The organism is Micromonospora sp. WMMD964 (genome assembly GCF_029581455.1).
Taxonomy (GTDB): Bacteria; Actinomycetota; Actinomycetes; order Mycobacteriales; family Micromonosporaceae; genus Micromonospora.
In genome coordinates this window covers 3,882,276-3,997,618 of sequence record NZ_CP120860.1, presented here as the reverse complement: position 1 = coordinate 3,997,618, position 115,343 = coordinate 3,882,276, and the positions used below count along the sequence as shown (strand labels likewise).

Sequence of the window (115,343 nt, the reverse complement as noted above, 5' to 3'; positions counted from 1 at the left end):
ACAGGAACCACCCCGCGCACGCCACCGCCTCCGGGTCGCCGGACTCCTGCGCCGCCACCATCGCCCGGTCCGCGACCCGCCACAACAACTCGGCAGCGGGCTGATAGGCGAGGAACATCTGCGCAAGCCCGAACGTCTCCGCCAACAGGGCCTGAGCCCGCCGACGCTCATCACCCTCGTACGCCAACGCGGCGCGCTGCACGTCGCGCAGCAACCCCGGCAGCAACCCGCCCAGCACGGTACGATGGTCCGACGCCTGATGACGTGCACGCCATGCCATCGCAAGCCGCTCGCGCAGGCTCGTCAACGACTCCGGGGAAAGCTCGTCGGACATTGCGAAGCGGTTCACCGCGTCCCGGACGGACGCCAGCGCCGGATGCTCGGGCCCGTTGACAACAGCGGACCGGGCCCCCAACTCGCCGGCAAGGGCGGACACCTCGACCTTCAGTGCACGCGCGATCCGGTCCAGCATGTGAATGCGCGGCGGCAGGATCCGGTCGGTCTCCACCGCCTTGACCCACTCGGCACTGCGACCGACGAGCCCGCCAAGCACCGCTCGGGTCTTCCCGGACCGCTCACGGTAGGCCTTCAACCGCTGCCCGAAGGTCAGTTCCGGCAGGGAATCCATCCCGAACCTCCTCGTAGCGCGACAGCACCAGGCGCAGTCAGGGCCGACGTTGCGTCAACGCTACCGAGCAGCCAAGATCCTCATAACCCCTCGTTGGCAAGCTCTATGCAGTACGTCCGTCCTGGTCCGGCAACTGTCGGCAGCCCGGACCACGCGTCCGTCTCCGCTTCTACTGATGCCCCGCCGTGCGCAGCGGTTGCTGTCAGCGTGGCTGTCGCAGCCTCCCGCCGTTCGCCGCTCCGCCGGAACCTGGGCGTCATCAGCTCTACTTGAAATACTGCCACCCGCTGTCGCTAACTCGGGCCTCTGAGTCGAACCCGACGTCGACATGCTCAACATCCGGCCAACTCTCCGTAGCGAAACAAGCGACGACCGTCTCGCGCATCCGTTCGATCTCGACTAGCAGTTCCGCGTCGTACTCGCAGTCGGTGCGGTCCTTGCTTGGGAAGTACCAGGCGGGCAAACGGGACGGGGAACCGGCGAGCAAGACCCAGACGACGAGGTGCTTACGATCGATATCGACAGCTCCGTACCAGAATACGGACGAGAAGAGCCCATGACTGCCACGAGCAAGCTCCCGCCGCGCTCGCTTCACAGCGCGGTCACACTGTCTCTCTGGCCTCGGCGTAAAGAGCCACGCAGCGACATCATCGCAGAGGAGAACAACAGAGCGCACGTGGGCAATAGCTCCCGACGCCCCCGGGTCACGAGGACTTTCTCGGCTGGCTGACTTCCGCCGTTCCGCAGCGTCGAGCAGTCGTCTCGACCGCAGCCGGGGCCGGGCTGCGCTGGGGTGACTGCGCCGGGCGGACGTGGTCGGCGGTCGAGTTCGGCCGGGCATCGCCAGGCGTGGCAAGGTGGCCGAGGAAACACAGGTCGGGATCGTGCTGTGCCCGTACCCGAAGAGTAGCGCTGGAGTGCGGACCGTGCCGCTGCCCCAGCTCCCTCCTGGGCACGCTGCGTATTCATGGCAAAAGCAGTGTTGTCCCGTCACGGCTGATGCTTGACGGCTGCTGTGCGCACCGGGTCAGGGCTAGCGGGTCGGGTCCGGTCGGTAACGAGCATGGCGAGCGCTCGGCCAGCACGCTCAGTATCTCGGCCTTGATGGTGGCCTTCATACGGTCCAGTTCGTCTGCGGTGATCCCGACGACGGTCAGGAACGAATCATCCGTCAAGCCAGGGGTGGGACGGATCCGTCCAGCATGTGGTGGGACCGAACAGGCAGCAGTGTGTCGGGTGTCGGGGCCTGCGCGACGCATCAGGATCGGGAGCTGCGTCACACCTCAGATAGGGTGGAGCGAACTCGGGCAAAAGGACGGTCTTCTGTTGACCCTGGTACGCGGCAAGCTGGGATTCACCGATCCCAGGTCGTTCAGCCTCATCGGCTATCGGCACGGCGGCCACGGTTACGCGTTGTTCCGTGGATTCCCCTCCCCTGCGGAGATCGAGGATAGTCACAGCGACAGCGAGTTCCGGATGCTCGACATCTGCTTCAGGAACATCGAGCGGATCTCTTGCTGGTCCGGTGTAGGACCGATCCATCTGCGACACCCCACGGACGACGAAAAAGCCGCCATCCAGGCAAGGATCGGACCGACCCGCAACACGAATGTCTACCTGTTGAAGCCGGACTCGATCGAGGACTACGTCGTAGCCAGCGCGGTCTACTGGGCGGAGTACCATCTCGCCCTTACCGCGCCGAGTCCTCTCGTCGCCAAGGACAAGCAAGGCCGGGATACCCATTCGCCGATCGAGCGGCCTGTGCAGTTCGTCGATCAGCCATGGACTCCGTACTCCCTGTCCAACAGCACCGACGCGAAGACCGTCTAGCCGGTCGATACGACGACGGTGGCCGGTCACCCCTCGGGGTGACCGGCCACCGCCGCGCCGATCGGTCAGAGCTTCGCCGCACCCGCCTCGGTGGCCTCCTGCACCGCCGAGGTACGGCGGATCTCGGCCCGCTGGTCGCCGGCGTCCTCCCGGTCCGGAGCGGCCACCCGCGCCGCCCGGTTGGCGGTCGCCGCCGCCTTGTCACCGGTCACGCCACCACGGATCCGGTTGTTGGCGGCCACCTGGGCGACCGGGTCGTTACCGGTGACGGTCAGCCCGCCGTTGATGATGTTGTCGTCCAGCGTCACACCACCGGTGGTGCTGGTGATGCTGACGTCGGCACCCCAGTAGCCACCGGAGGCGCAGCTGTCCAGCCCACCGTTCGGGCCGAGCTGCACGCCGCCCAGGTTGCCGGCGAACGTGGCCTTGCCGCGCACCGCGCTGCCGCACATCACGCTGCCGGTGGCGCTGTTGAGCACCGACAGCGTGCCGTCGACGAACGAGTCGTGCACGTCGGTGTAGTAGGTGCCGGCGCTGCTCACGTTGCGCTCCACCTGGGTGCCCTGGTCGAGCCGGACCTCACCGGCACCGACAGTGACGTTCCCGGCGACGGTCGACTGCTCGGCGAACAGGAAGCTGTCGATCGTCGCGCTGCCCTTCGGCCGCACGGTCACCGTGCCGGTCCGGGCGTCCTTCAGAAAGATGCCGTACCCACCGGCGGCCAGCACCACCTGACCGTCGACGGTGGTCTGCGTGGCGTCGAGGTAGCCGTCGGCGGAGACGCGGACCTCACCACTGATCCGGCCGCCGGTCACCACCAGGTTGGCACCGGCGGCGACGGTGACGTTGCCGGTGATCGTGGTGCCGGTCAGCGCGCAGGACTCGCCGGCCGGCACGTACAGGTCGTTGGGCACGGTCACCGCACCGCCGGTGCCGATGCAGTGGGTGACCAGGTCGGCGTGGGCGGTGGGCGCCACGGTCAGCACCGAGGCGGCGACGACGGCGGTCACGGTGGCCAGCTTGGCGACGGTACGTCCGGGCATCGTGGTACTCCCTGTCGAGAAGTGTCGAGGACTCATGCGCCGACGTCCGATCGGGCCGCGGCCCGGACGATGGCGCCCTGCTGCCGCCGGTCCAGCGTTCCGCCGGTCACCAACGCGAGGGTGACCGCCTCGACGTGCCGGACGAATTCGGCGTGGCCGGGGTAGTCGGCGTGTTCGTCGATCAGATCGTTGATGGTGCAGCCGTTGCCGGTGTCGACGTTGCGGACACCGGTGTCGTCACCGTCGATGATCACCGTGGCCCGGGTGTCGGACTCCGGGCAGGCGTCGGTGCCGTCGGCCACCACGGTGAACGTCGTCGACTGCTCGGCGGCGGCGTTCCCGGCGGTGTCGGTCGCCCGGAAGCGCACCGTGTGCGCCCCGGTGGCGCGAACGGTGACCGGAGCGGAATACGCGGTCCACGCGCCGGTGTCGAGCGCGTACTCCACGCTCGCCACCCCCGATTCGGCGTCGGTGGCGGTGACGGTCACCGTCGCGCCGCCGACGTACGCCCCGTCGTCGTTCCGGTCGCCGGTCACCGTGGCGGTGACGGTGGGTGGCGTGGTGTCCTCGGCCGGCGGTTCGACGACCGTGAAGTGGGACATCTGCTCGGCCGAGGTGTTACCGGCGACATCGGTGGCCCGGTAGTGCAGCATGTGCATCCCGACCGCGGTCACGACGACCGGGTTCGTGTACGCGGTGAAGGCAGCGCCGTCCAACGAGTACTCGATGGTGGCGACACCGGAGCCGCTGTCGGTGGCGGTGAGCGTGGCGGTGGCCGTACCGACGTAGTTGCCGTCGCCGTCGCGGTCGCCGGTCAGCGCGGCCGTCACCTCCGGCGGGGTGGTGTCCTCCTGCCCCGGCTCGACGATCCGGAACGACACCGAGCCGACGGCGCTGGTGTTGCCGGCCTGGTCGGTGGCCCGGAACTGCACCGAGTGGTCGCCGATCGCGGTCACCCGCACCGGCTCGGTGTACGGCGCGAAGCTGGTGTCGTCGACCTGGTACTCGACGGTCTCCACCCCGGAGTCGGCGTCGGTGGCCGTGACCGTCACCGTGGCCGCGCCGAGGTAGTTGCCGTCGGGGTCCTGGTCACCCGCCACGGTGGCGGCCACCGTCGGCGGTGTGGTGTCGCCACCCCCGCCGCCCTCGGTGACCACCAACTCGCCGACCATCTGGCCGTGGCCGGGGATCGAGCAGAAGTACCGGTAACGGCCCGGGGTGAGGGTCACGGTCGCCTGGTGGCGGCCGTTGTTGGCGTCGAACGGGCTGGCCAGGATGTTGAGGGTCACGTCGTGGTTGTAACCCTCGCTGCTGGTGTCGAAGGTCAGCGTGTGCGGCATCCCGATGGTGTTGCCGGTGGCCTCGCTGTTCTCCCAGATGATCGTGGTCTCGCCGGCCACGGCGGTGGCGGGCGCGGACTTGTAGCGGGTGATGTCGCCGTCGGCGGTCCAGGTCAGCACCTGTTCGGCGGCTCGGGGGGCGGCGGAGGCCGGCGTCGCCACCCACGGGGTCACCGTGAGCAGGAGCGCCGCCAGCACTGCCGTTATTCGTCGGGGCATCGTATCTCCTAGAGTTCCCGTACGCGGACGTTGCGGAACTCGGCCAGGTCGTTGTCACCGTGGTTCTGCAGACCGATGAAGCCGCGCAGGAACTGCCGCAGGTCCGTCGGCGGGTCGCCGGCACGCGACGACTGTTTGCCGGGTGTGTTGTCGAATTCGTTGATCACCACGCCGTTGCGGATCATCGTGTAGTGCTGTCCGACGACGCGGATCTCGTAGTCGTTCCACTCGTTCTTCGGGGTGACGCCGGCCTGGGCGAACGGAACCGGGTCGAAGTTGTAGACCGAGCCGGTCTTCTGTGGCTCGCCGGTCTCACCGTCGTAGATCTGGATCTCGTGTCCGCAGTAGATCGCCATCCACGCGGCCGAGGTCCGGGCCGAGCCGACGGTGCCGCAACTGCCCGGTGGGCGCTGTTCCAGAGGGGTTCGCAGGTCCGGGAACCGGGTGAAGACCCCGGTGTTGGCCCGGCCGGTGCCCGGTGCGATGTCCTTGAACTGGAGCCGCAGCGAGAAGTCGCCGAGTTCCTTGGTGTGCCAGAGCATGCCCAGACCTCCGCTGGGCCGCAGCGAACCGTCCGGCTGGATCGCGAACGATCCGGTCGGCGCCTGCTGCCAACCGCGCAGCGACTCAGCGGTGCCGTCGAAGAGCGGCTCGTACCCGGTGTGCCCGTCCCGGCCGATCTCGGACGCGGCGGCCAGCCGGGTGAGCGTGCCGGCCTCCCGGGCGCTGAGCAGGTCGTCGTCCTGCAACGCCTGGGCCACCGCCTTGACGTGCCGGACGAAACCGTCGTGGTCGGCCCACGTGCTCTCGTCGTCGATCAGGTCGTTGGCCGTGCAGCCCTGCCCGACCGTACGACTGGGCACGCCGGTGTCGGTGTCGCCGAGCCACACGTTCTGCCGGTCGTCCGGCACCGCGCAGCCCACCGTGACAGTGCTCTGCACCGTCGCCTTCTCACCGTCGGCGTACGTGACGGTCAGCTTCGCGGTGTAGGTGCCGACCTCGGCGTACGTGTGCCGGGGGTTCGCCTCGGTCGACGTGGCACCGTCGCCGAACTCCCACCGGTGGCTGACACCGCCGGAGCGGGCGCCGTCGAAGGCGATGGTCAGGGGCTTGTTCTGCACGGCGACCGAGTTCGCCGCCGGTACCGGGGTGGGTGCGCCGCCGGTGTAGGTGATCCGGATGAGCTTCTGGTTGGGGTGCAGGCTGAAGAACCCGCCGCCGTAGTCCAGCAGGTAGAGCGCGCCGTCCGGGCCGAACTTCGCGTCCATCCAGCTCTGCAGTCGGGTGTCGCCGTTGCCGCCGGGGATGATGGCCCGCAGCGACTCGGCGTACACCGGTGGGGCGGCCTGCGGCACACCGGCCGGGTCGACGGTCACCGCGACGCGGTTGGCCGCGTTCGACTGGTCACCGATGAACCACTTGCCGTCCCAGTGCTCCGGCCACGCCACACCGCTGTCGGTGTCGACGAGGCTGCGGTGGTACGTCGGGCCGGACATGATGGCCTGCCCGCCGCCGCGCAGGTACGGCTGGGTGTAGGTGGCGTCGGCCGCGACGTAGGTCGGGAGGTCGCTGCCGTCGGTGCGCTTCGGGAACACCGGGCCGCCGCCGTCGGGTGAATACCAGATCATGTTGTCCCGGGCGGCCGGGATGTCCACCAGCCCGGTGTTGCGGGGCGACTCGTTCTTCAGGTCGTCGCAGTCGTACCAGCCGGCGAGGACCGTCGCGTCGGTGTTGCTGCGGTCCCGGTACGGCTGCCGGTTGCCCATGCAGTACGGCCAGCCCTGGTTACCGGCGGAGGTGATGATGGTGGCGGTCTCGTACTTCGCCGGGCCCAAGGTGGGGCTGGGCGACGAGGCGTCCGGGCCGACCCAGCCGGCGGTCAGCCACTGGTGCTTCGGGTCGATCTGGAGGCGGGCGATGTTGCGCACGCCCATCACGTAGATCTCCGGGCGGGTCTTCTCGGTGCCCGGCGGGAACAGGTTCCCCTCGGGGATGGTGTACGTGCCGTCCGCCTCCGGGTGAATCCGGATGATCTTTCCGGCGAGGTCGTTGGTGTTACCCGACGTGCGGCGGGCGTCCTGGAACGAGATGCCCTCGTACTCCTGGGTCCAGTTGTTGCCGGAGTAGCCCTGCGACCCCTCGGAGGAGTTGTTGTCGCCGGAGCCGACGTAGAGGTTGCCCTTGGCGTCGAACGCCATGCCACCACCGGCGTGGCAGCAGCTGTGGATCTGCACCGGGAACTGCAGCAGGTCCTTGCGGGTGCTCTGGTCGACGGTCTGCGCCTGCCGGTCGTAGGTGAACCGGGAGACGGTGCGCTGCCCGACCCGCTTCACCCGGTCGATCGACTCGTGCGGCATCCAGTAGACGTAGAGCCAGCCGTTCTCGGCGAACTTGGGGTCGGGCACGATGCCGAGCAGGCCCTCCTCGTTCTTGACCAGCTCGGAGCCGCTGCCCCGGTTGCCCATCACCTCCAGTGTGGTGAGCAGCTTGACCTGCTTGGTCCGCGGGTCCCAGGAGTGGATGGTGCCGCAGCCCTTGCCGACGTTCGGGTTGTTCCAGTCCGCGATCGGGCCGCTCGGGCAGGCCGCCTTGCCGACGTAGAAGACGGTGCCGTCGGGTGCGATGGTGAGCCCGTGCGGTTCGCCGATCTGGTCGAGCTGACCGGTCTGGTTGGCGGCGGTGAGCCGCTCCACCTTGTAGTTCGCGGCGATCGTGGCCTGGCAGTCGCCGCGGACCCGGCCGGTGGTCCAGTTCAGCGCCCCGGTGAGGTGGGTGCGGAACGCCTCCTCGCCGTAGCTGCCCTCGGTGTGGCCCATGCCGGTGTAGAACGACCGGCCACCGTCGTAGTCCCGGCACCAGGAGACCGGGTGGAACGGGCCGTTGGCGGCCGCACCCGGGTTGTAGTGCCGCTCCTCCACCTGGGCGAGGGTGTGCACGGTGCCGATCGGGTTGGGGTCCCAGTTCTCCCACCGGTCGGAGCGGGTGATGGTCAGCGGCAGCGACGCCGTGGCCGGGTGTTTGCGGTCCAGGATGTTCACCACCGCACGGTTCACCGCGGGCGGCTCCGGCTCGGTGGTGCTGCCGGTGAACAGGCGCAGGTCGGCGAGCTGGGTCAACGGCTCGCCGCTGTTCGCGGTGATGTTCAGGCGGTAGCGGGTGAACTCCTGCGGGGTGGCGATGTCGAACCGGCGGGTCTGGAACCGGTCCGGGAAGGTCTGGCCGGTGCGCCGGTCCAGATCGGTCCAGCTCTGGCCGTCGGTGGAGCCCTGCAGGGTCCAGTCCTTCGGGTCGCGGCCGGAGGAGTCGTTGGCCGACGTCAACGCGTACCCGGTCACCCGCTTGGCGGCGGCCAGCTCGTAGGCCACCCAACCGGTCGGGGTGCGGACCAGCCACTTCGTGTTGGCGTCGCCGTCGGTCAGCTTCTCCTTGGTCTCGTTCGGCGGGTTCTCGCCGCTGGCGGTCACCCGGGCGACCGGCTCGGCCACCGGGATGGCGCCGGCCGGGCGGGCGCCGATCAGGCCGGTGAACCAGGCCGAGTCGACCTGGGCGCGGGCCGCGTCGGCGATGCCGACGAAACCGCCGCCGGCCTTCATGTAGCTCTGCAGCGCCGACTCCTGGTCGCGGTTGAGCGCGGCGCCCGTCGCGGAGAGGAAGACCACGCTGCGGTACGCGGACAGCCCCGCCGTGGTGAACACGCCAGGGTCCGTGGTGGCCGTGACATCGATGTCATGACCGGCACCAAGCTGTTCGATGGTGTCCACCGCACGGGCCACCGGGTCCTGTTGCTCGGCCACCGGTCCGTGGAACACGAGGACCGCTGTCCGCTGTGCCTGCGCCGCCTGCGGGGCGGCTGCCGTTCGCGGCGCGGCTGCCGCCGTCGTCGCGGGAATCAGTGTCGCGACGGCCGCTACCGCGGCGAGGGTTCGTCGTATCGTCCTGGTCATCCCGTCCCCACTTTCGGTCAGCTTCCGTGCGTGTGGGTGTGGCCCTGGAACCGGTGGATCGCCTCTTCGGCGCCCGGTGGCATGCTGCCGTCGGCGTTGCGCACCAGGAAGATCCCGGCCATTCCGCCGTCGGAGTGCGTCTGCACGTGGCAGTGGTACATCCAGGCCCCTGGTCCGACGCCTTCTCCGGCCAGCACCTGGAAACCGAACGAACTGCCCGGGTTGAGGTCCTTGTTGTCGACGACCAGGCTGGGGTCGCTCGGCCCCTCCAGCATTCCGGTGCGGTTGTCCGCCCACCGGTGGGCGTGCAGGTGGAAGGTGTGGAACAGGTTGCCGTGCCCGATGGCGATCCACTCGACGCGCTCGCCCAGGTTCGCCTCGAACATCGGGGTCGCCGGGGCCATCTTGTTGTTGATCATCATGTCGTGGAACACGACGGTGAACTGCTTCGACGGCAGGATGTCGCCGCGCCGCCGGACGATCAGCGCCCCGTACAGGCCCCTGGCGACTCCGCCGGTGCCGTGGTCGGTGCCCATCGCGTGGTCGTGGTAGTGCCAGTAGCCGGCACTGCCCGGCATGTACCGCCGACCCGACGCGGCCACCATCTCGTGGGAGCGCCAGACGTACGTCCTGGTCTCGCCGGGATTGTTGAACGAGGCGTTGAACGGGCTACCGTCGGAGTCGGTGCTGTAGTCCACCCCGTGCGGATGGATGGACAGCCGCTGGTTGGTGGTGTTGACCAGCGTGATCTCCAGGGTGTCGCCCTCGTACATCTCCAGGACCGGCCCGGGGACGGTGGCCTGGCCGGGTGCCAGGCCGTAGCCGAACAGGTTGCCCGGCAACTGCTCGGCGTAGATGGTGATCTTCTTGGTGACGCCCGCGGCGGCCCGGGCAGGGCTGCCTCCGAACGCGGCGCCGATCGCCGGGGCGGACGCGCCCAGCGCTCCGGCGGCGAGCGCTCCGCTGGCGATCAGCGATCTACGGGAGAGGTGGCGGTGAGGACCACCAGCGTGATCGTCCATGGGTCTCCGTTCCCGACCGGGCGAAGACGCGACGAGGGCAGGGTGCATCGACCCGAGCACGGGGGCGGTAGCACGACTGAGGATGAGGCTCGTCGCGAACTTGGCTCGGAAGGCTCAGAACTTTCGGTGGATGACAGCAACTTATGTAATCCATCGACGAAAGTACAGGTCTGATTGCAAAAAGATTACCTTGACATCACGACGGCCTTCGATTGACATGAAGCTGACACGCAGGTCTGAGCACACCTGCGCCGGTCAGGCCGCGTTCGATCCACTCAACATCGCCGATCTGGCGGCGTCCCACCAGCCCGACACTCCCACACTGCCGACGCCGCGGCACCCCGAGCGCATGATCCACTCCATATCGCCGACGTGGCGGCATTCAGACCGCGCGATACCCCCACGTCGACGATGTCGTGTCGATCAAGGGAGGGCGCGGGCCGAGGCGGGCCGAGGCGGGTCGAGGCGGGTCGAGGCGGGCCGAGGCGGGTCGAGCCGAGGCGGGTCGAGCCGAGGCGGGTCGAGCCGAGGCGGGTCGAGGGCGTCCGGGGCGTCAGAGAGCGTGGCGGTCGTCGGACGGCAGGGCGGGGGCCTCCGGCGGCTCGGGCGACTCGTCGGTCTGACCGAGTCGGGCGACCCGGGTCGGGTCGAGGACCCGGGAGAGGAACGCGCGGGTCCGCTCGTGCTTCGGGTCGCCGAGCACCTCGTGCGGCGGTCCCTGCTCGACCACCACCCCACCGTCCATGAAGACCACCCGGTCGGCGACGTCGCGGGCGAAGGCCATCTCGTGGGTGACCACCATCATCGTCATGCCGTCCTCGGCCAGCTTGCGCATGACGGTGAGCACGTCGCCGACCAGCTCGGGATCGAGCGCGGAGGTCGGCTCGTCGAAGAGCATCAGCTTCGGCTCCATCGACAGCGACCGGGCGATCGCGGCCCGCTGCTGCTGCCCGCCGGAGAGCTGTGCCGGGAAGGCGTCGGCCTTGTCTGTGAGCCCGACGCGTTCCAGGTTGGCCCGAGCGATCCGCTCGGCCTCGGCGCGGCCACGCCGCAGCACGCGACGCTGGGCGATGGTGAGGTTGTTCAGCACGGTCAGGTGCGGAAACAGGTTGAACGACTGGAAGACCATGCCGATGCTGCGGCGTGCCGCGTCGATCTCGACGTCCGGGTCGGTCATCTCGACCCCGTTCACCCAGATCCGCCCGGCCGTCGGCTCCTCCAGCAAGTCGACGCAGCGCAGCAGCGTCGACTTGCCGGATCCGGACGGGCCGATGACGCAGACCACCTCGCCCTGGCCGACCTCGAAGTCGATGCCCTTGAGCACCTCCAGCGGGCCGAAGGACTTGTGCAGGTCGCGGATCTCGACGGCGGGGCGGGGCGGGGTCGTCGTCATGGGGTCACCGGGCCTTGGCGTAGCGGAGTTCGAGGCGACGTACCACCTGGGACAGGGGCAGGGTGATGATCAGATAGGCGAGGCCGGCCACCAGGAGCGGGGTGGCGTTCACCCGGTCGTTGAGCATGTCCCGACCGAACTTGGTGATCTCGATGGTCTGCGCCGTCACGCCCAGCACGTACGCCAGCGACGAGTCCTTGGTGAGCAGGATGAGTTCGTTGGTCAGCGGCGGGATGACGATCCGGAACGCCTGCGGGATGACGATCGTACGCATCGCGGTGAAGTGCGACATGCCGAGGGTGCGCGCCGCCTCCATCTGCCCCTTGGGGACGGCCTGGATGCCGGCCCGGATGGTCTCCGCCATGTAGGCCGCGGCGGTCAGTCCGAGACCGATCGCGATGGACCCGAACACGCCACCGGGGATCTCCCGCTCGGGGAAGGCGATCGGGATGCCGTAGCCGACGAGGAAGAGCACCAGCAGCGCGGGCAGGCCCCGGAACAACTCGATGTACGCCGTCGCCACCCAGCGGTACGGCGCCACCCGGGACAGTCGCATCAGCGCGAGGACGGTGCCGAACACGAGGCCGAAGGCGAACGCGCCGAGCGTGTAGAGGACGGTGTTGCGCAACGCGACGGTGATGATCGTCGGGAACATCGACGTGATGATGTCGACCCGGAAGAACGCGTCGGCCAACCGGCCCCAGTCCGCGGCGAACGCCACCGCGGCGAGGACGGCGATGAAGACCAGGTACTGGATCCCAAGGGACAGCCGCTCCCGCTGGCGGCGTCGCAGCTTCACGTTGGCTCGTTGCCTTCCCGGAGTGACCGACCCGGAGGGCGCGCGGGACGCGCGCCCTCCGGCACTACGTGTGCGATCAGGCGCTCGGCCGCTTGCCGATCCACTTCTCGTAGATCGTGTCGTACGTGCCGTCCTGCTTGGCCTTGGCCAGCACCTCGTTGATCTTCTTGAGCAACTCCGGGTTGGCGTCCTTCTTCACCGGGAAGCCGTACTGCTCGCCGGTGTCGAACTCCGCGGTCACCTCGAACCCGCCCGGGTTCTTCTTCAGGTACTCGGTCCAGACCGGCAGGTCGTTGACGGCGGCCTCGACCTGGCCGTTGGCGAGGGCCTGCTGCAGGGCGGCGAGGTCCTCGAACTCGACGAGCTGCAGGCCCTTCTCCGCCTCGAACTTCTTGGCGTAGTCACGGCCGGTGGTGGCCGCCTGGACGCCGAGCTTCTTGCCCCGGAGGTCGTCGAGCGACTTGTACGCCGTGCCGGTCTTCGCCAGCAGAGCCTGGGTCGCGTCGAAGTACGGGTCGGAGAAGTCCAGCACCTTCTTCCGCTCGTCGGTGATCGTCATCCCGGCGGCGGCCGCGTCACACTTGCCCGTGTTCAGGTCCTGCCCGGACTTGATCCCCTCGAACGGGGTGTCGACGATCGTCTGCTCGACGCCCAACTCCTTGGCCACCAGGTCCATGATCTCGACGTCGAAGCCGGTCACCTTGCCGCTGGCGTCCTTCGACTGGAACGGCGGGTACGGCAGGTGCGTGCAGACGGTCAGCTTGCCCGCCGTGACGAGCTTGACGCCGCTCGCCTGGACCTCGCTGTCGTCCTTCTTGGCGCAGCCCGCGGTCACCGCGAGGGCGGCGATCGCCACGACGAGACCGGCCTGACGCACGGCGCTTGGGAACCTCACGGCTGTGTCCCTCCGGTTCGGCTTCCATCGCATAGAAAGCCAGTCTGGTTCATAGACTTTGCGATTAGCGACCGTACCCGATCCGGCGAGTCGACCCCAAGATCACGCGGGGGCCGCCGTGCCGACGCGGCACGACGGCCCCCGTCGGCGAATCCGACAGACGTGCCGCAACGGGCCTCAGCCGCCGGTACCCTCGGCCGCGCCGTCCGGGGTGAGGGCCCCTTCGTGGGGGTCTGTGTCCAGGAACACGTGCTGGTGGCCGTGGCCCGCGTCGATGCTGATCTGGTCGAGCTGGGTCGCCGCGACCGACCAGACCGTTGCCGCCTCGGCCGCCTGCCGCGTGCTCAGGTCCAGCAGGGCCGCCTGGTGGGCGGCGGGGACCCCGGCCGCCAGGGCGTAGGTGTCGACGGCGAGCGACGCCTGCTGCACCGCGCCGCGCAGACCTCCCCGGGCCACGTTCGTGGCGGTCGTCCCCGAGGGCGGGTCGGCGAACGGCTCGGCGGCCTTGCGCATGGTCTCCTGCCAGGTACGCGCCCGGCCCGCATCCGGCGCCCGCCCGGCGGACTTCTCCTCCTCGACGGCGGCCAGGACGGGGGCGATCTGGTCGCGGACACTGCGGGCCGTCTCGATCAGCTCCACGATCTGCTGGGCGTCCCGCTTCGCGTCGGCCTCCTGGATGCTCGCGATCGTCGCCGCGGTGGCGTCCGGACGACCGACCTGGTAGCCGATGAGCCCGCCCAGCAGCGCGGTGACCAGTGCGATGGCCCCCGCGACCGCCACGATGCGCGTTGTGCGACGACGACGTTCGTCGGCTCTGTCCGACAGGTAGGAAGGCCGGCCGGTGCGACGCGCCATCGCATCTCCTCACATCGATGGTCTGGGGGCCACAGGGTAACGGTCCTCCGACGCGTACGTCGATAGGTCCGCCGAGCGGCCAGGCCGCGGCCCTAGACCGGGTAGCCCCATTCGGCGAGTGGCTTCTCCAGCGACCGTTCGATCGCGGCGAGCTGCGCCGGGCTGAGTTCCTCCCGGTACGCCGCCGCCCGGCCCGCCGGGAAGTCGTACCGGGAGAAGCCCTTCTCGAACGCGGGCGACCACGGCAACCCCAGGAAGTCGAGCATCCGGCCGACCTGTTCCCGGGGGTGCTCGACCAGGTCCTCGTAGCGCACGTCGAGCCACTGCTCGGCGGGGTGACGCAGGCGGGCCTGCGCGAACGCCTCCATCAGCATCTTCCAGCCCAGCGCGGCGAGCACCTGGAAGGACCTCCCCGACTCGAACCACTCCTCCCGCAGGTCCGACGGGAGCGGGCCGTAGATCCAGTTGTCCGGCCCTCGCCACCCGTCCCACCAGCCCATCTGGAGCCAGGAGTTGGCCACCGCCCGGCCGTCGCGCACCACGTTGACCACCCGCAGGTCCGGGTACGCGGCGTGCAGCAAACCGGTCCGCGGCCACCCGGTGACGTGCTGCACCAGTTGTCGGCAGCCCTGCCGGGCGATCCGCTCGTCGAAGAAGGCGCGCAGCCGCCGGGCCACGAACGGCGTCAGGTCCTCGGCGACCAGGTCCCGGCACGGGCGGGAGAAGCCGCCGAGCACCTGCCGGTCGAGCAGGTGGTACGCCTCCGACGGTGCCACCCGCAGCCGGCCCCGCTCCAGCAACCGCCGGCTGTGTCGCAGCGAGGTCATCCCCGCCGGGCGCGGCGCCGAACGCCGGTAGAGCGGCCCGTTGAACCGGCCCTTGAGGTTCAGCCGGGCGAGCTTGTCGTCCAGGCCGGAGACGAAGCCGACCTCGGGATGCCGGGAGAGCAACTCCTGGACCAGGGTCGAGCCGCAGCGACCGGTGCCCACCACCAGTGAGAGCATCGTTCAGCCTTCCTGCCGGGTAGCGGGTGACGAGGGGGCCGGGTCCGGACGGGACGTGGCGGCGGGAGGCGTGGCCGGACGGGACGTGCCCCCGGGAGGCATTGCCGTCCGGCGGCGCAGCGGGTAGCCGAAGCGGGCCAGGACCGGCCCGGTCAGCGCGGTCACCACCGCGTACGCGCCGGTGGAGAGCCCGGTCAGCCACTCGGTGTCGGCGACCACCGGGACCAGGCCGGTGCGGTGCCGCGAGGGATTGCCCGCCACCGAGTGGGTGGGTGCCAGTCGCACCGTGTCCGGGGTCGGGAAGGGCAGGTCGTCCGCCGTCGCGCCGACGAACCGGACGATCCGTGCGGTGGTGCCGGCCGGATCGGCGACGAAGTCCTCGTACCGCACCCGCAGGTAGCGGTCGTCGACGGGCCGACGGCCCCACAGTCGGACGGTGGCGGTGTTCCAGACCAACCAGAGCACCGCGGCCTTCCAGACCGGTGGTCGGCTCATCAGCCGGTCGTCCGCGGGCCCGTCCAGCGGGCGTCGCCGACGCCAGGAGTACGCGGTCGCCCGTGGGTCGCGCACCACGTGCAGGACGTACAGGTCGATGCCGGGCAGGGCACCGAGCAGAGCGCCGTACGGAGGCAGCTTCGAGGAGTCGACGACGACCCCGCCGGGCCGGTCGGCGAGGGCGTGTTCGGCGATCGAGGCGTACAGCCGGGCCAGGTGGGCGTCGTCGGGGTGACTGTCGACCGGCCGTTGACCGCGACGCCGTCGGCGCAGCAGTGCGGGCAGCCCGCGCAGGCGCAGTCGCGCGGCCAGTCGCCCGGCTATTCCGGCCGGGTCGGCTCCGGCCAGGTCGGCGCGTATCCGCGTCCAGAGCGGACAGTCGGCCAGTGGGACGCCGCAGCCGCACTGCCGGTTCTCCAGGATGCCGCGCCGCCACAGGTAGCGCAGCTCACCGGCGGCGAAGAATCCCGGCACCTGCCCGAGGACGTTGGTGACCAGCGTGCTGCCGCTGCGACCGCTACCGGCGAGGTAGAGCACCCGGATCGTGCTCACCGGGCCGCTCCCCCACCGGCCGCCGCGCGGCCTGGGCGCCGACGGGTCGGCAGGGCCTCGGCGGCCTCCGCGTACAGCGCGCGGATCCGGGTCAGGTGCAGGTCGGGGGCGAACCGCCGGGCGACCTTCGCCCGACCCGCCTGCCCCATCCGGTACGCCCGGGCGGGGTCGGCCAGCAGCGCGTTCAGCGCGTCGGCGAGGTCTGCGGGCCGGTCCGCGCCGACGATGCCACCGTCCACTGTGGCGTCGACCAGCTCGGGGAGCCCACCGAGGTCGGTGGTGACCACCGGTACCCCACAGGCGAACGCCTCCAGCACCGCCATCGGCTGGTTCTCGTGCCACCGGGACGGGACGGCGACCACCGAGGCGGACCGGATCAGCTCGTGCAGGCGCGGCTTGCCCAGGCGGCCGTGGAACCGGATCCGGCCGGGCACCCGGCGCGCCGCGAGCGCCTCCAGGTCGGCTCGGGCCGGACCGTCCCCGGCGACGTCCACGGCCACCCCGTCCGGCAGCGCGGCGACTGCCTCGACCAGCACGTCGACACCCTTCTCCGGGGCCAACCGGCCGGCGAAGACGACACCGCCGCCGGGGGTCTGCTTGGTGGCGATGCCGCTCAGGTCGACGAAGTGGTTCACCACCCGCAGCCGGTCGGGATAGACACCGGCGCGGCGCATCACGTCGGCCAGGAACTCGCTCGGGCTGACGAAGACCTGCACCGGGTCGTACGCGTCGAACCGCCGGTGCAACCAGGACTCCACGGCCAGCAGACCGCTGCGCGACAGCGATCCGTCCTTGCAGCGGCGGCGGGCCGCCTGCAGGGGGCCTCCGGTGACGCAGGCCTGGCAGGGGCGTCCCCGGTCCAGCAGTTGGTAGCTCGGGCAGGCGAGTTTGTAGTCGTGCATGGTCAGCACGCAGGGCACCCCGGCCGACCGTGCCGCGGCGAGCACCGACGGCGAGAGCTGGTGGTAGATGTTGTGCAGGTGCAGCACGTCCGGCCGGAAGTCGTCGATCACCTGGGCCAGCCCGCGACGACTCGTCGGTGACCAGAGCATCCGGCCGGCTGCCGTCGCGCGTGGCCGCAGCCCGCTCGGCGCCGGTTCCAGCTCCACTTCGGAGGGGAACCGCTGCGCGTACGGCAGCGGCGACTCGTTCTCCGGGTGGCTCATGCCGAAGTAGGCGACCGTGTCCCCCGCCGCCCGCTGCAGGTCCGCGAGGTCGAGAAGGTACCCCTCGGCGCCGCCACGGCGATAGAGGAACTTGTTCACATGCAGCACGCGCATCGACTCGGCCTGCTCACGTCGATCGGGCGAACCGGCCCGGGGGGGGTGACGACCGGGGTCTGCCCGCCCCGGCCAGGGCCCACCGTATGCAGGGCAGGTCTGCGAGTCCAGTTCACCTATGCCATGTACCTGAACGGTTGATCTTCGTATGCCCGTGCGGCCCGCAGCCTGGCATCCCGCCATGATCTCCCGATAGCCTGGCGGCGCCGCCGGTCGTCGCCCGTTCCCGCCGGGCCGGACCGGCGCCCGACCGAGGAGGACCCGTGGCAGCCGACGACGAGGTCTCCACAGTCGCGTACACGGCGCGCCGGATCAGACGGCATCTGCGCTGGGCACGCACCGAGGGGATCGGGCGGCTGGTCGAGGAGGACCGCCTCGACCCGGTCGAGCGGATCGGCACCGCCCTGGCGAAACGACGCTGGCGCAGGCGGGCCGGCCGGACGCCCGGTTCGGCGATGCCGGTCTACCTGGTCGGTCTGCAACGATCCGGCACGAACATGCTGGTCCGTGGCCTGGACGCGGCCGGAGAGGTCGAGGTCCGCAACGAGAACGACCGCACCGTCTTCCACCGCTTCCAGCTCCGCCCGGACGCGGTGCTGACCGCCGTGATCCAGCGCAGCCGGCACGCGTACGTCCTGGTCAAGCCGCTCTGCGAGAGCCACCGCGTGGACGAGTTGCTGGCCCTGCCGGGGTTGACGCCCGGCCGCGCGCTCTGGGTCTACCGCGACGTCGATGACCGGGCCCGCTCCGAGGTCGCCAAGTTCGGTGACGCCAACCTGCGGGCGCTACGCGCCATCGCCGACGGCAGCATCGGCCGACGGTGGCAGGGGCAGCGCCTCGACGCCGACGCCGTCGAGCTGATCCGGGCGCACGACCCGCAGAGGCTGGACCCGCACAGCGGCGCGGCCCTCTTCTGGTACGTCCGCAACTCCCTCTTCTTCCGACTCGGCCTGGACCAGCGCGCCGACGTGCTGCTCTGCCGCTACGACACGGTCGTGGCGGAGCCGGAGGCGCAACTGCGGCGGCTGTGCGCGTTCCTCGACTTCCCCTACCGACCGGGGCTGCACGCGCACATCGCCCCGCGCCGCTTCCACGACGCCGACGCGACGAGCCGACGGCCGCTGCCGATCGACCGGCGCGTACGGGCCCTCTGCGACGAGTTGACCGACCGGCTCGACGGTCACGCGGCCGACACCCGCTCCGAGACGAAGGCGGCCGACCGTGGCTGAACCCACGCCCCGTACCGCGCCGATCTTCCTGGTCGGCTGTCAACGCTCCGGCACGACGATGGTGCGCCTCGTCCTGGACTCCCACTCCCGCATCAGCTGCGGCCCGGAGACCCGGTTCCTGCCCGACCTGCGACGGATCGTCGGGCGGGACTGGGAACGCCTGGCCCGCTTCGGCTTCCCCCGCGAGGACTGGCTACGCCGCATCCGGAACTTCTTCGGCGGCGTCCACGCCGACTACGCCGCGGCGCGGGGCAAGACCCGGTGGGCCGACAAGACCCCGCTGTACGCGATGTCGCTCGACTTCGTCACCGAGGTCTTCCCGGACGCCCAGATCGTGCACCTCATCCGGGACGGCCGCGACGTGGTGGTCTCGCACCGCAAACGGTTCGGCTACTGGTCCGCCGTCAAGTGCGTGGTGAAGTGGCCGCGCTACATCCGCGCCGCGCGGGCCGTCGGCGCCACCCTGCCGCCCGACCGGTACTACGAGCTGCGCTACGAGCAGGCGGTGACCGAGCCGGAGAAGACGATGCGGGGCCTCTTCGAGTTCCTCGGTGAACCGTGGGAGGACGACATCCTCGACTACGACAGCAAGCAGCACGACGTGGCGCAGAAGTACACCACCGAGGCGGAGAGACGGCGGGTCGCCGCGAGCGTCACCGACCCGATCTACGGCTCGCGGGTCGGCACCCACCGCCGCGAACTCGACCCGTTCCTCCGCCTGTTGGTCTGGGTCTTCTCCGGTCCGACCCTGCGCGCCCTCGGCTACCGGTGAACCGGTCCCGCCGGCTGGGCGTACTCGCCGCCGCCCTCGCCACCACGATCCTGGTCACCGCCGGCTGCACCGCCCGCGACGACGATCCAGCTCCGGCCCCGACGGGCGTCGGCACCCCATCGGGTACGCCCGCGCCGGGACGCGCCGTGAACGGGGTGAGCAACCCGTTCGGCGCGCACTGGGACTGGTCGCGCTATGAGCAGTTCGCCCCGTACCTGCGGCGGATCGCCGGGTCAGCGACCTACGAGGAGATCTCCTGGTGCGAGATCGAACGCACCTCGGGCCGGCTGGACTGGGCCGGATTGGACGAGATCGCCTCCCGCAGCCGGGAGTTGGGCATCACCCTGCACCTGAAGATCCGTACCGGGGTGTGCTGGGCGACCGGTGGCACCGCGCGGTACACCAGGGGAACGGCGAACAAGACCGAGTCGGCGATGCCCACCGACCTCGCCGCGTACCAGCGATTCGTCCGCTCGGTGGTGCAGCGCTACGGCCCGTACGGGGTGCGCGAGTACGCCATCGAGAACGAGGTCAACGCGCCGAGTTACTGGGCCGGCAGCCCCGAGGACTACGTCCGGCTGGTCAAGGCCGCCGCCGAGACGATCCGCGCGACCGACCCGCAGGCCCGGGTCGTCGACTCCGGCATCAGCAGCGTCGCGTACGGCATGGGTGTCGCCGACCGGCTTGTCCGCGCCGGTCGGGTGCCCGAGGCCGTCGCCGCCTACCAGGCGTACTTCCAGCGCCGGGTCGGCACCAGGGGCCAGCAGATCCCGGCGGTGACCGGGGCGGAGCAACTACAAAAGGCGCTCGGCACCGACACCAACAGGCGCAGCCTGCGGTTCCTGGCCGCCACCGAGTCACTGCTGGCCGACCGCACCGTCGACGTCCGGCAGGTGCACTTCTACGAGCACTTCAGCGGGGTCACGCCACTGCTGGACTACCTGCGCGCGACGACACCTGCCGGCATGCCGATCCAGGCGTGGGAGGTCGGTCAGTTCTGGCGCGACGGTGACGGTGACCCGGCCGGCCGGGCCGCCGAGATGGTCAAGACGGTCACCCTGCTGGCCGCCGGTGGGATCGGCGAGATCAGTTGGTTGCCGTTGGCGTACAACCCGAACAACGCCGCCGGTAGTGAGGTCCGCTACGGCCTGCTCGACCCGGACGGCACCGAACGCGAAGCCGGTCGGATGTTGGCCAGCCTGGCCGACGCGGCTCGGGGTGCCACGGTCACCCCGCTCCCGGCCTCGGTCGCCGGCAAGCTGCACGGGGTGGCCTTCGTGCGCGGTGGTTCGAGCACGCTGGTGCTGTGGTCGGCGTCGACCACGCCGGTGACCGTGCCGCCCGCACCGGGTGGGCAGACCGGTGCGGTGGGTGCACCGCTGCGGGCGGCCGGGGGTGGCACCACGGTGACCGACGTCCCCGTGCTGCTGCGCGCCGAGCAACCGGTCGAGCGGATCCTCGCCGACCTGCGCTAGCCGACTGGTTCCTCGGCCCACCTCCGGCGGGCGCTCGCCGACCCATGCCGATGTGCCGAATAGCGGTATACCTCAGAGTCATGTTTATGACTCTGAGGTATACCGCTCAATGTCGCATCCGCCCCGGCGCAGGCGACCGACGGTCACCGCCGACTGGCCGGTGCCGTGCGCTAGCCGGGCCAGGGGTCGGGCCAGCCGAGCAGCGCGGCCAGGCGGGCGTTGTGCGGCGCGAAGTACGCGCCGAGCCGGTCGCGCAGCTGCGGGGTGAGCTGCGAGGCGCCCTCGTCGACGCGGCGGGTGTGCCGGGTGAACGCCTCGGGGGTGAAGGCCGGCAGGTCGAGGAAGTCCAGGATCGCGCGGTACGTGCCCGCCGGTTCGGCGTGCAGGTCCTCGGTGCGGGCGACGTGGATCCGTTCCCGGGGGACGTGCGCGAACCACCGCTCGATCTGCTCGGCGTAGCGGCCCCGGGCGGCGTAGGAGTGGTTGCGTAAGGCCCGGTGGGCGGCACGGGTGTCCGGGCCCCCGTGCGTCGCCCGGGCCAGCCGTTCCTCCTCGGCGTCGAGCGCGTCGGCGAAGGTCAGCGGTTCGAGGCCGTACGAGCGGGTGTGCAGGTAGTGCGAGTAGGCCCGCTGCACCGGGTCACGCAGGAGCGCGACGAAGCGGGCCCGCGGCAGGGCCGCCGCGACCCGGGACGGCACGCTCGGATGGAACAGGTAGTAGGGGCTCGCCTCGAACGTGCGCTCGTCCGGGGCGAGGCGCGGGAAGTGCCCCCGGTACCAGCGCTCGCCCCGACCATGGTGGACGCTGAAGTACTGCAACTCCTTGCCGGTGGCCACCCGTACCCGGGGATGCGCGGCGAGGTGGTGGTAGAGCGAGGTGGTGCCGCACCGCTGACCGCCGATCACCAGGAAGTCGGGTAGCGGGCCGGGCTCGCCCGGCCGCGCCGCGCGCACCCATGCCCGTGTCGCGCGGACGCTACGGCGCAGGTGGTCGGTGACCTGCCGTCGACCGGGCGCGCTCACGAGCCGACCCCGGCGGCGGGGCCGGGGGCCACGGCGGCGCGTCGGCCGCCCCGACGGGTCACCGAACGCAGCACCATGACGTCCTCCCGACTGAGTCCGAGGGCGAGAACCCCTGCGCAGTACGCCCCCACGATCGCGGTCAGACCCACGGTGAGTTGGGCGACCCAGCCCTCGACCAGCCACCGCACACCCAACCCGACGCCCAACGCGAACACCGCCGCGACCAGCCCCTTGAGCATGCCGATCGTCACCGGCACCGTGTGCACCTGCGCGCGTACCTGCCAGACCCGGGCGACGTTCACCGCGGCCAACGAGACCGCCCAGGCCACCGCCGCGCCGAGGATCCCGTACGCGGGGATGAGCCACAGGTTGAGCAGGACGTTGAGCACCAGGGCGGCGAGGTTGTCGACCATGTTGACCGACACCCGGCCGGACATGTTCAGCAGCGTCCCGCACGGCCCGGTGGCGGCGTTGACGAGCTGGCCGAGCGCCAGCACCACGGTCACCGCCGCGCCGGCGGCCAGACCCGGCCCACCGACCAGGCGTAGCAACTGCTCCGGGAAGACGAGCAACGCCACGAACGCCGGCAGCGACAGTCGGAGCACCCACCCGGTGGCCACCCGGTAGATCCGGCGGACCTCGTCGAGGCGACCCTGGTGGTAGAGATGCGCCAGGTGCGGGCCGAAGGAGGCGTTGACCGGCGCGAGCACGAACACCGCGATCGTCACCAGCCGCGTCGCCACGTGGTAGACGCCGATCGCGTCGGCGCCGTAGTCGAAGAACCCGAGCAGCAGCGCGTCCACCCAGATCAGGCCGGTGGAGGAGAGCGACGAGACCCAACTGACCGTGGAGAAGCGGAACAACTCCCCCGGCCGGTACGCGGGCCGGGCGGCGGGCACCCGGCGGACCATCCGGGCGAGCGCCACGAGAGCGAACCCGGCGGCGCTCCAACTCGCCGCCACCAGCGCCCAGAACGCGCCGGTCAGCCCCGCCCCCACCAGGAGCGCCACCGCGGTGAGCACCAGCCGGGCCGCCGGCTCGTAGACCTGGCCGACGAGCGCGTAGGCCCGCTGGGTACGCCAACCCCGGGTGGCGGCGAGGGCGGCCTCGCAGACGGTCGAGGCGGGCAGGCACAGCGCGACCAGCCGTAGCCCGGTGGCGAGCTGCGGGTCGTGCAGGGCGTCGGCCAGCCACGGTGCGCCGAGCGCCAGACCGACGGCGACGACAGTGGACGCCACGGCCGAGATGCCGATCCCGAGGCGGATAGCGCCCCGCAGCGCGGCCGGGTCGTCGTCGGCGAGGTGCACCGCCACGAACCGGGTCAGCCCGGCGCGGAAACCGGAGAGCGAGAGCAGCCCGAGCAACGACAGCACGGCGTAGACCTGCGCGTACCGGCCCAGCTCGCGTACCCCCAGCACGCGGGCCAGCACCAACATGACCAGGAAGAGCGCCACCTGGCTGAACACCGCGCCCGCCAGGTTGACCACCCCACCGCGCGCCATGCCGCGTACCTGCTGGTCGCCGGCCTCCGGCGGGGCCGACGGCCGGCCGGTCAGCTCGCCGCGCACCCGGCGGCCCGTTCCCGAGCGGTCACGGACGTGCCGCGGGCACGGTCTGCGCCGGCACCGGCGACTCGGTCGGCGGCTGCGCCGACGCCGGCGGCTCGGTCGGCGTCTGCGCCGGCTTCGGCGGCACGGTCGGCGTCTGCGCCGGCTTCGGCGGCACGGTCGGCGTCGGGGCACTCGCGGTCGGCGCGGCTGCCGGACGACCGGCCTGGCGGGCCCGCGAGAGCAGTTCGAGGACACCCACCAACAGCACCCCGAGCAGCAGACCGGCACCGCCCACCGGGAGGGCGGTACGCACCAGCTCGGCCATCCGGCTCACCTCGTGCGCCTCGCCGATGCTGGTCACCTGCTTCGGATCGGCGGCCTGAGCCTGGGCCCGGGCTGCCTGCAACCCCTCCCGCGCCTGCGACAGCGCCCCGGTCGCCGCGTCCCGCTGGGCGAGCAGGGCCTGGTAGTCGGGGAGTTTGGGCCCCAGCTCGTCGAGTTTCCGCTGCGCCGCGGTGATCGCGGCGGCCGCCGCGTCGGCACCCCGGCTGTTGCCGACCGCCTGCATGGAGAGTTGCTGCTGCCGCAGGCTGGTCAGCTCGCCCAGCGTCGCCTGGTAGATCCGGTCCGGTTGGGAGACCTTGTTGGCCTTCTCCCACTCGCCGATGGCCTTGGTGGCGGCGGTGACGTCGGCGTTGGCCGCCTCGACCTCACCGGTGGCGATCCCGACCTGGGAGGAGAACAGGAAGGCCAGCGCGCGGGTGGTGGTCGCGGTCAGCACCGGCGCGACGGTCGCCCGGTCACCGGCGGTGTACGTCACCTCCAGTTGGCTGCTCGCACCGACCTGGGTGACGGCGAGGCCGTCGCGCAGTCGCTCCGGCGTCACCCCGGTGTCACCGGCCACGTCGGCGAGGACCCGGGGTGAGGTGACCGCCGCACCGAAGGCCGCGACGAACTGGTTCGCCGCCTGCGTGCCGGTGTACTGCGTCCCGGCCGCTCCGCCCACCAGCGCCGGCGCCGCCACGTAGGCGGTACCGCTGAACTGCTGTGGCGCGAGCAGGACGATGCCGGCCGCCGCGCCGCTGGCGAGCAGCGGCACCCCCACGAGCACCCAGAGGCGCCGCCGGGCGACCCGCAGGTAGTCGACGATCTCCACTTTCACCCCAATGCTGTCGTTCACTCAGACCGGGACAGACGTGCTTCGCGGCTGCTCGCCGACCGGGCCCGGAGCCGGGTGGCGGGCGATCGCACCGGCCGCCGCAGCGAACGCGACGAAATACCAGAGCGTAACCACATTGGAAATGACGTTGGACGCCGCGCTGACCGCCACGAACGCGATGGCACAACCGGTGAAACCGACCGCGACACCGCGCTCGAAGCTGCCTGGAGGCGCGCGCCGCAGCGCCCGGCGCGCGGTGTGCAGCATGGCGACGAGCATCATCAGGTACGCCCCGAGACCGAGCAACCCGGTCTCGACGTACGCCCGTAGGAAGTCGTTGTGCGGCTTCTTCGCCTCGTCGGTCTCGCGCTGGGTCATGTTCGGCCCGATCCCGGTGACCGGGTTGCGCTCGGCGAGCGTGACGATCTCGGTCCAGTACCCGACCCGCCACGCCAGGGTGTTCCCGGTCGGGTCCCCGCCGACGGCACGTGAGCTGCCGAGTTGGGCGAACCGCTCACCGACGGCGGGCACCAGGGCGACCCCGGCGACCGCCACCACGCAGAGGGTGACGAGCATCCGCTTGCTGCGGTGCAGCACCGCGACCACGACCAGGCCGATCGCCGCGCCGAGCAGAGCGCTGCGGGTGTTGGTCAGCAACAGGAACAGCAGGGAGAGCCCGAGCAGCACACCGAGGGTCACCCGTAGGCGGCGGCCCAGGAAGCGGTACACCGCGAACCCGAAGATCACCATGAACATCAGGTAGCGACCGAACGTGGTCGATTGGCTGAACGTGCCGCTGATCCGGGTGAAGTCGCCCTTCACCTCGGCGGGCGGGTTGCCGAGCAGCGACAGGACGACTGTGTAGGCGAGCGACAGCACCAGCGACACGTAGCAGGCGAGCAGGATCCGACGGATCGCCGCCGTGTCCGGCATGAGCTGTTCGAGCACCACGAACATCACCACCACGGTGAGGATCCGCAGCGCCTCCAACAGGCTGTTCGCCGGCCGGGTCGCGCCGAGGGCGCTCACCACGCTGCTGGCACCGACGAGCAGCATCGCCCAGCCCAGCGCCGAGCCGCGCAACCGCCCGTGCCGGCTGAGCTGCGCCGCCAGCCAGAGCCCGGCGGCGAGGAGGAACAGCACCGCGAGCAGGGTGGACGGGTCCGCCACCCGGGCGGCGCCGGCGGAGTCCGCCTGGCCGGCACTCGGCCCGGTGAGCTTGAACAGGTCGACGCAGGAGCGGACCGCCAGCATCAGCAAGACGTACCCGGAGAACCGGGTCAGCGCGAGGACGGCGACCGCGACGCCCGCGACCGCGGCGAGTGGCAGCACCATGCCCCTGCGGTCACCGGCCGCCATCGAGACTCCCGCGACCACCGCCACGACGGCGGCGGCCAGCGCCGCCGCGCCGGTGAGCAGACGGGTGGTGTCCACCCGGCCGCTCATCGGCGGCGCTCCGCCACCCGGCGCGTGACCGGGTCGTTCCGCATCGACCACCTGCTGCGTGTGTTGTCCCACTGATCCCACTGAACCGAAATCGACGCGGCCGGGCACGGTGAACCGATCCTCCCGGCACAAGATCGGTTCAATCTAGCCCGGTCACCGCTCGGGAAGAAGGGGCCGTTGCACCGACCGGCCGATCCCCCGCGGGGCTGAGCCGCCGCCGCACCGGACAACGGGCCGGACGGTCAGTGCGCGGCGGTCGGCAGTCGCGGCCTGACGCGGCGGGCCGTGGCCGGGACCAGGCTGAAGTAAAGGCGCTCCAACTCGTGGGCGGCGGTGTCCCAGCTGTACCTCTCGGTGACCCGGTCGCCCAGCGCCTTCGCACCGGCCCGCTCCGTCGCCAGGTCCCCGAGCAGCGCGGTCAGCACCCGGATCAGGTCGTCCTCGTCGCCGTCGCGGAACAACCGGCCGCCAGCGGCGTTCGACTCCAGCACCTCCACGTGTGGCGCGATGTCGCTCGCGACCACCGGAAGCCCGTACGCGGCGGCCTCCAGCAGCGTCAACGGCAGACCTTCCAGGCGGGACGGCTGGACGAAGCCGGCGGCGCCCGCGTACAACTCGGCGAGCAGGTCGCCATAGGCGAACCCGGTGAAGACGATCCGGTCGTCCCCCTCGGCCGCACGGCGCAGCCGGTCCACGTAGTCGTCGGTGAACGACGACCCGCCGACGATCGCCAGCCGGACCCCGGTGTCGATCCGCCGGAAGGCCCGGATCAGCAGGTCGGCGGCCTTCTCCGGGACCAGCCGGCCGACCAGCAGCAGGTAGCCGCCGGGGGTCAGCCCGAACCGGGCCTCGATCTGTCGGCTCGACGCCGGCCGGGCCGGGTTGACGCCGTTCGGGATGTAGGTCGTGGGCCGACCGAACCGGGTCTCGTAGTGCGCGGCGAGCCCTCGGGAGACCGCGACCCGCTGGTGCGGGACGTAACCGCTGAGCCAGTGCGCGCTGCCCAGCACCGTACGCGCGGCGAGCCCCCACTTGGCCCGCTGGTTGTCCAGCCCGTGCACCGTCAGCACCACGCCCGCGCGGGAGAACCAGCGGGGCACCGGCGCGACCAGGGCCGGCCCGAGCCCGTGGTAGTGCACGATGTCCGGTCGTTCGGTCATCGCCGCCACGGTCGAGGTGGCCGCGTGCACGATGGCGTCGAGGTGCTTGCTCGCGATGGTGTGCACCTCGCGCAGGCGTACGCCCCGGTACTCGTCGGCGGGCGTCTCGCCGTAGCTCCGGCGACAGTAGACGGTGACCTCGTGCCCGAAGCCGGCCAGCCGGCTGGCCATCTCCTCGACGTGCCGCTCGATGCCGCCGTAGGTCGCCGGCATCCCCTTCTGCCCGATCATCGCGATCCGCAGTGGACGCCATCCGGCACCGGCGACCTCCGGACCGGTCGACGGGGCGACCCGGGTCGGCTGAGCCCGTTGCCGGGGAATCGCGGGACCACCCGCGTACTGGTCCGCTTCCTCGGCCTGCAGGTCGGGGTGGGCCACGATGACTCCCTGCGTGACTAGGTCCGCGCCCGTCACCCGGGCAGATGAACACCTTGTCACGTAATGGGCCGTACGCCAGCCGATCAAGCGTACAAAAAAATCATCAATGGGATTCGCCACCCATGGGATGTCAGCGACGTGACGTCGACATGGACGAGCCCCGACCGATCGCTGACGGATCGGCCGGGGCTCGTCGTGTCGAACTGTCAGGCGATGTCGAACCGGTCGAGCTCCATGACCTTGGTCCAGGCCGCCACGAAGTCGGCCACGAACTTGCCGCGGGCGTCCTCGCTGGCGTAGACCTCGGCGAGGGCGCGCAGCTGCGAGTTGGAACCGAAGATGAGGTCGACCGCCGTGGCGGTCCACTTCACCTCGTCGGTGGCCAGATCGCGGATCTCGTACACGTGCTCCTCGGACTTCGACGCGCTCCACCGGGTGCCCGGGGACAGCAGGTTCGCGAAGAAGTCGTTGGTGAGCACACCCGGCCGGTCGGTGAGCACACCGTGCTGGGCACCACCGGTGTTGGCACCGAGGGAACGCAGGCCGCCGACGAGGACGGTCATCTCCGGCGCGCTCAGGTTGAGCATGTACGCGCGGTCGATCAGCAGCACCTCCGGCTGGGTCTTCTCACCCGGACGCAGGTAGTTGCGGAAGCCGTCGGCGCGCGGCTCCAGGACCCGGAACGACTCGGTGTCGGTCTGCTCCTGGGTCGCGTCCGTACGGCCCGCGCGGAACGGCACGGTCACGTCGAAGCCGGCGTCACGCGCCGCCTTCTCGACGGCTGCCGACCCGGCCAGCACGATGAGGTCGGCGAGCGAGATCTTCGCGCCACCGGCCTCGTTGAACTCCCGCTGGATGCCCTCCAGGACGCCCAGGACGGTCGCCAGCTGCTCGGGCTGGTTGACCTCCCAGTTGCGCTGCGGCTCGAGGCGGATCCGGGCACCGTTCGCGCCACCGCGCTTGTCGGTGTGCCGGTAGCTCGCCGCCGACGCCCAGGCGGTGGAGACCAGCTGGTCGGTGCTCAGGCCGGACTCCAGGACCTTCGCCTTGAGCGCGGCGACGTCGGCGTCACCGACCAGCTCGTGGTCGACGGCCGGCACCGGGTCCTGCCACAGCTGCGGCTCGGCCACCCACGGGCCGAGGAAGCGCTCGATCGGGCCCATGTCGCGGTGCAACAGCTTGTACCACGCCTTGGCGAACGCCAGCGCGAACTCGTCCGGGTTCTCCAGGAAGCGGCGCGAGATCTTCTCGTACGCCGGGTCGACGCGCAGCGACAGGTCGGTCGTGAGCATCGTGGGCTTGTACTTCTTCGACGCGTCGAACGGGTCCGGGATGATCTCCGCGGCGTCCTTGGCGACCCACTGCTTGGCACCGCCGGGGCTCGTGGTGAGCTCCCACTCGTAGCCGAACAGGATCTCGAAGAAGCGGTTGCTCCACTGCGTCGGCACGTCGGTCCACGTCACCTCGAGACCACTGGTGATCGTGTCGGCGCCCTTGCCGCTGCCGTGGGTGCTCAGCCAGCCGAGGCCCTGCGCCTCCAGCGGGGCGCCCTCCGGCTCCGGACCCACGTGGTTGTCGGCGACGCCGGCGCCGTGGGTCTTACCGAAGGTGTGGCCACCGGCGATGAGGGCGACGGTCTCCTCGTCGTTCATCGCCATCCGGCCGAAGGTCTCCCGGATGAAGTGCGCCGCGGCGGCCGGGTCCGCGTTGCCGCGGGGGCCCTCCGGGTTGACGTAGATCAGACCCATCTCGGTCGAGCCGACGCCGGGCGTCATCTCCTTCTCGGAGGCGTAACGCTCGTCGCCGAGCCAGGTGTCCTCCGGACCCCAGAAGATCTCCTCCGGCTCCCAGACGTCCTCCCGACCGAAGCCGAAGCCGAAGGTCTTGAAGCCCATCGACTCCAGGGCGACGTTGCCGGCCAGCACGAGCAGGTCGGCCCAGGAGATCTTCTGGCCGTACTTCTGCTTCACCGGCCAGAGCAGCCGACGCGCCTTGTCCAGGTTGGCGTTGTCCGGCCAGCTGTTCAGCGGAGCGAAGCGCTGACCACCGTCACCGGCGCCACCGCGACCGTCCTCGATGCGGTACGTGCCGGCGGCGTGCCAGCTCATCCGGATCATCAGGCCGCCGTAGTGGCCGAAGTCGGCCGGCCACCAGTCCTGCGAGGTGGTGAGCACCTCGACGATGTCCCGCTTGAGGGCCTCGACGTCGAGCTTGGCGAACTCCTTGGCGTAGCTGAAGTCCGCCCCCAGCGGGTTGCCCTTGGGCGAGTGGGCGTGCAGCACCGAAAGGTCGAGCTGGTTGGGCCACCAGTCCCGGTTGGTGCGCGGACGGCCGCCGGTCTTCGGGGTCGGCGAGTCGATCGCCGGGTTCTCGCTCTCGCTGCCGTGCGCGGTCACCGAGTCGTGCGCCACCGGGCAGCCGGCCGCTGCCTTCTGGTCCACGCCCTGTGCACTGGTGGGGCGGTTGTCCTGGGTGTCGCTCATGAACTTCCTTCCGAGCTTGCGGATCTCTGGGGCGTACGGTCGGTCGCGCAGTCGGGGCAGGTGCCCCAGTAGACGACCTCCGCCTCGTCGACGACGAACCCGTCGTCGACAGGGGCGGTGAGGCAGGGAGCGTGACCGACGGCGCAGTCGACGTCGGCGATCACGCCGCAGGTGCGGCAGACGACATGGTGGTGGTTGTCCGCGACCCGGGTCTCGTAGCGGGCGGTCGCGCCGGCCGGCTGGATGCGCCGCACCAGACCGGCATCGGTGAGCACACGCAGAACGTCGTACACCGCTTGGTGGGAGATGGTCGGATGATCCTCCCGGACCAGCGCGATCACCGCGTCCGTGCCGACGTGCGGGTGGTCGCGCAACGCCGCGAGCACCGCCAGTCGGGGCCGGGTCACGCGCAGCGAGGCGGCCCGCAACTGCGCCTCGAAGTCGGACATCACCTGTCGAACATTAGCCGACTTTTCTGGAACGAATCAAGTCTTGCCCGGGGTGGCGCGCCGATGTGGCGAAGGATTCACCGAGCTCCTCCGCGATAGTAGAAATAATCCGGACGGCCGTGTCGAGAACCGACACCCGGCTTCGTCCCCGGGGTGAACGCGACCACGATGGGTCGCGCACCAACGTCGAGGAGAACCACGATGGCCAAGTACCTGCTGCTCAAGCACTACCGTGGCGCCCCCGAGGCGGTCAACGACGTGCCGATGGACCAGTGGGCGCCGGAAGAGGTCTCGGCCCACATGCAGTACATGCGCGACTTCGCCGCGCGGCTCGAGGAGAGCGGCGAGTTCGTCGACGGACAGGCCCTCGCCCCCACCGGGACCTTCGTCAGGTACGACGGCGAGGGGCGCCCGCCGGTCACCGACGGCCCGTTCGCCGAGACCAAGGACCTGATCGCCGGCTGGATGGTGATCGACGTCGACAGCTACGAGCGCGCCGTCGAGCTGGCCGGGGAGCTGTCGGCGGCCCCGGGGGCGGGCGGGAAGCCGATCCACGAGTGGCTCGAACTGCGCCCGTTCCTGACCGAGCCGCCGACCATCACCGAATGAACGAGTCCCTGCTCCGGGGGCTGACCCCGAGCGTGCTCGGCGTCCTCGTCCGCCGCGGAGTCGACTTCGCGGCGGCCGAGGACGCCGTGCAGGACGCCCTGGTCGAGGCGGTCCGGGTCTGGCCGACCGACCCACCACGGGATCCGAAGGGCTGGCTGGTCACCGTGGCCTGGCGCCGGTTCCTCGACGCGACCCGGGCGGACGCGGCCCGCCGCCGACGCGAGGAGGCCGTCGACGAGGAGCCGGCACCCGGTCCGGTGTCGGCGGTGGACGACACGCTGTGGCTCTACTTCCTGTGCGCCCACCCGTCGCTGACGCCGTCCTCGGCGGTCGCGCTCACACTGCGTGCGGTCGGAGGTCTGACCACTCGGCAGATCGCGCACGCCTACCTGGTCCCCGAGGCGACCATGGCGCAGCGCATCAGCCGGGCGAAACGCACCGTCTCGACAGTGCGGTTCGACCGACCCGGCGACGTCGCGACCGTGCTGCGCGTCCTCTACCTGGTCTTCAACGAGGGCTACTCCGGCGACGTCGACCTCGCCGCCGAGGCCATCCGCCTCACCCGGCAACTCCGGGCGGCGTTCGACCATCCCGAGGTGGCGGGGCTGCTCGCTCTCATGCTGCTGCACCACGCCCGGCGCGCCGCCCGGACCGCGCCCGACGGCAGCCTGGTGCCCCTGGCCCACCAGGACCGCAGCCGGTGGGACACCGGGTCGATCACCGAGGGCGTCGCGATCCTCCAGGCGGCCCTCGCCCGCGACCGGCTGGGCGAGTTCCAGGCCCAGGCGGCCGTCGCCGCGCTGCACGCGGACGCGCCGGTCGCCGAGGAGACCGACTGGGTGCAGATCGTCGAGTGGTACGACGAACTCGTGCGCCTGACCGACAGTCCGGTCGTCCGGCTCAACCGCGCGGTGGCGGTCGGCGAGGCCGACGGCGCACGGGCGGGTCTCGCGGCGCTGGCGACGCTGGACGAGTCCCTGCCCCGCTACGCGGCGGTGGCGGCGTACCTGCACGAACGCGACGGAGATGTGACCACGGCGGCACGCCTGTACGCCGCGGCGGCCCGCCAGGCTCCCAACCTCGCCGAGCGTGACCACCTGACCCGTCAGGCTGCGCGGCTGAACGCACTGACGCCCCGCTGACCCGCCTCCGGCTCCCCCGAACCCCGCCGATCATCGGATGATTACGGTCCGGAAAGTGTCCGGAAGTTTTCGGCCGATCATCTGCGCACCCAGAACGATCATTACGGCTGCCGGATTGCGCTGATCGACTACTGACCTGGCGAGACGTCATCCTGCGACAACGCACCGGCCCTCGCCCTCCTACCGCCATGTTTCCGGAAATTGTTGACAAGGCGACGACCGGGTTAATACGGTCCCCATCGACGGCGCTCAATCACCGTCGCACCAGCCACCGCGACCCACTCCTCCGGTCGTCGTGCAGGACGACCGGCACACCACCACCACGCGGTACGACGACAGTGGCCGCCACCCAGCCACCGGCAGCCTGCCGAGACGTGCCGCATTGCTGGCCCCCGCCAGCTCTCACAAGGAGGAAACACCCCCATGAGCGACACCAGCGACATCCCTATCGCACCATCCCGGCGCGGCCGCCTACGGCTGCTCGTCGGTGCCGCGTGCGCCGCTGTCGTGGTCGTGGCCGGCACGATGACGGCCACCAACGCGTACGCCGAGGCCGACCGGACGGTCACCTCGAACACCACCGGCACCCACAACGGGTACTACTTCTCGTTCTGGAAGGACAGCGGCAACGCCAGCATGACGCTGCGCGAGAACGGCCGATACTCCAGCAGTTGGGACCGGAGCACCAACAACTGGGTCGGCGGCAAGGGTTGGGCCACCGGCAACCGGCGTACGGTCAGCTACTCGGGCAGCTACAACCCGGGTAACAACAACACCTACCTCGCCCTGTACGGATGGACGCGCAACCCGCTGATCGAGTACTACGTGGTGGAGAACTTCGGCAACTACAACCCGAGCAGCGGCGCCACCCGGTTGGGCACCGTCACCACCGACGGCGGCACCTACGACATCCTGCGCAGCCAGCGGGTCAACGCCCCGTCGATCGACGGCACCCAGACGTTCTACCAGTACTGGAGCGTCCGCCAGCAGAAGCGGTCGAGTGGCACCATCACCACCGCCAACCACTTCGACGCCTGGGCCCGCGCCGGTCTGAACCTGGGCAGCAACCACGCTTACCAGATCATGGCCACCGAGGGCTACCAGAGCCAGGGCAGCTCCGACATCAACGTCTGGGAGGGCGGCGGCGGCAACCCGACCACCCCGCCGACCACCGGCAACCCGGGCACCGGCAACTGCACCGCGGTGCTCTCCGCCGGTCAGCAGTGGGGTGACCGGTTCAACCTGAACGTCGCGGTCAGCGGCACCAACAACTGGGTGGTCAGCCTCAACCTCAACGGCGGCCAGAGCATCCAGAACAGTTGGAACGCCTCGGTCAGCGGCACCAGCGGCACGGTGACGGCCAGGCCGAACGGCAACGGCAACAACTTCGGCATCACGATCATGGCCAACGGCAACTGGACCTGGCCGACGGTCAGCTGCCGCACCAGCTGACAGCGAGCAATTCCCGAGTCACGATCTGGCGTGGCGGCCGAGGCCGCCACGCCAGATCGCTGTCGCCAGCCCGGCCGGTCGGCATGCGCGCGACACGGGCACGGAACACGGAACACGAACGCGGGACACCGACGCGGGACACCGACGCGGCTGCCCCGCGCCGAGCGCACGTCCACAAGATCCGCGCAACATCAGGGTTGTTGCTGCCTCCCGCTCGCCGGAGGCAGCAACATCCGGGCAGTTGCGCGGATCTTGGGCGCGGAAGCGCGAGGCGCGAGGCGCAGGGGCACGGGCGGGGGTCCGATGGGCGCGGGTCGGTCGACTCCTACCGGAGGACTAGACCTGGGGTGCCGATGAGGTCTCCGCTGCCGACTCCTCCGCCGACGGCTTCTTCGTCGGGTCCGCCGCCGGCTCTTCCTCGGGTTCCTCCGAGGACGTCTCGGTCGGCGCCGCCGTCGGGCCACCCGTCGGACCCGTCGTTGGGGCGCTTCCGGACGAGGTGGGCTCGGCCCCACCCTCGGTGCTCTCCTCGGGCGACGTCGACTGCTCGGGCGTCTCCGCGCCGGCCGAGCCGCTGGGCGTCGGGGTCGTGGTCGCCGAGCCGGTCGCCCGGACCGGCAGGCCCGCGGAGCCGCGGGTGGCCGGCTCGCCGCCGCCGCCACCGGGGCCGGGATCTCGCTGCGACGGCACCGTCGGCGACACCGTGGGCGGGGTCGACGGTTGCCCGGTCCGGCCCGGCATGACTCCGGTGGGGTCGGCGAACACCAGGACGGCGGCTGCGGCGGCCATCGATCCGACAAGCGCGGCGAGCACCTTCGGCCCGGGACCGCCCGATCGCTTCGCCGCCCCGCCGACGACCGCCCCCTGGACCTCCGTGCGCTCGGCCGGCGCTCCGACCGGTGCCGCGACGGCGGTCCGCAGCAACTGGTCGGACTGATCCGTGAGCGCCTGCGCCGCCGTGGCCAGGGCTCCCGCCGTCGGAAAGCGACGGGCGGGGCCCTTCGCCATCGCGGTGGCGACCAGTCGCTGGACCGCCGCCGGGACGTCGTCGGGCAGCGACTGAGGCTCCTCTTCGAGGTGCCGCAGCGCCACCGCGACGGCGTTGTCGCCCTGGTGGGGCGGCCTACCGGCGAGGCAGTGGTAGGCGACGGCCCCCAGGGCGTAGATGTCGATCGCCGGTGTGATCTCGCTTCTGGTCACCTGCTCGGGTGCCATGTAGAGGGCGGTGCCGACGACCTGGTTCGTACCGGTCAGGCTCGCCGCCTCCGGCGTCACCGCGACGCCGAAGTCGACGAGCACGACGTGCCCGTCCGGCTCGATCACGAGGTTGCTGGGCTTGACGTCCCGGTGTACGACGCCCGCGTCGTGGGCGGCCTGAAGCGCACGGGCGGTCTGGGCGGCGATCGACATCGTCTCGGCCACGCCCAGCCGACCGACCTCGGCGATCTTCTCCGACAGGGGTTGCCCCTGCACACACTCCATGACGATGTACGCGAGGACCGGCGCGTCGGGCTCGGACACCTCGCCGTAGTCGTAGACCTGGGCGACGCCGGGGTGCCGCAGCGCGGCCATCGCCCGGGCCTCGCGCCGGAACCGCTCGCCGAAGCCGGCGTCGGTGACCAACCGGGGTTGCAGCATCTTGATCGCGACGCAGCGGTCCAGCGTCTCGTCGACCGCCCGCCAGACGTCACCCATCCCACCGCTGGCGATGCTCTCCAGCAGGCGGTACCGGTCTCCGATGACTTGCCCCACAATCGGCATGACACTGTCGGTACCCCGGTCGCGCCGATCTCAAGCACCGCGATGCCGGGTCGGGTCCCAGGTCGACGTCGCAGCGGCACGTCGTGGCCGGTCAGACGGTGATGACGACCTTGGCCCGCGCGTGCTCTTCTTCGAGGTACCGCATGGCCTGGGGCACCTCGTGCAGGGGGTAGCTCCGGTCGATGACCGGTGCGACACGGCCGGTTTCGACGTGCGTGCGCAGCGTGTCGAGGTGCTGCCGACCGGGCACGGCCGTGAGGACGACGATGCGGTGCCGGACGAGGGGCGCGAGCAACCGTCCGCGTGCGATGAGCCCGATCGGCCCGATGAGGCTGCCTCCCCGGTACACCCCTCCGCCGGAGAGCACCAGCGTCCCGGTCGGGGTCAGCACCCGCCGAAGTGCTCGCAACGAGCGGTTGCCGACCAGGTCGAAGACCATGTCGTAGCGACGGGTGTCGTGGGCGAAGTCGTCGCGGGTGTAGTCGACGACGTGGTCGGCGCCGAGGGAGCGGACCAGGTCGACGTTGCGGGTGCTGCACACGGCCGTCACTGTCGCGCCACGCGCCGTGGCCAACTGGACCGCGAGGGTGCCGACGCCGCCGGAGGCTCCGTTGACGAGAACGCGGTGACCGGGCCCGACCTCCCCGGCGTCCAGCCCCATGAGCGCGGTGACACCGGCCAGCGGCAGAGCCGCGGCCTGCTGCGGGGTCAGATTCGCGGGCTTCGCCGCGACCAGGGTCTCGGGGACGCACACGTACTCCGCGAACGCGCCGTTGGCGTCACCGAGGTCGCCGAAGACGGCATCGCCCGGGCTGACCTGTCGGACGCGAGCGCCGACGGCCTCGACCCGGCCGGCGAAGTCCCGGCCACGGATGCGGGCCCGGGGCCGGGACCGCCCCAGGGCCAGGCGCGCCATCCGGGGATCGCCCCGCATGGCATGCCAGTCGTACGCGTTGAGCGCGGCGGCCTCCACCCGCACCAGCACCTCGTCGGGGGCGGGCACCGGCGTGTCCACGTCCGCGAGGGTGAGTGTCTCGGGTGGGCCGTACCGGTCCTGAACGATCGCCTTCATGGCTTCACCCCTCTCTAGGTGTACGGCGTACACCTGACACCACAAAGGCTAGGTGTACGCCGTACACCCGTCAAGGGGTTTAGGGTTCGGTTGTTCCACCGGACGACGAGGAGCGAGATGGCCGAGCAGGCGGAGACGCTGCCCCGCACGCCGCTGAGCAGGGACCGGGTCCTCCGCGCCGCGGTCGCGCTCGCCGACGAGGCCGGGATCGAGTCCCTCAGCATGCGCAACCTCGCGCAGGACCTGGGTGTCGTGCCGATGGCCCTCTACAAGCACGTGGCCAACAAGGACGAGCTGCTGGACGGCATGATCGACGTGGTCGTCGGCGAGATCGGCGAGTCCGAGCCCGGCGCCGACTGGAAACGGGCGATCCGCGGACGCATCCTCTCGGCGCGGGAGGTGCTGCAACGCCACCCCTGGGCGCCGCTGGCGATCGAGTCGCGGAACATGGCGACACCGGCCATCCTCGCCTACCTCGACTCCATGATCGGGACGTTCCGGGCCGGCGGATTCTCCGTCGACCTGACCCACCACGTGATGCACGCGATGGGCAGTCGGATCCTCGGCTTCAGCCAGGAACTCTTCGACGCCGACCGGCGCGCCGGTCGATCCGGCCGGACCGACCCGACCCCGCCGACGGCCCTCCCACCGGAGGTCGCGGCCAGATTCCCGCACGTCGCGGAGATCGCCGCGGCGGCGTCGCACGACGACGCGTCCGTCGTCGGGCAGGGCTGCGACGACCGGTTCGAATTCGAGTTCGCGCTGGACCTGCTCCTCGACGGCGTCGAACGGCTGCACCGGCACGGCTGGACCTCCGCACACCGACCCGGCTGAGACGTCCGCAGCGGACCGCCATGCCAGGGCGACCGTCGGGTCCGAGCTACCCGTGCGCCGGCCCCGCCACCTGCGACGGGGCCGGCTCGCGGGCTCGGTCAGTTGTTGAGCGTGGCGAGCAGAGCCGTGGCCATGCCCTGTTCGCCACGGGCGTTCGGGTGGAACGGCGCGGCCGCGTTCTGCGGCACCAGCCCCTCGACCCACCGGGTGCTGCTGCCCTTGCACGCGTCGCGGCCGATCGACGGGGTGTACACGTCGGAGTAGGTGGCGCCGTTCGCACTCGCGACGCCGGCCAGCATCGCGTTCAGCGACTTCTCGACGGTACGCAGGTACGGCACGTCCTGGTAGGCGATCGGGACGACGGGCCAGCAGCCGTAACCGGTGTCGGGCAGGATCGCCGGGTATCCCAACACCACGACCCGCGCGCTCGGCGCGGCCCGGCGGACGGCCTGGAGCACGGCGGTCACCTTCGGCGTCGCGGCGACGATCCTCGCCTGCAACTGGTCGACGCCTCCGGCGGTGTAACGGTTCTTGCACGGTGACCCGAGCGGGCTGCTGAGACTCGCCTCGGCGCAGTCGCTGATGATGCCCGAGAAGCCGATGTCGTTGCCGCCGATCTGCACCGTCACCAGCGCCGTGCTCGACGTGACCGCGTTGAGCTGCGGCGGCAGCGCGGTGCCCAACTGACCGCTGCCACCGGAGAGGATGTCGTCAGTGGTGGCTCCGGAACAACTCACGTCGGCGAACGACGACGAGCCGGCGGCCGCGGCCACCAGCGATGGATAGTTGCGGTTGGACCGCAGGCAGTTCAGGTCGACCTGGGTGGGGATCAGGGGGCCTGCGGTGTACGAGTCGCCCAGCGCGACGTAACGGCCGGTGGGCACGGCCGCGCTGGCGGGGGTGGCGACGGTGAGCAGCACACCGGCGGTGGCCAGGGCGAGTGCGGCCAGCCGGGTGGCGGACCGCAGGAGGGGACGGGTCATGGCGCCTCCCAAGGAGGGGGATCACGGGGGTGGTGGTGCCAGGATCCTGTCCCCGCCAACGCCGAGCGTCAATATAGATGGACCTCACTAAACAGGACTTCGGGGTGTGGGTGGACGCGGTGGCGCTCAGCCCAACGGCGCGTACCACTGGGCGCCGGTGACTCTGATCCGCCTGGACTGTTTGCGGTTCCACTCCACCCGCATGCCGTGCTTGCGCAGCACCGGGAACGCGACGTCGTCCAGCAGTCGTTCCAGGTCGGCCTGATAGCCGGCCTGCTGCTCGGCCTCGGACAGACGCGCGTAGGCGGTCTCGTCGAAGTCGGCCGGCGGGTAGACGCCGTAGCCGAGGTAGACCTCGCCGTCCTCGCTGGCGAGCAGCGACTCGGTGTCCTGCTGGTGGAACCAGAGGAACCCGCGCCAGTGCCGGGAGTCGTCGCGCTCGTCGTCGATCTCGGCGCTCGCGCAGGTGCCACAACAGCTGAAGTTCTCCCGGGCCAACACCCCCAGCTCGTTGAGCTCGCTGAAGGCCCGGGAGATGTTGCCGCTCACCTCACCCCACTGCCGCTGCTGCGCCCGCCGAGCAGCCAGCGCCTTGCCGTGCGCCGCCCGCAGCTCGTCGTCGGTGGCGCCGCAGCGCTCCTCGTCGTCGTCGAAGAAGTCGACGAAATCGTCCGCGTCATCCTCACCGCGCACGATCCAGGACCACAGCTCGGCCTCGATCGCGCCGCGCCCCGGCTCGGGGATGCGGTCGGTCAGGAACCGCACGCCCTCGGGGCGGTCGTTGTACGTCCATTCGGTCACGGCGCGAATCTTCACACGGGCGTACGACGGACTGGACGGCCCGACTAGTTCCCGGCGGGCACCTGGTCCTTGACATCGTCGTAGCCGGTCGGGGCGGGAGCCGGGGCCGGTGCGTAGATCACGCGGAGCACACCCGTCGGGAACGTCTCCGTCGCCACCACGCGCAGGTGGTACGCCGAGTCGCCCTCGTCGAACAGCTTGCGTCCCTTGCGGGCCGCCACCGGGTGCACCAACAGGCGCAGCTCGTCGACCAGCCCCGCGGCGAGCAGTTGCTGCACCACCGAGATGGACCCGGGAATGAGGATGCCACGGACACCCGGGTCCGCCTTCAGCGCGGCGACGGCGTCGACGAGGTCACCCTTGATCAGCTCGGAGTTACGCCAGGAGAAGTCCAACGCCTGACGGGAGACGACGACCTTGCGCACATCCCCGAGCTGCTTGGCGAACGGCGCGTCCTCCCCACCGGCGGCCTCCCGGTCCGGCCAGGCGCCGGCGAAGCTGTCGTAGGTCTCGCGGCCGATGAGCAGCACGTCGGCGGCTTCGTAGTCCTCCGTGACGGCGCGCCCCATGTTCTCGTCGAAGTACGGGAAGTGCCAGTCAGGGTCGATCTCGGCCACGCCGTCGGCCGAGATGAACAGCGTGGAGATGACCTTCGCCATCACGGGGTCCCTTCGAGTCGGATGATGTCGGTAGGCGCATCGTTCCAAACTCGTCAGCCGCCGGCTGCCCCGATGACGCGTGTCGTGTCCGCTTTTGTCAGTCGGACGTCGCGGGAGCGAGCCAGTACCAGGTTTCGAGCCGCTTGAGCTGCCCCGACCCGTTCGTCCTCTCGACGACGTCGTCGTCGCTCCCCTCCCCTGTCAGCACGAGAGGGGAAGCGGTCGGATCGACCGCCGACATCGTCGAATCGCAGCTCACACCCCATCCTTACACGGACGTCGCCGCCGGCCTCAGCGCCGGAACCGACCGGGCCCCGGCCGTACGGCGAGGACCCGGTGCGGCCGGTGGATCTTCTGCGCTCGGCGTGGTGCGGGCGGGCTCGGCGTGACGCCGAGCCCGCCCGTTCCGGGTCGGTCGAGCGTGATCGAACCCGGTCAGCGTTGCAGGGTCAGCAGACCCGGGCGGTACGGCAGGAGGCCGTAGTCGCCGCCGGAGCTGGGGGAACGACCCTGGTAGAGCAGTTGCAGGTTGCAGGCGTTCACGGTCATCGTCTGGTCCGCGCTGGTCCGCAGCAGCTCACCGTGGCTGATGTCGTTGGTCCAGGTGGCACCGCTGTTGGCCTTGCCCGCGAACGGGTTGCTCTCACTGGTGGCCTGCGGCGTCCACGAACCACCCAGGCTGGTGGCCGTGAAGGAGCGGAAGTAGCGACCCTGCGACCCGATCGCCTCGACGATCATCAGGTACTTGTTCAGACCCTGGAGCTTGTAGACCTGGACGGCCTCGAACAGGTTGTTCGTCGTGTCACTCATGATCGTCGTGTAGTTCGACCCGAAGCTGCCGGGGAAGTTCCCGATCGGCATGCTCGCCCGGTAGATCTTGCCGTTGTCCCCGGCGAAGAACAGGTACATGTTCTGGCTGTCACCGATCACCGCCTGGTCGATCGGCCCCGTCCCCGAACCCGTGATGCTGCCGCTGAACAGCGTCTGCGGCGACGACCACCCGTTCGGGTTGGTCGGGTCGCTGGAGGTCCGGTACGAGAACGCCGGGCCACCCCACTGGTACGCCAGCACCCAGATGTTGCGCGGCGCGAAGTAGAACAACGACGGTGCCACGGTCGCGTTGTTCATCGCGTTCTGGCTCGCCGAGCCCATCTGCGAGTAGTTCGAGAACAACCCGAAGTTCATCGAGCCCCACCTGGTGCCGGTGTCGTGGGTGGTGGCGTAGACGAGCTGCTGGCCGTTGTACGGCGCGACGGTGAAGTCCTTCAACGACACCCAACCGGACCTCGGCTGCGCCAACGCACCAGTCGACGACCACCGGTACGACGACGGAAGGTCACACGTGGTGGTCGGGGGCGGCGTCGTCGGCGGTGGGTCAGTGGGCGGCGGGGTCGTGGGCGGCGGGGTCGTCGGCGTCGTGCCACCGGTGCAGGTGACACCGTTCAGGGCGAAGCTCGTCGGCACCGGGTTGCTGCCCGCCCACGAGCCGTTGAAGCCGAACGACACCGAGCCGTTGGTCGGGACCGCGCCGTTGTAGCTCACGTTCCTCGCCGTCACCGCCGATCCGCTCTGCGTCACCGAGGTGCTCCACGCCTGCGTCACCGTCTGCCCGGCGCCGTACGACCACGTCAACGTCCAACTGGTGAGCGGGTCGCCCAGGTTCGTGACCGCCACGTTGGCGGTGAAACCGCCCTGCCACTGCGACGCCACGGCGTAGTTCACCGAACAACCCGCTGCCGCGGCGCCGGCCGGCAACGCCGCGACGACCGACGACGACACCAGCAGGGCAACGCCGGCCGAGACCAGGCCGACATTGGTAGCTCTGGATCTGGTCATATAGCACCTTCCTGACGGGGATGGCGGCCGAATGCATTGACGGTGGTCACTGCGAGTGAAGCGCATGTGAGCGTTAACAGGCCGCGTCAGGTATGTTACGGGAGCGCTCCCATAACCTCAAACCATTGATGTTGTTAATTCTCTACGGGCTAGCTTGACGTGCTCAGAGCGGGTCTTCCCCGGCCGAGCCGGCGGCGATGGCGACCGAGACCGGCGTGCCCAGCTCGACGGTGCGGGAAACCGTGCAGAGTCGGTCGTGCGACTGCTGCACCGAGCGGGGCAACGCCTCGCGCGCCCGATCTCCGTCCGCGCCCGCCGGGAACGTCACGGTGAACTCGACGGTGATGTTCTCCATCCGGTTCCCTCCGAGCTCGTCCCGGATCTTGTCGCCGGTGACCGCGACGGAGAACTGGCGGGGCTCGGCACGGCGGCTGGTGATGTGGTCGACGTCGACCGCGCTGCAACCGCCGATCGCCGCCAGGAGCAACTCCACCGGCGTGAAGCTGGAGTCCTCGCCCGTGCCCAGCGACACCGACCCGCCGCGGACGTTGTGCGCGACGTAGTTACCCACGCTGGTGCGCTCGATCCGCACCGACCGGAAAGTGTCCTCACTCATGACAGGAAAACTACCCAGGCTTCGCCGGGATCGTGCGGCGAGTGCCGATCCCCGTCGGCTTCGTGGTCACGCTCGGTCCGCCACCCCGTCCGCAAGGGAGGAACGGACGAGGCACTAGCATTGCCGCCGTCCACGACGGCTCTGCTGAAACGAGGCGACATGCGTTGGCTCCGGCGGTTGCTGGGCGGTAGGCGGGTCCAGCTCGACCCGGGACGACAGCAGACGCTGTTGCGGGACGCCCAGTCCCGCTACGGCGCCCACGCGCAGGTCCGGTTCCCGGACCAGGTCCAGGCGCTGACCGCAGCGCTGGACAGCGACGACGGCCTGGTGGTGGCAGCCCGGATCGTGAGCCAGGTCGCCGACGAGGCCCACGTGGACCTTCAGGCCCAGGCTCAGGAGATCCACCGCCGGACGGGTCGACGTCTCCTGGTGCACCGCCGCAACTACCGGCCGCTGTGGGTGGAGGCCGGTCACGCCCTGCGCTGGCCGCTGTTCGCCCTGCCGAGCGGCTTCCACCCGTACGCGCAGGTGGCCGCCGCGGTCACCGTGGTCGGCAGCCGCGCGCCGCGACTCGACCGGGTGACCGACCCGAACCCGCTGCTGACCCGCGTGTTCGAGGTGCTCGACCTCACCACCGCCGCCTGGGAGTACGGACGGGTACGGGTCGACACCGACGCCGCCGCCCTGGCCGACCGACTGATCCTGAGCGCCGGGCAGGTCCTCGCCGCCATGGACGATCCGCCCCGCCTGCCACCGGCGGTACGTGAGCTGATGCGCCGCAACAACACCGTCAGCGTGCACGACCCGGCCGGCCCGCGCACCGTGGGTGGGATCAACCTGGGCGCGAGGATGCGGGAGAACTTCCTGGTCTGAGCAGCCGAGAGGCTACCGCTCGTCGCGGCGACGGGCCAGGGCGACGACAACAGCGCGCAACCGCTTGCCGACCCGGCGAACACCGCTCGACCATTGCCGCATGGGGCCGGGACGTCGTGTCATCCTCGCCGTCGACGTGGGCACCACGACCGTCCGCGCGGCATCGTTCTCGCTGGACGGGACCGCCCCGCACGTCGCGACCCGGCAGTGCCCACTGCGGCAACCGGTACCGGGCTGGCTGGTACAGGAGCCCGACGTCCTGGTGGCGGCCACCCTGGCGGCGATGTCCGCGTGTGTCGCCGACACCCCCGGCGCGGAGGTCGTCGCCATCGCGCTCAGTTGCGCCGGGCACGGCCTGATCGGGCTGGACGCGGCGCTGAGGCCGGTGACACCGTTGCTCACCAGGTACGACTCGCGGTCCGCCGACGTGGCCCGCGACCTACGGTCCTCCGGTCAGAGTCGAGAGCTGCACCGGTTGTCGGGCACACCCGTGCATCCGGGCAGCCCGCTCTGCAAACTGATGTGGTTCGCCCGCCACGAGCCGTACCTCTGCACTGCGACGCGGTGGTGGGTCGGTCTCAAGGACTATCTGGTCCACCGGCTGACCGGAACGCTGGTGACCGAGCTGTCCTCGGCGTCCGGCACCGGGCTGTTCGACGTCCACCGGCGGGTGTGGAGTCGGGCCGTCCTCGACCTCGCCGGGGTGTCCGAGAGTCACCTGCCCCCGGTCCTGCCCACCACAGCCGTCCTGCGGCTCTCGGCGACGGCTGGGCGGTCGGTCGGTCTGCCGTCCGGCACGCCCGTCGTGGTGGGCGCGGCCGACGAACCGTTACGTAGTCTGGGCGCCGCGGCGATCGAGAGCACCGTCGGCGGCCTGACGCTCGGGACGACCGGCACCCTGTGGACGGTGGTCGCGGCTCCCCTCGTCGACGCGGCGGAGAGCTTCTCCTGCGGCGCGTTGACCGAGGACGCGTGGGTCGTCGGCCGGACCGTCGGCAACGTCGTACGCTGGGCCGGTCACGCCCTCGCGCCCGACCATCCCGCGGCGTCCGACACCCCGCCCGCGCTCCTGACGCTCGCCGAGCGGATCGCCCCGGGAAGCGACGGCCTCGTGATGCTGCCCCATCTCGGGGACGACCGCGCCTTCCCGGAGGGCTCCGGCCCGCCGGGCGCGTATCTGGGGTTACGCGGCCGGCATTCCCGTGGTCACCTGGTGCGGGCCGCCGTCGAGGGTGTCTGTCTGCACCTCGGCGGTGTCCGTGACCGCCTGGCCGCGTTGACGCCGGTCGACAGTGTCCGCCTGGCCGGTGGCGCGTTCCGTTCTCCGCTGTGGCGGCAGGTGATGGCGGCGGTCCTGGACTGTCCGGTGCGGGCGTCAGAGGCCGCGGCTGACGACGCCACCCTGGGCGCGGCAGCGCTCGGGCTCTTCGCGATCGGTCTCGCTCCCGACCTTCGGGAGGCCGTCACCCGGCTCGACCCCGAGGGCACCCGCAGCGAGCCGGTCGCTGTCGACCCGGCCCACGCCGCGGTGTACCGCGGTCTGCGCACGAAGCTGCCCACACTCCACGCGGTCGTCGGGCGGGTGGGTGAGATCCTCGACGAGCCGGCCGAGCCGCACCTCGGCCGGCGGACCGGCGTGGGTGGTTGACCGGACAGGGTGGGGCGGCGCGCCGACGCTCAGTGCTCCGGCTCGTCCTTGACCCGCGCCACGAGCTGCGTCGGGTTGACGTAGCGCAGGGCGACGACGAGCAGGACGAGCATCATCGAGGTGTAGATGACCGCCATGGCGTCGACCGACTGCTGGGCCCGGATCCCGGACGCCGACATCGAGTAGTAGAGCGCCACGACGAGGGTCTGCGAGTCCGGTCCGGCGGTGAGGAAGGTCAGCTCGAACATCCCCACGGTCCGGACGAGGACGAGGATCGCGGAGGCGAGGATGCCCGGGACCAGCAACGGCGCGAGGACCCGGAGGAACACCGTCCGCAGGCCCGCGCCGCACATGCGCGCGGCGCTCTCGATCCGCGGGTCGATCTGTTCGATGAACGGGGTCATGGTCAGGATGACGAAGGGCACCGAGGGTACGAGGTTGGCGAGCACCACTCCGGACATGTTGCCGGCCAGGCCGAACTTGTAGAGGACGGTCGCCAGTGGGATGCCGTACGTGATCGGTGGCATCAGGATGGGCAACAGGAACACGAGGAAGATCAGCCTTTTTCCGGGGAACGAGCGCCGCGCGAGCACGTAGGACGCCGGCACGCCGATCAGCAGCGAGAGGCCCACGACGAGTACGGAGACCTCCAGCGTCACGACGATGACCCGCAGGAGGGCGAACTCCTCCCAGGCCCGCCCGTACCAGCTCGTGGTGTAGCCGTCCGGGAGCCAGGTGTCGAACCAGCGCCGGCCGAACGAACTGACCAGCACGGAGGCGACGACGCCCAGCAGGTTGAGGAAGAAGAAGACGACGACGCCCCACACGATCCAGGCGGCCGGTCGCGCGGTGATGCGCCGCCGTCCGGTGCGGGCGGGGGGCGGCACCGGTGGCGCCTCGGTGATCGTTGCCATCAGCCCTTGCCTCCGGTGGAGCCGGTGTAGAAGCGGCTGCGCGCGGCCAACACCAGCACGATGACGACCAACTCGACGAATCCCATGATCATCGCGATGGCCGACGCGTACGGATAGTCGTACTGCTCGTAGGCCGCCTGGTACGCGGCGAGGGAGATGACCCGTGTCTCACCGGCCGGGTTGCCGACCAGGACGGCCGACGGGAACACGCTGAACGCCAGCACGAACGTCAGGCAGAAGGTCGTGGCCAGGCCGGGCATCAGCAGCGGGAGGGTGATTTGGGTGAACCGGCGACGCCAGTCCGCCCCCAGCGTCGCGGCCGCCCGTTCCAGGGTGGGGTCGATGCCGGAGAGGTACGAGAGCACCAGCAGGAACGCGAACGGGAATCCGGTGATCACCAGGGAGAAGAAGACGCCCCAGTAGTTGTGGGTCAGTCGCACCGGCTCGTCGACCAGGCTCGTGGCCAGCAGGATCCGGTTGAACCAGCCGGTCGGGCCGAGGAAATTCAGCAGCCCCTGCGCGGTGAGCACCGTGCCGAGCGTGATCGGCACGACCAGCAGTGTGGTGACCAGCCGCTTGGCGCGGAACCGTCCCCGCATCCGGTAGGCGATCGGCACCGCCGCGAGGACGTTCAGCAGCGCCGCCGGCAGTGCGATCCGCAGGGTGATCCAGATCGTGCCGCGCTCGTAGGCGTCGGAGAAGAACCGGGCGTAGTCGCTGAACGGCCCGCCCTCGGTCGGCTGGAACGAGAGCCCCAGCCCGTAGAAGAACGGGTAGAGGAACAGGGCGACCACGAAGACCAGTGCCGGGACCAGCAACCAGAGTTGGCGGTCGATGCCCCGCTCGGCGAGACGGTGCCGCCAGTGCGCCAGCGGTCGCCCGGACCCGGTGCCGCTCACCGCGCCGCCTGCGAGGCGTCCGCGAGACGGTCGGTCCGCCGCGCCGGGGCGGCGGGATACACCAGCAGCCGCTGCGGGTCGACGGCGAGCTTGACCTGGTCGCCCGGTGCGATGCGCTGATCGGTACGCAGATGCAGCAACAGGCCCGTGTCGGTACGCGCCTCGGCCGCCACCTCACGCCCCTGGTACTCCACCACCTCGACGGTGGCCGACATGGCGTTTCGGGTCTCGCCGGGCCCGTCGACGCGGATGTCCTCGGGGCGTACCGCGAGCACCGCGTCCGCCCCCGCGCGCAGGTCCCCCACCACCTCGCCGAGCAGGCGGTGACCCGACGACTCGACGGCGGCCCGGACGCCGTCGACCTGGTCGACCCGGCCCGGCCACAGGTTGCGGTAGCCCATGAAGTCGGCGACGTGCCGGTTCGCCGGTCGGGTGTGCAACTCGCGCGGCGACCCGACCTGCTGCACCCGCCCCTCCCGCAGCACCACCAACCGGTCGGCCAGGGAGAGTGCCTCCTCCTGGTCGTGGGTGACGTACACCGTGGTGAGGCCGAGCGACTGGTGCAGCCGGCGGATCTCGGAACGCATCTCCAAGCGCAGCTTGGCGTCGAGGTTGCTCAACGGCTCGTCCATCAGCACGAGGGACGGCTCGAACACGACGGCGCGGGCGATGGCGACGCGTTGCTGTTGACCACCCGAGAGCTGGCCGGGCAACTTGTCGACGTGGTCCTCCAGCCGCACCAGCCGCACCGCCTCCTCCGTACGTCGGCGCGTCTCGTCCTTGGGCACCCGGCGCATCCGCAGCCCGAAGGCGATGTTCGCCCGGACCGTCAGATGCGGAAAGAGCGCGTAGCTCTGGAACACCATGCCGAAGCCGCGCCGCTCGGGCGGCAGCGTGTCGATCCGGCGCTCGTCCTGCCAGATGCTCCCCGCCGTCAACGGCAGGAGCCCGGCCAGGCAGTTCAACGCCGTCGACTTCCCACAGCCGGACGGGCCGAGCAGGGCGATGAACTCCCCCGCCTCGATGGTCAGGTCCAGTTCGCTGAGCGCGGCCTGTCCGCCGAAGTCGCGGGACACCCCGTCCAACCGCAGTCGGGAGAAGGCGCTCATCCCTGCTTGACCTTCCCGCCGCCGATCTCCCGGTCCCAGCGGTTGAACGCCGCCACGAGACTCTTCGCGTCCAGCGGGACCTCGGTGGGGCTACCGGCGATCAGCGCGTCGTACTCGGGGCGCCCGAACTCGCGGATGGCGTCCTGGCTCTTCTGCGGCGCCGAGGTGAGCTGGACGTCCTTCACCGCCGGCCCGGGGTAGAAGTACCCCTCGTCGTACGCCTTCGCCTGCTGCTCGGGGGTGAGCATGAACGCCAGCAGGGCCAGCACCGCGGCCTGGGTGTCGGTCGAGACGCCCTTCGGCATGACGGCGTAGTGCGCGTCGGTGACCCAGTGGAACCCCTCGATCGTGGCGATCCTCGCGTCCTTGGGCACCGTGCCCAGCACGCGGGGGTTGATGTCCCAGCCGGTGGTGCTGACGATCAGGTGGGCGGTGCCGTTGGCGAGGTTCTTCATCGTCTCGGTGGTGCCGGACGGGTAGTAGTCGACGTACTGACCCAACTCCTTGAGGAAGGCCCACGTCTTGTCCCAGCCCGCGGTGGGGTCCTTGGGGTTCGTGTCGCCCAGGATGTAGGGCAACCCCATCAGGAACGTACGCCCCGGACCGGAGTTGGCGGGCCGGGCGTACTGGAACCTCCTGGGGTTGGCCTTGGCCCAGGCGAGGAGCGCCTGCGCGGTGGTGGGCGGCGTCGCGAGGCGTGACGGCAGGTATTCGAGCAGCGGCCCGGACGGGTAGTAGGTGACCGTGACACCGGCGTTGCCGGCGAGCTGCTGCATCGCGGCGGCCGGTTCCAGGTAGTTCCGCATCCCACCGAGACGGTCGGCGAACGTCGGCAGCACGTCGACCCAGAGCCCCTGCTCGATCCCGGCGGCGAGGCCGTCGACGCCGGTCAACACCAGACCGATGTCCACCCGGTCCGCACCCTGCTGGGCCTTGATCTTGCCGGCCAGCTCGGGCGCCGGTGCCTTCGAGTACGTCACCCGGGAGATCACGTCGGGGTTCTTCGACACGAACTCGTCGATCATGCCCTGGGTCAGCTGCAGGTTGCCGGCCACGTCGAGCACGTTGAGCGTCACCGCCCGGCCGGGTCGCTGCGGCACCTCACCGGAGGTGTCACCCGAGGTGTCGCCGGGGCTCTCCGGCGCTCCGCACCCGACCGCGCCCACCAGGAGCGACGATGCCGTGACCAGGAGGGCGCCTCGCCGCGTCATACCCATCAGCCGTCTCCTTCGTCGGCTACCCGGCCCGGCCAGGTAGGTCCACGCTCCGCTCAGGCGGGTCGCCCACAGGCCGCCCGCCATGGGCCGTCCGTGATGGCATTCAGGCAGCCGGCCCGCCGCGACGGCAACGGGTTGCCATGTATTGCCTCGCGTGGACGCGTTGATGGGCCCTGAATGTTGCCGGGGCATTGCCGAGTTCGCACCGGCGTCATAGCATGATCACGGCGCGTAGCCGGGGGGAGCATGCCGATGCCCGACCACACCAGGCCGCCCGACAAGAGAGCCACGATCTACGATGTCGCGGCCGAGGCCGACGTCTCACCCTCCACGGTGTCCCGTGCCTTCTCCCGCCCGAGTCGCGTCAACTCGGAGACCGCCGAACGGGTCCGGCAGGTCGCCGAGCGGCTGGGCTACCGGACCAACCCGCTGGCCCGCGCCCTCACCACGTCCCGCACGCGGATGATCGCGCTCGTCATCGCCGACATCACCAACCCGGTGTACGCCGGGATCGTGCGCGGGGCGCAGGAGACCGCGATGCACGACGAGTACACCACGGTGCTCATCGACGCCCAGGAGTCCGACCGGCTGGAGCGGGCGGCGATCGAACGCACCATGTCGACGGTCGACGGCATCGTGCTGGCCAGCAGCCGGATGTCGGACTCGGCGATCCGGATGTTCGCCAAGCAGCGGCCGGTGGTGGTCCTCAACCGGGCCGTCGCCGACGTGCCCTGCGTCGTGACCGACAACCCCCGTGGGGTTCGGCGGGCGGCCGAGCACCTCGGGGAGTTGGGCCACGACCACATCACCTACGTCGCGGGGCCGCAGGCGTCCTGGCCGAACGGCATCCGCTGGCGGTCGTTGCTCGAAGCCGGCATGGAGCTGGAGATCAAGGTACGTCAGATCGGCCCGTTCAGCCCGACCATCGAGGGCGGCGAGCGAGCCGCCGAGGAACTACGCGCCCGCCCCGCGACCGCCGTCCTCGCCTTCAACGACCAGATGGCGATCGGGCTCATCCGCGGCCTCACCCGGATGGGTGTCGACGTCCCGGGCGACGTCAGCATCGTGGGTTTCGACAACACCCTCGCCGCCGACATCGTCACACCCGGGCTGACCACTGTCGCGGCGCCGTTCTACGCGGAGGGCTCAGCGGCGACCCGGCACCTGCTCACGATGATCGAGGGCGCCCCCGGGCACGCCGGCCGGCCGATGGTCCTGCCGGTACGCCTCGTGGTCCGCCACTCGACGGCCGCCCGCCGGAGCGCGGGTCGCGCCCGACCGTGGGTACGCCAACGACAGTCGACCAACCCGGCGGCCCAGCTGTCCTGAACGGGTGGCCCGGTCTGTGGTGCGGCGAAACGCCCTCACACCGTCGAATGTGCCTCCCACATCTCACGGGTCATCTCGTACTCCACCTCGCCGGATTCCATGCCTGGGATCGGGTCGTCCCAGGAGGGGAAGTACGTGCGCACGTACCGCATGCCGACGGCCTTCATCACGCCCTGAGATCCGACGTTCACCGTCATGGTCTGCGCGATCACCCGGCTCTGCCCGACCGTGTCGAAGGCATGCTCCAGTAGGGCCTGGGATGCCTCGCTGGCCAGACCTCTCCGCCAGCAGCGGCGGGCGAGCCGGTAGCCCAACTCCGCGACGGTGGGATCGTCAGGCTGGTCGGGGCCGTGTGCCGGCGGAAGCATCATGAGCCCGATGAAGTCGCCCTCGTCCTCGTGCTCCGGCGCTACCGTGCCGCGCGCACCGCCATCGGACCCGAACGCCATCCAGTAACCCAGGCCGTCCACCGTGCCGGACAGCGCCAACCTCCGCGCGTGAGACGCGGCCACCTCGTCCCTGGATCGCGCCCGCCCGGTGAGGTAGCGAAGCACCTCCGGGTCGGAGTCGAGCTCGACCTCCAGTTCGAAGTGCCGATCGGCGAGGGGGACCATCAGCAGACGGGCGGTGCGCAGAGTCGGTTGAGTCACGCGGCGACAGTTCCACGAGGGAGCGGGCGGCGCTACCCGATTCGGGTGGGGCGGCCCAGCAACGGCCGGGACGCCCTGAGGCCGCGCGGGTCGCGGCAAGAAACGACAACTCGTTGCCGAGCTGCGGTCGCACCGCGCAGCATCGACGTTTCACGATCTGTCGAATGTCGTGCGCGCCGGAACGCACGACTTCCCGAGCGGACGAACGAGGAGACGGCGATGATCCGAGGCTCGACGCCCAGGCTACGGCGAACCCTCATCGTGCTGGGAACGGTGCTCGCCACGGTCGCGGCCACCCTGACGGTCGCCACGACGCCCGTTGCCGCGGCCCCGTCACCTGACGACTACAGCGGCTCCGACCTGTGGCTGCGGTACGTGCCGGTGAGCGACCCGAAGCTGCTGCGCGACTACCGCCGGACGGTCACCGGCATCGTGGTCGAGAACGCCGACGCCACGAAGGTCCACCGGCACACGCCGGACCTCGCCATGGCCCCCGGGTCCGCCGAGAAGTTGGCCGAGACCACGCTGGGCGCGGCCCGGGACGAGCTGGTACGCGGGCTGGGCGGGCTGCTCGGCCGACCGACTCCCGTGACGACCGCCGACGGTCACCGCGTTCCGGACGGTGCCGTGGTCGTCGGCACGCCCACGAGTTCGCCGGTGGTGAGCCGTGCCGTCGCAGCGCGGGACCTGGCCAGGGTCGGTGACGAGGGTTACCTCGTCCGCTCGGTGACGAGCGGGAAGGCGCGGTTCACCGTCATCGCCGGCAACACCGACCTCGGCGCGCTGTACGGCACGTACGCGTTCCTGCGGCTGCTGCAGACGCAGAAGCCCATCGACCGCCTCCGCGTCGCCGAGTCACCGAAGATCAAACACCGGCTGCTGAACAACTGGGAGACCGAGCGCCTCTACGCCGGCAACAACGCCTCCGGCCTGGGCGGACTGAACGGCGAGAGCGGGGCGATCTTCAACTTCGCGGCGACCGGGGCGAGCGCCGGCCGGAACCTGCCCGTCATCCTGGACCGCTACATCGTGGTGGCACGCGCGCTGGCGTCCCTGGGCATCAACGGCATCACCATCAACAACGTCAACGCCGACAACGCGTACCTGACCAGCGCCCGGATCGCGCAGGAGGCGGCCCTCGCCGACGCGCTGCGCCCGTACGGCGTCACGTTGGGCCTGTCGATCCGCTACACCGCGCCCACCGACAGCCGGTTCGCGCCGGACACGCTGACCAACAGCCAGCTCGACCCGTACGGCACCGACTTCCGGGGCTGGTGGAACCGCCGGGCCCGGCAGATCCAGGCCGCCATCCCGGACTTCATGGGCCTCACCGTGAAGGCCAACTCGGAGGGCCAGCCGGGGCCACAGGATTTCGGGTACGACCACGGTGACGGCGCGAACGCCATCGCCGCCGCGGTGGCACCGCTCGGGATGACGGTGCACTGGCGGACGTTCGTCTACAACGCCGAGGTCGACAACGACCGGCTCAAGCGGGCCTACCTGGAGTTCGGGCCGATCGACGACGAGGTCCAGCCGGACGGCAGCCGGGGGCGCTTCGCCGACAACGTGTTCCTCCAGACCAAGAACGGGCCACTGGACTTCCAGGCCCGGGAACCCATCCACCCGATGTTCGGCCGGATGGAGAACACCAACCAGGCCCTGGAACTCCAGATCACGCAGGAGTACACGGGCCAGAACTGGATGCTGGCCTACCTCGGTCCGATGTACGAGGAGATCCTCAAGACCGACACGTACGCCACCGACGCCAACGGGAAACTGCTGCGCGAGCGCCTGGTCGGCGACGTCGTCGACGGGACCGCCCAGCACCACTCGGACACCGCCATCGTCGGGGTCGCCAACCTCGGCAACGCCGACAACCTGACCGGGCACCACTTCTCCCAGGCGAACCTCTTCGCCTTCGGCCGCCAGGCGTGGGACTGGACACTCGACTCGGCGGACATCGCCACGGACTGGGTCCGGATGACCTGGAGCAACGACCGCCGGGTCGTCGACACCATCCGGGCGATGATGATGGGTTCCTGGGAGTCGCTGGTCAGCTACCAGACGCCGCTGGGCATCGGCCACCAGTTCGCCGAGGGCGCCCACTACCGCCCCGACCCCGCCGACTGGGCGGGCCGCGACGACTGGAGCCCGATCTACTACAACAAGGCCGACAGCGTCGGGCTGGGCTTCGACCGCTCCCCCACCGGCAGCAACCTGGCCGCCCAGTACTTCCCGCGGTTGCAGCAACGCTACGGCGACATCGAGTCGGTGCCGGAGAACCTGCTGATGTGGTTCCACCACGTGCCCTGGGGCCATCGGATGGACAACGGTCGGACCTTCTGGGACGAGCTGGTCTACCGCTACCAGATGGGCGTGCAGTACGTGACCTGGATGCGGGAGACCTGGGAGACGCTCCAGCCCGACATCGACGCACGCCGGTTCACGGAGGTACGCGCCAAGCTGGCCGTCCACGAGGCGGACGCCGCCGACTGGCGGGACACGTCGGTGAACTACTGGAGGGAGTTCAGCGGGCGGGACATCCCGGTGGACGACGCACCGCTGTCCGCGACGATCGTGGTGGGTGGGAAGGAGTTCGGCGGCTTCAACCTGTCGGACAACGCATACACCATCCCGGTGCCGGCCGGGGCGTCGCCGACCATCACGAAGGTGCGGACCGCCGACCGGAAGGCCCGCTACGAGATCGTCTCGCAGGCGGCCGACGTACCCGGTCAGGCGGTCGTCAAGGTCGCCACCAAGGGCTTCTTCGGGCCGCTGGTGAAGAACTACGTCTTCAACCTGGTGCCCGACACGACGCTCGCGAGCCTGCGCGTCGACGACGAGCCCCTGGCGTCCTTCTCCCCGGCGGTGCGGCACTACAACGTCCTCACGCCGGCCGGCACCACGACCGTGCCGACCGTCGCGGCGCGTGCCGCCGACCCCGCCGCCTCGGTGGTGGTCGAGCAGGCTGACAGCGCCACCGGGCAGGCTCGGGTCACCGTCACCAACGGCGGCGCGTCGTCGGTCTACGTGGTCGACCTGAACACCACCCTCACCGGCAGCGACGAGTTCGACTCGACCTCGCTCGGCCCGCAGTGGCAGTGGGTCCGGCCGGACGACAGCAGGTGGCGTCTGGCCGACGGGTCACTCGTCATCACCGCCCAGCAGGGCGACCTGCAGGGCACCGCCAACACCGCGCGGAACCTGGCGCTCCAGGACGTCGACGGAGACTGGACGGCCGACTCCCGGATCGTCTTCTCCCGGCCACTCGCCGCCAACAACGAGCAGGGCGGTGTCCTCGCGTACGTGAACGACGACAACTACGTCAAGCTCGCCTGGGAGATGGCCAACGCCAACGCACCTGTCCACAAGGCCCGGGTCGTCTTCCTGCGCGAACAGAGCGGCGTCACATCGACGGTGGAGATCACCGGGGCGGACGCCCAGCGCATCGTCGGGGCCGACGGGACCATCTGGCTGCGGCTGACCAAGACCGGGGACCGGTACCGGGCCTACTACTCCACCGACGGAAGCGTCTACCGCTACATCGGCTCCCAGACGCTGAACGCCGAGCCGACGAAGGCCGGGGTGCTGGCCTTCAACCGGGGCGGCGCCTCCACCGACCTCGACGTCGCCGTCGACCACTTCCGGATCGAGAGCCGCGGGGAGCGCATCCGCTAGACGAACAGGCCGAGTATGCCCAACTCCAGGGTGCGCTCCGGCTGGCCCGGCACGTCGATGTGCTGATGAGCGGAGGAAGGTGACCGGCGGTCACCGCCGAACGCCAAACACGACCGGGCCCGTCCCCAGGTGGGACGGGCCCGGTCGTGCTCCCCCAAGCAGGAATCGTCGCCGTCAGCCGCCGATCGCGATGGCGAAGACGTGCATGGTCGGCACGTTGGCCGCCGGCCGCGCGCTGATGTTGGGCAGGACGACCTGGGCCACGGCCTTGCTCTGCAACGACACACCCACGTAGTAGATGCAGGCGGCCGTGGCCTGCCGGGCGTTGTTGGGCCGGTTCTGGTACGCGGACACGATGGCGGCGGTGCCACCGGAGTGCGGGCCGCCGTACCAGTCGGGCGAGCTCAGCGTGAACGTCTGGCGGGTGCCGTCGGCGTACACCACGGTTCCTGTTCCGGACACCGCGCCGTAGGTGCCGGTCAGCAGGAAGCCGAGCGTGCTGCCGGTGCCGCTGATGCCGATGGTCTGGCCGGAGGCGACGGCGTTGTCGGCGGTGCCGGGGCTGACGTTGGGCCAGCGGAAGGTCACCCCGTTGCGGCTGATCGTGGCGCCCGGGCTGGCTCCGGCCGACGCCAGGGCCTGAGCGGAGAGGCTTGCCCCGTTGCCGTCGAAGTTGCCGACGTTGGTGTTGCTGTCGTTGGTGATGCCGGCGTTGGTGAAGCTCTGCTCCAGCGTCGGGGTGGCGACGCCCGTGCTGGTGACCCGGTAGGTGCGCCCCGCCTGGACGGTGACCTCGACCAGGTCGGACTCGATCCGGGTGACCCGGGGCGCCGAACCGTCGGCGGTGTCGACGACCGTGACGGTGCCGGTGAGGATGCGGGCGCGCAGGCGGACCGTGCCGGCGCGGTCCGGTCGGACGAGTACCTCGGTGGCCTGACCGTTGCTCCAGGTGATGCTGACCGTGTGCCCGCCGCGACCCCGCAGGCCGGTCACCTTCCCGGCCGGCCACGCCGGTGGAAGCGCGGGCAGGATGTGCAGCTCACCGGCGTGGCTCTGCAGCAGCATCTCGGCGATGCCCGCCGTCGCGCCGAAGTTGCCGTCGATCTGGAACGGCGGGTGCAGGTCGAACATGTTGGGCGCGAGCCGGGCGGTGGTGGCGAGGTAGCGGATCAGGTCGTGGGCCCGCTTGCCCTCCTCCATCCGAGCCCAGAAGTTGATTTTCCAGGCCAGCGACCAGCCCGTCCCGTCGTCGCCGCGCAACGCCAGGGTCCGGCGCGCCGCCTCGAACAGCTGCGGGGTGCCGCGCTTGGTGATCTGGTTGCTGGGGGCCAGCCCGTAGAGGTGGGAGATGTGCCGGTGGTTGGGCTCGGTCTCCACCCAGTCGTAGAGCCATTCCATGATGTTGCCGCGCGCACCGATCTTCATCGGGGGGAGCCGGTCCCGGGTGGCCCGGACCTGGGCCCGGAAGGTGCTGTCCACGTTCAGAATCTCGCTGGCGCGGGCGACGCCGTCGAAGAGGTCGCGCAGGATCTGGTTGTCCATGGTGGGGCCGGCGCACACGCTGGCGTTCGAGTGGTGGCTGAGCTCCGGTGAGTTGGACGGGTTGGTGACCAGGTAGCCGAGGGTCGGCTCGGTCACCAGCGTGTCCAGGAAGAACTGCGCGGCGCCCTTCATGGCCGGGTAGTTCGTCCGCAGGAACTCGATGTCGCCGTTGAACAGGTAGTGGTCCCAGATCAACACCGAGAGCCACGCGCCACCGGTCTGCCACATCCCCCAGAACGCGCCGTCCACCACGGCGGTGGCCCGCCACGCGTCGGTGTTGTGGTGGGTGACCCAGCCGCCCGCGCCGTACTGCACCTGAGCGGTACGCGCACCGGCGACGGAGAGCTCCCGGACCATGTCGAACACCGGGTTGTGGCACTCGGCCAGGTTCGTCGTGTTGGCCGGCCAGTAGTTCATCGGCAGGTTCGCGTTGATCGTGTACTTCGAGTCCCACGAGGGGGTCAGCGAGTCGTTCCAGATGCCCTGCAGGTTGGCCGGCTGGGTGCCCGGCCGCGAGGACGAGATCAGCAGGTACCGGCCGAACTGGAACAACAGCGCGGAGAACTGCGGGTCGTTGACGCTGTTGTGCTGGGCGATCCGCACGTCGGTCGTCTGGTTGGCGGCGGAGGTGCGGCCTAGGTCCAGGGTGACCCGGTTGAAGAGCGCCTGGTAGTCGGCCACGTGCCTGCTGCGCAGCGTATCGAAGCTGGTGGCCCGCGCGGCGCTGAGGCGCTGCCGTGCGATGCCCCCGTAGTCGCCGCCGACGTTGCGGTAGTTGACGTAGCTGGAGCCGATGGAGATGAGCAGGACCACACTCGTGGCGTTGGTGACCCGCAGGGTCCCGCCGGAGCTGGACACGCTGCCGCCGGTGACGGTGGCATTGGCCAGGGCGAGGAAGCGGACCTGGCCGGTGACGCCCTCCTGGTTTCCGGAGACGCCGTCCAGGCCGATCGTGGCACCGTCCGGGCTGGACACCGACGTCCGCTGCGGGCTGTCGAAGGTGGCGGTGAAGCTGATCGAGTTGCTCCGGTCGGCGGTCAGACGCATCGCGATGACCTGGTCCGGCGCGCTGGCGAACACCTCCCGCTGGTGACGGACGCCGTTCAGCACGTACGACGTCGTGACGGTGGCGGTGGTGAGGTCCAGCGTCCGGTCGTACTGTGACGCGCCGCTGGCGGACCCGAAGGCGAGCCGGAGGTTGCCGACGGTCTGGTAGGCCAACTGCCCGCCGGGGTTACCCATCATGGTCTGGTTGATCAGATCCTGGGCCTGGGTCCACTGGTTGGCGTTGACCAGGCGACGGATCTCCGCCAGCGCTCCCGCGCCCCGGGGGTTGCTGGGGTCGTGAGGCCCGCCGGCCCAGACGGTGTCCTCGTTGAGTTGGAGCCGTTCCGTGTCGACGTTGCCGAAGACCATGGCGCCGAGTCGGCCGTTGCCGATCGGCAGCGCCCGGAGCCAGTCGGTGCCGGCCCCCTCGTCGTACCAGAGGGCGAGGTCCCCGGCGGCCAGCACCTGCGGCGGGGCCACCGCGTCCGCGCGGGCCGCGGCGGTCCAGGGCAGCGGCAGGAGAGCGCCGCCCGCACCGGCTGCGCCGATCTTGATGGCTTGCCGTCGAGTCAGGTCGGACATCGATCCTCCAAACGGTGACCGGTCCGGCCACCCGAAGCGGGACAACCATGAGAGCCGTCGTCGGGATCCGCTCGCCGGCATCGACCGCGACCGCGTTGACCGGCCGAGATCAGCCCCGGAGACAGCCAGACATCTGATGTGTTTCGCGAAGGTTACTCCGACGCAACGGAATCGGCAATGGTCGATAGATGATGGGAATTCACCTTCGCGCCCATTCCGTGGCGCATCATCGGCGGGAGCGCGCCCTCGACCCGACGCCGCCCGGAACCGACGAACCACCGACCGGGCACGGTGGAGCGATCAGGCAGCTCCCCATACATCGGATGTACCGTCCATCGCCGATTCCGGTCTCGCGGCCGGCCGCAACCCCGACGGGGCCCCGGGCGTCTAGCGGGAGACACCTTCCAGGTCGGACCGGAGGACCCGATGACCTCGACACCGCTACGCGCCCTCGTGCCCGTCGCCGTACTGGCGGGCCTCGCAGCCTGCACGACCCCCTCGTCCGAGCCCGAGGCCGGAGCAGGCACCACGTCGCCCGCACCCGGCTCCACGTCCGCCTCCCCGCACACCTCGCCGACCCGCACGACACCCGCGGCACCCGACGCCACCCGGGCCGCCTGTCCGGTCAGCGCGGCCACCCTCCAACGGGTGTCGGGGCTCGGCGACAGCCACCGGATCGACCCGGACCAGATCAACTGTGCCCGCCGGTGGGCGACGGCCGGGGTGCTCGCCGTCGACCCGAGCATGCAGGGCGACGGCGTCCTGGTCTTCGAGTACGACGACGGCAGGTGGAAGAAGCTGGGCGAAGGCAGCGCGATCGAATGCAGCCCGTTCGGCATCCCGACCGAGATCGGCGACCAGGTGGGTTGCCGCGACCGGTGAGCGCGAGGGCCCGGCCGGGCCCTCGACCGCGCATCGGTCCGGCAGCGGACACGTTCAGGGGACGCGGTCTCCGGCCGCCGCACCGTCCGGTCGGTTCGCCCTAATCTCGACTCGTCCCTGGAGGGCGATCACGGAGGTCACGGTGGGCGCGATACCCAGACGACAGTTCGTCCGGCTCTCCGGGACCGCCGGCGCGACCGGCCTCCTGGGCCTGATGGGCGCCGACCGGGCCCTGGCCGACGGCGGGCACGCCGACGGCGGCCAGACCCCCGCACCGTCCCCACCGGAACCCGGCGGCCCCGGCGCCACCGCCTGCCCCACGCCCTCCCAACTGTGCGGCTACCCCGCCGACACCGGAGGCAGGTACGACCTGTGGGACCGGGTACAGGTCTGCGAGGGCACGAAGACCGGCCCGCCGTTCCCGCAGTGCCTGCGGACGACAGCCACCTACGTCATCCTCAACGGCGGGTCGGGGTCGAACCACGACTTCCTGCTCGTCCCCAGTTGCCGGATCAGCGGCATCGAGTGCCCGTTCATCACGACCACCAGCGCCCCGAACTACTGGCTGGAGGCGTGGAACAACGCACAGCCCGGGCAACCCGCACATGTCGTCTACCCGCACATCGGGCTGGGCATCAACTCGGCCGACCCGACGATCCGCCAGCAGGACCAGTTGCACATCCACCTGGCCGGGATCCACTCGGGCATCCAGACGCAGCTGAACAACCACGACAGCACGATCACCAACAACCCGTCGCGCTGGCGCAACCAGGTCGTACCCGTCTGGGGCCTGACCGCCACGGGCCAGCCCGCCCCCCGCTCGTACCGGGTCCTGCACGTCGCGAACCTGAACGAGAACCTCTTCCGGCTCCTGCTCGACAGCGTGGTACGCCCCACCGGGGCGAGCATGGCCGCGCAGATCCTCGCCGTCACGCCCCGCCTGGTCGGCAGCGGCGGGTTCTACGTCCTGAACAGTGAACCCGGTCTGCCCGTCGCCCCCGGGCAGCCCGGCGGCACCGGCACCGTCGACTTCCTCCTCGCGTACGCCTGACGGCATCGACAGACGGTCACCGAGCCGCGACTAGACTCGGGACCAGCGTCGATCCGGGGGGTGCGTGCGCAGGTGAGTTCGTCCCAGCTTCTCGTCGCACTGGACCGCGACAGTGCGGTTCCGTTGCAACAACAGCTCTGCGACCAGATCAGCGGGTCCGTGCGCACCGGTCGGCTGCGCCCCGGCGACCCGGTGCCGCCGAGCCGTGAACTGGCCCACCAACTCCGGGTCTCCCGGACCGTGGTGACCCGGGCATACGAACTGCTGCGGGCCAACGGGGTGCTCACCTCACGGCGTGGGTCCGGCACCCGGGTCAGCGGCGCGCCCACCGACACCCCGCCACCGCCCCGACGCGCCGCCCGCTCGCCACTGTGGCCCGAGCCCCCGCTCCCCACCGACGCGGGCAGCCCGCTGTGGAAGCCCTGGGAACCAGCGCCGATGCACCGGCCCGACGGAGCGTACGACTTCCGGCACGGCACCCCGGCGCTGGCCAGCTTCCCGGTGACCCGGTGGCGGCAGTCGCTCGCCGAGGCGGTGAGTCGGGCCGACGCGGTGGCGCTGGGCTACGGCCCGGCCGAGGGCGCCCTGTCGCTGCGGACCCAGATCAGCGCGCTGCTGCGCCGCAGCCGCGCGCTCGACGCCGACCGCGAGCACACGGTGGTGACCAGCGGCGCCACCCAGGCCATGGACATCCTGGTCCGGCTGCTCGTCGGCCCGGACGACGTGGTGGTCATCGAGGACCCGAGCCACACCGTGCTGCGGCAGATCTTCGGTTACTCCCGGGCCGCCGTGGTGCCGGTCGCTGTCGACGAGGAGGGCCTGCGGGTCGAGGAGATCGACCGCCAGGTCCGCGCGCACGGCCATGACCCGTCCCGGGTACGCCTGATCTACGTGACCCCGTCGCACCAGTTCCCGACCGGGTTCATCATGTCCGAGCGGCGGCGACGAGCGCTGCTGCGCTGGGCCCGCGAACACACCGCCACCGTGCTGGAGGACGATTACCACAACGAGTTCACGTTCGCCGAGGAGCGGCTCCCGTCGCTGGCCGCCGACCCGCAGGACGCGGACGTGGTCTACGTCGGCAGCTTCAGCAAGACCCTCTTCCCCTCACTGCGCATCGGGTACGCGGTGTTGCCGCCCCACCTCGTCCGGCCGTTCCTCGGCGTCAAGTGGATCACCGATCGGCTGACCCCGACGCTGACCCAGGAGGCACTCGCCGAATTCATCTCCTCCGGCGCGTACGCCCGGCACATCGGCCGGATGGACCGCCTCTACCGGCAGCGACGCGCCCGGCTGTTGGAGGCGCTCTACGAACACTTCGGCGCGGGCGTACGGATCTCCGGCACGGCGGCCGGGCTGCACGTGCTGGTGACCCTGGGCGGCGCGTCCGACGCCGACGAGGCGGCCATCGTCCGCGCCGCCGCCGCGCGCAACGTCCGGGTCTACCCGGCCTCGGGATACTTCGTCAGCCGGCCACCGACCGAGCCGACCTTCCTGATCGGGTACGCGGCACTGCCCACCGCCCGGATCACCGAGGGCGTGGCACTGCTGGCCGCCGCGGTGCGGGAATCGACGGCTCGGTGAAGCGGGGCCGGGCGAACCGGGGCCGCTGGGCGTACGGGACGGTGCAGTCGAAGACCGCCTTCGCCGTGCGCCCGTCGGCCGAGAGCGACGGCGAGTAGCCGGTGTGCTGGCTCGGGTCGAGGGGGAAACCCTCCCGGTCCGGCAACACCCGCAGATCCTGATCGGCCTGGAAGCGGGTGACCATCGCCCACCACAGGTCCTGGTCGGACTCGATGTCGACGTCGTCGTCCACGCACAGCACCAGCTTGGCCATCCGGAACCGCTCCAGCACCGCCTCGGCGGCGGCGCGTACCGCGACGTCGTCCTCCGGGCCGCGCTTCGCCGGCCACTGCAGCACCACCATGAGCTGACCGCCACCGGCCGTGTGGCAGTGCGCCGCCAGCGCCGGCGTGCCCCGCCGACGCAGCAGGTCCAGCACCGCGGCCTCCATCCCGAAGCCGAGCAGCACCGACTGCTCGTGCCCCGGCCCGGACACGGCCTGCAGGATCGGGCTCTCCCGGGCGGTGATCGCGGTGACCCGGATCAACGGCAGAGCGGGGTGCGCCCGGCCCTGGTAGCCGAGGAACTCCGGGGTGGCGACAGTGCCGTGTCGGCTCTCCGGCGCCCGGTCGGCCAGCAACTCGCCCTCGATGACGTACTCGGCGTGCGCGATGAACTCGGCGTCCACCGTGCGGCAGGGCAGCAGCTCCACCGGCTGCCCGGCGAGGGCGCCGGCCACCGCCAACTCGTCGAGGTCGGGTGGCACCAACGAGGTCGGGCAGCAGGACGAGAGCAGCACCGCCGGGCACAGGCCGAGGTGGACGGCCACCGGCAACGGGCGTCCCCGACGCAACGCGGCCTGGTGAGCCAGCTCCAGGTCCCGGCCGGGCACCATCCAGATGGTGAGCGTGTCCGGGCCCTGAACGCACATCCGGTGCACCGACAGGTTGCGGACGCCGGTGTCCGGGTCGGTGGCGAGCACCGCGCCGAGGGTCAGGTAGGGCCCGGCGTCCTCGTCGGTGAGCACCGGCACCGGCAGTGCGGTCAGGTCCACCGGCAGCGCCTCGCGGGGCCAGCGGGCCGGGTCGGGCGCGGGCACCGGCGGGCGGGGCGAGGCCACCGCGTCGAGCAGCCGGTGCGGCAGCTCGGCGGGCGTGCACCCGAGCAGGCCGGCCGCGCGCCGACGGGTGCCGTACAGGCCCATCAGCACCGCTCGGGTCGGACCGTGGTCGGGGCGTACCCGGTCGAACAGCACCGCCGGGCCGGCACCGGTGGGCGGGGCGGCGGGCGCACCGGCCCAGCGGGCGTAGTGCGCGGAGACGCCGTAGCGGGCCGGCAGCTCGGTGGCGACGCGGACCAGCTCACCGGGGAGCGGGTCGAGGGTGGCCAGGGCGTGCCGCAGGTCGACCGGCGTCCGGCTCACCGCTCCTCCCCCGCCGACGCGGCGGCACGGCGGGCCGCCAGCATGTCGAGCTGCATCCGGGTCAGCTCGTCGATGAGGGCCCGGTACGTGCCGACCGCCACCTGCGGCGGCATGCCGTTGCCGACGGCCAGGTCGGACACCCGGTCGAGCACCTGCCGCACCCGGTCGGGTGACCGGACCGTCGCCTCGTCCGTCTTGTACGCGGTCAGCTCCTGCACCACCCGGGTGCGCTCGGCCAGCAGGGCGATGATCCGCTGGTCGAGGTGGTCGATGACGCCCCGCAGTTCGGCGATCCGGCCCGGGCCGTCGGCGGCGCCGGCCGGCGGGGAGCCGGCCGGTGCCGCGAACCAGTGCTGGTCGCTCATGGCTGGGGGACCTGGTCGACCACGAAGACGACGGTGGGCTCCGCGTCGCTGCCCTGGGACCGGTGCTCCTCGTCGTCGGGGATCACGAAGCCCATGCCGGGACGGCACGGCACCGACCGGTCCCGGAAGTGGATGGTGAACTCACCCTGCAGGACGTAGCCGGTGTGCCCGCGCAGGCACCAGTGGTGCTCGTCGAAGCCGGGCGGCAACTCCAGCAGCCGCAGCCGCTGCCCGCCGACGTACGAGATCTTGACGCGCCCCTCGGCGCCCGGCTTGTCCCACCTCTCCCACTCGGTGGCCGGGAAGTCGATGCCGACCGGCGCGGCGACCTGCTCAGTGGACATTCTCGATATCTCCTCTGGTCGGGGCGGAATCGTTGCGGCGGGGCCGCGGCACGCGTTCGTTGCGGTCCCGGCGCGGCAGGACCGGATCGCCGTCGACCCGCTGGTGCTGCTTGAGCAGCTGCACCATGTCGAGCATCCGGTGCACCATCCGCTCCAGCGCGTCGACGCCCTCGGCGTCGTGCAGGCCCGGCGTGCCGGTGGTGTTGCGCAGCAGGACGGGGAAGCCGCTGCCCACCAGGATCATCCGGTTGAGCAGCAGGTTGTTGACGATCTGGTTGTGTACGGAGGAGTCGCTGTAGCGCCGCCCGGTGACGATGATGCCGCCCACCTTGTCCGCCAGCGGACGGGCGAACCGCAGGTAGCCGACGCCTGCGCGCTCGATGAAGACCTGCATGAGGTGGGCCAGGCCGAAGCCGTGCACCGGGGCCGCGTAGATCAGCCCGTCGGCGGCTGTCATCTGCTCCACCAGGGCGGGGACGTCGTCGTCCACCTGGCAGGGCAGGGCGCGGCTGTTGCAGTCGCCGCACGGGCTGCACGGCGAGATCCGGTGCTCACGTAACTGGATGGTGCGCAGGACGGCACCCCGCTCGGCGATGAGTCGTCCCGCGTACGCGATGGCGTGGTCGGTGTTGCCGCCGACCCGTTCCGATCCGTTGATGGCGAGGATGGTCCCTGCTTCGCTGTGCACTTTCACCCCCGGTACTCGTCGCGGGGTGGGCGCCGCACCGCGCCCACCCCCTTGCGAGGTCAGTCCGTCAGCTTCCCGGCGAAGTAGTCGATGTAGGCCTGCATGTCGAAGTGGCCGTGCCCGGACAGGGAGAAGACGATCGCCTTCGACTCGCCCGTCTCCCGGCACTGGATCGCCTCGTCCACCGCCACCCGCACCGCGTGGGTGGACTCGGGGGCCGGCACGATCCCCTCACTGCGGGCGAACAGCACACCGGCCTCGAAGCAGGCGGTCTGCGGCACCGCCCGCGCCTCGATCAGGTCGATCTCCCGCAGCGCGCTCACGATCGGCGCCATGCCGTGGTACCGCAGCCCACCGGCGTGGATCGACGGCGGGTGGAAGTCGTGGCCCAGGGTGTGCATCTTGGCCAGCGGGGTGAGCCCGGCGGTGTCGCCGAAGTCGTAGTCGTAGCTGCCCTGGGTCAGCGACGGGCAGGAGGCGGGCTCGGCGGCGACGAACCGCACCGCCGGGCCGCCGCCCCACTGGCGGCGCAGGAACGGCAGGGCCAGCCCGGCGAAGTTGGAGCCGCCGCCGGCCGCGCCGACCACGATGTCCGGGTAGTCGTCGGCCATCGCCAACTGGAGCAACGCCTCCTGACCGATGATGGTCTGGTGCATCAGCACCAGGTTGAGCACCGAACCGAGGGCGTACTTGGCGCTGCCGCCGCTGCTCATCGCCGCCTCCACCGCCTCGGAGATGGCCAGGCCGAGGCTGCCGCTGGAGTCCGGGTCGGCGGCGAGCGCCGCCCGGCCCGCCCCGGTGCGGTCGCTCGGGCTCGCGGTGACCGACGCCCCGAACGTCTCCATCAGGCCCCGCCGGTACGGCTTCTGGTCGTAGCTGACCCGCACCATGAAGACCTCGCAGTCGAGGCCGAAGTAGGAGCAGGCCATCGACAGCGAACTGCCCCACTGGCCGGCGCCGGTCTCCGTGGTCAGCCGCTGCACACCGTCCTGCTTGCTGTAGTACGCCTGCGGGACGGCGGTGTTCGGCTTGTGGCTGCCGGCCGGGCTGACCCCCTCGTACTTGAAGTAGATCCGGGCCGGCGTGCCGAGGGCCTGTTCCAGGCGACGGGCCCGCACCAGCGGGCTGGGCCGCCACTGCCGGTAGATGTCGAGCACCGGCCCGGGGATGTCGATGTCCCGCTCGGTGGAGAACTCCTGCTCGACCATGCCGGTGGCGAAGAGCGGTTCGAGGTCGGCCGGGGTGATGGGCTCCCGGGTGCCGGGGTGCAGCATCGGAGGGAGCCCCTTGGGCAGATCGGGGACCACGTTGTACCAGGTCGTCGGGATGTCGCTCTCGGGCAGCACGAACTTCGTCGCGGTCATGGCCTCTTCCAGGGGTGGGTGTCAGGAACTGGTGGTGGCCGGCTCGGCAGGTGACGGCACGGACCGGGCAGCCGGTCGCATCCGCAGCACTGCGAACGCGACCATGCCGACCACCGGGGTCAGCAGGAGCAGGAGGAGGACGGGCTGGTGACCACCGGTCTGCCAGACGAAGCCGAGGCCCATCGGCACGACCAGGCGGGCGGAGCTGAGCACGAAACCGTTCAGGGCCATGAAGCCGCTGACCCGGTGCTCCTCGACGTGGTCGGCGATGTAGGTGGGCACCACCACCGAGGCGATGATCTCCCCCAGCGTCCAGACCACTGTGGACAGCAGCACGGCGGGCAGCGAGAACGCGAACACCAGCACGGCCATCCCGGTGGACCAGAGCAGGCCCGCGACGACCAGCAGGGTACGCGTGGAGTACGCCTTCATCCGCTTCTCGATCAGCAGACTGGCGCTGACCACGACCACGCTGTTGATGGTGTAGACCGCACCCACCACCGCCACCGACGAGTGCAGGACGGTGGTGACCGCGAGCGGCAGCGTGTATTCCAGACCGATCAGTGGTGCGACGTAACAGAACGAGACGATCACCAGCACCGCCACGTCGAGGTCGCGCAGCAGCCCGGCCCGACGGGTGCCGGCGACCGGTGAGGGCACCGGCACGCGCCGGGTGTCGGCTGGCACGAACAACCAGATGGTGGCCGCAGCGACCAGGCCGAGCAGGATGTTCCCGGCGAACATCAGCTGGTAGGAGTAGGCCGCCGCGATCCCGCCGAGCAGGGGGCCGACCCCCATGCCGAGGTTGTTGGCGAGGTAGCTGACGGTGTACGCGAACGGCCGCTGCTCGGGTTCGGTCAGGTCGGCGATGAGCGTGTTCGCCGCCGGGGCGAACATCCCCATCCCGACCAGCGCGACGAAGAGCAGCGCCGCGTACGTCCAGGTGGGGCCGTCGAGCAGGGCGAGACCCAGGTAGCCGACCGCGTTGAGCAGCAGGCTCGACACCAACGCGGCGCGTCGGCCGGCGCGACCGCACACCGGGCCGCTGAGCAGGCTGCCGGCGAGCAGGCCGGTGCTGCCGACGGAGATCAGCACACCCGCCTCGCCGGTGCTGAGGTGCCGGCTCTGCACCAGGTAGACCGCCAACAGCGGGAAGACGAACATGCCGGCCCGGTTGATGAAGGAGGCGTAGACCAGCATCCGCAGCGGGCGCGGTAGGGCCTGGAACCGGCCCAGCCAGCTCACGCGTCACCGACCGGCTCGGTGACCACCTGGAAGGCGTCCCGGATCACCTTGAACCGGGCGCGGACGTCGTCGAAGTCGCGCCCCTCGCAGACGTACCAGCCGAGGACGTCGTTGGACGCGGTCGGCGCGGCGAGCACGTCGCCGACGCTCTTCCACACGTCCGCGTCGAGCACCGAGTCGAGTGCCCGCAGCTCGTCCGCCGTGGTGATCGCGGTGATCCGGCCGTACCGGTCGGAGCACAGGTACTCGGTGCCGATCTCCGGGCCGACGGTGGCCGCCGGCACGTGCCCCGGGTCCAGTTCGAGTCGGCACCACTCCCCGGCCAGGTTGATCCCCCGCCCGGCCTGGATGGCGGGGACGATCGAGCCGCCACCCGCCCGGGCGGCCGCCTCGCCGAAGACCAGCCCGCCGTCGTCGCGGAGGAAGAACTCCACGTGCGCCACGCCGGTACGCATGCCGAAGCCGCGCAGCACGGTGGCGCTGGCGGCCACGATGCGCCGCTCCGCCGGGGTCAGGTCGTGCTTGCGGGAGACCGTGCCGCCGGGCTCGTCGCGGAACTCCAGGATGGAGTACGTGTAGCGGGACAACTGGTCGAAGACCACCTCGCCGTCGCGCAGCAGCGAGTCGACGTGGTACTCGACGCCCCGGACGTACTCCTCCACCCGGTAGTCGTGCCGGTCGTCGGCGACCAGCGGCCACACCCGGGCCAGGTCCTCGGCGGAGTCCACCCGGTGCGTGTCGCCGCAGGCCCAGCCGGCGTACGGCTTGATGACCACCGGCCAGCCCACCTCGGCGGCGAACTCGGCGACCGCGCCGATCGTCTCGGGTCGGCACGAGCGGGCCACCGGCACGCCCAGTTCGACGGCCCGGCGGTGCATGACGTTCTTGTCCCGGAAGGTCAGCGCCTCCTCCGGGTCGAGACCCGGGATGCCGTGGTCGCGGCGGCAGTGCGCGGCGGTGAGCACGTCACCCTCGAAGAGCGGGAAGACGCGCTCGACCGGGTGCGCGGCGATGATCGTGGTGACCACCGCGCGAACGGCTTCGGAGTCGTCGAGGTCGGCGAAGTAGCAGGGCAGTCCGGCGGCTTCGGCGGCCGGCTGCCCGGTCGGCAACAGCGCGACGGTGGCCACGCCCAGCTCGGCGGCGGCGGCGACGACACTGCGGAACTGGGCCGCGTACCGACCGGCCGCGGGTCGGTAGATCACCAGGATCGCGCGGTTCACGAGCGGCTCCCACTGTCGCTGCCGACCGGGGCGGTACGCAGGACGGCGCTCGTCGCCGCGCCGTCGAGCACCGCCTCCTGCCGCGTGCTGTCGGACAGTTCGTCGAGGACGGTGGCGAGCCGGGCGAGCGCGTCCACCACCTGGGCCCGGCCGCCGGGGTGGGCCGACTCGACGGTGAGCAGCAGCCGGTGCCGCCCCAGATCGGTGCGGACCAGGTGGCCCTGCCGCCAGTTCCAACGCCGCGAGTGGGCCCGCCCGTCGGCGTCGGCGTAGACGACCTCGCCCGGCTCGGGCCGCTCGGGGGCGTCGGGAGCGCCGAGCGGCAGGTACGTCTCGGTGCCGTCGGCCGGCCGGACGGCGAGGTCGGCGAGGCCGTCGACGGCGCACGAGGCCACCGGCAGCGCCGCGCCGAGCGACACCGCGTTGCAGAGGTCGACCAGGGCGTTGATCCGGGGCAGGCGGTCACCCTTGGCGACCCGGCGGGCGATGGACTCGGCGGCGCAGGGGAACCGGTTCGGGTTCACCCCCACCGCCCGGTACGCCTCCCGCCACGCGGCGATGCCCGGCAGGTCGGCCACGCCCGCCTTGTCCAGACCGACCGCGTGCAGCGCGTCCTCGGCGGCGGTGAGAAGCGCCGACACGGCGGGAGGCGCCGGAGCGACATCGACCACCGGCACGGCGATCACGCCGAGCACGTAGTCCGGCACCGCGGTCAGCACCCGGTCGTCGATGCGCACGGTGAGGGTGTCCACACCGTCGCTGAGCTGGGTCATCGTGATCCTCGTAGGGTTCGGGTCCGATTGTCGGTCCGACCGTACGCAGCGGGGTGACCACCGGGTGTGGCCAATCCGGGGTGATCCGGTGAGGCCAATCCGGCGGTCGGCGGCCGACCGTCGGAGCGGGTCCGCGCGCCGAGCAGCGTGGTGCCCAGCGCCAGCACGCAGAGTGCTGCGCCGACCGGCCCGAGCAGGTCGAGGGCGTCCGCGCCACCGTGTCGCAGCAGCCGGTTGCCGAGGAATCCGCCGAGCGCGATGCCCACGAACGTGGCCGACGAGTTGAGCGAGAGCAGCAACGGACCGGAGGTCGGCGCGACGGTGAAGAGCCGGTGCTGCTGGGCCGGCTGGGTGGCCATCGCGAAGACGCCCCAGACCGCCATGGCCAGCGCGGCGGGCAGCAGCGCCTGCCGGGTCAGCGGCAGGGTGACCAACACCAGGGCGAGCCCGGCGACCGACACCAGCAACACCGGCACGCCACCCCACCGGTCGGTGGCGCGTCCGCCGAGCACGGTCCCGGCGACCGCCGGTACGCCGAAGACCAGCAGCAGCACCGCGAGGACGGTGCCGTCGCCGTCGGTGGCCGGCGCGAGCAGCGCCCCGACGTAGGTCAGCGCGAGGTAGCCGCCGGTCATGAACAGCGCGGTGGTGAGCACCGCCAGGCCGACGCGGCTGTCGCGGGCCGGGGCGAGGCGGACGGCCAGCGACGGGCCCGGCGGCAGCGCCAGCGCGGGCAGCCCGACGGTCACCGCCACCGCGCAGGCCGCGCCGACGGCGGCGAGCAGCCAGAAGGTGGCCCGCCACTGGAGGTCGGCGGCGAGCCAGGTGCCGAACGGCACCCCGGCGACGGTGGCCGCGGAGAGGCCGCCGAGCACCACCGCCATGGCCCGGGCACGCCGCTGTGGTGGGGCCAGGGCGGCCGCCGACGCGGTGGCCGCGGGGATGTAGAGCGCGGCGCTGGCCGCCGTGAGGACCCGGGCCGGCAGCAGCAGCGGCAGGTCGGGGGCGAGCGCGGAGGCGACGTTGCCCACGGTGAACCCGACCAGCGAGACCACCAGCACGGTACGCCGTTCCAGCCGGCCGGTCAGGGCGCCGAGAAGCGGCGCGGCGACCGCGTACGCGAGGGCGAAGACGGTGCTCACCCAGCCGGCCGAGGCGACGCTCACCCGCAGGCTGTCGGCCACCTCGGGGAGCACACCGGCGACCACGAACGTGTCGGTGCCGATGGCGAAGGCACCCACCGCGAGCAGGCCGACGACGGGTACGCCCCGACGCATCAGGCCACCCCGGCGGGCTGCCCGGCGCGGTACCGGGCGGCGTCCCCGGCGACCACCCGGCCGCCGAGCAGCACCAGCTCGATCGACTCGGGTCGGCCCAGCACGGTGATGTCCTCGGCCGGGTCCCCGTCGGTGACCACCAGGTCGGCCAGCCGCCCCGGCTGCACCGTGCCCGCCTCGTCGCCCCGACCGGCCAGCCGCGCTCCGTTGGCGGTGGCCCAGGTCAGCACCACCGGCGCGGGTATACCGGCCATCGTCACGTACGTCTCCAGCTCCTCGGCGTAGCGGCCGTGCGGGGTCCAGGCGAACCCGAAGTCGTCGCCGGCCACGATCGGGATGCCCATCCGCACCATCAGCGGAAGGATGCGCAGGGTGTTCTCGACCTCGGCCTCGAACTCCAGCGTCTCCAGGTACTCCGGGGTCTTGCCGTGCCGGACGCCGTCGGTGAGCAGGCGGTGCGGTTGGTGCAGGCTCGGCACCACGAAGATGCCCCGCTCGGCGATCGCCTCCAGGGCGGCGTCGTCGGCGTACGTGGCGTGGTCGATCACGTCGACCCCCGCGGCGATGGCGTTGCGGATGCCGCCCAGGCCACGCGAGTGCGCGCGGATCCGGACGCCCCGCTCGTGCGCGGCCCGGGCCGCGATCACCAACTCCTCGGCGGTGAACAGCAGCTCGTGCGAGCGGCCGTTGGGGAAGGTGTCGTCACCGGTGGAGAAGACCTTGATGATCTCCGCGCCCTGGGCGACCTCGGTGTCGACGTACTCGATCAGCTCTTCCGGGGTGTCGGCGAGCCGCATCAGGTCGCTCGGGATGCGCTGCTTGACCCCCGGATTGCGGCGCTCCGGCGGGCCGGACACCATCAGGTCCCGACTGCACGGGGTGATCCGCGGGCCGGGCAGCTTCCCGGCGTCGATCGCCCGGCGCAGCGCCATGTCGATGCCGGACACCGAGCCGGCGCCGACGAAGGCGGTGTAGCCGAGCCGGAGCATGGCGGCGGCGTTGGCGGCGGCGCCGAGGGTGACCTCGGGGATGCTGTACTTGAACAGCATCTCCCGACCGTCGAGCACGTCCAGGTACGCGATGTGGGTGTGGCCGAGCGTCATGCCCGGCATGACCGTCCGGCCGTCGAGGTCGAGCACGTCCACGTCCGGGTCGTGCAGCGGGGCCTGCGCCTCGGGCAGCACCGCGACGATGCGCTCGCCGTCGAGCAGCACACTGTGGTGCGGTCGGGAGGCCACCCCCAGTCCTTCCTGGACGGTGGCGCGGTGCAGCAACGTTCGTCGGGACACGACTGTCACTCCGGTTCTCTCGGTGTCTGGTCTCAGCGGCGGCCGAACAGGGTCCACACGATCTCGGCGCCCGGGCGGCGGGCCACCCACCGCAACGCGTGGCGGTGCACCCCGGGCGCGTTGGTGACCGCGAGGTCGGCGCCGCCGGCGGCGAGGATCTCGGCGGCGTGTTGGGTGGAGTCGGCGTCGACCCACCGCATCCGGCGGTCCCGCAGGGCGGGCGGCGCGAGGTCGGTGAAGATCCGCCGGACCTCCCACAGGGCGGCCACCGTGAGCGGACCGGCGGCCCGGTCCGGGTCGTGGTCCGGCTGGGCGGCGATGCCGTACTCCGGTGTCGCCTGCGCGAAGTAGGCATCCAACCGCAGGTCACGATGCCAGTGGAAGCGGGTGAGCCCCTGGTAGGCGCTCGGCACGAGGGCCTGGTCGACCCGCCGGTCCACCAGCGCGGCGAGCACCGCGTCGAAGGTGTCGGACAGCTCGATGCGCAGCCCGTGCCGCTCGGCGAGGAACGCCGCGGTCAGGTGGCTGGACGTCCCGGGCGGACCGAGGGTGGCCAGCGTGGTGCCGGGTCGGCTCGCCCACCGGTCCACCACGCTGCGCCACCGCCGCCCGTACGCGTCGGCGAGCGGCCCGGGCAGCGCGGGCACCGACTCGTCGGTGGCCGCCTCAGGTGGTGTAGCCACGGTTGCCCGCCATGCGTTGCGCCACCCGGGTCTCGTGGTCCACCTCGACCCGCCGGTCGACGATCCGGGCGGCCTTCCAACTGACGAAGGCGCCGGTGCTGACGATCGGGTCCAGCCCGTCGGTCAGCTCCACCTCGACCGGTACGCCGAGTGCGGCGGCGGCCCGTTCCCGGACCCCGTCGGCCACCCCGGCGGGGTCGTCGACGAGGTCCTTGAGCAACTCCAGCCGGACGGTCAGCCGGTCGCCGCCGGCGCTCGGGTCGTTGTCGATCACCACCTGGTAGCCGCCCGAACCGGTGACCCCGGTCAGGACCGCCGTCTCGATCTGCCCGGCGGTGAGACGTCGACCGCCCAACTCGATGCGGTCCAGGGTGCGGCCGACGATCTGCACCAGGTCTCCGGGCATCTCGCAGGCGCAGTCCGACGCCTCGATGATCACCGCGTCGCCGGTGCGGTAGCGGACCAGCGGCTTCACCCCGTCGACGAGCATGGTGACGGTGAGTTCCCCGCTGCCCCGCGGACCGTACGACGTGCCGGTCTCCGGGTCGACGACCTCGATCAGGTAGTTGGTCTGGGACAGGTGCATCCGCTTGTTGCGGCAGGCGGTGGCGATGACGAACGCCTCCTGCGAGCCGTACAGGATGTTGTAGACGTCCGCGCCCCAGACGGACTCCAGGTTGCGGGCCAGCGCCGGGGTGCACATCTCGCCGGTGACGAAGAGAAGCTTGACGGCGAAGTCCTCGCGCAGCCGGTACCCGTAGTGCTCGGCGGCCTTGGCCAGCATCATCGCCACGCCCGGCGTGCAGCAGACCACCTCCAGCTCGAGGTCCTTCATCAGCTGCAACGCCTTGGCGAACCCGATCACCGGCGAGTACGGCCAGATCTTCGCGTTCAGCGAACCGACGTTACGGGCGACGTCACCGAGGGTGTCGCCGAAGGAGTGCACCTCGGTCGGGCCCATCAGCCCGATCCGGGGCGGGTGGTCGCCGAAGTGGTGGCGGAAGATCGACGCCCAGGACTCGGTGACGTGGGCGTTGCTGGCGACCACCTCGCGACCGTCGCGGGGGCACGGCGTCGCGCGCCCGGTCGTGCCGGTCGTCTCGTAGAAGAAGACCCCGTCGGTCAGCGGCCGGCTGAGCACGTCGAGCATCTCCTGCCGCAGGTGCGTCTTCGTGGTGAAGGGCAGCCGGTCGAGGGTCGCCGGGGTGATCGTCGAGAGGTCGACGTCGGCCAGGTGACGGGCGTAGAACGGTGAGCCGCTGGACACCTGGTCGAGCACCGTGCGCAGTTGCCGTTCGCGCCAGGCCTCCAGGTCGGCCGGGTCGAGGGTGCGGTCGTAGAAGGCCTGGTGCAGGGCCAGGTAGTCGACGGCGAAGTCCGCCGCCGGTCCGGTGGTCGGAAGCCACATGGTCGGATCCTTTCCAGGAATGAGCCGGCTGCCGTGCGGTCGCGGCGGGCCGAGACGCCGTGTCAGTGCAGGCCGCCGTTGACGTCCATCACGGAGGCGGTGACGTAGCTGCTCTCCGGGCCGGCCAACCAGGCGACGGCCGCGGCGACCTCGGCCGGTGAGCCGAACCGGCCGACCGGGATCCGGGCCCGGTAGTCGTCGCGACGTTCGACCGGGATCCGGGCGGCCATCGGGGTTTCGACCAGGCCGGGGGCGACCGCGTTGACCCGGATGCGGTGCGCGGCGAGCGCCCGGCCGAGGCTGCGGGTGAGCGCGATGCACGCGCCCTTCGACGCCCCGTACGCCGCGTCCGGGCTGCCGGACTGTCCGCTGATCGAGGCGATGTTGACCACCGTGCCGGGGCGACCGGCGGCGATCAGCGCGCGGGTGAACGCCTGGGTGCAGAAGAACGCGGCACCCAGGTTGACGTCGAGCACCTGCGCGTACGTCTTCGGGTCGTAGTCGAGGAAGTCCCTCGCGTGGTAGACGCCCGCGTTGTTGATCAGCACGGTCGGTTGGCCGTACCGCTCCCGGATGCGCGCGAAGAGCTGCTCCACCTGCTCCGGCACGGCCACGTCGGCGACCAACGAGGCGTACGCCGCCGGGTCGCCGGCCGGCTCGACGTCGACGCCGAGCACCCGGTGCCCGGAGCCGGTCAGGGCGGCCGTCACGGCCCGGCCGATACCGCCCGCCGCGCCGGTGACCACGGCGAGGGGGGCCGACTGGTCGGTCATGACGACCCCGCCGCCCGTGACCCGGCCACCGGCAGCGTCGTGGCGGCGCGGAGGAAGTTGTCGAACAGCCGCAGCCCGTCCTCGGTGAGCACGCTCTCCGGGTGGAACTGCACCCCCTCCACCGGAAGGCTCAGATGGCGTACCCCCATCACGTAGCCGTCGTCGGAGGACCGCGCGGTGACCTCCAGGGCCGGCGGGGTCGGGTCCGCGACGATGAGCGAGTGGTAGCGGGTGACGGTGAGCGGGGCGGGCGCCCCGGCGAAGACACCTCGGCCGTCGTGGCCGACCACGCTCGTCTTGCCGTGCATCAGGTGCCGGGCGACGGCGACCGACCCTCCGTAGGCCAGGCCGATCGCCTGGTGGCCGAGGCAGACGCCGAGCAGTGGGACGTGGCCGGCGAAGGTGTGCACCAGCTCCACGTGGCCGGACTCGGCGGGGTGGCCGGGCCCGGGGCCGAGCACCACCGCGTCCGGCCGCAGGGCGGCCAGCTCGTCGCTGGTCCGGGACCGGGACCGGACCACCACGGTCCGCGCGCCGAGGGTCCGCAGGTACTGGTCGATGATGTGGGTGAAACTGTCGTACGCGTCGACGAGCAGGACCTTCACGGCAGCAGCTCCGTACCGGTCAGGGCCCAGAAGGTGGCGCTCATCTTGGCCAGCGTCTCGCGCCACTCGGCGTCGGGGTCGGAGTCGGCCACGACCCCGGCGGAGGCCTGGGTGCGGTAGCGGCGGCCGTCGTGCACGGCGGTGCGGATGCAGAGTGCGAGCACCGCGAACCCGCGTACGTCGACCAGGCCGACGGAGCCGGCGTACACGCCCCGGGGCTCGTCCTCCAGCCCGTCGATGATCTCCATGGCCCGCAGCTTCGGGGCACCGGTCATGGTGCCGGCGGGGAAGGCCGCGCAGATCGCCGCCCAGACGTCGGCGTCGTCGGCGAGCTGCCCGGAGACGGTGGAGACCAGGTGATGCACGTACGCGAACGGCTCGACGTCGAACATCGCGTCGACGCTGAGCGTGCCCGGCACGCAGACCCGGCCGATGTCGTTGCGGCACAGGTCGACGAGCATGACGTGCTCGGCGCGTTCCTTCTCGCTGGCCGCCAGCTCGGCCACCAGTCTGCGGTCGGTCTCCGGGTCGGCGCTGCGGGCCGCGGTGCCGGCGATCGGACGCATCGACAGCCGGCCCTGGGCGATGCGGAGGAACAACTCCGGGCTCGCGCCGATGACGGTCCCCCCGGCCCAGGGCGTCAGGTACATGTACGGCGACGGGTTGCGGTGGCGCAGCCGCCGGTAGACCTCCAGCGGGGTGAGAGCGGTCTCCACGTCGATCCGGTGGCCGATCTGGATCTGGTAGCTGTCGCCCACCTGGATGTGCCGCAGGCACTGCTCCACGCGGGCGGCGAAGGTCTTCTCGTCGACGGTGTCCCGGACCAGGCTGGGCGGTGGGGCGGCCGGCACCTCCCGGTCGCCGTCGGGCAGCCCGGCGAGAAGGTCCGGCAGCCGGTGGGCCCCGGTGTCCTCCGGCAGGTGCGGGCCGGTGGCGGCGAGGTGCCGCACGGTGCCGGTGCGCAGGTCCCACCAGACGGTGTGGCGGAACAGGACGAGGGTGCAGCGCGGGATGTCGTCGACCACCCGGTCGACGGAGAGTTCGTCCATGTCCCGAGCGGCCTCGTACGCCAGGGTGGTGAGGAAGCCGAAGGCGAAGCTGTCGGCGGGCGCGCTGGTCCGCACCGCGAACGCCCGTTGCACGGCCCGGATCGCCGCCCACACCTCGGGCGGCCCGGCGACCGACCAGACCCGTTGCCGGGCATGGTGTCGGACCGGCTCGCCCAGGGCCTCGGTGAGCACGGCCGCCAGGGCGTCGCCGAGCGGCCCGTCGGCGATCACCTCGAGGCGGTCGGCGATGAACCGCACCTCGGCGAGGGCATCCCAGCCGACGGCTGCCGCGTGACGGTCCTCAGCCGGGCCGTCCAGGCTTTCGAAGAGATACACATCGTCCGGAGAACGACGTTCGGCGAGCGCCGTGTAGAGCGACAAAGGATTGATTGGCGACAGTGTGACAGATGTCACTTCTATTGGAATTGAGTTGGTCGGTGGCGTACGCCGGGCCGCCACGGAATGCGACCCAATGAGCCGCGTGGCAGTCCTGGCCGACAATGAGGACACTGCGAAACCCCCTCTGAGCAGCCCGATTCACGCGCCCCCGTTGGCGTTGACCCCACCGTGTGACGCGGCAGGTCGGGCTCTTCCCCCCAAGCACAAAAGGACTCGCACGACCACCTCTGGGCCGAGGCCGGCGGCGATGCCGAGGTGCATATTGGACATACTCGGAACGTACGCCCTGATTCGCCGACAGCCGGGTGGTTGCGCGTCCGACCAACACTTTCCTCAGGCACAGATCACGCTGTCCATACCACTTCGACAACGCCGGAGCGGACCACTTGTCCCTGAATCTAAGTCTGTCAATAGATGGTCAATCGCGTGAAACGCTGGCAGTGCAGCTCCGTAACGCATTCCGCACACAGATCGAGGAAGGCACGCTCCGTCCCGGCACCCGCCTGCCGTCGAGCCGGCAGCTCGCCGTCGACCTCGGGGTGTCCCGCAGTGTGGTCGTCGAGGCGTACGAACAACTCTGCGCCGAGGGATACCTCGTCTCCCAACACGGCTCGGGCACCTCCGTGGCGGCGACGGCGCGAACCGACACCGGCTCGGCGCTCACCCCCGACGACCGCACGCCGAGCGCAGCGGTGTGGGACCTGCGCACCGGCGGCCTACACGACTCCACCTTCCCCCGCCAGGACTGGATCCGGGCGGTCAGCGCGGTGGTCACCTCGGCCGGTCACCGCGAGCTGGGGTACGCCCCACCGTCGGGCCTCCCGGTCGTCCGGCACACGCTCGCCGGCTACCTCGGCCGGGTACGGGGCGTCCGCAGCCGACCGGAACACCTCATGATCACCTCAGGGTTCGCGCAGGGGCTCGCACTGCTCTGCCGGGAACTGCGTGACCGGGGCCACCACAGCGTCGGAGTGGAGGACCCGGGCCACCCGGGCGAGTGGGAGTTCATCGCCGACGCGGGCCTGCGCCCGGTGGGCCTCCCGGTGGACGCCGACGGCATCCGGGTCGACGCGCTCGCCGCGAGCGGGGTGCGCGCCGTGCTCGTCACCCCGGCCAGCCAGTTTCCGACCGGGGCCACCCTCGGTGCCCACCGCCGGGAGCAACTCGTCGCCTGGGCCGAAGCTGTCGACGGCTACATCATCGAGGACGACTTCGACGCCGCCTTCGTGGCCCCGGCGCAGCGGATGCCGGCACTGCAGAGTCTCGCCCCGGACCGGGTGATCTACGCCGGTAGCGCCAGCAAGGTCCTCGCCCCGGCGCTGCGCCTCGGCTGGCTGGCCACTCCGGCCGCGCTCACCGCGCCGATCGAGCGGGTCCGCGCCGGTTGGGACATCGGCTGCTCCAGCCTGGAACAACTCGCCCTGGCCCGACTGATCGACAGCGGCGCCTTCGACCGGCACCTGCGCCGGATCACCGCCGACGTCAAGAAGCGCCGTCAGGCGGTCCACCAGTTCGTCGCCCGTGAGATGCCCGGCACCAGAGTGTTCGGCGGGCAGAACGGCCTGCAGGCGTACCTGGTGCTGCCCGCGCGGTGCGACGAGGAGGCGGTGGTGCAGGCGGCGCGGCGGCGCTCGGTGCTGGTCCGCGGTGGCCGCTTCTACGCGCTGCGAGCCGACGACCGACCGCCGGCGCTGGTCGTCGGCTACGCCGGGGTACGCGGCGCGGACCTGAGTCGCGGCCTGGCCGGGATCGCCGGGGCGTACCGGGAGACGACCGGCCGTGCGGGCCCCGGGACCGCACCCGACACCCCGGTCGCCTCGGTGTCGTCCCGCTGGGCGGCCTCCCGGGCGAGGCGAACCTAGGCCGCGCGTCAGAGCCCTCGGCGCAGCAGTTCGTCCATCCTCTCCGGCTGACCTGTCGACATCGGGACGGCAGGGCCCGCGCGGTCCACGGTCGCCTGCCGGCTCTCCGCGCGGGCCGTTCGGAGCTGGTGGAAGCCCGCGGCGACGAGGCCCAGGCCGAGGAGGACCATGACGCCGACGACCGGCCAGTGCAGCGCCTCGGGGACGAGGCGGGCCACGAACCACGAATCGCGGCCGGGGTCGGTGTACTTCAGGAAGGCCGGGACGATGCCCTGTGCGACAAGCGGGACCCAGCAGACGGTGAAGCACACGTAGACGGCCGCACGGCGAGCCGCCGACGCCTTGTCGATGCCGAGGCGGCTCTCACCGAGATCCACCCCGCCGAGGGACGCCGTGATCTGGTCCCAGTCGACGTCACCGGTGAGGTTGCTCGTGCGGGAGGTGGCGGCCCGCATGGTGGCCAGCAGGTCGGGGCCGGTGGCTTCCAGGTGCTTCGCGGCGAGGTCGCCGAACAGCCAGGCCAGCAGGATGCCGGTGACCAGTCCGACCGCGGCGCCCGCCCAGTCGGGGCCGTAGCGGACGGTGAGGTAGGCGGGGGCCACGGTCGCCGCGACCAGCACCAGCATGAGCAGCACCTGGGTGAAGTCGGTGCCGTTCTCCAGGAGGTTGCCGCTGCGCCGATGCGGATCGGTCATCGGCACCGGACGCAGCACCGAGATCAACACGATGACGCCCGCGCCTCCGCCGACCAGGGCCGGCACCAGGGCGGCCAACCACGGCCAGGCCCACGTCTGCCCGCTGAGCAGGGTGGGCACGACGCTGAGGAGCACGACCACCGGGGCGGTCAGCAGCAGCCAGGCGAACTGGCGGCCACGGACGTCCCGGCGGGCGGCCCCGGGGGTGAGCACGGTCTGCCAGATCACCGTGCCGTCCTCGCCGTACAGGTTGGCGGAGACGGCGGCGGCCCAGATGCCGAACGCGACACCGACGAACGGCACGAAGATCGGCAGGTCGACCAGGAGCGGCAGCAGGCAGAACGTCAGGGCGTAGACCAGCGAGAAGACCAGGTAGTGGAAGCGCATCAGGTCGCGCGACGCGGTGCGCAGCTCACGACCGACCACGGCTCGCACACCGCCACCGCGGACCCTCCGGACCGCGGTGCGACCGCGGGCCGGGCGGCCGCTGGCGCTGCGGTGGCTGAGCCGACGGACCAGCAACGCGGACCAACCGAGCATCGCCAACACGCTGAGCAGGGCGAACCCGGCCGGCACGGCGGCGGCCAGCAGCCAGTCACCACGACCGGCGGCCTCCACCGCGACGATGCCCCAGCCGGACGGCAGCCGGCGCACCCAGTCCGCCAGGTCGTCCGGGAAGCCGGCGGTGAGGGCGTACTGGATGGTGGGTTTGAGCACCCAGCCGGTGTGCGTGAGCGCCAGGATGCCACCGCTGATCACGGCGGCCAGCACCGCACCGATCTTGGCGCGCATGAGCGTGCTGAGCGCGGCGGTGACCAGTCGGGACGCGAGCACCACGAACACCAGTTGGAGGAACACCACCGGCACCGCGACCAGGACGGCGACACCGCCGACCGGAAGGGCGACGACGACGAGCGCGGTGAAGGCCACCAGGCTGACCACCGGGGCGACGCCGACGAACGCGACCGCGAGCAGACCGAACGCGAGCCGGCGCGGCGGGATCGGCAGCAGCGCCAGGTGTTCCGGGCGCAGCGTCTCGTCGCCGCCACCGAACAGCACCGGGCCGAACAACCAGCCGATCATCCAGATCGCGAACGCCGCGCCGACCAGGTCGAGCGGCAGCCCGTCGACCGGCCAGGCGTGCACGGCGAGCCAGATCGTGCCCCCGGCGAGGACCAGACCCAGCACGCCGCCACCGATCATGTCGGCGGCGCGCCGCCCCGTCATCGAGTTCCGCAGGACGGCCAGCTTCATCCGGATCAGGAGGCCAACCACGACAGCTCCCCCGCGCTCACCGGCTGTCCGCCGACCAGGTCGACGAACCGGTTCTCCAGGGTGCTGCCGCCGCGTACCTCGTCGAGCGGGCCGGAGGCGACCACCCGGCCGCCGGTGACGACCGCGACGTGGTCGCAGAGCTGCTCGACGACGGGCATGACGTGACTGGAGAAGACCACCGAGCCGCCGGCGGCGACGAACCGCTGGAGGATCACCTTGATCGTCGCCGCCGAGACGGGGTCGACGGCCTCCAGAGGCTCGTCGAGGACCAGCAGCTTCGGCGCGTGCAGCAGCGCCGTGGCCAGGCCGATCTTCTTCCGCATGCCGGTCGAGTATTCGAGGACCAGGGTGCTGTCGGCCCGGTCGAGTTCGAGGACCTCCAGCAGCTCCTGGCTGCGTTCGGCGACGGCCTCGGGTGCCATGCCCCGCAGCAGGCCCAGGTAGGTGAGGACCTCCCGGCCGGTGAGCCGCTCCGGCATGCCGAGGCCGTCGGGGAGGACGCCGATCAACTCCTTGGCACGGACCGGGTCGGCCCAGACGTCGACGCCGAAGATCTCAGCGCGACCGCTGTCCGGGCGCAGCAGCCCGACGGCCATGGACAGTGACGTGGTCTTACCGGCCCCGTTGGGGCCGACCAGCCCGAAGAAGGAGCCGCCCGGAACCTCCAGGTCGACCTGGTCGACGGCGCGCTTGTCACCGAATGCCTTGGACAGCCCGATGAGCCGCAGAGCCGGCGTGGGCGTCGAGGTCGTCACTGGTACCTCCGGAGGTCGTGGACTGGCAGTTACCGGAATGGGCTGCGTCGGACACAGCCCGGCAGGGTCCCTGATTCCGGCAGCGACAGTAGAGCTGTCCGCACTCTCCCCAGGGCGTCGCGCGGCAATGATCCCACCACGTGCACACGGCGTGGTGCCCCTGCCGAGGCGACCGACTCTCCACACAGGTCACCGGCGGCCGGGCCGGTGTCCCGCACTCACCGCCGTCGCCGCACTGATCACCCGGACCCTTGACAGCGCAGCGTCCAGCCAGCGAGACTTCCCGATGCTAATTCGATTTAGCGATTCACGAAGCCCTTCGACCGAGCCCACCTTCGAGGGCGCCACCACCCACGATCGCTTCGCCTGAACCCGTCCCGACCAGGATGCGGTGGATCCGGGCTCGGGATCCACCGGCACGAGTGCACGCACGCCGCGCCCGGAGCGCGGCGGCGACCCGAACGGGTCCGCATCAGACGAAGCGTCACGAGACAGAGGAGCAGGGTCGGATGAGGAGAGCGATCGGAGGACGCGGGCTCAGGCGGGCCATCTCGTTGCTCGCGTTCGTGTCACTCGGTGCGGGCGTCCTCGCCCCCACGTCAGCCGCCGCCGCAGGCAAGCCCCCGGCGGTGGAGGGCGCGACCGTCAAGAAGGACCGTCACTCACCGACCGGATACACCGTCCGGTTCGTCTACCACAATCCGGACGCCACCCAGGTCCGCCTGGCCGGGGACCTGACCCTGCTGGACGTGGGCACGGGCACCACCAGGTACCAGCCGGAAGCCTGGCAGCCGGGGCGTTACCACGCCGGCGGCACCGAGTTCCTCAGGGACATGACCAGGGACGCGAAGGGATACTGGTCGGTCTCCGTCCCCCTGCACGCTGGAGGTCTCAGCTACTGGTACCGCGTCTGGGACCCCACTCAGGGCTGGGTGAACAAGCGCATCTGGGATCCCGCCTCGACGAATCCTCGGCCACCGGGCGACTCCTCGTTCCGGGTCCGGAACAACGACGTCCTCGATGCCGTGCACGTGCCGTACGACAAGAAGCAGAACGACCCGGTGCTGCGGGAACGCGCGGAATACGAACTGCCGATCGCGAACCGGTCGCGGCGCGGCACCGTCCAGTACATCCCGTACACCACGATTCTCGGCGACGGCGGTCACCACCTCGGCGTCTACCTGCCGGCCGGGTACGACCCCGACCGCGCAGAGCCGTACAAGGTCGCGTATCTCGCCCACGGCATCTTCGGTGACGAGACTGACTTCATGGTCCCGGCGAACGTCCCGAACATCCTGGACAACATGACGGCCCGGGGTGAGATCGAACCGACTGTGGTCGTCACCATGGGCAACCACTTCACCGGCACCAGCCTCGGCTTCGCCTCCTACAACCAGACGAACGCCGCCGACAACCTGGTCCAGACGATCCTTCCCCTCATCGAGGAGCGGTACAACGTCTCGACCGAGCGGACGGGACGGGCCTATGCCGGGTTCTCCTACGGCGGCATGACGGGCGGGGTCGTCATCAAGAACCATCCGACCACGTTCGCGTTCTACGGACACTTCTCCGGCAACCCTTCCCTCACCGCGCAGGACTACGACACCATCGCGGCCGCGGTCGGGGACGCCCCCCTCACCGTGTTCCTCGGCAACGGCGTCTTCGAGGGCAGCCTCAACGCCCAGAACGCCATCGCCGACAACTTCCGGGCCCGGGGGTACGCCGCCGCGACGGCCCAGGTCCCCGGCGCGCACGACGGCATGACCGCGGGTCAACTCTTCACCATCTTCGCCAGGGACCACCTGTGGTCCGGGGCCGACTCGGTGTCGGTGACGCCGGAAACGGCGCGCACGACGTAGGGCTGGGCCTGGACCAGACAGTTCGACGCCCAGGTGACGACCAACCAGGGCGTGAGCCCGGCGGTGACGTGGTCGGTCGAGGGTGCGACGTCGACGGACACGACCATCTCCGCCGGCGGCCTGCTCTCGGTGGCCGCTGCCGAGACCGCGTCGTCGCTCACCGTCGTGGCGACGTCGGTGGTGGACCCGGCCAAGAAGGGCACCGCCCAGGTCACCCTGACACCGCCGGGCGGCCGCAGAGATCCGAGCAACATCAGGGTTGTTGCTGCCTCCCGCACGTCGGAGGCAGCAACATCCGGCACGTTGCTCGGATCTTCGCGGGGTGGTGAGGGCGTAGCGGGCGCTAGGCCGCCTCCCTCTCCTCGCCGTACTCGCCGCGGATGGGAAGGTAGTAGGCGGGCAGGAATCCGGCGATGATGACCACGCCCGCGATCGGCACGAACGCGCCCACGAGGATGCCGGAGCCGATCCAGACCAACGCGAGCGCGAATCGTCGGCCGATGGCCCGGATGCCGGCGGAACCGAGGCCCGGGTCCAGCAGTCCCGCCCGGCGAAGATGGGCCCAGATGACGTTGAACAGGGCCGCAGCCGTCCACAGCGTCGCACCGTAGACGACGACCGCCGTGCGAAGTCCCAGGTCCGCGCGTATCGCGTCGGCGAGCAGCGAGGTGGAGAACGGCAGGAAGGCGATGACCATCAACAGCACCGTGTTGAGGAACAGGACCCGCCGGTCGACGTGCCGGACCCGGTCGAACATGACGTGGTGATTGACCCACACCTGCCCGACGAGCAGGAAGCTCAACGCGTATCCCAGATAGGACGGCCACAGCGCGGCGAGCCCTCGAACGAGGTGCCGGAAATCCTCCGGCGGCTGGATCTCCAGCACCAGAAGCGTCACGGCGATGGCGAAGACCGCGTCGCTGAATGAGATCAGCCGGCCCGGCTGACGCACCAGCCGAGGATTGTCATCATCGGACTCCACGCCCTGATTATGCGTTGGCGAAACCCCGTCGCCGTCGCATTCCAGCGCTTCACGGCTCAACAGTAGACGGGCCCCAGGGGAGCCGATGACGGCTGACCGCATCCGCCGATCAGACCGCACCCGACGACGATCGGCCATTTCCATGGGCGACAGGCCCTCGATGTCGCCTAGGAATGAGCCATGACCAACGAGGTGACCGTTCCCCTGCTGCCCTGTGCGTCGATCGACGACATCGCCACCTTCTACGAGGCTCTCGGCTTCCACAGCACGCACCGCCAGCGTAGGCCCAACCCGTACGTGGCATTGCGACGCGAAGACCTTCACCTGCACTTCTTCGAGCTCGACGGGTTCGACCCGGAGCAGTCGTACGGCTCATGCCTCGTCCTCGCCCCGGACATCGAGGAACTGCACCGGGCATTCGCCGCGGGCATGCGGGCCGCGTACGGCAAGGTGCTGATGGCCGGCATTCCGCGGATGACGCGGCCTCGGGCACGCAAGAACTACGACGGGCTCGGCGGGTTCAGCGTCATCGACCCCGGTGGCAACTGGATCCGCGTGGTGCAGGACCCGGCCGCGACCGAGTCACCGGAGCCGTCGCCCACCGGGCGGCTCGCCAAGGCCCTGGCGAACGCCGTCGTGCAGGGCGATTCCCGGGGCGACACCCACCAGGCCGTCCGCATCCTGGACAGCGCACTCGCGCACCCACAACCCGACGACGATCCGGTCACGCAGGTGCAGGTCCTCGTCTACCGTGCCGAACTGGCGATGGTGCTGCACGACCGGGAGACCGCGGCGGAGATGCTGGCTCGCGTCGACCGTGTCGTGCTCACCGTGGACGAGACCGAACGGGCCGCGTCGACGTTCGAGGCCGCCGCCGACCTCGCCGCAGCGCTGCGCTGAGCCGACCTCCGCGGAAACCGCGACCGGACCGGCTAGCCGCGCTCGTCCGACGGTTGTTCCTTCGTCAGGTGCAGCAGCCACCCCTCGCCGGTACGGATCAGCGCGTAGCGCCGTGGGCCGGCACGGCCGTGCAACGTGAACAGCATGCGGCGGTCGGTCCGGTCGTGCTCCTCCCACGTGCCGATGTCGGCGATCGACTTGTCGGCGTCCTCGTAGGTGAGGTGATCGAGATGATGGTCGGGCACGGCGATCGCGAGGCGGTTGTCGTCGGGGGTGTCCGGGAGGCCACGGGGCACCGCCCAGGAGCGCAGCACGCCCTCCTCCTCGAGCCGCAGGTCGAAGTGCGGTCGTGGTTTGCGGTGGTGGTGCAGGACGAAGGCAGCTGCCACGCTTCCTATTCTCGCCGCTGGGCCGGGTGCAGGTGGCGTCTCAGGAAGGCCAGGATCTCCCGTCGCGCCGGGCGGGCCGCGGGCACCAGGCCGGGGATGCTCAGGAAGGTGTGGACGGCCCTCGGGTAGCAGGTCAGGCGAGCATCGATGCCGCCCTCGCGGAGTCGCTCGACGTAGTGTCGTCCGTGGTCGGCCAACGGATCGAGCGCGGCCGTGACGACGAGTGCCGGTGGCAGCCCCGCGACGGTGTCGGTCATGAGGGGTGACACACCGCGCGGGTCGACGGTGGACGGGACGCTCAACCGTCGGGCCGCGCGCAACCGAGACAGCGGCAGTGTGGGATTGTCGGCGTTCTCGTCGATCGACGGGTACCCGGTCATGGTCTCGGTCCAGTCGGTGACGGGGTAGTTCAGTACCTGTGCGACGAGCGGCGGACCGTCCTTGGCCGCGCGCTGGGCGATGAGCGCGGCGATCGTGCCGCCGGCGCTCTCACCCATGACCGCGACGGCGCTCGGGTCGACACCCCAGGTGACGGCGTGTTCGACGAGCCGGACGAGGGTGTCGTAGCCGTCATCGATCGGCTGGGGCAGCGGGTGCTCCGGGGCGAGGCGGTATTCCACCGACACCACCACGGCGGGGCATCGGGCCGCGAGGTGGCTGTTGAGCCAGTCGTTCTGCGCCGCCGTCCCCGCGATGAACCCCCCGCCGTGGAAGGACACGATCAGCGGCAGCTCCCGGCCTGCGGCCTTCGGCCGGTGTACGCGCAGCACCAGACGGCGACCCGGAAGCTCGATCGTCTGCTCCGAAACCCGGGCGCGACGGTCGACACGGCCGGTGACGATCCAGGCGGCTCGGGACGTCGTCGCCCGGTTGGCCTTGTCCCGCGCCAGGATCACCTGGTCGTCACTCATGGCTTCCCAGTCCTGCGTGTCCCTGAGGAGACGGGTGCCGAGCGGAGCCGTGGTTCTCATGAGTCCTCCTGGCCGTGACGACGCTAGGAGTTCACTGTCACAGTCGGTGCCCTCGGGTGGCTTGGACGAATGTTCCCGGCCGGCAGCCATCGGCTCTGCGCGAGTGCGTCAGGGTGCGTCAGCGCCGGACCGGCCACGCCACATCGTCGACGGCGAGGAACGGCGCCCTGGCCACCTTCGCGGGCGTCGAGCCGGTGAACGTGGTGACGTCCCGATGAAGGTGGGACTGGTCGGCGTAGCCGCTGTCCGCCGCCACCGCGGCCGGGGTGTGACCGGCGGCGAGGAGATGCGCGGCGTGGTCGAACCGGATGAGCTGGGCGGCCCGCTTGGGGGTGACGCCGATCTGCGACCGGAAGCGTGACCACAACCGCTTACGGCTCCAGCCGACCTCGGCGGCCAGTCGATCCATCCGCAGCCGTCCTCGGCTGTCCACCATGCGTCCCCACGAGAAGGCGACCTCCGGATCGACCGCGCGTCCCGCGTCGTGACGCCGCGCCAACGCGGCCTCGGCGACCGCGAACCGGTCCTCCCACGACGTGGCGGCGCGCAGCCGTTCCTGGGTGCGCAGGGCGTCGCTTCCCCAGAGATCGTCGAGGTCGAGCACAGCTCCGCTCACCTCGGACGCGGCACCGAGGACCGCGTGCGCCACCACCGGCGACATCCGCACCTGAAGGCAGGTGAAGCTGCCCGGCTGGCCCAGCCCGCGAACACGGTTGGGAGCGAGCCCCGCGACGACACGCCCCCGCCGTTCCTGCCCGTTGCCGTCATCGATGACCAGCGGAAGGTCGCCGAGGTCGAAGACCATCGTGACGCCCGGGTGAGGGATCACCTCGACGTCGACGAAACTGTTGGCCCGGTCGCTGAACCCCGCCATGGTGGTGCCCGCCAGCCGACTCGGCCGCATCGGGACGGCGATGTCCCACTGAGGCACACCGGCGCGAGTCTGCCCACCAGGACGCACGTGACGATCGTACGGCCCATCGACCACAGCCCGGCCTCGGCGGCGCGTCACCAGGACGCGCCGCCGGGGACTGTGTGCTCAGGAGCTACAGGTGTTGAGCATGCTCTGCAGGGCGGACTTCTCCGACGACTGCAACGTCAGACCCCAGTTGTACTTAACGGTGATCCACATCTTGCTGTACGTGCACCGGTACGACGACAGCGGCGGCTGCCAGGTGGACGGGTCCTGGTCGCCCTTGGCCTGGTTGACGTTGTCCGTCACCGCGATCAGCTGCGGACGGCTCAGGTCGTTGGCGAAGCTCTGCCGACGGCTGGTCGTCCACGAGTTCGCGCCGGAGCGCCACGCCTCCGCCAGGGGCACCACGTGGTCGATGTCGACGTCGGAGGCCGCCGTCCACGTGGCACCGTCGTACGGGCTGTACCAGCGACCCGAGGTGGCCGCGCAGGAACTGTCCACGACGACGGAGGTGCCGTCGCGCTTGAGGACCTGCTCGCGGGTGTTGCAGCTGCCGCTGACCGTGATCCAGTGCGGGAACAGGTCCCGCGAGTAGCCACTCGTCGAGCCCTGCGCCGCCACGGTCAGGGCGTTGAGCTGCGACTGCGCGGTCGCCTTGGAGGGGATCCCGGGAGGGGTGGCGGACGCGGGCTGGGCGTTCGTGGCGGCCAGGCCGGCCATCGCGAGCGCGCTGACGGTGATCGCGGCGGCGCGCCGCAGCACGCGGACACGGCGAGGTGCGGATGGGGTCGTCGGCATCAGGGGTCTCCTTCGTGGGGGTGGATGACAACCATCTACGGCGACCATGGCCATCGATCGATCCGCTTCTGAAGAATTGTCGTACAGCTTCTGAGCAGAAGGATCGGCTGCCGACCGTTCGGCCTCGTCAGGCCACGGCGGCAGCCATCCGGCGGACCGCCTCGGTGATCAGCTCCGGTGCGGTGGCGAGGTTCAGCCGGACGTGACCGCCCCCACCGCTGCCGAAGGCCGTACCGGAGTTGAGCGCCACCCGTCCCCGGTCGAGGAACACGCTCGCGGGGTCGTCGCCGAGGCCGAGGGCGCGACAATCGAGCCAGGCGAGGTAGGTGGCTTGACCGGGGCGATACCCGACGGCCGGCAGGTGCTCGGCGAGCAGCGCGGTGAGGAGCCGGCGGTTGTGGTCCAGCCCGGTCAACACGGCGTCGAGCCACGTCTCGCCGTCGCGGAAGGCGGCGGTGTGGGCGATCACGCCGAGGTGGCTGGTGCTGACACTGGCCTCGAACGGCACTCGGGCGAGGTCTCCCGCCGCCGCCGGGCCGGCGACGAGCAGCGCGCCGCGCAGACCGGCCAGGTTCCACCCCTTCGAGGCGGACATCAGTGACAGGCCGTTCTCCGCGCCGGGCACCGAGAGGTACGGCACGAAGCGCGCTCCCCCGGTCACCAGCGGGGCGTGGATCTCGTCGGCGACGACTCGTACCCCGTGTCGGTCGGCGAGACCGGCGACGGCGGCCAACTCGGCCGCGGTGTGCAGGACACCGGTCGGGTTGTGCGGGCTGCACAGCAGGTACGCGGCCGACCTCCCACCGGCCCGAGCCTGCCGGAACGCGCCCTCCAGCGCCCCGAGGTCGAGGCGCAGGTCCTCACCGAGCGGCGCCTCCACGATCCGACGGCCGGCGTGCGTCACGAACTCGTAGAACGGCGGGTAGACCGGGCAGTTGACGACCACCGCGACCGGTCACCAACCGCAACGCCTCGACGACGCCGTGCATCACGTCGGGCACCAGCGCGGTGCGCTCCACCGCCAACCCGTCCCAGCCCCACCGACGCCGGGCGAACTCCGCCAGCGCCTGCGGATACGCGGTGCCGGCGGTGTAGCCGGTGTCGCCCCGCGCGACGGCGTCGGTGATCGCCCGCGCGACCGGTTCGGCCAGCGGCACGTCCATCTCCGCCACCCAGAGCGGCAGCACGTCCTCGGGGTACTCCCGCCACTTCAGGCTGGTCCGTTGCCGGAGCTGGCCGATCGTGAGCTGGCGAAGGGGGTTCGTCGAGTCCCGGGCACCACTCAGCACACCACTCATGATCGGAGCCTATCCCCCATTTAGACATGACATTGATCTACGTCTATGCTTGGCCGTGCCCGCACGGACGGCTCCCGCTCACGCCGCGCCGCCCCCGCGACCACGCGCGCCGTCGATCGCCGGTCTCCACGACCGGCCGATGCCGATTGGAGTCTTCGATGAACTGGCGTCCGACCATGGCCTCGCTGGCCGGCCTGTGCCTCGCGCTCAGCGCCGCAGCAGTGCCCACCGGGGCAGTCGCAGCACCCACCGACAATCCGCGCGCCGTCCATGTCAACGCCCACGCCGCAGCCGGTGCGACGCTCGCCAACCCGCCGGGCACTCCGCCCGGCGCCTGCCCGGCGGGCACGGGCTACGGGCCACCGCTGCCGACGAGTTCCCTGACCGCGACGAAGATCCGGAGTGGATTCACCTTCCTCGAAGGGCCGGTCTGGGTCGCCGACGGCGGCTACCTGCTGGTGTCCGACATGGCGGCCGGCAGTGGGCCGTACAACGTCCAACCGTCCACGATCCGCCGGTTCACCCCACCGTCGACCTTCGACACCGTGCTCGCCGACTCCGGCAGCAACGGCCTGGCGCTGAGCGCCGACGGCCAGCAGATCATCGCGGCCACGCACGACCAGCGGAGCGTCTCCGCGTACCGGCTGAGCGACCTGACCCGCAGCACCGTCGCGGCGAACCACCAGGGCCGGGCGTTCAACTCGCCCAACGACGTGGCAGTCCGCTCGGACGGCGTCGTCTACTTCACCGACCCCAACTTCCAGCGCGGCAACCGGCCAGACCAGATGAACGGCCGCACCAGCGTCTTCCGCGTCGCCGGAGGCCAGGTGTCGCTGGTCGACGACCGGCTGCGCCAGCCCAACGGCATCTCGCTCTCCCCGGACGGGACGGCGCTGTACGTGGGGGCGTACGCGGAGAACAAGATCTACAAGTACGCGGTGCAGCCTGACGGCAGCACCGGCGCCCGGAGTGTCTTCGTCGACTACATCGGCGGCCCGGACGGCGGCACGATCGACTGCGCCGGCAACGTGTACTGGACGTCGGGCTTCGACTCGCTGGTCCACGTCTACTCCCCCGCGGGCGTCCAGCTCGGCACGATCCGGTCCGGCAACACCGGCACGACCAACGTGGCCTTCGGCGGGCCCGACCGGCAGACCCTCTTCGTCACCTCGGGGCCCCGGTACGACTCGGGCCTGTACAGCGTGCGCCTCGACGTGCCCGGCTATCCGTACTGACCCCGACCGGTACCGGCGCCCGCCCCGCCCCGAGCCGGGCGCCGGCACCGGCGTGGTCAGGGCAGTTGGCCCGGCCGGTCGACGATGGCGAGCCGGATCAACGCCCCGGCCCCGTACAGCGACTCCTTGCCGTTGCGTACCACGGACATGCGGCGGCCCAGGTAGACGTGCGTGTCGCGGTCGAAGAGGATGTCGGTGTTTCCGCCGATGCTGCCGGGCACCCGGATCGCCACCGCCGGCCGACCGGCGGCGTCCACCACACCGCCCGACAGGACGACCGCGCCGGGCTCCCGGGCCAGCAGTTCGTACAGCGCCGCCAACGCCTGCGGGGGCACGTAGCCGTCGAGCATCGACCGCGCGGTGGTGTACACCATGCTCTCGTCCCCGTAGACGCCCTCCTCGTCGGCGCCTTCGGGTAGGTGCAGGTCGACCGGGTGGTCCCAGAGGTAGCGAAACAGCTCGTCCGGGTCGGCGGGCAGATCACCGTGGTACGCGGGCGGCGGAAACACGTCGAGTTCCTTGGTGGGGTCGCCCGGATCGTCCAGGCGGAGCACCTCCAGGTCGCTCCATCCGTTCGGCTCGGACTCCAGTCGGTGTCGTCTCTGCGTGTGCGCGACGCCCCCGGCCGACCGCCACAGCCGCACCCGTGAATCGATGTACGGGCCGCTGTCCGGCTCCTCCCGGAACGTCGTCACGGATTCGGTGAAGACGTACTGATCGGGTCGGGCGGTGAGCTCGGGCTGCTGCCGGGCGGCGTCGGCGGCCAGCCGGAGGATCTCCGAGGCGCTGGCCGTGGGCGGCGTGCGGTCGCCCACCCTCGTGGTCTGGACCACCAGACCACCGGCGGTCAGTGCGACGGCCAGCCCGAACGCGCCGGCGAGACGCCAACCGGGAAGCAAGCGCCTACGGCGTCCGGCCGAACGGGAACGGGTCGCCCCGGCCTCCGCGGCGCGCCGGCTGACGTGGGCCGTCAGATCGGTGAGGAGTTGTTCTTCGAAGCCGCGCGGCGGCTGATCGATGGTGTGCACAGGGTCATCTCCGTGTCATCAGGCGAGGGTGGCGGCCGGGCGGGCGAGCACGGCGCGGACGACGCGACGGGCACGGTGCAGACGGACCCGGGCGGCGACCGGGGAGATCCCGAGCGCGGTCGCCGCCTCCGCGACGGTGAGGCCGTCCACGGCGACGAGTTCGACGAGCGTCCGGGTGCCCTCGGGCAGCTCGCGCAGCGCCCGATAGGTGCGCCGGGCCGCCGACTCGGCGTCGATCCGTTCCTCGATGCGGGCGATGTCGTCCGGGCCCAGGTCCCGTCGTCCGGCCAGGCGGCCGGACACCCGCAGCCGTTGGGCCGCCCGACGCCGCTCGTCGCCGATGACGTTGCGGGCCACCCCGAACAGCCAGCCGATCTGACTGCCCCGGTCCGGTCGGTAGCCGGCCGCGGATTCGATCACCGCCAGGAACACGTCGGCGGTCAGGTCGGCGGCCAGGTGCGGGTCGTCGACCCGCCGCGCCACGAACCGGCTCACCGCCTCCACGTGCCTTCGGTAGAACACCGCGAAGGCCACCGGATCGACGCCGATGCCGGAGATGTCGTCGTCGGATGGACTGGGGTCACTCACAGGCCGTCCCCTCTGGTTGCCGTCACACCCCTTCTTCGTACGTCGGGACGCGGGTGTTACCGCGTCGCGGGAGGAACGGGTGGACGGCGCGCCGGGACCCGCCCGACGCGACCGACACGGACGAACCAGCGGGTCAGGGTGCGGCCATGAAGTGCCTGATCGCGACCGCGAGGGCGTGCTTGCACGGGCCGCGCCGGCCCCGGTGCTTCGCCCACCAGTGGCAGGTACACGTGAAGCTGCCGTCGGGCAGCCGGCGGACCCGATAGTCCTCGCCGCCGCTGCGTACCGTGGCATGCTCCTCGTCCCGGCGGACGGCGCCCTGCTCCACCAACGTCCGCGCGCCGACCAGGCGGGGATTGTCCCGTTCGGCCCGCCCCGCGTCGTAGGGCATCGCGCGGTGGAAGTACGCCCCCTCGGCGACGTCGAACCCGACCCGCCCGGCGGTGCCGAGCTGGGCCAGCGCGGCGCGGACGCGGTCGTCGGGCAACCCGGTCGCGTCGGCCAGCGCGGAAACGTCGACGGTCGGATCCCAGGCGAGCAACCCGCCCACCAGCTCCGCGTCGTCGATCACCTCGTCACCGGCGAGCGCGAGCAGGGCGGCCCCCTCGCCGGAGAACCCCCGGTACGGCTCGGGTGAGAGGGTCAGGGACAGTCGCAGGGCACCGGTGTCCAGTTCCCAGGTGCTCGGCACGGCCGGCGACCCGGGGCGCACCGTCGGCCCGTACACCCGGAGGCTCCGCGCGTGTCGGAGCAGCCCGCGCAGCGCCGCGAGCCGGCCCGCGCCGGCCAGGCAGACGGCGCCGGGCACCGGCCGCGAGGTCAGTCGGAGGGTACGCCCGGCGGGCACCGCCCAGAGCACCGAGCGGTCACGGGCGCCGGGCAGCCGACGCAGGAACGCCACCGCCTCGGCGGCCGGGATCTCGGCGCGCGGTTCGAAGCCGGCGGTGAGCACCTGCACCTCGGCGAAGCCGCGCAACCAACGGCGTGGCAGTGGCACCTTCCGCTCCACCACGGGGCCGTCCATCGTGGAGACGGTGAGGTCGTCGGGGCCGACCGCCACGTGCAGCGGTTCGATCCCACCGACCCGGGCGAGCGCTTCGCGCAGCGGCGGGTTGACGTCCACGTTCGTGGTGCCGTGCCCGACGACCTCGCCGTCGAAGCCGGACGGGACCACGTCCATCCGGGCGTACACCCCGCAGCAGCCGGAGAACGACTCGAAGCGCAACCGTTCGCGGCTGCCGGTGACGACCGGGTCCAGGCTGGCGGGGCTGACCGGCTGGTGGTATCGGGTGCGGGCCACCTCGGCCACGGCGAGCAGGCCGGCGGCGGCCGCCGCCGGGGTGGTGAGGAACCCCGAGAAGAAGCGCGGGTTGGCGGACGGGCCGCCGCTGGTCTGGAGGTCGAGGCCGGCGGCGCGCAGAGCCGACGGCTGGAGATATCGGTACGTCTGGACGGCGTTCACGGGACACACCGTAGGAGTCCCTACCGACACTCACGGCCGGTGATCGCTCCCCTTTCTGCCGGTGATCGCTCCCCTTTCTGTGGAACGCGACTTTCTGTGGAACGCGACGTCCGATCGCCGCCAGACGGATGGTCTCCCGCCGACCAGGCTTGCCGTCATGAACAACCCACTTGACGGCAAGGTGGCCCTGGTCACCGGTGGTGGTCGTGGTATCGGCGCAGCAGTGGCGTTGCGCCTGGCGGAGGAGGGTGCCGATGTGGCACTGACGTTCCAGCAGAACCAGCAGCGCGCGGATGGCGTGGTGGACCAGATCAAGGCAGTGGGACGGCGGGCCGTGGCCATGCGGGTGGACAGTGCCGACCCGGCGGCGGTGGTCGCCGCTGTCGACCGGGCCGCCGGTGAGCTGGGCCGGCTGGACATCCTGGTGAACAACGCGGGCGCGTTCCTGCTCGGACCGTTGGAGCAGTTGAGTCTGGAGGAGTTCGAACAGACCGTCGCGGTCAACGTTCGGGCGCCGTTCGTCGCCGCGCAGGCGGCGGTACGCCACATGAGGGCCGGCGGTCGGGTCATCACCATCGGCAGCAACATGGCCGAGCGGACGGTGTTTCCGGGCTTCGCGCTGTACGCGATGAGCAAGACCGCACTCATCGGCCTGACCAAGGCGCTCGGACGCGAACTCGGCGGCAGGGCGATCACCGTGAATCTGGTCAACCCCGGGGCCACCGACACCGAGTCGAACCCGGCCGACGGCCCCAACGCCGACACGATCAACGGGTTCACCGCCCTCGGCCACTTCGCGGAGCCGAGTGACGTGGCGGCAACCGTGGCCTTCCTCGCCAGCCCGGACGGGCGCTACATCACCGGGGCGACCGTCAACGTCGACGGTGGCTTCACCATCTGATCGTCGGCTCATCACCGTCCTGTCCGCTCTCCGGGGCCACGGCCCGTCCTCCTGCTGTCGAGCGGGGACGGGCCGTGGCCCCACCGGCCGTTGTGTCACGCCAATACCTAGCAGTACTATGCCTCGTACTACTAGGGTTGAGAGCGGGGGTGACGTCTGGTGAAGGTCGCGAAGGATCTGGTGGCCGCCTCGGCCACGCCGATGGTGCTCGGCATCCTGACCGAGGGTGAGAGCTACGGCTACGCCATCCTCAAACGGATCAACGAGCTGTCCGGGGGTGAGCTGGACTGGACCGAAGGGCTGCTGTACCCGTTGCTGCACCGGCTCGAGCGCCTCGGTCATGTGGAGTCGAGCTGGCAGTCGGTCACCGGCGAGCGCAGGCGCAAGTACTACCGCATCACCGAGAAGGGCCGGGCCGAGCTGGCCGAGCAGCGCCGGCAGTGGGACACCGTGGTGGGCGCGTTGAAGGAGATCTGGCATGACCGGGTGCCACTGACTGTGGACCCACTGGAGGGCCTCGCATGACCGACCACGACGGGCAGCAGGAGCTGGAGGCGCAGTTCGAGCAGTGGCGCCGCTACGTGCTCCGCCGCCGGGAGCTGCAACCGACGGACGCCGACGAGCTGGAAGACCACCTCCGCGGCTCCGTCGACGAACTCGTCGCGAGAGGGCTGAGCCCGGACGAGGCGTTCCTGGTCGCGGTCAAACGGATGGGCAGCCTCGACGAGCTCTCCCGCGAGTTCGCCCGGGAGCACTCGGAACGGCTGTGGAAGCAGTTGGTGCTGACCGGCGACCCGAGCAGCCCGGCCGCCGGCACGCGTTCCCGGCGGGACCTGTGGGCGATGCTCGCCTGCGCGGCGGGCGCGGTGGTGTCGGTGAAGCTCCCCGCGCTGTTCGGGTTGGGCTTCGACGACGACGGCTCGTTCTACGCGCGGAACTTCACCCTGTTCGCGCTGCCCTGGCTGGCGGCGTTCCTGGCCTGGCGGCGCAGCGCCCGCCAGTCGGTGATCGTGATCCTGGTGGCGCTGTTCGCTCTCGGTGCCGTGGCGGCCAACGTCTACCCGCTGGCGGGTGACTCGCAGTCCCTGGTCGTCACCAGCATCCACCTGCCCATCGCCCTGTGGCTCGTGGTCGGTCTGGCCTACGTCGCCGACGACTGGCGGTCGTCACGTCGGCGGATGGACTTCATCCGCTTCACCGGGGAGTGGTTCATCTACTTCGTGCTCATGGCCCTCGGCGGCGGCGTCCTCTCGGCGTTCCTGTTCAACACGTTCGCGGCGATCGGAATCGCCCCGCAGGAGTTCGTCTCGCAGTGGCTCCTGCCCTGCGGTGCGGCGGCAGCCGTCGTCGTGGCGGGGTGGCTCGTCGAGGCCAAGCAGAGCGTCGTGGAGAACATCGCCCCGGTCCTCACCCGACTGTTCACCCCGCTCTTCACGGCCGCCCTCCTCGCGTTCCTCGTCGCCGTCGTCTGGACCAGCCACGGCATCGACGTCGAACGCGAGACCCTGATCCTGTTCGACCTGCTGCTGGTCGTGGTGCTCGGGTTGCTGCTCTACTCGCTGTCGGCCCGTGATCCGCTGGCCCCGCCCGGCCCGTTCGACAAACTCCAGCTCGCGCTCGTGGTCAGCGCGTTGGCCATCGACGTGCTCGTGCTGGTGGAGATCACCGGACGCATCACCGACGACTACGGCAGCACTCCCAACCGGGCCGCCGCGCTCGGCGAGAACGTCGTCCTGCTGGTCAACCTCGCGTGGTCGGCGTGGCTCCTGCTGACCTTCATCCGCCGACGCGCGCCGTTCGCGGCCCTCGAACGATGGCAGACCGGCTACCTTCCGGTGTACGCCGGGTGGGCGTGGTTCGTGGTCCTGGTCTTCCCCCCGCTGTTCGGCTACGCCTGACCGGCGCGGTGGCTCGGGCCGCCCCGGACGTCCTCCTCGATCCGCCTCGCGGCGACCAGCAGCGGCGGGAGCAGTTCCCGACGGATCATCTCGAAGGACCCTCGGCTGGCGTGCGCGGAGACGTTCACCGCGGCGATCACCGACCCGTTCTCGCCGTGGATCGGTGCGGCCACCGACCGCAGCCCCTCCTCCAGCTCCTGGTCCACGATGGCGTACCCCTGTGCGGCGATCTTCGTCAGGGCGGCGCGCAGCTTCGCCGGGTCGGTGACGGTGCGTCGGGTCAGCTGCCGCAGCTCCGCCGTGGCGAGGTAGTCGTCCAACCAGTCCACCGGTTGCGCGGCGAGCAGCACCCGGCCCATCGAGGTGGCGTAGGCGGGGAAGCGGGTGCCGACGCTGATCCCCACCGTCATGATCCGTTTGGTGGGTACGCGGGCCACGTAGACCACCTCGTCGCCGTCGAGCACCGACACCGAGCAGGACTCGTGCACCTGCGCGACCAGCGCCTCCATGTGCCGCCGGGCCAGCTCGGGCAGGCTCAGACCCGACAGGTACGCGTAGCCGAGTTCGAGGATCCGCGCGCGCAGCGAGAAGAGCCGGCCGTCGGTGTGCACGTAGCCCAACTCGACGAGGGTGAGCAGGAACCGGCGCGCCGCGGCCCGGGTCAGCCCGGTCCTGCGGGCCACCTCACTGAGGGTGAGCTGCGGGTGTTCGGCGTCGAACGCCCGGATCACCGCGAGGCCGCGTTCCAGTGACTGGACGAACTCCGGCGACCTCGCCGCGTCCTCGCTCACGCTCACCCGGCCTCCTGTCGCAGGGTCTCCCGGGCCACCTTGAACGCCCGGTTCGCCGCCGGTACGCCAGCGTAGACGCCGACCTGGAGCAGGACCTCCGCCACCTCCGCCGGGCTCAACCCGTTGCGCAGCGCCGCTCGGACGTGCATCGCCAACTCCTCGTCGTGGTGCAGGGTGGCGAGCACGGCGAGGGTGATGCAGCTCCGGGTACGCCGGTCGAGGCCCGGGCGGTTCCACACCTCACCCCAGGCGTAGCGGGTGATGAAGTCCTGGAAGTCGGCGGTGAACTCGTCGGTGCCGTCGATGGCGCGGTCCACGTGGGCGTCGCCCAACACCTGTCGGCGTACCGTCATGCCCGTCTCGTGCCGCTCGCTGTCGTTCATCTCTCACCGGGTTCCTCGTGCAGGTGTTCCAGCAGGAGTCGGCTCACCTGCTCGGGTTGCTCGACGTTGGCCAGGTGCGCCGCCGCGCCGACCACCGCCAGTCGGGCCCCCGCGATGCTCCCGGCGATCTCGCGGGCGTGCTCGACCGGGGTGGCCGGGTCGTCCGCCCCCGCGACGACGAGCGTCGGCGCGGTGATCCGGCCGAGGTCGGGTCGGAGGTCCATCGCGGCGATCGCCTCGCAGCAGGCGGCGTAGCCGTCCGGGGGTGTCGCGGTCAGCATGGCGCGGTGCGCGGCGACCACGTCCGGCCGGGCGGTGGCGAAGGCCGGGGTGAACCAGCGGGCCACCACCGCGTCGGCGATCGTCGGCAGACCGGCGGCCCGTACCGTCGCCGCCCGCTCGTGCCACTGCTCGGGCGGGCCGAGCGACGCCGACGTGCAGAGCAGCACCATCCTCCGCACCCGGTGGGGCGCGTGCGCGGCGAGCCACATGCCCACCATGCCGCCGAGCGACAACCCCGCGTAGTGGACCCACGGCACGTCCAGGTCGTCCAGCGTCCGCAGCAGCTCCCGGCCCAGAAGATCCATCGTGTACGGCCCGGGCGGCGTCGCCGAGCGGCCGTGGCCCAGGTGGTCGTACCGGACGACCCGGAACCGCTCGGCGAGCGCCGGGATCTGCGGCTCCCACATCGCGGCGGCGGTGCCGAGGGAGCTGCCGAGCAGCAGCGTCGGCGCGTCGGCCGGGCCGTCGACGGCGAGGTGCAACCGGGGGGTCACCGGTCCGCTCCCCGGGCGGCGGCCAGGGCGTGGTCGACGAACCGGTCGGCCGAGCCGAGCCAGCGGTACGGGTCGAGCGCCTCGTCTATCTCGGCCTCGGACAGGTGGGCGCGGATCGCCGGGTCGGCGAGCAGCGCGGCGCGGAACGAGGGTCCGGCGGCGGCGCGGGTCACCAGGTCGTGGGCGACGCCGCGACCGACGACAGGGGCCAGTCGCGCGGCGACGGCCTCGGCGAGCACCAGGCCGCCGGTCGCGTCGAGGTTCTCCCGCATCCGCTGCGGGTGGACCCGCAACCCGCCCAGCATCCGGGCGCAGCGGGCGGCGGCGCCACCGGCCACGTGCAGCAGATCGAGCAGGGGCTCCCACTCGGCGTGCCAGGCGCCGGCGGCCCGCTCGTGCTCCTGCACCGCCGCGGCGAACACTGTGGCGACGAGACCCGGGCCGCGGCGCGCCGCGGCGGTGACGAGGATCGAGTCCACCGGGTTGCGCTTGTGCGGCATGGCCGAGGAGCCGCCGCGGCCGGTCCCGCCCTCGGCGACCTCGCCGATCTCGTTCTGGGCGAGCAGGCCCACGTCGAGCGCCACCTTGCCGGTGTTCACCAGGAGCCCGCCGAGGGCGGTGGCCAGGTCGAGCCAGGGCTGTCGGCGGGTGTGCCAGGGCAGCGGGCACGACGGGAGGCCGAGGTGCGCGGCGAACCGCTCGACGACCCGCGCGCCGGCCGGGCCGAACGCGGCCAGGGTGCCGACCGCCCCGCCGAGCTGCGCCGGTTGGGCGGCGTGGGCCTGACGCAGTCGGTCCCGGGCCTCGACCAGACCGGTCAGCCAACCGGCGGCCTTGAGCCCGAACGTGGTGGGTGCCGCCTGCTGCCCGAGGGTGCGGGCGACCAGCACGGTGTCGCGGTGCGCGTCGGCCAGCCGGGCGGCCGCGTCCACCCCGGCGTCGAGGTGCCGCAGCAGCGGCCCGAGCGCCCGTACGGACACCAGGACCAACGCGGTGTCCAGGACGTCCTGGCTGGTCGCGCCGAAGTGCACCCAACCCCGGGCGTGCTCGGCTACGGCGGCGGTCAGCTCGCGCACGAGCGGGACGACCGGGTTGCCCGCTTCGTCGGCCGCCCGGCCGAGCGCCCCCGGGTCGTACCGGTCGGCCCGACAGCACTCGACGATCGCCTCGGCCGCCGGGGCGGGTAGGACGCCGACGTCCGCCGCCGCCCGGGCGAGGGCCGCCTCCACGTCGAGCATCGCCTGGAGCACCGACGGGTCGCCGAGTTCGGTGTCGACGTCCGGGGCGCCGGAGACGCCGCCGAGCAGCCCGTCAGACGGCGAAGAAGACTGTCTCACGGTCGCCCTGCAGGTGGATGTCGAACCGGATCCCGTCCGTCGCGGGTTTCGCCAGCAGGGTGTCCCGGCGGTCGGCGTCGACGCTGCGCAGCACCGGGTCGACGGCGTTGGCCGCCGACTCGTCGGGGAAGTAGAGCCGGGTGACGAGGCGGTGCAGCAGCCCTCGCCCGAACACCGACAGGGTCAGGTGGGGCGCTTCGGTGCCCCCCTCCGGCGCGGGCAACGCGCCCGGCTTGACGGTCCACAGGCGGTACCACCCCTGCCCGTCGGTCTCGCTGCGCCCGAAGCCGCGAAAGCCCGCGAGCGCGGGTGGGCGGGCGCCGCGCGGGTCGTCCGGGTGGTCGAACCGGCCGTCCGGGTCGGCCTGCCAGCTCTCCACCATCGCGTCGACCACCGGTGTCCCGGTGCCGTCGAAGATCCGCCCCCTGATCCAGAACCCTCCCGGCGTGGTCTCGGGCACGACGTACGGACCGTCGGGCCAGCGCAGACCGATGTTCAGGTACGGCCCGACGGTCTGCGCGGGCATGACGCCCAACCGCTCACTCATCGTCGTCCCCGTCCTCGAAGGGGGTGCTCTCCCGGCCGCGCAGCACGATGTCGAACTCGTACGCCAGCGCCCACTCGGGTGCGGTGCCGGCGTGGTCGTACCGGGCGACCATCCGTTCGCGGGCCTTCGGGTCGCGTACCGAGTTGAAGATCGGGTCCTGGAAGAAGAGCGGGTCGCCCGGGAAGTACATCTGGGTCACCAGCCGCTGGGTGAACGCCCGGCCGAAGAGGGAGAAGTGGATGTGCGCCGGCCGCCACGCGTTGTCGTGGTTGCGCCAGGGGTACGCGCCGGGTTGCACGGTGACGAACCGGTACCGCCCCTGGTCGTCGGTGAGCGCCCGGCCCACCCCTTCGAAGTTGGGGTCGAGCGGCGCCGGCCAGGTGTCCCGGGCGTCGCGGTAGCGGCCGGCGGCGTTGGCCTGCCAGATCTCGACGAGCGTGCGGGGCACGGGTCGCCCGTCACCGTCGCGGACCCGGCCGTGCACGATGATCCGCTGTCCCTGCGGCTCACCGTCGTGCTGGCGGGTCAGGTCGTGGTCGAGGTCGCCGAGCCGCCCCTCCCCCAGCAACGGCCCGGTGACCTCGGTCAGCCGCTGCGGCAGGTGGACGAGTGGGTGTTTCGGCGCCCGCGCCACAGTCGACTTGTAGCCGGGACTGAGCAGGGGCGGGTGGGCGTCGACGTCGTCGCGCCGGTAGCTCGGTAGCACCAGGCCGCCAGCGACCGGGGTGTCCTGGGTGGTCATGGTCGTCTCCCGTCAGCCTTCGTCGCCTCCAGCGCCCGCAGCACCGCGAGTTCCCGCGCGGTCGGCGGCTCGCCCGTGGTCAGCCCCTCGGCGACGGCGAGGTCCCACCCGGTGGCCGCCCGCGCCTGCTCCCGCGTCACGCCGGGGTGCAGGCGGGTCAGGGTGAGTTCGCAGGTGACCGGATCGGGTTCGAGGACGCCGAGGTCGGTGATCACCACTCGGGGGCCTCCGCCGCGTAGGCCGAGTCGCTCCCGGTCGCCGGGGCCCGTCCCGTACCCGACCGAGGTGACGAAGTCGACCCGTTCGGTGAACGTCCGGAGGTCCTGCCGGACGATCACCACGACCTCACCGCAGGAGGCGGCGATCTCGGGGGCGCCACCGGCGCCGGGCAGCCGGACCTTCGGGGCGTCGTAGTCACCTCCGACGACAGTGGTGTTGATGTTGCCGTACCGGTCGAGTTGGGCGGCGCCGAGGAAGCCCACGTCGATCCGGCCGGGCTGGAGCCAGTAGTTGAACACCTCGGGCACCGGGACCACCGCGTCCGCCGTGTCGGCGAGGACCCCGTCGCCGATGGACAGCGGGAGCCGGTCCGGCTTCGCGCCGAGGCACCCGGATTCGTAGATGAGCACCAGGTTCGGGGCGTGGGTGGCCCGGGCCAGGTTCGCGGCGGTGCTGGGCAACCCGATCCCGACGAAGCAGGCGGTGCCGTCGCGCAGTTGGCGGGCGGCGGCGACGGTCATCATCTCGTCGGCGGTCCAGCCGGTCGTCGTGGTCACGCCGCCGCCCCGGCGCGGTGCACGTGCTGGTCGAGCCAGGCGCGGAAGGTGTCGCGGTGCCGGCTGACGGCGTCCCAGTCGCGGTAGAAGTCGTTGTCCCGCACCGAGTAGCCGTGGGCGTAGGAGGGGTGGGCGCCGCCGGGCACCTCGGCCACCGCGGTGACCGCCCAGCCGGGCAGGACGACCTGCCCGGGTACGGGTTCCAGCTCGTCCACGATCTCCTCGACGGTGACCAGGGACCGGTCGGCGGCGAGCACCGCCTCCTTCTGCACGCCGGTGATGCCCCACATCTGCACGTTGCCGTCGCGGTCGGCGCGCTGGGCGTGCACCACTGTCACGTCGGGGCGCAGGGCCGGCACGGCGGTGAGCGTCTCACCGGTGAAGGGGCAGGTGATGGGCCGGATGTTCGTCGTGTGGCGGGGCAGGTCCGTCCCGGTGTAGCCGCGCAGGACGGCGAACGGCAGCCCGGACGCCCCGGCGACGTAGCGGTTCGCCATGCCCGCGTGGCTGTGCTCCTCCAACTCGAGTGGCCCCGGCCAGGCGTTCTGCACGGCGTCCCGGAAGCGGTGCAGCGACCCGACGCCGGGGTTGCCGCCCCATGAGAAGACCAGGCGACTGGCACATCCGGCGCCGATGAGCTGGTCGTAGATGACGTCGGGGGTCATCCGCACCAGGGTCAGATCCCGCCGCCCCTGCCGGATGATCTCGTGACCGGCGGCGAACGGGATGAGGTGGGTGAACCCCTCCAGGGCGACCACGTCACCGTCGCGGACCAGGTGTGCCACACCCTCGGCCAGCGAGACGAGTTTCGCCATGAGCCTCCCCGCCTCTGTTCGCTATGCGGACTGCCGTACTCATTTCGAACGTACGACGGACGACGACATCCGTCAACGGCGGGTCGGTCGGACCATCCACAGTGTTGCGAAGTCACGGCGGCCGATGCGTTGACGCGAGCCGGACCACGTGCCAACGTTCATGAAGAGAACGGCCGTTCGGTACGCGAACACACCTGGCCGCTCGTGAGCGGAAGCCCGCCACGCCCGGTCACCCCGGACCACCCCACCGATCCACGCTCCGAGGAGGACCGCCATGACACTGCTGGACGCCACGACCTGGCACGGCACGCTGCACAGCGACGGCTGGGTGGAGCCGGCCGGGGGCACGGCGGCTGTGCGGTCCCCCGCCACCGGGGAGGAGATCGGCCAGGTGGGGGTGGCGAACGCCGAAGACGTGACGCGGGCCTGCGCCCGGGCCGACGCCGCGCAACGCGCCTGGGCCGCCACCGGCTACGTCGAGCGGGCGGCGGTGCTGCGTCGGGCCGGGCAGCTGTTCGAGCAGCACGCCGCCGAGATCGGTGACTGGATCGTGCGCGAGGCCGGGTCCATCCCGCCCAAGGCCGGTGTCGAGACGGACACCGCGGCACAGGAGTGCTACGAGGCGGCGGCGCTGGCCTCGCACCCGCTCGGCGAGATCATCCCGAGCGCGCAACCGCGGCTCAGCCTGGCCCGCCGGTTGCCCGTCGGCGTCGTCGGGGTCATCGCGCCGTTCAACTTCCCGCTCATCCTGGCCACCCGCTCCGTCGCACCGGCCCTCGCGCTGGGCAACGCCGTGGTGCTCAAGCCCGATCCGCGCACCGCGGTCTGCGGTGGCGTCTCGATCGCGCGGGTCTTCGAGGAGGCCGGACTACCCGGCGGTCTGCTGCACGTCCTGCCCGGCGGGGTCGAGGTCGGCGAGGCGCTGGTGGCCGACCCGCGCGTACGGGTGGTCAGCTTCACCGGCTCGACGGCCGCCGGCCGCACGGTCGGCGAGGCGGCCGCCCGGCACCTCAAGCGAGCGCACCTCGAACTCGGCGGCAACTCGGCGCTGATCGTGCTCGACGACGCCGACCTGGACCTCGCCGTCTCGGCCGGCGCGTGGGGATCCTTCCTGCACCAGGGCCAGATCTGCATGACCACCGGACGGCACCTGGTGCACGAGAGCCTGGCCGAGCGGTACGTGGAGCGGTTGGCCGAGAAGGCGGACCACCTGCCGGTCGGCGACCCGAGCAAGGAGCAGGTGGCGCTCGGGCCGATCATCGACGAGCGCCAACGCGACAAGATCCACGCGCTGGTCACGGCGAGCGTCGACGCGGGTGCCCGGCTGGCGGCCGGAGGCACCTACGAGGGGTTGTTCTACCGGCCGACGGTCCTCGCCGACGTCACGCCCACGACCCCGGCGTACGCCCAGGAGGTCTTCGGTCCGGTCGCCCCGGTGACCACCTTCGCCGACCAGGACGAGGCCGTCGAGTTGGCCCGGCAGACCGAGTACGGCCTGTCGCTGGGCATCCTCGGCCAGGACGTGACGAGGGCGATGGCCCTCGCCGACCGGATCCCCAGCGGGATCGTGCACATCAACGACCAGACGGTCAGCGACGAGGCGGTGGCGCCGTTCGGCGGCGTCGGGGCCTCGGGCACCGGCTCCCGGTTCGGCGGGCCCGCGGCGAACATCGAGGCGTTCACCGAGACGCAGTGGCTGACCGTGCGGGGCAGTATCGCGCGGTACCCGTTCTGACCCCAGGGAGAGAGGAGGATGCCGGGAATGCGTACCCAGGTCGGCATCGTCGGCGCCGGGCCGGCGGGGCTCATGCTGTCGCACCTGCTGCACCTGCGCGGGATCGAGTCCGTGGTGTTGGAGAGCCGCAGCCGCGACCACGTCGAGCACCGGCTACGGGCGGGGGTCCTCGAACAGGGCTCGGTCGACCTGCTGTGCCGCGCCGGTGTCGGTGAGCGGCTGCGCCGGGAGGGGCTACGGCACGAGGGCATCGAGCTGCGCTTCGCCGGGGAGTCGCACCGGGTGCCGATGACCGACCTGACGGGACGGGCGATCACCGTCTACGGGCAGCAGGAGGTGGTCAAGGACCTGATCGCCGCCCGACTGTCGGCCGGCGGTTCGCTCCTCTTCGAGGCCGAGGCCGTCCGGCTGGACGCTCTCGACACCGACTCGCCGGTGGTCCACTTTCGACGTGACGGGCGCGACGAGGAGCTGCACTGCGACTTCGTGGCCGGGTGCGACGGGTTCCACGGGGTGAGCCGTGGCGCGGTGCCCGACGGGGTGTTGACCACGTACGAGCGCGCGTACCCGTTCGCCTGGTTGGGGGTCCTCGCCGCCGCCCCGCCGGCGGTGCACGAACTCATCTACGCCAACCACGAGCGGGGCTTCGCGCTCTACAGCATGCGCTCACCCGAGCTGTCCCGGCTGTATCTGCAGGTCGCGCCGGACGAGGACATCGCCGAGTGGCCGGACGATCGGATCTGGACGGAGTTGCGGGCGCGGCTGGAGACGGTGTCGGGGTGGTCGCTCAACGAGGGGCCGATCCTGGAGAAGTCCATCACGCCGATGCGCAGCTTCGTGGTGGAGCCGATGCGGTGGGAGCGGCTTTTCCTGGCCGGGGACGCCGTGCACATCGTCCCGCCCACCGGGGCGAAGGGGATGAACCTGGCCCTCGCCGACGTCGCGCTGCTCGGGGACGCCTTCGCCGCGTGGTACGACGAGGGGCGCGCCGATCTGCTGGACGCCTACTCGGCGACGGCGCTGCGCCGGGTGTGGCGGGCCCAGCACTTCTCCTGGTGGATGACGTCGATGCTGCACCGGTTGGAGCGCGACGACCCGTACGAGACGAAGTTGCAGACCGCCACGTTGCGGTACGTCGCCACCTCCGACGCCTACGCCACGAGCCTGGCGGAGAACTACGTGGGTCTGCCCGAGGTCTGAGCGCCGCCCCGACGCCCATCATCGTTCAACTTATTCATGACGGGCGTCAGAAATTATTGACTTTCAATGCCGGGGTGACTGACCATGGCCCCACCACAGCGTCGTGCGCCCCCACGCAGCGGTAGTTCACCTGCAGATCCGAGGCATCCGCCGACTTCCGACGCACCCACCACCCCCGCCCAGGAAGGGCCTCGTCAATGAAGAAGGTCATGGCTCTCGGGCTGATCGCCGCTACCGCGATCGCCCTCACCGGATGTACCGACTCCGACGCGTCCGCGCCGTCCGAACAGACCTCGGGCGAGTTGCGCAAGGTCCGGGTCGCTGCGCTGCCCATCACCGAGACCGCCGCGCTCTGGGGCGGAATCAAGGCGGGGCACTTCGCCGAGCGCGGGCTCCAGGTCGAGGTGCTGCCCGCCCAGGGTGGCGCGCAGGCCATTCCCGCCCTGATGAACGGCGACATCGACTTCGCGATCGGCCAGCCCTTCGGCGCTTTCCGGGCCGACCTGCGCGACCTCGGCGTCGTCATCATCGGCAACTACGCCTCCTCGTACGCCGACGGCGACGACATCAACGCCGTGGTGGCCTCGGCGAAGTCCGGCATCAAGCGGCCGGCCGACCTCGCGGGCAAGCGGGTCGCGGTCAACAGCCTCGGTGCCGCCGGCGATGTGACGATCATGGCGGCGGTCGAGAAGGACGGCGGCGACCCCAAGGCGATCAAGTTCGTCGAGGTGGCCTTCCCGGACGCCCCGGCCCAACTGGAGTCCGGCAACATCGACGCCGCCTGGGTGCCGGAGCCGTTCGTCACGCAACTGAAGTCCCGTGGGGACACCTTCGTCGTCGCGCCCTACCAGGCGGTGGTGCCCGGTCTGACCACCCTCACCACGATCACCACCAAGGAGCGCACGGAGAAGGACGCCAAGCTGGTCGAGGACTTCACGGCGGCGATGAAGAAGACGCTGCAGTGGGCCAACGACCCCGCCAACGTGGCACCGGTGCGGCAGGCCATCAAGGACAACCTGCAGCTGCCCCCTCCGGTGGCCGACTCGGTACGGCTCCCGGCCTTCGGGTGGGAGGTCGACCGGTCGAGCCTGCAGACGCTCGCCGACCTCGCGCAGAAGTACAAGGTGCTCGACAAGCAACCGAACTTCGACCGTCTCATCCAGCAGAAGTAGCCGGCGCGGTCCCGCCCTCCCCGGGACCGGGGAGGGCTTCGCCGCCCGCGTGACGACGGGAGTGCCATGCCCGTGTTCTCCACCCGACGCCTGCGCGCGGTCCGCAAGGCGGTGCTGGGCGTCGTCGGCCTGACCGGCTTCCTCGTCGTCTGGCAGCTGATCCCGACGCTGGGCCTGGTCGACCCGCTCTATCTGCCGTACGTGACGGACGTGCTGGCCCGACTGTTCGAGCAGCTCGTCGACCTCGCGTTCTGGCGGCGGCTGGGCAGCACCATGACGTCCTGGGCGATCGGTCTGACGGTGGCGACGCTCGCCGCGGTCGTCCTCGGGACCGTCGTCGGGTTGGTGCCGTTCCTGCGGCGCGCCACCCACACGGCCGTCGAGTTCCTGCGCCCGATCCCGTCGGTCGCCCTCATCCCGCTCGCCGTGCTGCTGTTCGGCATCCAGATGGAGGCCGCCCTCGTCATCATCATCTACGCGTCGTTCTGGCAGGTGTTCGTGCAGGTGATCTACGGTGTCGCCGACGTCGACGCGGTGGCCCGGGACACCGCCCGCAGTTTCGGTCTGACCCGACGGGAGCAGTTGTCGCACCTCGTCCTGCCGACCACCCTGCCGTACCTCATGACGGGTCTGCGGCTCGCGGCGGCGGTCGCGCTCATCCTGGCCATCACCGCGGAGATGGTGATCGGCAACCCCGGCCTCGGGCGCATGATCGAGCTGTCCCGCTCGGCCGGAGACGCCGACGGCCTGTACGCGCTGGTCGTGGTCACCGGCCTGCTCGGGCTCGGGGTGAATCTCGTCTTCCGGTTCGTCGAGCGTCGGGTGCTGTCCTGGCACCAGTCCGTACGAGGAGAGGAGGTGCGGTGACCGCGTACACCGGTCGGATCGCCGCCACGACGCGCGGCCGCACCGTCGGGGCCCGGGTCGCGACGAGCGTCCTCCACACCCTGGGGCTGCCGACGCTGCTCCTGGTGCTGTGGGGTGTGGTGGCGACGAGGGCGACGAGCCAGTTCTTCCCCGACCCGTTGACGATCGCCGAGGCCTTCGGGGAGACCTGGGTCGGGCCGTCGTTCGTCGCGGACGTGCTGCCGAGCCTCGCCCGGCTCGGTCTCGGTGTCGCCGTGTCGATCGTGCTGGGCATCGCCGCCGGCACCGTCATCGGCCTGACCCACTGGTTGCGTGAACTGCTCGAACCGCTGCTGGAGTTCCTCCGGGCCATCCCACCGCCGGTGCTGATTCCGGTGGCCATGCTCCTGCTCGGGATCACCGACACCATGAAGGTGGTGGTGATCGTCTCCGGGGCGGTCTGGCCGATCCTGTTGAACACGATCGAGGGTGTCCGGGGCACCGACAGCGTCATGACGGAGACGGCCGACTCGTTCCAGGTGTCCTGGTGGGAGCGGCTCTGGTTCCTCGTGCTCCCGGCGGCCAGCCCACGGATCATGGCCGGGGTCCGGCAGGCCCTCTCGGTCGCGCTGATCCTGATGGTCATCTCCGAGATGTTCGCGTCGTCCTCCGGCCTCGGCTACCGGATCGCCTACTTCCAGCGCAACTACCTGATCGCGGAGATGTGGAGCGGCATCGTGCTGCTCGGTCTCGTCGGCGTCTTCCTCGCCGTAGCTTTCGGTCTCGTCGAACGGCGCGTGCTGCGCTGGTACCACGGAATCAGGGAGGTCAACCGTGCCTGATCGGAGCGCCCTGCTGCGGGTGGAGCACCTGCGGAAGGTCTACGAGTCCGCGACGGGCACCGTCGAGGCGATCGGGGACATCAGCTTCACGATGGAGGCCGGCGAGCTGGTCTGTATCGTCGGGCCGTCCGGCTGCGGCAAGACCACCCTCCTGAAGTGCCTCGCCGGCCTGCTGCGCCCCACCAGTGGCGTGGTGGAGATGGACGGCGCGCCGGTGACCGGACCCAGCCCGGCCATGGCCGTCGTGTTCCAGGAGTACGGTCGCAGCCTCTACCCCTGGCTGACGGTGCGCGGGAACGTCGAGCTTCCGCTGCGGCACAAGAAGCTCTCCCGGGCGCAACGACACAAGCTGGTCGCCGACGCGCTGGAGGCGGTGGGTCTCGCCCACGCCGCCCGGAGCCACCCGTGGCAGCTCTCCGGGGGGATGCAGCAGCGCGTGGCGATCGCGCGGGCGGTCGCCTACCAGCCGGATGTGCTGATCATGGACGAGCCGTTCGCGGCGGTGGACGCCCAGACGAGGGCCGACCTGGAGGACCTGGTCCGGGAGCTGCACGCCAGCCGGACCATCTCGGTCGTCTTCGTCACCCACGACATCGACGAGTCGGTGTATCTGGGCCAGCGGGTTCTAGTATTGTCCACGTCGCCGACCTGGGTCCAGGAGGACCTCGCGATCGACCTGCCGCCGGAGCGCGATCAGATCACGACCCGCGCTCTGCCCCGTTTCACGGAACTGCGGACGCACGTCTACGACCAGATCCAGCGGGCCAAGCGCGGGCAGGCTGAGGCCCCGCGATCCCCGCGGTGACCGGCGGCCAGGGCAACGAGTTCGCCGAAGGGAACCGCTGTGGGTAGTCGTCAGCCGAAGCAGTTGTTGCTCGCCTTCTTCGGCGAGCACGTCGTCGACGGCGTCACCGGCCCGATCCGGGCGAGCGTCCTGATCACCGTGTTGGAGGGTGCGGACGTCGCGGCGCCGGCCACCCGGGCGACCCTCGACCGTCTCGTGCACAGCGGCATCCTGGCCCGCAGCCGCAGTGGCCGGGAGACCCTGTTCTCGCTGACCGAGCACGGCGTCGCGGTGCTGCGCGAGGCGAAGCACCGGGTGCGCGGGCCGCGCCCGTTCGACCCGCAGGGCAGCGGGTGGACGCTCGTCACCTTCTCGATCCCGGAGGGTCAGCGGACGCTACGGCACCGCCTGCGCTCGACCCTCACCTGGGAGGGCTTCGCGCCGATCCGGGACGGGCTCTGGCTCGCGCCCGGCGAGGTCGACCTGGCCGGGTCGTTGGAGCCGCTGCGGCAGGATCTCGCGCCCAACACCGTCGTCGCCTTCCACGCCCGCGAACTCGCCGGGTTCCCGATCGGCGAGAGCGTGCGCGCGGCGTGGGACATCGAGGCGATCCGGCGCGCGCACCTCGCGTTCATCGAGGTGTGGGACGACCCGTCGGCGGCGACGATGGCGTCCAGCGCCCTGACCGTACGGACGATGCTGGTGGCGGACTGGCTCGCGCTGCTGCGCGCCGACCCGAGGCTGCCGGCCGAGTTCATGGACGCGGAGTGGCCCGCCACGCGATCGGTGGAGACCTACCGCCGGATGCACGAGAAGCTGGCCGCGGCGTCCGCGGCGGAGTTCGCCGACCTCGTCGCCGCCCGGCCCGCGACTAGGCGCCGAAACGGGTCCGCAGGTCGGCCTTCCGCACCTTCCCGGACGCCGTCCGCGGCAGCTCGTCCACGATGACGACGTTCTTCGGGAGTTTGTAGCGCGCGATCCTGCCGTCGAGGCACGCCCGGACGGTGTCGGTGTCCACCGCGGCCCCCTCCCGCACTGTCACGATCGCCCACGGCACCTCCCCCCAACGCTCGTCCGGGACCCCGATGACCGCCGCCGAGGTCACCCCGTCGACCTCGGTGAGGAGCTGTTCGAGTTCGAGGGGGTAGATGTTCTCACCCCCCGAAATGATCATGTCTTTCAGGCGGCCGGAGATGTAGAGGTAGCCGTCGGAGTCCAGGTAGCCCAGGTCGCCGGAGCGGAACCACCCGTCCGCGGTGAACGCCTCGGCCGTCGCCTCCGGAAGCCCGTGGTAGCCGGGGAAGACGTTGGGGCCGGTCACCTCGATCTCGCCGACAGCGCCGGTCGGCAACACCGCACCCGTCGCATCGGTGATCCGGACGTCGGTGAAGAAGTGCGGCAGACCGACGCTGCCCTGCTTGACGCGGGTCATCGTGGCGGGCAGCGCGGTCGCGCCCGGTGACGCCTCGGTCATGCCGTAACCCTGCGAGAACGACAGACCCCGCTGCTCGTACGCGTTGAGGATCCGGGCCGGCACGGCCGAACCGCCGCAGGTGAGCTTCGTCAGCGTCGACAGGTCGGTCGACGCCCAGGTGGGATGGTCGGCCATCAACTGGTACGTGGTCGGCACCCCGCTGAGCATGGTGACCCCGTGCCGCTCGATCTGCGCCAGCGCGCGGCCCGGCTCGAAGCCCTTCTCCACGACCATCGTGGCGCCCTTGAGGATGACCGGCAGCGCGCCCATCCCGAGCGAGGCGACGTGGAACAGCGGCGAGATCATGAGCGCGACATCGGTGGAGACGACGTCGTAGTCGACCACGCAGTTGAGCGCCACCCAGGTGAGGTTGCCGTGGGTCAGCACGGCACCCTTGGGCCGACCGGTCGTGCCCGACGTGTAGACGATCGCCGCCGGATCCCGGTGCGCGGTGTCGGTGTGGCCGGTGACCCCGGCGGCGCTGCGCGCCAGGTGAGCCAGCCCGGGGCGGTCCGCTGTGCCCTCGCCGGTGACGACGACGTGCGGGGTCCGGGCGGTCGACGCGGCGGCCGCGACCGGCACCGCGAAGTCCGGATCGTGGATCAGCACCAGCGCGTCGCAGTCCGCGAGCAGGTACGCGATCTCCGGTGCGGCGAGCCGGGTGTTGACCGGTACGAAGACGGCCCCCACCTGCGCCGCCCCGAACATCACCTGAAGGAACTCGGGGCTGTTCTCACCCAGGTAGGCGACGGAGTCACCCTTGTCGACGCCCCACTCCCGGAGCACCGCCGCGATCCGGTCCGCCGCGTCGGCGAACTCGCCGTACGTCAGTGTCGAGCCGTCGCCGTGGACGAGGGCGACCTTGTCCGGGGACTTGAGGCGGCGCTTGGCCAACCAGGCGCCGATTCCGTGCTGGTGCATCATCAGTCTCCCGGTGGTGGAGGTGGTGTGCTCACCCGGCTCGGCGGACGCCCCCGGGGTTCAGGCGTAGAACCGGTAGAGCCCGCGCGCGACGACCGCCGGCTTGGTCCCGCCCTCGATCTCGATGGTCTGGTCGACGGCGATCTGGTAGCCGCCGCGCACCTCGACGACCTCGACGACGGTCGCCCGCATGCGCACCCGCGCCCCGACCACGACCGGGGCGGGGAACCGCACCTTGTCGAGGCCGTAGTTGACCTTCGTGGTCACGCCCTTGACCTCCAACAGCTCCGTCCAGAAGGGGACGGCGAGGGAGAGGGTGAGGAAGCCGTGCGCGACCGGCGCGCCGAACGGGCCGGTCCTCGCCCGTTCGGGATCGACGTGGATCCACTGGTGGTCGTCCGTGGCGTCGGCGAACAGGTCCACCTGGTCCTGGGTGACCGTGCGGTACTCGGTGTGCCCGAGATCGGTGCCGGCGAAGTCGCCCAGCCGCTCGTAGGTGATAGTCGTCGTCATGGCGTTTCCTCTCGTCGTCACCGGGCGAGGCCCAGCAGGCGGGCCGCGTTGTCCTTGAGGATTCCCGGGAGCACGTCCGGCTTGAGGTCGGTCGTCTGCACGTCGCGCAGCCACCGGTCGGGGGTGAGCAGGGGGTAGTCGGTGCCGAAGAGCACCCGTCGCTTCAGCACCGAGTTGGCGTAGCGCACCAACTCCGCCGGGAAGTACTTCGGGCTCCAGCCGGACAGGTCGATCCAGGTGTTGTGTTTGTGCGTGGCGACCGACAACGCCTCGTCCTGCCAGGGCACCGACGGGTGGGCCATGATGATCTGCAGGTCGGGGAAGTCCGCCGCGATCGGGTCGAGCAGGATCGGATTGGACAGGCCGAGCCGCAGGCCGTAGCCGCCGGGGGTGCCCGCGCCGATGCCGGTCTGCCCGGTGTGGAACAACGCCGGGACGCCCGCGCGTTCGAGCAGGCCCCACAGCGGTGCGTACTCGTCGTGGCTCGGGTCGAAACCCTGCACGGTGGGGTGGAACTTGAAGCCGCGTACACCCTCGTCCTCGATCAGCCGGGTGGCGAGGTCGAGGGCCGCCTCACCGGTGCGCGGGTCGACCGAGCCGAACGGGATGAGCACGTCGGCGTGTTCGGCCGCCGCGCGGGCGATGTCGGCGCTCGACAGCGGCTGGTGCCTCAGCTGGGTACGCGCGTCCACCGTGAAGACGACCGCTGCCATGCGCCGCTCGCGGTAGTACCGCGCCACCTCACCGACCGCCGGTCGCGGGCCGTCCGTCCGGAAGTACGCCGACGCCGCCGCCACGAGAGGTTCCGGCAGTGAGGCGTGGCCGTGGTCGTCGACCTCGATGTGCACGTGCATGTCGATCGCCGTCACCGTGTCGAGGTCGATCGCGGGCTGGTACATGGGGTCAACCTTCGATCGGGCGGGTCAGGACGTCGCGGGCTCGAACTCCTCGGGGAGTTTCGGGAAGCGTTCGCCGACGCCCTGCGTCGCGCCGGCGAACGTCGTCGGCCAGGCGTCCACCAGCGCGTCGTACGTCCAGCCGCCCTCGCGGTACGCGGTCAACGCCGCCTCCGGGTGCGTCCAGATCTGCAGGCGGTCCCCACCGACGCCGATCACCTGCCCGGTCACCGAGGCCGCCGCGTCGGAGCCGAGGAACGCGACGAGCCCGGCCACGTCGTCCGCCGTGCCGAACCCCAGGTCGTGTCGGAAGAACGCGGGCATCGGCTCACCGTTCGCCTCGGCCCGTACCGCCGCCGCGAAGTAGGGGACGGTGGCGGTCATCGCGGTCGCGGCGACCGGGACGACGGTGTTGGCGGTGATACCGGCCCGTTCGAGTTCCAGCGCCCAGGTGCGGACCATGCCGACGATGCCGGCCTTGGCCGCCGCGTAGTTGGTCTGGCCGAAGGTGCCCCGCTGCCCGGTGGGTGACCCGACGCAGATGATCCGCCCGCCCGCACCGGCCTGCCGCATGTGCTGCACCGCCTCGCGCACGGTGGTGAAGGTGCCACGCAGGTGCACGTTGATGACGGTGTCGAAGTCGTCGTCACTCATCTTCCACAGCACGGTGTCGCGCAGGACGCCCGCGTTGGTGACGAGGATGTCCAGGCGCCCGAACTGCCCGACGGCGGTGCTGACGAGTTCCTTCGCGGTCTCGGTCGGACCGACGGGTGCGACGACCGCGACGGCCCGGCCGCCGGACGCCTGGATCGCCGTCACCGCGTCGGCCGTGGCGTCGGCGTCGACGTCGTTGACCACGACCGCCGCGCCGCGCCGCGCCAACTCCAGCGCGTAGGCGAGGCCCAGACCGCGCCCGGCCCCGGTGACGATGGCGACTTTGCCGTCCAGTGACATGAGCGCTCCCTGCCGTCGATGGTGGACCTCCGGGTACCACGCGCACCGGCAACGTAATGCAGAATTTGATCGGGCGTCAACGATCTGCAGTCTTTCCCAGTGCCCGGGAGAGCGCCCGGCCCGCCGCCCGCACCAGCGGGGCCAGCGCCACCGGGTCCGCCCGGTCGTGGGCGACCACCAGGGAGATCGCCGCCACCACGCCCTCCGGTACGCGGATCGGCGCGGCCACCGAGAGGGCGTCCATCGTGACCTGGCGGTCGCTGACCGCGTACCCGACCCGGCGTACCTCGGCGAGACAGCGGCGCAGCCGCCTCGGGTCGGTGACGGTCATCTCGGTGTACCGCTCCAACGGCGCGGCCAGCACCTGCTCCTGCACGTCGACCGGCGCGTGGGCGAGCAGCACCAGCCCGACTCCGGTGGCGTGCAACGCGAAGCGGCCGCCGACCCGGGTGAGCACGGGCACCGCGTGCCGCCCGGAGATCCGTTCGATGAAGACGAGTTCGAGGTCCTGCCGGACGGCGAGTTGGACGTTCTCGTGGGTCACCTCGTACAGGTCCTCCATGACCGGTAGCGCGAGCTCGCGCAACCCCAGCCCCCTCGGTGCGAGCGAACCCACCTCCCACAGGCGCAGGCCGATCCGGTACCGCCCGTCGTCGCCGCGCTCCAGCGCCCCCCACGCGACCAACTCCGCGGCCCGTCTGTGCACAGTGGGCACCGGCAACCCGGAGCGCCGGGCCAGCTCGCTCAGGGTCAGCGCCGGGGTGGTCGGGCTGAACGCGTCGAGCATCGCCAGCACCTTGCTCGTCACCGACCGTCCCGGTTGCGCGCGCACTCCGCCATCATCCCCGCCCGCGCCGGTCGGTCACAGCTCCAGCACGAGTCGGGGCGTACGGGCCCGGGACACGCAGATCATCATGGTGTCCCCGGCAGCCCGTTCCTGGGCGGTGAGCAGGCTGTCGCGGTGATCCGGCACCCCGTCGAGCACCGGCGTCTCACAGGTGCCGCAGGTGCCCTCCCGGCAGGACGAGAGGACCGACACGCCGGCCTCCTCGACCGCCTGCAGGATCGGCGTGCCCGGCGGCACGGTGACCGTCCGCCCGGAGAGCACCAGCTCGACCTCGATGGTCGTCTCCTGCCCGCCGGGGGCGGCCGACGGCGTGAAACGCTCGACGTGCAGTCGACCGGGCGGCCAGCCACGGCATTGCTCCTCGACCGCCGTGAGCAGTGGTTCCGGTCCGCAGCAGTAGACCAACTCGTCGGTCGGCCGACCCAGCAACCCGGTCAGGTCGAGCAACCCGGTCTCGTCCTGCGGACACAGGCTCACCCGGTCGCCGTACCTCTCCCGCAGGGTGGTGGCGAAGGCCATGGTGGCGCGGCTGCGGCCCCCGTACACCAGCCGCCAGTCGGCGCCCGCGGCGTCGGCGGCGGCGACCATCGGGACGATGGGTGTGATGCCGATGCCACCGGCGACGAAGAGGTATCGCCGGGCCGCGACCAGCCGGAAGGTGTTGCGGGGCTCGCGCACCCGGACGGTCGCGCCGACGGTGAGCCGCTCGTGCGCCAACCGGGAGCCGCCGCGCCCGTCCGGTTCGCGCTGCACGGCGATGCGCAGGACCGACCGGTCCGCCGGGTCGCCGCAGAGCGAGTACTGGCGGGTCAGCCCGGTGCCCAACTCCAGGTCGATGTGCGCGCCGGGCGTCCAGTCGGGCAGGTCACCACCGTCCGGCCGACCCAGGGTGATCGCGACGACCTCCGCCGCCACCTGCTCCCGGCGGGTGACCACCAGCTCCACGCCGGCCGACTCGTCCACCGTCACGCCGGCATCGCCAGCCGGGTCGGCGGTTCGGACGCGGGCACGGCCGCGCCCTGGTGGCCCTGCGGGTGGGCGAGCAGCCACTCCCACAGCTCGATCGGCTCCTCGGCGAGACGCTCCGCGCCGCAGTGACAG

102 protein-coding genes and 1 pseudogene (2 of these 103 cut by a window edge) are annotated in these 115,343 nt (G+C 71.2%); 29 read left to right on the top strand and 74 right to left on the bottom strand.

Annotated features, from left to right (window positions below; translation table 11 throughout):
• On the bottom strand, positions 1 to 628 hold the 5' portion of the coding sequence (locus O7616_RS18270; RefSeq protein WP_282303109.1) for a helix-turn-helix transcriptional regulator. 584 nt of this gene lie to the left of the window's left edge; 628 of the gene's 1,212 nt are visible here — the first part of the coding sequence; the start codon lies at positions 626 to 628; its stop codon lies beyond the left edge, outside the window.
• Positions 629 to 1,954: 1,326 nt separating this feature from the next.
• On the opposite strand from O7616_RS18270, the gene O7616_RS18265 reads away from it, so the two are divergent.
• Positions 1,955 to 2,458: a hypothetical protein gene (locus tag O7616_RS18265; protein ID WP_282303108.1), complete on the top strand. Its 504-nt coding sequence runs from the start codon at positions 1,955 to 1,957 to the stop codon at positions 2,456 to 2,458.
• Positions 2,459 to 2,523: 65 nt separating this feature from the next.
• On the opposite strand, the gene O7616_RS18260 is transcribed toward O7616_RS18265, so the two are convergent.
• From O7616_RS18260 to O7616_RS18210, 11 genes are all read right to left on the bottom strand, one after another.
• Positions 2,524 to 3,501, bottom strand: a complete 978-nt coding sequence (locus tag O7616_RS18260; protein ID WP_282303107.1) for a hypothetical protein — start codon at positions 3,499 to 3,501, stop codon at positions 2,524 to 2,526.
• A gap of 32 nt (positions 3,502 to 3,533) precedes the next feature.
• Positions 3,534 to 5,060 (bottom strand): copper-binding protein, encoded by a 1,527-nt coding sequence (locus O7616_RS18255; RefSeq protein WP_282303106.1) that lies wholly within the window; start codon positions 5,058 to 5,060, stop codon positions 3,534 to 3,536.
• Positions 5,061 to 5,068: 8 nt separating this feature from the next.
• On the bottom strand, positions 5,069 to 9,004 hold the full coding sequence (locus tag O7616_RS18250; protein ID WP_282303105.1) for a ThuA domain-containing protein: 3,936 nt from the start codon (positions 9,002 to 9,004) through the stop codon (positions 5,069 to 5,071).
• 17 nt (positions 9,005 to 9,021) lie between these two features.
• Positions 9,022 to 10,026 carry a multicopper oxidase domain-containing protein gene (locus O7616_RS18245; protein WP_282303104.1) on the bottom strand — a complete coding sequence of 335 codons (1,005 nt, stop codon included), beginning with the start codon at positions 10,024 to 10,026 and terminating at the stop codon, positions 9,022 to 9,024.
• A 553-nt stretch (positions 10,027 to 10,579) separates the two neighbouring features.
• On the bottom strand, positions 10,580 to 11,419 hold the full coding sequence (locus O7616_RS18240) for an amino acid ABC transporter ATP-binding protein (protein WP_282260177.1): 840 nt from the start codon (positions 11,417 to 11,419) through the stop codon (positions 10,580 to 10,582).
• 4 nt (positions 11,420 to 11,423) lie between these two features.
• Positions 11,424 to 12,218 (bottom strand): amino acid ABC transporter permease, encoded by a 795-nt coding sequence (locus O7616_RS18235; RefSeq protein ID WP_282260178.1) that lies wholly within the window; start codon positions 12,216 to 12,218, stop codon positions 11,424 to 11,426.
• A gap of 76 nt (positions 12,219 to 12,294) precedes the next feature.
• Positions 12,295 to 13,113 carry a basic amino acid ABC transporter substrate-binding protein gene (locus O7616_RS18230; RefSeq protein WP_282303103.1) on the bottom strand — a complete coding sequence of 273 codons (819 nt, stop codon included), beginning with the start codon at positions 13,111 to 13,113 and terminating at the stop codon, positions 12,295 to 12,297.
• A gap of 177 nt (positions 13,114 to 13,290) precedes the next feature.
• On the bottom strand, positions 13,291 to 13,893 hold the full coding sequence (locus O7616_RS18225) for a hypothetical protein (protein WP_282303102.1): 603 nt from the start codon (positions 13,891 to 13,893) through the stop codon (positions 13,291 to 13,293).
• 167 nt (positions 13,894 to 14,060) lie between these two features.
• Positions 14,061 to 14,972 (bottom strand): sulfotransferase, encoded by a 912-nt coding sequence (locus O7616_RS18220; protein WP_282303101.1) that lies wholly within the window; start codon positions 14,970 to 14,972, stop codon positions 14,061 to 14,063.
• Positions 14,973 to 14,975: 3 nt separating this feature from the next.
• A complete protein-coding gene (locus tag O7616_RS18215) occupies positions 14,976 to 16,019 on the bottom strand; it encodes a sulfotransferase (RefSeq protein WP_282303100.1) in 1,044 nt (347 codons plus the stop codon).
• The gene (locus O7616_RS18210; protein WP_282303099.1) at positions 16,016 to 17,299 is read right to left on the bottom strand and encodes a glycosyltransferase family 4 protein; all 1,284 of its coding nucleotides are present in this window, start codon (positions 17,297 to 17,299) and stop codon (positions 16,016 to 16,018) included. Before O7616_RS18210 ends, O7616_RS18215 begins: the two co-directional genes overlap by 4 nt.
• A 263-nt stretch (positions 17,300 to 17,562) precedes the next feature.
• Between O7616_RS18210 and O7616_RS18205 the strand changes: the two genes are divergently transcribed.
• Genes O7616_RS18205 through O7616_RS18195 form a run of 3 tightly spaced genes read left to right on the top strand, consistent with a single transcriptional unit; the run spans position 17,563 to position 20,775 of the window.
• Complete coding sequence (locus O7616_RS18205; RefSeq protein WP_282303098.1) at positions 17,563 to 18,528, top strand: hypothetical protein; 966 nt, start codon at positions 17,563 to 17,565, stop codon at positions 18,526 to 18,528.
• Entirely contained in the window at positions 18,521 to 19,300 is a 780-nt protein-coding gene (locus tag O7616_RS18200; protein WP_282303097.1) for a sulfotransferase, read from the top strand. The genes O7616_RS18205 and O7616_RS18200 overlap by 8 nt, the downstream gene beginning before the upstream one ends.
• On the top strand, positions 19,297 to 20,775 hold the full coding sequence (locus O7616_RS18195) for a hypothetical protein (RefSeq protein ID WP_282303096.1): 1,479 nt from the start codon (positions 19,297 to 19,299) through the stop codon (positions 20,773 to 20,775). Before O7616_RS18200 ends, O7616_RS18195 begins: the two co-directional genes overlap by 4 nt.
• 170 nt (positions 20,776 to 20,945) lie before the next feature.
• Here O7616_RS18195 and O7616_RS18190 read toward each other — a convergent pair whose 3' ends face one another.
• From O7616_RS18190 to O7616_RS18160, 7 genes are all read right to left on the bottom strand, one after another.
• Positions 20,946 to 21,797 carry a sulfotransferase gene (locus O7616_RS18190; RefSeq protein ID WP_282303095.1) on the bottom strand — a complete coding sequence of 284 codons (852 nt, stop codon included), beginning with the start codon at positions 21,795 to 21,797 and terminating at the stop codon, positions 20,946 to 20,948.
• Entirely contained in the window at positions 21,794 to 23,365 is a 1,572-nt protein-coding gene (locus O7616_RS18185) for a flippase (protein ID WP_282303094.1), read from the bottom strand. Before O7616_RS18185 ends, O7616_RS18190 begins: the two co-directional genes overlap by 4 nt.
• 22 nt (positions 23,366 to 23,387) lie before the next feature.
• A complete protein-coding gene (locus O7616_RS18180; protein ID WP_282303093.1) occupies positions 23,388 to 24,527 on the bottom strand; it encodes a Wzz/FepE/Etk N-terminal domain-containing protein in 1,140 nt (379 codons plus the stop codon).
• Complete coding sequence (locus O7616_RS18175) at positions 24,528 to 25,952, bottom strand: O-antigen ligase family protein (protein WP_282303092.1); 1,425 nt, start codon at positions 25,950 to 25,952, stop codon at positions 24,528 to 24,530.
• A 242-nt stretch (positions 25,953 to 26,194) separates the two neighbouring features.
• Complete coding sequence (locus tag O7616_RS18170) at positions 26,195 to 27,490, bottom strand: glycosyltransferase family 4 protein (RefSeq protein WP_282303091.1); 1,296 nt, start codon at positions 27,488 to 27,490, stop codon at positions 26,195 to 26,197.
• 206 nt (positions 27,491 to 27,696) lie between these two features.
• Positions 27,697 to 29,973, bottom strand: a complete 2,277-nt coding sequence (gene katG / locus O7616_RS18165) for a catalase/peroxidase HPI (protein ID WP_282303090.1) — start codon at positions 29,971 to 29,973, stop codon at positions 27,697 to 27,699.
• Positions 29,970 to 30,425 (bottom strand): Fur family transcriptional regulator, encoded by a 456-nt coding sequence (locus O7616_RS18160; RefSeq protein ID WP_282303089.1) that lies wholly within the window; start codon positions 30,423 to 30,425, stop codon positions 29,970 to 29,972. Before O7616_RS18160 ends, katG begins: the two co-directional genes overlap by 4 nt.
• 198 nt (positions 30,426 to 30,623) lie before the next feature.
• On the opposite strand from O7616_RS18160, the gene O7616_RS18155 reads away from it, so the two are divergent.
• The 3 genes from O7616_RS18155 to O7616_RS18145 all read left to right on the top strand — a co-directional run bounded on the left by O7616_RS18155 (position 30,624) and on the right by O7616_RS18145 (position 33,625).
• The gene (locus tag O7616_RS18155; protein WP_282260200.1) at positions 30,624 to 31,031 is read left to right on the top strand and encodes a YciI family protein; all 408 of its coding nucleotides are present in this window, start codon (positions 30,624 to 30,626) and stop codon (positions 31,029 to 31,031) included.
• Entirely contained in the window at positions 31,028 to 32,173 is a 1,146-nt protein-coding gene (locus O7616_RS18150) for a DUF6596 domain-containing protein (protein WP_282303088.1), read from the top strand. The genes O7616_RS18155 and O7616_RS18150 overlap by 4 nt, the downstream gene beginning before the upstream one ends.
• Positions 32,174 to 32,596: 423 nt before the next feature.
• On the top strand, positions 32,597 to 33,625 hold the full coding sequence (locus O7616_RS18145; RefSeq protein WP_282260204.1) for a glycoside hydrolase family 11 protein: 1,029 nt from the start codon (positions 32,597 to 32,599) through the stop codon (positions 33,623 to 33,625).
• A 336-nt stretch (positions 33,626 to 33,961) separates the two neighbouring features.
• Here O7616_RS18145 and O7616_RS18140 read toward each other — a convergent pair whose 3' ends face one another.
• Together O7616_RS18140 and O7616_RS18135 are read right to left on the bottom strand one after the other, a co-directional pair.
• Positions 33,962 to 35,386, bottom strand: a complete 1,425-nt coding sequence (locus O7616_RS18140) for a serine/threonine-protein kinase (RefSeq protein ID WP_282303087.1) — start codon at positions 35,384 to 35,386, stop codon at positions 33,962 to 33,964.
• Between the two features lie 91 nt (positions 35,387 to 35,477).
• Complete coding sequence (locus tag O7616_RS18135; RefSeq protein WP_282303086.1) at positions 35,478 to 36,458, bottom strand: NAD(P)-dependent alcohol dehydrogenase; 981 nt, start codon at positions 36,456 to 36,458, stop codon at positions 35,478 to 35,480.
• A 117-nt stretch (positions 36,459 to 36,575) separates the two neighbouring features.
• Here O7616_RS18135 and O7616_RS18130 point away from each other — a divergent pair, with 117 nt between their 5' ends.
• Positions 36,576 to 37,292 (top strand): TetR/AcrR family transcriptional regulator C-terminal domain-containing protein, encoded by a 717-nt coding sequence (locus O7616_RS18130; protein ID WP_282303085.1) that lies wholly within the window; start codon positions 36,576 to 36,578, stop codon positions 37,290 to 37,292.
• Between the two features lie 98 nt (positions 37,293 to 37,390).
• Here the strand turns inward: O7616_RS18130 and O7616_RS18125 are convergent, their stop codons facing one another.
• The 5 genes from O7616_RS18125 to O7616_RS18105 form a co-directional block, all read right to left on the bottom strand.
• Complete coding sequence (locus O7616_RS18125) at positions 37,391 to 38,275, bottom strand: SGNH/GDSL hydrolase family protein (RefSeq protein WP_282303084.1); 885 nt, start codon at positions 38,273 to 38,275, stop codon at positions 37,391 to 37,393.
• Between the two features lie 126 nt (positions 38,276 to 38,401).
• Positions 38,402 to 39,076, bottom strand: a complete 675-nt coding sequence (locus O7616_RS18120; protein ID WP_282303083.1) for a hypothetical protein — start codon at positions 39,074 to 39,076, stop codon at positions 38,402 to 38,404.
• Between the two features lie 44 nt (positions 39,077 to 39,120).
• Positions 39,121 to 39,735 carry a dihydrofolate reductase family protein gene (locus O7616_RS18115; RefSeq protein ID WP_282303082.1) on the bottom strand — a complete coding sequence of 205 codons (615 nt, stop codon included), beginning with the start codon at positions 39,733 to 39,735 and terminating at the stop codon, positions 39,121 to 39,123.
• A 435-nt stretch (positions 39,736 to 40,170) separates the two neighbouring features.
• The gene (locus tag O7616_RS18110; protein ID WP_282303081.1) at positions 40,171 to 41,571 is read right to left on the bottom strand and encodes a non-reducing end alpha-L-arabinofuranosidase family hydrolase; all 1,401 of its coding nucleotides are present in this window, start codon (positions 41,569 to 41,571) and stop codon (positions 40,171 to 40,173) included.
• A 163-nt stretch (positions 41,572 to 41,734) separates the two neighbouring features.
• Positions 41,735 to 42,187, bottom strand: a complete 453-nt coding sequence (locus O7616_RS18105; RefSeq protein WP_282260214.1) for an OsmC family protein — start codon at positions 42,185 to 42,187, stop codon at positions 41,735 to 41,737.
• A 159-nt stretch (positions 42,188 to 42,346) separates the two neighbouring features.
• Between O7616_RS18105 and O7616_RS18100 the strand changes: the two genes are divergently transcribed.
• Positions 42,347 to 43,060 (top strand): hypothetical protein, encoded by a 714-nt coding sequence (locus O7616_RS18100; RefSeq protein WP_282260215.1) that lies wholly within the window; start codon positions 42,347 to 42,349, stop codon positions 43,058 to 43,060.
• A 100-nt stretch (positions 43,061 to 43,160) separates the two neighbouring features.
• Positions 43,161 to 44,708 (top strand): FGGY family carbohydrate kinase, encoded by a 1,548-nt coding sequence (locus tag O7616_RS18095; protein WP_282303080.1) that lies wholly within the window; start codon positions 43,161 to 43,163, stop codon positions 44,706 to 44,708.
• Positions 44,709 to 44,737: 29 nt separating this feature from the next.
• On the opposite strand, the gene O7616_RS18090 is transcribed toward O7616_RS18095, so the two are convergent.
• The 4 genes from O7616_RS18090 to O7616_RS18075 are packed head-to-tail and all read right to left on the bottom strand — an operon-like array spanning position 44,738 to position 48,847.
• Positions 44,738 to 45,622, bottom strand: a complete 885-nt coding sequence (locus O7616_RS18090) for an ABC transporter permease (RefSeq protein ID WP_282260218.1) — start codon at positions 45,620 to 45,622, stop codon at positions 44,738 to 44,740.
• Positions 45,622 to 46,521: an ABC transporter permease gene (locus O7616_RS18085; protein ID WP_282303079.1), complete on the bottom strand. Its 900-nt coding sequence runs from the start codon at positions 46,519 to 46,521 to the stop codon at positions 45,622 to 45,624. The genes O7616_RS18090 and O7616_RS18085 overlap by 1 nt, the downstream gene beginning before the upstream one ends.
• Positions 46,518 to 47,630 carry an ABC transporter ATP-binding protein gene (locus O7616_RS18080; protein ID WP_282303078.1) on the bottom strand — a complete coding sequence of 371 codons (1,113 nt, stop codon included), beginning with the start codon at positions 47,628 to 47,630 and terminating at the stop codon, positions 46,518 to 46,520. Before O7616_RS18080 ends, O7616_RS18085 begins: the two co-directional genes overlap by 4 nt.
• A complete protein-coding gene (locus O7616_RS18075) occupies positions 47,627 to 48,847 on the bottom strand; it encodes an extracellular solute-binding protein (protein WP_282303077.1) in 1,221 nt (406 codons plus the stop codon). The genes O7616_RS18080 and O7616_RS18075 overlap by 4 nt, the downstream gene beginning before the upstream one ends.
• A gap of 252 nt (positions 48,848 to 49,099) precedes the next feature.
• Here O7616_RS18075 and O7616_RS18070 point away from each other — a divergent pair, with 252 nt between their 5' ends.
• Entirely contained in the window at positions 49,100 to 50,176 is a 1,077-nt protein-coding gene (locus O7616_RS18070) for a LacI family DNA-binding transcriptional regulator (RefSeq protein ID WP_282303076.1), read from the top strand.
• Between the two features lie 35 nt (positions 50,177 to 50,211).
• On the opposite strand, the gene O7616_RS18065 is transcribed toward O7616_RS18070, so the two are convergent.
• Positions 50,212 to 50,826: a GNAT family N-acetyltransferase gene (locus O7616_RS18065; RefSeq protein ID WP_282303075.1), complete on the bottom strand. Its 615-nt coding sequence runs from the start codon at positions 50,824 to 50,826 to the stop codon at positions 50,212 to 50,214.
• Between the two features lie 219 nt (positions 50,827 to 51,045).
• Here O7616_RS18065 and O7616_RS18060 point away from each other — a divergent pair, with 219 nt between their 5' ends.
• The gene (locus O7616_RS18060; protein ID WP_282303074.1) at positions 51,046 to 54,504 is read left to right on the top strand and encodes an alpha-glucuronidase family glycosyl hydrolase; all 3,459 of its coding nucleotides are present in this window, start codon (positions 51,046 to 51,048) and stop codon (positions 54,502 to 54,504) included.
• Positions 54,505 to 54,678: 174 nt separating this feature from the next.
• On the opposite strand, the gene O7616_RS18055 is transcribed toward O7616_RS18060, so the two are convergent.
• A complete protein-coding gene (locus O7616_RS18055) occupies positions 54,679 to 57,675 on the bottom strand; it encodes a glycoside hydrolase family 95 protein (protein WP_282303073.1) in 2,997 nt (998 codons plus the stop codon).
• 426 nt (positions 57,676 to 58,101) lie between these two features.
• Between O7616_RS18055 and O7616_RS18050 the strand changes: the two genes are divergently transcribed.
• From O7616_RS18050 to O7616_RS18040, 3 genes are all read left to right on the top strand, one after another.
• Positions 58,102 to 58,557, top strand: coding sequence for a hypothetical protein (locus tag O7616_RS18050; RefSeq protein ID WP_282260232.1), 456 nt, complete (start codon positions 58,102 to 58,104; stop codon positions 58,555 to 58,557).
• 142 nt (positions 58,558 to 58,699) lie between these two features.
• On the top strand, positions 58,700 to 59,608 hold the full coding sequence (locus O7616_RS18045; RefSeq protein WP_282303072.1) for a CDP-diacylglycerol diphosphatase: 909 nt from the start codon (positions 58,700 to 58,702) through the stop codon (positions 59,606 to 59,608).
• A 72-nt stretch (positions 59,609 to 59,680) separates the two neighbouring features.
• A complete protein-coding gene (locus O7616_RS18040) occupies positions 59,681 to 61,192 on the top strand; it encodes a PLP-dependent aminotransferase family protein (protein ID WP_282303071.1) in 1,512 nt (503 codons plus the stop codon).
• Here the strand turns inward: O7616_RS18040 and O7616_RS18035 are convergent.
• The 15 genes from O7616_RS18035 to O7616_RS17965 all read right to left on the bottom strand — a co-directional run bounded on the left by O7616_RS18035 (position 61,137) and on the right by O7616_RS17965 (position 76,016).
• Complete coding sequence (locus O7616_RS18035; protein ID WP_282303070.1) at positions 61,137 to 62,594, bottom strand: UbiD family decarboxylase; 1,458 nt, start codon at positions 62,592 to 62,594, stop codon at positions 61,137 to 61,139. The two genes, O7616_RS18040 and O7616_RS18035, sit on opposite strands and share 56 nt — an antisense overlap.
• Complete coding sequence (locus O7616_RS18030) at positions 62,591 to 62,959, bottom strand: chorismate mutase (protein WP_282303069.1); 369 nt, start codon at positions 62,957 to 62,959, stop codon at positions 62,591 to 62,593. Before O7616_RS18030 ends, O7616_RS18035 begins: the two co-directional genes overlap by 4 nt.
• Complete coding sequence (locus O7616_RS18025) at positions 62,956 to 63,303, bottom strand: cupin domain-containing protein (RefSeq protein WP_145783082.1); 348 nt, start codon at positions 63,301 to 63,303, stop codon at positions 62,956 to 62,958. The genes O7616_RS18030 and O7616_RS18025 overlap by 4 nt, the downstream gene beginning before the upstream one ends.
• Positions 63,293 to 63,991 carry a flavodoxin family protein gene (locus tag O7616_RS18020; RefSeq protein ID WP_282303068.1) on the bottom strand — a complete coding sequence of 233 codons (699 nt, stop codon included), beginning with the start codon at positions 63,989 to 63,991 and terminating at the stop codon, positions 63,293 to 63,295. Before O7616_RS18020 ends, O7616_RS18025 begins: the two co-directional genes overlap by 11 nt.
• Before the next feature lie 59 nt (positions 63,992 to 64,050).
• Complete coding sequence (locus O7616_RS18015) at positions 64,051 to 65,355, bottom strand: TrpB-like pyridoxal phosphate-dependent enzyme (protein ID WP_282303066.1); 1,305 nt, start codon at positions 65,353 to 65,355, stop codon at positions 64,051 to 64,053.
• Positions 65,356 to 65,376: 21 nt separating this feature from the next.
• On the bottom strand, positions 65,377 to 66,600 hold the full coding sequence (locus tag O7616_RS18010) for an MFS transporter (protein WP_282303065.1): 1,224 nt from the start codon (positions 66,598 to 66,600) through the stop codon (positions 65,377 to 65,379).
• Positions 66,597 to 67,823 carry an ATP-grasp domain-containing protein gene (locus O7616_RS18005; protein WP_282303064.1) on the bottom strand — a complete coding sequence of 409 codons (1,227 nt, stop codon included), beginning with the start codon at positions 67,821 to 67,823 and terminating at the stop codon, positions 66,597 to 66,599. Before O7616_RS18005 ends, O7616_RS18010 begins: the two co-directional genes overlap by 4 nt.
• Positions 67,820 to 68,596 carry a phenylalanine--tRNA ligase beta subunit-related protein gene (locus tag O7616_RS18000; protein WP_282303063.1) on the bottom strand — a complete coding sequence of 259 codons (777 nt, stop codon included), beginning with the start codon at positions 68,594 to 68,596 and terminating at the stop codon, positions 67,820 to 67,822. Before O7616_RS18000 ends, O7616_RS18005 begins: the two co-directional genes overlap by 4 nt.
• Complete coding sequence (locus O7616_RS17995; RefSeq protein WP_282303062.1) at positions 68,593 to 69,873, bottom strand: MFS transporter; 1,281 nt, start codon at positions 69,871 to 69,873, stop codon at positions 68,593 to 68,595. The genes O7616_RS18000 and O7616_RS17995 overlap by 4 nt, the downstream gene beginning before the upstream one ends.
• Positions 69,873 to 71,162, bottom strand: a complete 1,290-nt coding sequence (locus tag O7616_RS17990) for an amidohydrolase family protein (protein WP_282260250.1) — start codon at positions 71,160 to 71,162, stop codon at positions 69,873 to 69,875. Before O7616_RS17990 ends, O7616_RS17995 begins: the two co-directional genes overlap by 1 nt.
• Positions 71,163 to 71,194: 32 nt before the next feature.
• Positions 71,195 to 71,845, bottom strand: a complete 651-nt coding sequence (locus O7616_RS17985; RefSeq protein ID WP_282303061.1) for a prephenate dehydratase — start codon at positions 71,843 to 71,845, stop codon at positions 71,195 to 71,197.
• Entirely contained in the window at positions 71,829 to 73,253 is a 1,425-nt protein-coding gene (locus tag O7616_RS17980) for a phenylacetate--CoA ligase family protein (protein WP_282303060.1), read from the bottom strand. Before O7616_RS17980 ends, O7616_RS17985 begins: the two co-directional genes overlap by 17 nt.
• A 62-nt stretch (positions 73,254 to 73,315) precedes the next feature.
• The gene (locus O7616_RS17975; protein WP_282303059.1) at positions 73,316 to 74,026 is read right to left on the bottom strand and encodes an SDR family oxidoreductase; all 711 of its coding nucleotides are present in this window, start codon (positions 74,024 to 74,026) and stop codon (positions 73,316 to 73,318) included.
• Positions 74,023 to 74,631, bottom strand: a complete 609-nt coding sequence (locus tag O7616_RS17970; protein ID WP_282260256.1) for an aminodeoxychorismate/anthranilate synthase component II — start codon at positions 74,629 to 74,631, stop codon at positions 74,023 to 74,025. The genes O7616_RS17975 and O7616_RS17970 overlap by 4 nt, the downstream gene beginning before the upstream one ends.
• Complete coding sequence (locus tag O7616_RS17965) at positions 74,628 to 76,016, bottom strand: anthranilate synthase component I family protein (protein WP_348773823.1); 1,389 nt, start codon at positions 76,014 to 76,016, stop codon at positions 74,628 to 74,630. Before O7616_RS17965 ends, O7616_RS17970 begins: the two co-directional genes overlap by 4 nt.
• A gap of 503 nt (positions 76,017 to 76,519) precedes the next feature.
• Here O7616_RS17965 and O7616_RS17960 point away from each other — a divergent pair.
• Positions 76,520 to 77,941, top strand: a complete 1,422-nt coding sequence (locus O7616_RS17960; RefSeq protein WP_282303057.1) for a PLP-dependent aminotransferase family protein — start codon at positions 76,520 to 76,522, stop codon at positions 77,939 to 77,941.
• A gap of 8 nt (positions 77,942 to 77,949) precedes the next feature.
• Here the strand turns inward: O7616_RS17960 and O7616_RS17955 are convergent, their stop codons facing one another.
• Positions 77,950 to 79,911 (bottom strand): hypothetical protein, encoded by a 1,962-nt coding sequence (locus O7616_RS17955; RefSeq protein ID WP_282303056.1) that lies wholly within the window; start codon positions 79,909 to 79,911, stop codon positions 77,950 to 77,952.
• Positions 79,896 to 80,666, bottom strand: a complete 771-nt coding sequence (locus tag O7616_RS17950; protein ID WP_282303055.1) for an ABC transporter ATP-binding protein — start codon at positions 80,664 to 80,666, stop codon at positions 79,896 to 79,898. The genes O7616_RS17955 and O7616_RS17950 overlap by 16 nt, the downstream gene beginning before the upstream one ends.
• A 509-nt stretch (positions 80,667 to 81,175) precedes the next feature.
• Between O7616_RS17950 and O7616_RS17945 the strand changes: the two genes are divergently transcribed.
• Positions 81,176 to 82,525: an alpha/beta hydrolase-fold protein gene (locus O7616_RS17945; RefSeq protein ID WP_282303054.1), complete on the top strand. Its 1,350-nt coding sequence runs from the start codon at positions 81,176 to 81,178 to the stop codon at positions 82,523 to 82,525.
• Here the strand turns inward: O7616_RS17945 and O7616_RS17940 are convergent.
• Together O7616_RS17940 and O7616_RS17935 are read right to left on the bottom strand one after the other, a co-directional pair.
• Positions 82,438 to 82,728 carry a hypothetical protein gene (locus O7616_RS17940; protein ID WP_282303053.1) on the bottom strand — a complete coding sequence of 97 codons (291 nt, stop codon included), beginning with the start codon at positions 82,726 to 82,728 and terminating at the stop codon, positions 82,438 to 82,440. The two genes, O7616_RS17945 and O7616_RS17940, sit on opposite strands and share 88 nt — an antisense overlap.
• A gap of 140 nt (positions 82,729 to 82,868) precedes the next feature.
• Entirely contained in the window at positions 82,869 to 83,609 is a 741-nt protein-coding gene (locus O7616_RS17935; protein ID WP_282303052.1) for a TMEM175 family protein, read from the bottom strand.
• A 78-nt stretch (positions 83,610 to 83,687) separates the two neighbouring features.
• Here O7616_RS17935 and O7616_RS17930 point away from each other — a divergent pair, with 78 nt between their 5' ends.
• Complete coding sequence (locus tag O7616_RS17930; RefSeq protein WP_282303051.1) at positions 83,688 to 84,407, top strand: VOC family protein; 720 nt, start codon at positions 83,688 to 83,690, stop codon at positions 84,405 to 84,407.
• Positions 84,408 to 84,439: 32 nt separating this feature from the next.
• On the opposite strand, the gene O7616_RS17925 is transcribed toward O7616_RS17930, so the two are convergent.
• The 5 genes and pseudogenes from O7616_RS17925 to O7616_RS17905 all read right to left on the bottom strand — a co-directional run bounded on the left by O7616_RS17925 (position 84,440) and on the right by O7616_RS17905 (position 88,779).
• Positions 84,440 to 84,796 (bottom strand): DNA polymerase ligase N-terminal domain-containing protein, encoded by a 357-nt coding sequence (locus O7616_RS17925; protein ID WP_282303050.1) that lies wholly within the window; start codon positions 84,794 to 84,796, stop codon positions 84,440 to 84,442.
• Between the two features lie 5 nt (positions 84,797 to 84,801).
• Complete coding sequence (locus O7616_RS17920) at positions 84,802 to 85,707, bottom strand: alpha/beta hydrolase (RefSeq protein WP_348773884.1); 906 nt, start codon at positions 85,705 to 85,707, stop codon at positions 84,802 to 84,804.
• 178 nt (positions 85,708 to 85,885) lie between these two features.
• Positions 85,886 to 86,728, bottom strand: coding sequence for a helix-turn-helix domain-containing protein (locus tag O7616_RS17915; protein ID WP_348773822.1), 843 nt, complete (start codon positions 86,726 to 86,728; stop codon positions 85,886 to 85,888).
• Between the two features lie 78 nt (positions 86,729 to 86,806).
• Positions 86,807 to 87,481 (bottom strand): HNH endonuclease family protein, encoded by a 675-nt coding sequence (locus O7616_RS17910; RefSeq protein ID WP_282303048.1) that lies wholly within the window; start codon positions 87,479 to 87,481, stop codon positions 86,807 to 86,809.
• Positions 87,482 to 87,608: 127 nt separating this feature from the next.
• A pseudogene (locus O7616_RS17905) lies at positions 87,609 to 88,779 on the bottom strand (aminotransferase class I/II-fold pyridoxal phosphate-dependent enzyme).
• 158 nt (positions 88,780 to 88,937) lie between these two features.
• Here O7616_RS17905 and O7616_RS17900 point away from each other — a divergent pair.
• The gene (locus O7616_RS17900; RefSeq protein WP_282303047.1) at positions 88,938 to 90,014 is read left to right on the top strand and encodes an SMP-30/gluconolactonase/LRE family protein; all 1,077 of its coding nucleotides are present in this window, start codon (positions 88,938 to 88,940) and stop codon (positions 90,012 to 90,014) included.
• A gap of 56 nt (positions 90,015 to 90,070) precedes the next feature.
• On the opposite strand, the gene O7616_RS17895 is transcribed toward O7616_RS17900, so the two are convergent.
• The 3 genes from O7616_RS17895 to O7616_RS17885 form a co-directional block, all read right to left on the bottom strand.
• Positions 90,071 to 91,042, bottom strand: a complete 972-nt coding sequence (locus tag O7616_RS17895; protein ID WP_282303046.1) for a CU044_5270 family protein — start codon at positions 91,040 to 91,042, stop codon at positions 90,071 to 90,073.
• Between the two features lie 18 nt (positions 91,043 to 91,060).
• On the bottom strand, positions 91,061 to 91,630 hold the full coding sequence (locus tag O7616_RS17890; protein WP_282260278.1) for a sigma-70 family RNA polymerase sigma factor: 570 nt from the start codon (positions 91,628 to 91,630) through the stop codon (positions 91,061 to 91,063).
• Positions 91,631 to 91,763: 133 nt separating this feature from the next.
• On the bottom strand, positions 91,764 to 93,092 hold the full coding sequence (locus tag O7616_RS17885; protein WP_282303045.1) for an SWIM zinc finger family protein: 1,329 nt from the start codon (positions 93,090 to 93,092) through the stop codon (positions 91,764 to 91,766).
• A 157-nt stretch (positions 93,093 to 93,249) separates the two neighbouring features.
• Between O7616_RS17885 and O7616_RS17880 the strand changes: the two genes are divergently transcribed.
• The 3 genes from O7616_RS17880 to O7616_RS17870 all read left to right on the top strand — a co-directional run bounded on the left by O7616_RS17880 (position 93,250) and on the right by O7616_RS17870 (position 95,891).
• Positions 93,250 to 93,993, top strand: a complete 744-nt coding sequence (locus O7616_RS17880; protein WP_282303044.1) for an SDR family oxidoreductase — start codon at positions 93,250 to 93,252, stop codon at positions 93,991 to 93,993.
• Between the two features lie 159 nt (positions 93,994 to 94,152).
• Entirely contained in the window at positions 94,153 to 94,518 is a 366-nt protein-coding gene (locus O7616_RS17875; RefSeq protein ID WP_282303043.1) for a PadR family transcriptional regulator, read from the top strand.
• The gene (locus tag O7616_RS17870) at positions 94,515 to 95,891 is read left to right on the top strand and encodes a permease prefix domain 1-containing protein (RefSeq protein ID WP_282303042.1); all 1,377 of its coding nucleotides are present in this window, start codon (positions 94,515 to 94,517) and stop codon (positions 95,889 to 95,891) included. The genes O7616_RS17875 and O7616_RS17870 overlap by 4 nt, the downstream gene beginning before the upstream one ends.
• Here O7616_RS17870 and O7616_RS17865 read toward each other — a convergent pair.
• From O7616_RS17865 to O7616_RS17830, 8 genes are read right to left on the bottom strand one after another with little or no spacing between them, the layout of a single operon-like run.
• Positions 95,882 to 96,688 (bottom strand): IclR family transcriptional regulator, encoded by an 807-nt coding sequence (locus O7616_RS17865; protein WP_282260281.1) that lies wholly within the window; start codon positions 96,686 to 96,688, stop codon positions 95,882 to 95,884. The genes O7616_RS17870 and O7616_RS17865 overlap by 10 nt on opposite strands.
• A complete protein-coding gene (gene pcaC / locus O7616_RS17860) occupies positions 96,685 to 97,065 on the bottom strand; it encodes a 4-carboxymuconolactone decarboxylase (protein ID WP_282260282.1) in 381 nt (126 codons plus the stop codon). Before pcaC ends, O7616_RS17865 begins: the two co-directional genes overlap by 4 nt.
• Positions 97,062 to 97,841, bottom strand: coding sequence for a 3-oxoadipate enol-lactonase (gene pcaD / locus O7616_RS17855; protein WP_282303041.1), 780 nt, complete (start codon positions 97,839 to 97,841; stop codon positions 97,062 to 97,064). Before pcaD ends, pcaC begins: the two co-directional genes overlap by 4 nt.
• Positions 97,838 to 99,178 carry a 3-carboxy-cis,cis-muconate cycloisomerase gene (pcaB, locus tag O7616_RS17850; RefSeq protein WP_282303040.1) on the bottom strand — a complete coding sequence of 447 codons (1,341 nt, stop codon included), beginning with the start codon at positions 99,176 to 99,178 and terminating at the stop codon, positions 97,838 to 97,840. Before pcaB ends, pcaD begins: the two co-directional genes overlap by 4 nt.
• On the bottom strand, positions 99,153 to 99,725 hold the full coding sequence (gene pcaG / locus O7616_RS17845; protein WP_282303038.1) for a protocatechuate 3,4-dioxygenase subunit alpha: 573 nt from the start codon (positions 99,723 to 99,725) through the stop codon (positions 99,153 to 99,155). The genes pcaB and pcaG overlap by 26 nt, the downstream gene beginning before the upstream one ends.
• Entirely contained in the window at positions 99,718 to 100,467 is a 750-nt protein-coding gene (gene pcaH, locus O7616_RS17840) for a protocatechuate 3,4-dioxygenase subunit beta (RefSeq protein WP_282303037.1), read from the bottom strand. Before pcaH ends, pcaG begins: the two co-directional genes overlap by 8 nt.
• Positions 100,464 to 101,210 (bottom strand): CoA-transferase, encoded by a 747-nt coding sequence (locus O7616_RS17835; protein ID WP_348773883.1) that lies wholly within the window; start codon positions 101,208 to 101,210, stop codon positions 100,464 to 100,466. Before O7616_RS17835 ends, pcaH begins: the two co-directional genes overlap by 4 nt.
• Before the next feature lie 29 nt (positions 101,211 to 101,239).
• Positions 101,240 to 102,058, bottom strand: a complete 819-nt coding sequence (locus tag O7616_RS17830; RefSeq protein ID WP_282303035.1) for a CoA transferase subunit A — start codon at positions 102,056 to 102,058, stop codon at positions 101,240 to 101,242.
• 274 nt (positions 102,059 to 102,332) lie between these two features.
• Here O7616_RS17830 and O7616_RS17825 point away from each other — a divergent pair, with 274 nt between their 5' ends.
• The 7 genes from O7616_RS17825 to O7616_RS17795 all read left to right on the top strand — a co-directional run bounded on the left by O7616_RS17825 (position 102,333) and on the right by O7616_RS17795 (position 109,585).
• Positions 102,333 to 103,793, top strand: coding sequence for a benzaldehyde dehydrogenase (locus O7616_RS17825; RefSeq protein ID WP_282303034.1), 1,461 nt, complete (start codon positions 102,333 to 102,335; stop codon positions 103,791 to 103,793).
• A gap of 27 nt (positions 103,794 to 103,820) precedes the next feature.
• Positions 103,821 to 104,993, top strand: a complete 1,173-nt coding sequence (gene pobA / locus O7616_RS17820) for a 4-hydroxybenzoate 3-monooxygenase (RefSeq protein WP_282303033.1) — start codon at positions 103,821 to 103,823, stop codon at positions 104,991 to 104,993.
• 197 nt (positions 104,994 to 105,190) lie between these two features.
• Positions 105,191 to 106,165, top strand: coding sequence for an ABC transporter substrate-binding protein (locus O7616_RS17815; protein WP_282303032.1), 975 nt, complete (start codon positions 105,191 to 105,193; stop codon positions 106,163 to 106,165).
• Positions 106,166 to 106,231: 66 nt separating this feature from the next.
• On the top strand, positions 106,232 to 107,032 hold the full coding sequence (locus O7616_RS17810) for an ABC transporter permease (RefSeq protein WP_282303031.1): 801 nt from the start codon (positions 106,232 to 106,234) through the stop codon (positions 107,030 to 107,032).
• The gene (locus O7616_RS17805; protein ID WP_282303030.1) at positions 107,029 to 107,853 is read left to right on the top strand and encodes an ABC transporter permease; all 825 of its coding nucleotides are present in this window, start codon (positions 107,029 to 107,031) and stop codon (positions 107,851 to 107,853) included. The genes O7616_RS17810 and O7616_RS17805 overlap by 4 nt, the downstream gene beginning before the upstream one ends.
• Positions 107,846 to 108,658 carry an ABC transporter ATP-binding protein gene (locus O7616_RS17800; protein ID WP_282303029.1) on the top strand — a complete coding sequence of 271 codons (813 nt, stop codon included), beginning with the start codon at positions 107,846 to 107,848 and terminating at the stop codon, positions 108,656 to 108,658. Before O7616_RS17805 ends, O7616_RS17800 begins: the two co-directional genes overlap by 8 nt.
• A 39-nt stretch (positions 108,659 to 108,697) precedes the next feature.
• Entirely contained in the window at positions 108,698 to 109,585 is an 888-nt protein-coding gene (locus O7616_RS17795; RefSeq protein WP_282303028.1) for a PaaX family transcriptional regulator C-terminal domain-containing protein, read from the top strand.
• Here O7616_RS17795 and O7616_RS17790 read toward each other — a convergent pair.
• The 7 genes from O7616_RS17790 to O7616_RS17760 form a co-directional block, all read right to left on the bottom strand.
• Positions 109,509 to 111,032, bottom strand: a complete 1,524-nt coding sequence (locus O7616_RS17790) for a long-chain fatty acid--CoA ligase (RefSeq protein ID WP_282303027.1) — start codon at positions 111,030 to 111,032, stop codon at positions 109,509 to 109,511. The two genes, O7616_RS17795 and O7616_RS17790, sit on opposite strands and share 77 nt — an antisense overlap.
• 60 nt (positions 111,033 to 111,092) lie before the next feature.
• On the bottom strand, positions 111,093 to 111,545 hold the full coding sequence (locus tag O7616_RS17785; protein WP_282260309.1) for a MaoC family dehydratase: 453 nt from the start codon (positions 111,543 to 111,545) through the stop codon (positions 111,093 to 111,095).
• Between the two features lie 17 nt (positions 111,546 to 111,562).
• The gene (locus tag O7616_RS17780; RefSeq protein WP_282303026.1) at positions 111,563 to 112,444 is read right to left on the bottom strand and encodes an amidohydrolase family protein; all 882 of its coding nucleotides are present in this window, start codon (positions 112,442 to 112,444) and stop codon (positions 111,563 to 111,565) included.
• 24 nt (positions 112,445 to 112,468) lie between these two features.
• Positions 112,469 to 113,395, bottom strand: a complete 927-nt coding sequence (locus O7616_RS17775) for an SDR family NAD(P)-dependent oxidoreductase (protein WP_282303025.1) — start codon at positions 113,393 to 113,395, stop codon at positions 112,469 to 112,471.
• A gap of 76 nt (positions 113,396 to 113,471) precedes the next feature.
• Positions 113,472 to 114,203: an IclR family transcriptional regulator gene (locus O7616_RS17770; RefSeq protein WP_282303024.1), complete on the bottom strand. Its 732-nt coding sequence runs from the start codon at positions 114,201 to 114,203 to the stop codon at positions 113,472 to 113,474.
• Between the two features lie 54 nt (positions 114,204 to 114,257).
• The gene (locus O7616_RS17765; RefSeq protein ID WP_348773821.1) at positions 114,258 to 115,211 is read right to left on the bottom strand and encodes a PDR/VanB family oxidoreductase; all 954 of its coding nucleotides are present in this window, start codon (positions 115,209 to 115,211) and stop codon (positions 114,258 to 114,260) included.
• Positions 115,208 to 115,343, bottom strand: partial view of a hypothetical protein gene (locus O7616_RS17760; RefSeq protein WP_282303023.1) — the 3' portion only. Its footprint extends 71 nt past the window's final position; 136 of the gene's 207 nt are visible here — the last part of the coding sequence; its start codon lies off the right edge, out of view; it ends in the stop codon at positions 115,208 to 115,210. Before O7616_RS17760 ends, O7616_RS17765 begins: the two co-directional genes overlap by 4 nt.

Excerpts from the sequence above, each read along its gene's own strand:
- O7616_RS17815 (WP_282303032.1), top strand. The coding sequence starts at position 105,191 with ATGAAGAAGGTCATGGCTCTCGGGCTGATCGCCGCTACCGCGATCGCC.
- O7616_RS17810 (WP_282303031.1), top strand. The coding sequence starts at position 106,232 with ATGCCCGTGTTCTCCACCCGACGCCTGCGCGCGGTCCGCAAGGCGGTG.
- O7616_RS18060 (WP_282303074.1), top strand. The coding sequence starts at position 51,046 with ATGATCCGAGGCTCGACGCCCAGGCTACGGCGAACCCTCATCGTGCTG.
- O7616_RS18125 (WP_282303084.1), bottom strand. The coding sequence starts at position 38,275 with ATGACCCGTCCCCTCCTGCGGTCCGCCACCCGGCTGGCCGCACTCGCC.
- O7616_RS17980 (WP_282303060.1), bottom strand. The coding sequence starts at position 73,253 with ATGTGGCTTCCGACCACCGGACCGGCGGCGGACTTCGCCGTCGACTAC.
- O7616_RS17785 (WP_282260309.1), bottom strand. The coding sequence starts at position 111,545 with ATGACGACGACTATCACCTACGAGCGGCTGGGCGACTTCGCCGGCACC.
- O7616_RS18115 (WP_282303082.1), bottom strand. The coding sequence starts at position 39,735 with ATGGCGAAGGTCATCTCCACGCTGTTCATCTCGGCCGACGGCGTGGCC.
- pobA (WP_282303033.1), top strand. The coding sequence starts at position 103,821 with ATGCGTACCCAGGTCGGCATCGTCGGCGCCGGGCCGGCGGGGCTCATG.
- O7616_RS18075 (WP_282303077.1), bottom strand. The coding sequence starts at position 48,847 with ATGGGTATGACGCGGCGAGGCGCCCTCCTGGTCACGGCATCGTCGCTC.
- pcaH (WP_282303037.1), bottom strand. The coding sequence starts at position 100,467 with ATGACCACCCAGGACACCCCGGTCGCTGGCGGCCTGGTGCTACCGAGC.
- O7616_RS18100 (WP_282260215.1), top strand. The coding sequence starts at position 42,347 with ATGCGTTGGCTCCGGCGGTTGCTGGGCGGTAGGCGGGTCCAGCTCGAC.
- O7616_RS18255 (WP_282303106.1), bottom strand. The coding sequence starts at position 5,060 with ATGCCCCGACGAATAACGGCAGTGCTGGCGGCGCTCCTGCTCACGGTG.
- O7616_RS18050 (WP_282260232.1), top strand. The coding sequence starts at position 58,102 with ATGACCTCGACACCGCTACGCGCCCTCGTGCCCGTCGCCGTACTGGCG.
- O7616_RS17825 (WP_282303034.1), top strand. The coding sequence starts at position 102,333 with ATGACACTGCTGGACGCCACGACCTGGCACGGCACGCTGCACAGCGAC.
- O7616_RS17835 (WP_348773883.1), bottom strand. The coding sequence starts at position 101,210 with ATGATGACCGTCGCCGCCGCCCGCCAACTGCGCGACGGCACCGCCTGC.
- O7616_RS18090 (WP_282260218.1), bottom strand. The coding sequence starts at position 45,622 with ATGGCAACGATCACCGAGGCGCCACCGGTGCCGCCCCCCGCCCGCACC.
- pcaC (WP_282260282.1), bottom strand. The coding sequence starts at position 97,065 with ATGAACGACAGCGAGCGGCACGAGACGGGCATGACGGTACGCCGACAG.
- O7616_RS17900 (WP_282303047.1), top strand. The coding sequence starts at position 88,938 with ATGAACTGGCGTCCGACCATGGCCTCGCTGGCCGGCCTGTGCCTCGCG.
- O7616_RS18140 (WP_282303087.1), bottom strand. The coding sequence starts at position 35,386 with ATGCCGATTGTGGGGCAAGTCATCGGAGACCGGTACCGCCTGCTGGAG.
- O7616_RS18080 (WP_282303078.1), bottom strand. The coding sequence starts at position 47,630 with ATGAGCGCCTTCTCCCGACTGCGGTTGGACGGGGTGTCCCGCGACTTC.
- O7616_RS18175 (WP_282303092.1), bottom strand. The coding sequence starts at position 25,952 with ATGAGCGGCCGGGTGGACACCACCCGTCTGCTCACCGGCGCGGCGGCG.
- O7616_RS17910 (WP_282303048.1), bottom strand. The coding sequence starts at position 87,481 with ATGCCGACGACCCCATCCGCACCTCGCCGTGTCCGCGTGCTGCGGCGC.
- katG (WP_282303090.1), bottom strand. The coding sequence starts at position 29,973 with ATGAGCGACACCCAGGACAACCGCCCCACCAGTGCACAGGGCGTGGAC.
- O7616_RS18095 (WP_282303080.1), top strand. The coding sequence starts at position 43,161 with ATGGGGCCGGGACGTCGTGTCATCCTCGCCGTCGACGTGGGCACCACG.
- O7616_RS18105 (WP_282260214.1), bottom strand. The coding sequence starts at position 42,187 with ATGAGTGAGGACACTTTCCGGTCGGTGCGGATCGAGCGCACCAGCGTG.
- O7616_RS18150 (WP_282303088.1), top strand. The coding sequence starts at position 31,028 with ATGAACGAGTCCCTGCTCCGGGGGCTGACCCCGAGCGTGCTCGGCGTC.
- O7616_RS18220 (WP_282303101.1), bottom strand. The coding sequence starts at position 14,972 with ATGCTCTCACTGGTGGTGGGCACCGGTCGCTGCGGCTCGACCCTGGTC.
- O7616_RS17790 (WP_282303027.1), bottom strand. The coding sequence starts at position 111,032 with ATGCACCAGCACGGAATCGGCGCCTGGTTGGCCAAGCGCCGCCTCAAG.
- O7616_RS18000 (WP_282303063.1), bottom strand. The coding sequence starts at position 68,596 with ATGACCCAGCTCAGCGACGGTGTGGACACCCTCACCGTGCGCATCGAC.
- O7616_RS18245 (WP_282303104.1), bottom strand. The coding sequence starts at position 10,026 with ATGGACGATCACGCTGGTGGTCCTCACCGCCACCTCTCCCGTAGATCG.
- O7616_RS17775 (WP_282303025.1), bottom strand. The coding sequence starts at position 113,395 with ATGTCACTGGACGGCAAAGTCGCCATCGTCACCGGGGCCGGGCGCGGT.
- O7616_RS17920 (WP_348773884.1), bottom strand. The coding sequence starts at position 85,707 with ATGAGTGACGACCAGGTGATCCTGGCGCGGGACAAGGCCAACCGGGCG.
- O7616_RS18110 (WP_282303081.1), bottom strand. The coding sequence starts at position 41,571 with ATGACCAGATCCAGAGCTACCAATGTCGGCCTGGTCTCGGCCGGCGTT.
- O7616_RS17780 (WP_282303026.1), bottom strand. The coding sequence starts at position 112,444 with ATGTACCAGCCCGCGATCGACCTCGACACGGTGACGGCGATCGACATG.
- O7616_RS18070 (WP_282303076.1), top strand. The coding sequence starts at position 49,100 with ATGCCCGACCACACCAGGCCGCCCGACAAGAGAGCCACGATCTACGAT.
- O7616_RS17880 (WP_282303044.1), top strand. The coding sequence starts at position 93,250 with ATGAACAACCCACTTGACGGCAAGGTGGCCCTGGTCACCGGTGGTGGT.
- O7616_RS17945 (WP_282303054.1), top strand. The coding sequence starts at position 81,176 with ATGAGGAGAGCGATCGGAGGACGCGGGCTCAGGCGGGCCATCTCGTTG.
- O7616_RS18025 (WP_145783082.1), bottom strand. The coding sequence starts at position 63,303 with ATGTCCACTGAGCAGGTCGCCGCGCCGGTCGGCATCGACTTCCCGGCC.
- O7616_RS18135 (WP_282303086.1), bottom strand. The coding sequence starts at position 36,458 with ATGAAGGCGATCGTTCAGGACCGGTACGGCCCACCCGAGACACTCACC.
- O7616_RS18240 (WP_282260177.1), bottom strand. The coding sequence starts at position 11,419 with ATGACGACGACCCCGCCCCGCCCCGCCGTCGAGATCCGCGACCTGCAC.
- O7616_RS17935 (WP_282303052.1), bottom strand. The coding sequence starts at position 83,609 with ATGCGGTCAGCCGTCATCGGCTCCCCTGGGGCCCGTCTACTGTTGAGC.
- O7616_RS18250 (WP_282303105.1), bottom strand. The coding sequence starts at position 9,004 with ATGACCAGGACGATACGACGAACCCTCGCCGCGGTAGCGGCCGTCGCG.
- O7616_RS17975 (WP_282303059.1), bottom strand. The coding sequence starts at position 74,026 with ATGACCGACCAGTCGGCCCCCCTCGCCGTGGTCACCGGCGCGGCGGGC.
- O7616_RS17870 (WP_282303042.1), top strand. The coding sequence starts at position 94,515 with ATGACCGACCACGACGGGCAGCAGGAGCTGGAGGCGCAGTTCGAGCAG.
- pcaG (WP_282303038.1), bottom strand. The coding sequence starts at position 99,725 with ATGAGTGAGCGGTTGGGCGTCATGCCCGCGCAGACCGTCGGGCCGTAC.
- O7616_RS18210 (WP_282303099.1), bottom strand. The coding sequence starts at position 17,299 with ATGCGCGTGCTGCATGTGAACAAGTTCCTCTATCGCCGTGGCGGCGCC.
- O7616_RS18130 (WP_282303085.1), top strand. The coding sequence starts at position 36,576 with ATGGCCGAGCAGGCGGAGACGCTGCCCCGCACGCCGCTGAGCAGGGAC.
- O7616_RS18030 (WP_282303069.1), bottom strand. The coding sequence starts at position 62,959 with ATGAGCGACCAGCACTGGTTCGCGGCACCGGCCGGCTCCCCGCCGGCC.
- O7616_RS17930 (WP_282303051.1), top strand. The coding sequence starts at position 83,688 with ATGACCAACGAGGTGACCGTTCCCCTGCTGCCCTGTGCGTCGATCGAC.
- O7616_RS18155 (WP_282260200.1), top strand. The coding sequence starts at position 30,624 with ATGGCCAAGTACCTGCTGCTCAAGCACTACCGTGGCGCCCCCGAGGCG.
- O7616_RS17995 (WP_282303062.1), bottom strand. The coding sequence starts at position 69,873 with ATGCGTCGGGGCGTACCCGTCGTCGGCCTGCTCGCGGTGGGTGCCTTC.
- O7616_RS18260 (WP_282303107.1), bottom strand. The coding sequence starts at position 3,501 with ATGCCCGGACGTACCGTCGCCAAGCTGGCCACCGTGACCGCCGTCGTC.
- O7616_RS18015 (WP_282303066.1), bottom strand. The coding sequence starts at position 65,355 with ATGACCGCGACGAAGTTCGTGCTGCCCGAGAGCGACATCCCGACGACC.
- O7616_RS18055 (WP_282303073.1), bottom strand. The coding sequence starts at position 57,675 with ATGTCCGACCTGACTCGACGGCAAGCCATCAAGATCGGCGCAGCCGGT.
- O7616_RS18145 (WP_282260204.1), top strand. The coding sequence starts at position 32,597 with ATGAGCGACACCAGCGACATCCCTATCGCACCATCCCGGCGCGGCCGC.
- O7616_RS17830 (WP_282303035.1), bottom strand. The coding sequence starts at position 102,058 with ATGGCGAAACTCGTCTCGCTGGCCGAGGGTGTGGCACACCTGGTCCGC.